Genomic DNA, 97,189 nt, shown 5'->3' on the forward strand with positions numbered 1-97,189 from the left:
CCTCGGCCCCTCGGCCCCTCGGCCCCTCGGCCCCTCGGCCCCTCGGCCCCTCGGCCCCTCGGCCCCTCGGCCCCTCGGCCCCTCGGCCCCTCGGCCCTCGGCCCCTCGGCCCCCCGGCCCCCGGCCCCCGGCCCCCGGCCCTCGGCCCCCGGCCCCCGCCCCTCGGCCCCCGGGGCGTGCAGCGGCGTGTGGCTGAGGGGGCCCCGCCCCGGGGGTGGTTGCCGTGGGGTGGAGGGGGGCTTTGGGGGGTTGGTGGGCTGACGGGGGGTTGGGGAGCGGTCGTATCCTGGGGGCGTTTCCGACTACCGAAAGCAGCCGGCCATGCGCGTGTACGTCCCCCTGACCCTCCCCGGGCTCGCCGAGGCGCACAAGGCGGGTGAGCTGGGTCCCGGTCCGCTGCGTGCGTACGCCGTCACGCCCGGGCTGCGCGAGTGGTACGTGTCGGACGACATCGAGGAGCTGGAGTACGCGGCCCTGAGCCGGGCCGCGGCCGCCTCCCTGCGGCTGATCGCCGCCGATCCGGCCGCTCCGGCCCGCCGGGTCGTCGTCGCCGTGGACGTCGCAGACAAGGCCGCCACCGCCACCCCCGGCGTGGACGAGGCCACCCTCGGCCAGGTCTCCCTCGCCGACGCCGTGCGGCTCTCCGTGGCCGCCGCCGTGCACGTGGACGCCGATGACGCCGAGGAGGACGTGACCGCCGCCGCGCGGGCCGTGGAGGCCGCCGACGGCGGGGACGGCGACGCGCAGTTCACCGTCGACGTCGCCGAGGACCACGAACTGCTGTGGTTCGGGGTGCAGGAGATCCCGGGGCTGCTGAAATGACGTTCCTGATCCCGTCCCCGACCCACATCGTGTGGGACTGGAACGGCACCCTCCTGCACGACATCGACGCCGTCATGGCCGCGACGAACGCCTCCTTCGCCGAGCTCGGCTTCGCGCCGATCACCCTCGAGACCTACCGCGACCTGTACGTCGTACCGGTGCCCAAGTTCTACGAGCGCCTCATGGGCCGGCTGCCCACCGAGGACGAGTGGCTGCTCATGGACGACACCTTCCACCGGCACTACTGGGCCGCCGCCGAGGGCGCCGCCCTCGCCGAGGGCGCCCGCGAGCTGCTCCGCGACTGGCAGGGCGAGGGGCTCACGCAGTCCCTGCTCTCCCTCGCGCCCCACGAGAAGCTCGTGCCGCTGGTCCGCCTGCACGGCATCGACCGGCACTTCCTGCGCGTCGACGGACGGACCGGCCCCTCCCACACCAGCAAGGCGGGACATCTCGTACGGCACATGGCCGCCCTCGACGGGACGGGCGTGACGGCCGCGCGTACGGTCCTCATCGGAGACGCCGTGGACGACGCGCTCGCCGCGGCCCACGTCGGAGCCCGCGCGGTCCTCTACACGGGTGGTTCGCACAGCCGAAGCAGTCTGGAATCGGCCGGTGTGCCCGTGGTCGACTCCCTGGCCGAGGCCGTCCGCACAGCTCGGGAACTGGCCGGATAACGACCGTCGCGCCGTCGCGCCGGCGCCTCCCTCGCGTCGCTGTCCAGAACGTCAAAGTTCAACCTCAAGTTTTGTACACATCCATGACGTGTGTGGGGTGGGTGGAGATAGCCTGGTACCCGTGATCAGCGCGATAGTCATCGGGGGCACCGAAGCCTCCGGCCTGCGCCCGAGGCACCACCGTGCCCGGGCCCTCGCTGGTTTCCGCCGCCGGGACGTGGCGCCTATGGCTTGTTCCCTCCCGGTCGGCTCTCTCCACGGCGCAGCGCCGATCCCGAACGGGCACCCCGTTTTTCGGTGCAATGCCACTTCCTTCACCTACGTCACGCAATGGCGCGCGACAGGAGCCAGAGGACATGCAGACCAAGCTGGACGAAGCAAAGGCCGAGCTGCTCGCGCGGGCGGCCCGGGTAGCTGAGAACAGCCCGGCCGGGGGGCTACTTCCGACTGGGTCCGAGCAGGGGGAGCGTCCCGACCGGGACACAGTGCTCGCCTACCTCCAGCGCTACTACCTGCACACCGCCCCAGAGGACCTCCTGGACCGGGACCCGGTCGACGTGTTCGGGGCGGCGCTCTCGCACTACCGGCTCGCGGAGAAGCGGCCGCAGGGCACCGCGAACGTGCGCGTGAACACGCCGACCGTGGAGGAGAACGGCTGGACCTCCAGCCACTCCGTCGTCGAGGTGGTCACCGACGACATGCCCTTCCTCGTGGACTCCGTCACCAACGAGCTGTCCCGCCAGGGCCGCGGCATCCACGTCGTCATCCACCCCCAGGTCGTCGTCCGCCGTGACGTCACCGGCAAGCTGATCGAGATCCTCGGTCCCGACTGCGACGCGCACGGCCCCAGGACCGCGCGCCCCCACGACTCCCTCGTCGAGTCCTGGATCCACGTCGAGATCGACCGCGAGACCGACCGCGCCGACCTGAAGCAGATCACCGGCGACCTGCTGCGCGTCCTGTCCGACGTACGCGAGTCCGTCGAGGACTGGGAGAAGATGCGCGACGCGGCGCTGCGCATCGCCGACGGCCTGCCCGACGAGCCCACCGCCCCGGACCTGCGCGAGTACGAGCTCGAAGAGGCCCGCGAGCTGCTGCGCTGGCTCTCCGACGACCACTTCACCTTCCTCGGCTACCGCGAGTACAACCTGGTCGACGGCGACGCCCTCGCCGCCGTCCCCGGCACCGGCCTCGGCATCCTGCGCTCCGACCCGCACCACAGCGGCAAGGACGACGGCCACCCGGTCTCGCCGTCCTTCAACCGGCTGCCCGCCGACGCCCGCGCCAAGGCCCGCGAGCACCGCCTGCTGGTGCTGACCAAGGCCAACAGCCGCTCCACCGTGCACCGCCCCTCGTACCTCGACTACGTCGGCGTCAAGAAGTTCGACGCCGAGGGCAACGTGGTCGGCGAGCGCCGCTTCCTCGGCCTGTTCTCCTCCGCCGCGTACACCGAGTCCGTGCGCCGCGTCCCGGTCATCCGCCGCAAGGTCACCGAGGTCCTCGACGGCGCCGGCTTCGCGCCGAGCAGCCACGACGGCCGCGACCTGCTGCAGATCCTGGAGACCTACCCGCGCGACGAGCTGTTCCAGACCCCGGTCGACAAGCTCCGCGAGATCGTCACCTCCGTGCTGTACCTGCAGGAGCGCCGCCGGCTGCGGCTGTACCTGCGCCAGGACGAGTACGGGCGCTACTACTCCGCGCTCGTCTACCTGCCGCGCGACCGCTTCACCACCGGCGTCCGGCTGCGGCTCATGGACATCCTCAAGGAGGAGCTCGACGGCATCAGCGTCGACTTCACCGCCTGGAACACCGAGTCGATCCTCTCCCGCATCCACTTCGTCGTCCGCGTCCCGCAGGGCAAGGAACTGCCGGTCCTCACCGACACCGACGTCGAGCGCATCGAGGGCCGCCTCGTCGACGCCGCCCGCTCCTGGGCCGACGGCTTCTCCGAGGCCCTGGTCGCCGAGCTCGGCGAGGAGCGCGCCGCCGAACTGCTGCGCCGCTACGGCACCTCCTTCCCCGAGGGCTACAAGGCCGACCACTCGCCGCGGGCCGCCGTCGCCGACCTCTGCCACCTGGAGCGGCTCTCCGCCGGCGACCGCCCGTTCGCGCTGTCGCTGTACGAGCCCGTCGGCGCGGGCCCCGGTGAGCGCCGGTTCAAGATCTACCGCACCGGTGAGCAGGTCTCGCTGTCCGCGGTCCTGCCCGTGCTCCAGCGCCTGGGCGTCGAGGTCACCGACGAGCGCCCGTACGAGCTGCGGCGCTCCGACCGGGTCAGCGCCTGGATCTACGACTTCGGCCTGCGGATGCCCGCCGTCGGCGCCAACGGCGACGCCTACCTCGGCGACGACGCCCGCGAGCGCTTCCAGGAGGCCTTCGCGGCCGTCTGGACGGGCGAGGCGGAGAACGACAACTTCAACACCCTGGTGCTGAGCGCCGGGCTGAACTGGCGGCAGGCCGTCGTCCTGCGCGCGTACGCCAAGTACCTGCGCCAGGCCGGCTCCACCTTCAGCCAGGACTACATGGAGGACACCCTCCGCAACAACGTCCACACCACCCGCCTGCTGGTCTCCCTCTTCGAGGCGCGGCTGTCGCCCAGCCGCCAGGCCGCCGGCAGCGAGCTCGTGGACGCCATGCTGGAGGAGCTGGACGGGGCCCTGGACCAGGTCGCCTCGCTCGACGAGGACCGGATCCTGCGGGCCTTCCTCACCCTCATCAAGGCCACCCTGCGCACCAACTTCTTCCAGGAGGCGCGGGGCTTCGAGTGGCACGACTACGTGTCCATGAAGTTCGACCCGCAGGCCATCCCCGACCTGCCGGCGCCCCGCCCGGCGTACGAGATCTGGGTGTACTCGCCGCGCGTCGAGGGCGTGCACCTGCGCTTCGGCAAGGTCGCGCGAGGCGGTCTGCGCTGGTCCGACCGGCGTGAGGACTTCCGTACGGAGATCCTCGGCCTGGTCAAGGCGCAGATGGTCAAGAACACGGTGATCGTGCCGGTCGGCGCCAAGGGCGGCTTCGTCGCCAAGCAGCTCCCGGACCCCTCCGTGGACCGCGACGCCTGGCTCGCCGAGGGCATCGCCTGCTACCGCACCTTCATCTCGGCGCTGCTCGACATCACCGACAACCTGGTCGCGGGCGAGGTCGTGCCCCCGCAGGACGTGGTGCGCCACGACGAGGACGACACCTACCTCGTCGTCGCCGCCGACAAGGGCACCGCGACGTTCTCCGACATCGCCAACGGGGTCGCCGAGAGCTACAACTTCTGGCTCGGCGACGCCTTCGCCTCCGGCGGTTCGGCCGGCTACGACCACAAGGGCATGGGCATCACGGCCCGCGGCGCCTGGGAGTCCGTCAAGCGGCACTTCCGCGAGCTCGGCCACGACACCCAGACCGAGAACTTCACGGTCGTCGGCGTCGGCGACATGTCCGGCGACGTGTTCGGCAACGGCATGCTGCTCTCCGAGCACATCCGGCTGGTGGCCGCGTTCGACCACCGGCACATCTTCCTCGACCCGACCCCGGACGCGGCCACCTCGTACGCCGAGCGCCGGCGCCTGTTCGACCTGCCGCGCTCCTCGTGGGCGGACTACGACACCTCGCTGCTCTCGGCGGGCGGCGGCATCCACCCGCGTTCGGCGAAGGCCGTCCCGGTCACCGCGCAGGTCCGCGCGGCCCTCGGCATCGAGGCCGGCGTCACCAAGATGACCCCGGCCGAGCTGATGCAGGCGATCCTCAAGTCCCCCGTGGACCTGGTGTGGAACGGCGGCATCGGCACGTACGTCAAGGCCACCTCCGAGACGCACGCGGACGTCGGCGACAAGGCCAACGACGCCATCCGCGTCAACGGATCCGACGTACGGGCCAAGGTCATCGGCGAGGGCGGCAACCTGGGCCTGACCCAGCTCGGCCGCATCGAGTTCGCCCGTACCGGCGCGGGCGGCGAGGGCGGCAAGGTCAACACCGACGCCATCGACAACAGCGCCGGCGTGGACACCTCCGACCACGAGGTGAACATCAAGATCCTGCTCAACGCGGTCGTCGCGGACGGCGACATGACCGTCAAGCAGCGCAACAAGCTGCTCGCCGAGATGACCGACGAGGTCGGCTCGCTGGTGCTGCGCAACAACTACGCGCAGAACACGGCGCTAGCCAACGGCGCGGCGCAGGCCCCCAGCCTGCTCCACGCGCAGCAGCGCTTCATGCGCCGGCTGGAGCGCGAGGGGCTGCTCAACCGCGAGCTGGAGTTCCTGCCCACCGACCGGCAGATCCGCGAACTGCTCACCAACGGCCGCGGCCTGACCCAGCCGGAGCTGGCCGTCCTCTTCGCCTACACCAAGATCACGGTGGCGGACGAGCTGATCCACACCGTGCTGCCGGATGACCCGTACCTGCGCCGCCTGCTCTTCGCGTACTTCCCGGCCGCCCTGCGCGAGAAGTTCCCCGAGCAGGTCGACGGGCACGCGCTGCGCCGGGAGATCACGACCACGCTACTGGTCAACGACACCGTCAACACCGGTGGTTCGACCTTCCTGCACCGCCTGCGCGAGGAGACCGGGGCCTCCACGGAGGAGATCGTCCGGGCGCAGCTCGCGGCCCGCGAGATCTTCGGCCTGGCCGAGGTGTGGGACGCGGTCGAGGCCCTCGACAACAAGGTCGCGGCCAGTGTCCAGACCAGGATCCGGCTGCACTCGCGGCGCCTGGTCGAGCGCGGTACGCGCTGGCTGCTGAACAACCGGCCGCAGCCGCTCCAGATCACCGAGACGATCGAGTTCTTCTCCGAGCGCGTCGGGCACGTCTGGGCCGAGCTGCCGAAGCTGGTGCGCGGCGCCGACCTCGAGTGGTACCAGTCGATCATGGACGAGCTGATCGGCGAGGGCGTGCCGGAGGAACTGGCGGCCAAGGTGGCCGGCTTCTCCTCCGCCTTCCCGACGCTGGACGTCGTCGCGATCGCGGACCGCACCGGGACGGCTCCGCTGGACGTCGCCGAGGTGTACTACGACCTCGCCGACCGCCTGGACATCACCCAGCTGATGGACCGCATCATCGAGCTCCCGCGGGCCGACCGCTGGCAGTCGATGGCCCGCGCCTCCATCCGCGAGGACCTGTTCGCGGCGCACGCGGCCCTGACCGCCGACGTGCTCTCGGTGGGCAACGGCAGCTCGACCCCCGAGGAGCGCTTCAAGGCCTGGGAGGAGAAGAACGCGGCGATCATCGGCCGTGCCCGGACGACCCTGGACGAGATCCAGGGATCGGACGACTTCGACCTGGCGAACCTGTCGGTGGCGATGCGGACGATGCGCTCGCTGCTGCGCGCGCACAGCTAGGCCGGCTTGCCGGACGGGCCGGGCCCGGGACCTTGTCGGTCCCGGGCCCGGCCCGTTCGTGTGCCCGTGCTGCGCCGTTGCGGGGGGCTCCGCCCCCGGGCCGGTCAGCGGCCCGACGTGAAGGCCTCGTACGCGGCGCAGACCTCGTCGGCGGGGCCGTCCATGCGCAGGACGCCCGATTCCAGCCAGATCGCGCGGTCGCAGGTCTCGCGGACCGTGTTGATGCCGTGGCTGACGAGGAACACGGTGCCGGCGCGTTCGCGCAGCTCCTCGATGCGGTCCTGGCTGCGCCGCTGGAAGGCGGCGTCGCCGGTGGCCAGGGCCTCGTCGATCATCAGGACGTCGTGGTCCTTGGCGGCGGCGATGGAGAACCGGAGCCGGGCGCCCATGCCGGAGGAGTACGTGCGCATGGGGAGGGAGATGAAGTCGCCCTTCTCGTTGATCCCGGAGAAGTCGACGATGTCCTGGTAGCGCGCCTTGACCTGTTCGCGTGTCATGCCCATCGCGAGGCCGCCGAGCACGACGTTGCGCTCGCCGGTCAGGTCGTTCATCAGCGCGGCGTTCACGCCCAGCAGCGAGGGCTGGCCGTGCGAGTAGACCGCGCCCCGGGCCACCGGCTGGAGCCCGGCGATGGCCTTGAGCAGGGTGGACTTGCCCGAGCCGTTGGAGCCGATGAGGCCGATGGCCTCGCCCTTGTACGCGGTGAAGCTGACGCCCCTGACGGCGTGCACCTCGCGGATGCCGGGGGCGGGCTTGCGGGAGAAGAGCCGGCTCAGGGCTGCGGTGGCGCCGCCCTTGCGGCCGCCGCCGTTGACCTTGTAGACGACGTGGACCTCGTCCGCGATCACGGTGGGGACGCGGGTCTCGGGGGTCCGGGCGGGGGTCCGGGCCGGGGTCCGGGGGGTCTTCGTTGCGGTGTCAGCCACGGCCGTACTCCTCCTCTGCCTTCCAGAAGTAGACGAACCCGCCGACGCCGGCGAGCAGGGCCCAGCCGATGGCGACCGGCCAGACGTGGTGCGGGAGCGAGTGCGCGGTGAAGGTGTCGATCAGGGAGAAGCGCATCAGGTCGATGTAGACGGCCGCCGGGTTGAGCTTGAGCATCAGCAGCACCCAGTGCGGCAGGTGGTCGGTCTTGAGCATCTGGTCGATCGACCACATGACGCCCGACGAGTACATCCAGGTGCGCAGTACGAAGGGCATCAGCTGGCTGACGTCGGGGCTCTTGCTGCCGATGCGGGCCATGACCATGGCGCAGCCGGCCGCGAAGACGGCCATCAGCAGCAGCGTCGGGACGGCCAGCAGCCAGGAGGGGCTCGGGGTCTGGCCGAAGGCGAGCAGCAGGATCACCAGGGCGCCCATGGTGACGAGCAGCTGCTGGAAGAGCTGGATGACGGTGGAGATGGGCAGGCTCGCGCGGGGGAAGTGCAGGGCGCGCACGAGGCCGAGGTTGCTGTGGACGGACCGGGTGCCCGCGTTGATGGAGCTGCCGATGAAGTCCCAGACGAAGACGCCGGTGATCAGGAACGGCACGTAGTTCGGCACGCCGTGGCTGGCGTGCATGACGATGCCGAAGATGAAGTAGTAGACCGCCGCGTTGAGCAGCGGGGTGACCAGGTGCCAGACCTGGCCGAGCTTCTCCGTGCTGTACGTGGCCTGCATGCGGGCGGTGGCGTACGCCGTCACGAAGTGCCGCCGGCCCCAGAGCTCCGCGACGTAGCGGGGGAGGGAGGGGCGGGCGCCGCTGAGGGTCAGGCCGTGGGCGGCCGCCAGCTCCGCGGGGGTCGCCGGGGTCGCGGGGGCGGTCGGGGGTGCGGTAGCGGTGGTCACGGGGGTCGCTTTCGCCGGGGTCAGGGCGTCGCCGACGATGGGACGGGTCCGTATCGTCGCTACGGCGAGGTTAGGGCGTGGCGCGACGGAACGCAACCGTATCGTCGTGACGCGGGCGCGGCTATGCTCTGTGCATGACCACGGATCCTGCCGACACCGTCGCCGCCCCCGCCCGCCGCGCCCCCGCCGGGGCCGCCGTCCTGCGCGAGGACGTGACCGAGGCGATCCGGGAGGCGGTGGTGGAGGAACTGGCCGCGGTCGGCTTCTCCCGCATGTCCATCGAGGGCATCGCGCGGCGGGCCGGCGTGGGGAAGACCGCGGTCTACCGGCGCTGGAAGTCCAAGCTGCACCTGGTCCTGGACCTGGTCGGCGCCTTCGCGGCGGACGGCCTGCCGGTGCCGGCGACGGGCTCGCTGTACGGCGACGTACGGGCCCTGCTGGAGGTCATGTCACACGTACTGCGGCACCCGGTGGCCTCGGCCGTGATCCCCGACCTGCTGGTCGAGGCGGCCCGCAACCCGGAGATCGCCGAAGCGGTCCGCGGAGCCCTGCTCGAAGGCCAGCACCGCATGGCGCAGGGCATCGTCGCGGACGCGGTCGCCCGCGGCGAACTCCCCGAGGGCATCAGCCCGGACCACGCCCTCGACCTGCTGATCGGCCCCCTCTACTGGCGCCAGGTAGTGGTCCGCGACGCGGTCACCCGCACCCACCTGGACACCCTGGCCCACCAGGTGGTGGCAGGCCTGAAGGCGGGCCCGGGGCCGGCCTGAGCGGACGTCATCCCGGAGCCAGAGATGCCTGAATGTGGATTGCAACCGCGATGGTGATCTTGATAGGGATGAGTGGGAGTAGGTGGTCGGATAACCGGGGGCAGTAAGTGAGTGGGGACGCGCCGGTCGATCCGGCCGAGATACCGGTCTTCACGGGCCATCTGCCGACGCTGGACGAGAAGGTCAAGCTGATCTCGTCGGGTGGTGCGGCGGTCGCGACGAAGACCTCGGATGTCCACCTCTCCGACCCGTTCCGCGCAGCCGACGACCTCCCCGGCCCCCGCCCGGACACCACCCCCGGCGGGCATGCTCCGGATAACATGCCGCGCAATAGCTCGGACACCCACACCCCGGGTACGAGCGGCGGCCGCCCGGAAACCCTATCCGCGGGTGGGCACGCAAACACGCCATCCACGGGCGGCGGATCGCACCTACCCCGCTGATGATTCGAACTGGATTCCATAATGGCTTCATCCCATCGTATCGATGTCGACGATCCCGATGTCGACATGGATGCGTCTCAGCGCCTGCTCTACCGCGACGAGTTGTTCACCGGTGAGGCTGCTGAATACCAGGACGGTCAAATGGTCTGCCTCGACGTCTACGTCAATGGCATTCGGGATGGTTTGTCGCAGGCGTGGTACCCGGACGGCACCCTGAAGCTTGAGGGGACCGTCCGCAATGGAGTTGCCTTGGGTGAGTTTAGGGAATGGCACCCCAGTGGCGTTCTGAAGTCTCGGCGGATCTTCGATAGCGATCTCTACGGGCTCCGCGAGGAATCTGTTTGGGACGAGGAAGGTCGCCTCGTTCGCGACTGGCATCGCGAGTAGTCTCGCCGGGACGGTAAGTTCATGCCGGAGGTAACGCCGTGATCGCCAGCCCGCCAGTCGCCCGACGGACGTGGGGCGACTTCAGCGAGGGCGTCCTGCTTGTCCGGTGCCTCCGCGATCTGGTGGCGGCCCGTGCGGTCCTGGCCTCGCACCGGTTGGCGATCGGCGAGCCGACGTTCCGCCTCACCATCTCGGAGGCGGGCAAGCGGGACGACATGTTGTTCTGTTCACCCATTCCCCGGGCTTGGGGCACATCGGCTACCGACGCTCGCTGATCGGCGACGTGCGGTACGTACCGGCGAGTCGGGGCCAGTGGTGAGATCAAACCGAGCAACAGTGTCATCCTGCGAGGCCACCAGGAAAACATTGCTCAGGACATTTCAGACATAGCCAAGGGTAAAGCGACGTACGTTCAGGCCTCCGACCGCTACGAGGTGAACGGGCGCACATATGGTGTGGAGGCATCGGGGAGCATTGAGTACGGGCCTGCCCCGAAAAAGTAGAGTTCATTGAAAGGCTCAAGGCGTGGCCAAGGCAAGTGAAGCGGATCTCCAGGGCTGGATCGAGGAGGGGCGCCGTAACGTCGTTGACGTGGCCGACATGCTCGGTGTGGCTCCCGAAACTTATGTCCACGACCCCATGAGTCTCATTCCGGCTCTTCAGGACTACGTCTCGCGTGCCCCGTTGGGGGAGTTCGAGCAGTCGGACTGGATCACGCTGCACAGCGATTTGATGTCCTACGTTGCCGACTACCTCATTCAGAAGCACGGCGCGCAATGGGGCGGCGTCGCCGACGACCCCAGTGCGCCCCGCGGGTACCGGTACGTCATCGAGGCGACCGGGCGGGACGGCCGGACCCGGCGGATCGATCCCGCCGATGTCGTGCAGAAGGAATTCTCCAGTCTGCCGATCGAAATCACCAGGATGCTGGCCAGCGCGGAACTCACCCTGCGCCTGACGACGCGTGACGACGGATAGCGACGCCTACGGCCAGACGTGGGCCAAGGTCGGTTCCGGGGTCGGGGTCGGGGTGGGGGCCGCGGGGGTGGGGTGGCGGTCCGGGAGGGGGGTGATCGCCGGGATCGGGGTGGGCTGGCCCAGGAAGATGCGGCGTACCACGCGCTCCGCCGCGTGGCCGTCGTCGTACTGGCAGAAGCGGGTGCGGAACGCCGCGCGGAGCTGGGCCGAGCGGGAGCCCTGCCAGTGGCCCGTCGCGAAGATGTCGACCAGTTCGTCCTCGGTGCGGGCGATCGCGCCCGGCGGGCTCGTGCGCAGGTCGAAGTAGGTGCCGCGGGCCGCCTCGTACGCCTCCCAGTCGTCCGCGTGGATCACGATCGGGCGGTCCAGCGCCGCGTAGTCGAACATCAGGGACGAGTAGTCCGTGACCAGCGCGTCGGAGGCCAGGCAGAGCTCCTCCACCGAGGGGTGCGCGGAGACGTCCAGCAGGCGGGGGTGGGCCTGCGCCGGTGAGTGCGCGTCCGCGTACGTGAGGTGGGTGCGGGCCAGGATCGTGAAGCGCGGGCCCAGGTCGCGTAGGACCCGCTCGAAGTCCAGGTGCTCCGGCCGGCTGCGCCGGTAGTCGCGGTGGGTCGGCGCGTACAGGATCGCCGTGGAGCCCGCCGGGATGCCGAGGCGTTCGCGCAGTTCGAGGACGTCGGCCCGGGTGGCCCGGTGGAAGACGTCGTTGCGCGGGTAGCCGTACTCGAGGGTGGTGTACGCGGAGGGGACGGCCCGCTCCCACACCAGGGTGGAGTGCCGGTTCGCCGAGAGCAGGTAGTCCCACTGGTCGGCGCCGCGCAGCAGCCCCGCGAAGTCCGGCGTCGGGGTGGCCGCCGGCCGGTCCTGGAGGTCGAGCCCGACCCGCTTGAGGGGCGTGCCGTGCTGGGTCTGGACCACGATCTGGCCCGGCCGTTTGACCAGGGCCCGCTCACAGTTGACGTTCGTCACCAGGTATGTGGCCCTGGCCAGGGCCGACCAGTACGCCGCCGAGCCCGGGCGCAGCGGGGCCGTCTCCCGGGGCAGGGTCGCGGCGTGCCGCGGGTCGCAGATCCAGGCCGTGCGCATGGCGGGCGCCAGCTCCCGCAGCTTCGCCTCGATCGCCGCCGGGTTGCAGGCGTAGCCGCCGTGCCAGTACGCGGAGAAGACCGCGAGCTCCGGGCGCAGCGGGAGCAGGCGCTGGGTGCGGTAGTGGAGGCGCAGGGCGCTCTCGCGCAGACCCCGCCACAGGGCCGAGGCGCCGCGGCCCGCCGCCAGCGCGCACGACCGCAGGGCCGACAGCAGCCGGTACGTGCGCCGGGTGCCCAGCCGCATCAGCAGGTGCCGGATCCGGTCGGTCCGCGACAGGGACAGCGCCCGCGCGCCCGGGGCCCGGTAGCGGCGCAGCAGGGCGGAGGCCCGGCTGAAGAACTCGGCCCGGCTGGTGCGCGGGAGGCGGCGCGGGTCGGCGTACAGGGCGCAGAAGTGCTCGGCCATCCGCCGGTGCACGGCGGGCCGCCAGCGCTCCAGCTCGGGGCGGCCGGCGAGGTAGCCGAAGACCCGGTCGTACTGGTCGAAGATGTCGAGGTGGCGGCGGCTGGAGGTGGTCAGGATCGAGCCGGTGCGGCGCTGGCGGTAGTGGACGCAGACCCGGTCCAGGACGGCGACGGACTCCGCGGCCAGCAGCGCCGGGTAGGTCCAGGGCGTGTCCTCGTAGAAGCCGGGCGGGAAGGCGAAGCCCTCGCGCTCCACGTACTCGCGCCGGTACGCCTTGTTCCACACCACCATCAGCATGCCGAGCAGGGCCGGCCGGTCGGCGAGCCGGAAGCTGGCCGGGCCCTCCTCGGACAGCCGGTGCGAGAGGCGGTTGCGCACGACCTCGCCGGTCCAGAAGGTGCGCGCGTAGTCGTAGACCAGGACGTCGGGGGAGCCGGTGGCCTTCAGCCGGTCGGTGATGGCCTGGAGCGCGCCGGGGGCCAGGGTGTCGTCGCCGTCGAGGAAGACCAGGTAGTCGCCGGTGGCCCGGGCCAGGCCCGCGTTGCGGGCCGGGCCCAGCCCGAGGTTGTGCGCCAGGTGCACGGCCGTCACCCGCGGGTCCCGCGCCGCGTACTCGTCGATGATCGAGCCGCAGGCGTCCGGGGAGGCGTCGTCGACCGCGATCAGTTCCAGATCCGGGTACGACTGCGTCAGGACCGAGTCCAGACTCTCCTGGAGGTACGCCTGGACCTTGTACGCGGGCACGATGACGCTGAACCGGGGCACGGCACATCCAGGGGTCGGCGCGGGCATGTTGCTCCCCCAGCTACCGCTGGGTGGTATCCCCGAGCAACCCCGCGTGTGGTGTTCGGGTTACGCTGCGTGTGGCATTCGGGTTACGCAGCGTCAACACCGCACGTCGGGGCGGTGCCGCCGGGCCGCCGTGCGCCGCTACTTGATCGCGCCGGCCATCACCCCCGAGACGAACTGCCGCTGGAAGGCGAAGAAGACGATCAGCGGGATCACCATCGACAGGAACGCGCCGGGCGCCAGCACGTCGATGTTGTTCCCGAACTGCCGTACCTGCTGCTGGAGTGCCACCGTCACCGGCGGGTTGGCCGAGTCCGCGAAGACGAGCGCGACCAGCATGTCGTTCCACACCCACAGGAACTGGAAGATGCCGAGCGAGGCGATGGCCGGACCGCCCAGCGGCAGCACCACCCGGGCGAACAGCCGCAGTTCGCCCGCGCCGTCCAGGCGGGCCGCCTCCAGCAGCTCGCGCGGGATCTCCGCGAAGAAGTTCCGCAGCAGGAACACCGCGAACGGCAGCCCGAAGGCGGTGTGGAAGAGCACCACGCCCGCGGTGGTCTCGAACAGCCCGATGGAGCCGAAGAGTTCGGACACCGGGATCAGCGCCACCTGCACCGGGACGACCAGCAGCCCGACGACGACCAGGAACAGCCAGTCCCGGCCTGGGAACTCCAGCCAGGCGAAGGCGTATCCGGCGAAGGCGCCCAGGACAAGGACGAGCAGGGTGGCCGGGACCGCGATCGCCACGGTGTTCAGCAGCGAGGCGGTGATCGTCTCGTTCGCCAGCAGCCGCTCGTAGTTGCCGGCCGTCAGGCGCGCGGGCGCGGTCAGCGCCTGCCACCAGCCGCCCTTGTTGAGGTCGCCCGGGGACAGGAAGGAGGACAGCAGCAGGCCGAACGTGGGAAGCAGCCAGAACAGCGCGGCCGCCACCAGGAACACGCGCACAGCGCCCGCGGCGAGCCTGGCGGAGACGGCCTGGGCGTACGAGACCTTGGCGGGCGCGACCCTCGCGGGCGGGACCCGGGTCGACGAGGCCTGGTTCGACGAGGCCCGGGTCGACGAGCCCCGGGTCGACGGGCCCTGGGCGGCCGAGCCCTGGGCGGCCGGGACCCCGGCGGACGGGGCCGCCGGGTCCGGCGTCGCGTCGGAACGGCTCATCGGGACCCCTCCTTCCGCAGCCGACGGATGTTCACCAGCATCACCGGGACCACCAGCACCAGCAGCAGCACGGCGATGGCGCTGCCCAGGCCCGGATCGGCGTCCGTGCCGAAGGAGGTCCGGTACAGCTGGAGCGCGAGCACGTTCGCGTCGTCCTGCACCGCCCCCGGCGCGATCACGAAGACCAGGTCGAAGATCTTCATCACGTTGATGACGAGGGTGACCAGCACCACCGCCAGTACGGGGCCCAGCAGCGGGACGGTGATCCGGCGGAACACCTGCCACTCGTTCGCCCCGTCCACCCGGGCCGCCTCCAGCAGCTCCCGCGGTACGGAGGCCAGCCCGGCCCCGATCAGCACCATCGCGAAACCGGCCCACATCCACACGTACGCCCCGATCACCGCCGGGGTCACGAGCGCCGGGCCCAGCCACTGGACCCCCGCGTACGCCTCGCGGAAGTTCGCCGCCGGCAGGCGCAGCTGCGCCCCGTCGGCCTTCGCGGACAGGGTGAAGGTGCCGTCGGCGCGGGCCGTCGCCGTGTCCACGACCCGGCCGTCCTTGACCGCCTCGATCCGCATCCCGGCGAAGGCCTGCTCGGCCGGGTCGACCGTGTTCGTGGCGCCGCCCCCGCCGCGGGTGAAGTCCTGCCAGGCCGTCCCGGTGACCTTCCCGGGCTCGGCGGCCGCCGTCCGCGCCGTACGGGTCCCCTCCGGCAGGGCCTCCGGAGCCACCCCGACCAGCGGCAGCAGCACCGGAGTGCCCGCGCGGACCGGATCGCGGGTCACGAAGGCGCCCCCGCCGGCGTCCGTCAACGGGGAGTCCCGGCCCGGCCGGGCCTTGGGGAAGGCCGAGGACTCCGCGAAGGTGTCGTGGACCCCGACCCAGACCGCGTTGGCGACGCCCCGGTCGGGGTCGTGGTCGTAGACGAGGCGGAAGATGATGCCCGCCGCCAGCATCGAGATCGCCATCGGCATGAACACCAGCAGCTTGAACGCCGTTCCCCAGCGGACCCGTTCGGTGAGCACCGCGAAGATCAGGCCGAGGGCGGTGGCGGTGGTCGGCGCGAGCACCACCCACAGCGCCGTGTTCTTCAGGGAGGTGCGGATGGTCGGATCGCTCAGGATCTCCCGGTAGTTGTCGCCGCCCACGAACCCGGTGCCCGGGCGGTCGAAGAAGCTGCGGTAGACGGAGTAGCCGATCGGGTGCACGACGAGCGCGCCGAGCAGCACGAGGGCCGGCAGGAGGAACGCCGCCGCGATCAGGCGGCGGCGCCTGGCCTCCGCCGAGCGGGCGGTCCGGCCCGCCGGGGCGCCCGGCGAGCCGGCCGACGAGGAGCCCGGCGAGCCGGCCGGGTCGGTGGCCTTGGCCGTCACGGGATCAGTTCCCGTAGGCCTTGGCCGCGTCCGCCTCCAGTTTCGCCTGGGTGCCCGCCACGTCCGACGGGTTCGCCAGGAAGTCCTGGAGGGCCTTCCACTCGCCCGCGCCCGGGGTCCCGCCGAAGGCCGCCGGAGCCTGGTCCGACATGTCGAAGCGGAAGTCGTCGCCCGCCGCGATCAGCGCCTTGGCGATGTTGCGCTGGATGTCGTTGGGGTAGGCGGCAGTGTCGACCGCCTTGTTCGGGGAGATGAAACCGCCCTCGCGGGCCTGGATCGCGGCCGCGTCCGCCGAGGCGAGGAAGGTCAGCAGCGCCTGCGCGCCCTTCGACGGCTTCAGCGCCACCGCCACGTCACCGCCCGAGACCACCGGAGCCTTGGCGCCGACGGCCGGGAAGGGGAAGACGAGCGCGTCCGTGCCCACCTTCGCCTCGGTCTGCGCGATGTTCACCGCCACGAAGTCGCCCTCGTAGACCATCGCGGCCGCCGGCCGGTCGCCGCCGGTGAAGGTCTGGGTCACCGACTTCGGGAACTCGGTGGCCAGGGCCCCGCTCGGCCCGCCCGCCAGGAAGTCCTTGCGCCCGAACAGCTCGCCCAGCGTGGTCAGCGCCTGCTTGACGCTGTCGTCCGTCCACTTGATCTGGTGCTTGGCCAGCTGGTCGTACTTCTCCGGGCCGGCCTGCGACAGGTAGACGTTCTCGAACCAGTCGGTGAGCGTCCAGCCGTCCGCGCCGGCCACGGAGACCGCCGGGGTGCCCGAGGCGGACAGGGTGTCGGCCACGGTCAGCAACTCCTTCCAGGTCGCCGGGGGTTTGACGCCCGCCGCCTCGAAGGCCTTCGCGTTGTACCAGATCAGCGACTTGTTCGCGGCCTTGTAGTAGACGCCGTACTGGGTGCCGCCGACGGCCCCGAGCGTCTTCCAGCCCGCCGAGTAGTTCTTGTCGAGCTGCGCCTGGGCCTCCGGGCCCACCGGCTGCGCCCACTTGTTCTGCACCGCCGAGACCAGCGCCCCGACCTGCGGGAGCAGCGCCACGTCCGGCGGGGCCCCGCCCGCGATCTTCGAGCCGAGGAAGGTGACGATCGGGTCCTGGGCCGGGACGAAGGTGACCGAGGCCCCCGTCCGCTTCTCGAACTCCTTCAGGACCTTGGTGAAGTTCTCCTGCTCCGGCCCCGTCCAGACGGCCGCGACCTCCAGCTTCTCGCCGTTCAGCTGGGGTAACGCCACGCTGGGGGACTGCTCCGCACCGCCCGGGGCCGGCTGGTCCCGCCCGCCGTCGCCCCCGCCGCACGCGCCGAGCGTGAGCGCGCCCGCCGCGGCCAGTGCCGCCCAGCTGAGTGTCGTACGGCTCGTTCCGTGCCTGCGCATGGCTCTGCCCCCGATGCCCGTGATGTGTCCTGGACCACAAGGTCTACGCCGACCCGCGCGCCCCCGCAATACCGCCTCGCCAGGGCGGACCCCGGCCGTCCCGGTCCGGGGGAGCGGCCCTAGGGAGCGGGCGGGAACAGCACGGGTATCGCCGAGACCAGGTGCGAGGCCCGGTCCAGGGCACTGGCCAGCAGTGCGAGGTCGGTCGGCCCGTTGCCCAGCTCGCGCACCGGGCGGCGGGCCGGCGGGTCGCCCATCCGCTCCCACTCCACCGGCACCACCGTCGGCCGCTGGGTCGCCGTCCGGGGGATCCGGCCGGTGACCCGGCCCGCCTGGAAGGGCACCGTCCGGCCGTCCGGACATCGGAGCAGGCCGCGGCCGGGGCCCGGCTGGTCGGGGGCGTCGAGCTCCACGCGCAGGGTCGACAGCCGGGCCAGCACGGTGTCGGCCGTACGGTCCGGGCGGGCGCTGGTGGCCACCAGGTGCACCCCGAGCCGGGCGCCCTCGCGGGCCACCGCCTCCAGTGCCCGGACCACGGAGCCGGCGGCGGGGCGGCCGGTGCTGCCGAGCCCCGGCGCGACCAGCGCGTCGAAGTCGTCAACCAGCACCACCAGACGGGGCAGCGGACTGGGCCCGGCCGGGTCGGTACGGGCCGCGGACAGCGACGAGCGCAGCCGCAGCGTGCCCGTGCGCTGCGGGTCGAGGTCGCCGCGCAGCTCGCCCTCCGTGGGCCGGCGGGGCGCGACCATCCGGTCGGAGACCTCGCGCCTCGCGTGCCACTCGGCGAACGGCGCCCCGTCCAGCAGTTCGTCGCGGCGCTTGAGCTCCGCGCCCAGCGCCTGCGCGAACTCCCGCATCCGCAGCGGATCCGAGGCCACCAGGTGGGCCGACACGTGCGGGAGGTCGGTGCAGGGCGCCAGCCCGTCGCCGCGCTCGCCGCCCGCCCCGTCCAGCAGGACCAGCCCGAGCCGGTCGGGCCGGGCGCCCGCCGACAGCGAGGCGGCCACCGACCGCAGCAGCTCGGTCCGCCCGCTGCCGGCCGGCCCCTCGATCAGCAGGTGCGGGCCGTCGTGGACCAGCTCGGTGCCGACGGGGCCGCGCCGCCCGCTGCCCAGCACCAGCTCGACCAGCCCGCCCACCCCCTGCCCCTGCTCGGTCGCGGCGGCCCAACGGGCCATCAGGGAGGCCGGGGTGGCCCGTGCCAGGCCCAGCTCGTCGAGCAGCCGGGCCGTCGCGGGCAGGGTGGCGGCGGCCGGCCGGTACGGCTCGGCGGTGCCCGCGCCCTCGGGGCGCAGCGGCGCCAGCGCCCGGGCGAAACGCTCCGCCCAGGCCGCGGACACGGCGTCGGCGGTGGCCGTCTCGCCGCTCGGGGCCGGCCGGCCGGCGCGGACCGCGAAGGTCCGTACGGTCGTGGCCACGTCCCCGCTGAGCAGGGCGACCGCTCCGCAGTCCCGGAAGGCCGGGGCGCTCGCGCAGGCGGTCTCGTAGGTCTCGGCGATGGGGGAGGCGGGCGTGGCGGGCGGGGCCTCGGCCAGCGCCAGGACGTGGATCCCGGCGGCCGGGCCGTGCGAGGCGAGCCGCCCGGTGATGTCGCGCAGGGCGCCGGCGCCGGGATCGCCGTCCAGTACGAGCAGCGTGTACGGGCCCTCGTAGGCCTCGGCGGCCTGCCGCACCCGCTCGGGGTCGGCGGCGGCCCAGTGCGTACCGAGCGGGCCCTCGTCGAGGCGCCGGGTCAGCTCGCCGGCGCGGGCCGCCGCCTGGTCGCGGTCGTACGCGAGGAGCAGCCGGCAGTCCTGGCCGTGCGCGGGCCGTACGTGGGGCAGCCAGCCCAGCCAGCCCCAGTCGCGGCGCCGTTCGGGCAGGGCCCGCGCCCGGTCGGTGGAAACCAGCACGATCTCCAGCTGCGCCGGGGCGTGCAGGGCCGCCAGCTGCGCGATCACCCAGCGGGCCAGGCCCGTCAGCCGGGCGCGCGGGCCGGCGATGCCGAGGGCTCCGACCGCGCGCAGCGACACCCGGCTGCCCGCGCCGAGCCCCACCTCCAGTACCGCGGGGTGCCCCGGCGTACGGGACCACAGCCGCTCGGTGGGGCCCAGTGCGGCCAGCAGCAGCGCGGCCGGGTCGTCGGCGTCGGGTGCGGCGGCGGCGGTGGCCACGGCCGCGGGCCCGGCCGGGGCCTGGGGGGCCTCCTCGCCCCGCACCCACTTGCGGGCCCAGGCGCCGAGGCCCTTGCGGCGGCCGGCGGCCGGTTCCTCCGGAGCGCCGGACACGGCGGGGCCGGGCTCGGGCTGCCCGGCGGAGGGGTCCCCGGCGTACGGGTCCGGTGCCGAGCCGGGGGTGCCGGTCCACTGCGTGCCGGGCAGGCCGGGACGGGGAGCGGGCGGGCCGGCCACGGCGGGGGCCGCCGGGCCGCGGCCGCCGAGGGCGAGGTGGCCCTCCAGGTCCGGGGTCACCGGCAGCGGGGCGGCGGCCGCGGCGGCCAGCCGCAGCGTGGACTCGCCGACCCGCAGCAGCGCGCCCGGCGGCAGGGCCACCGCCTGCGGTCCCACGGGGGCGCCGTCCAGCGTGGTGCCGTTCGTCGAGTCCAGGTCGGCCACCGCCGCCCGCCCGTCCCGCAGCACGGTCACCGTGCAGTGCAGCCGGGACACGTCGGGGTCGTCCAGCGGGACGTCGGCGTCGGCGGAGCGGCCCACCTTGATCTGCCCGCTGTGCAGCAGGTGCACGCCGCCCGCGTCGGGCCCGGACACCACGTGCAGCTGGGGCGCGCCGAGGCTCTCCTCGGGCAGCACGTCCGGGACCGGGCCGTGCAGGGCCACCACCGCCCCGTCCACCAGCGGGGGTTCGCCCAGGATCCGCCGCTGGAGGTCGAGCCGCTCGGCTCCGGCGTAGAGGACGACCGTGCCTCCGGTGTCGGGTCCGCCGACGGTCGCCGCGAGCCCGGAGGCGACCGCGGCCAGCGCGGTGCCCACGGGCGCGGTGACGAGTACGTCACAGCTCACGGGGGCGGTCGAGGGCTGGTGGCCGCTGCGCGACCCAAGGACGGTCAACCGGATCTGCATCGCCGTCAGCGGTCCCTTCTGCGCGGTGCGCGGTGTGTGCGCCCGGCAGGGGAACGCCGGCGCACCGCTGCCCGACCGCCCCCCGCCCGGCACGGACGCGTCGTCCGGTCAGGTCTGCCGGAAGGCGCGGCTCCCGCCCGTGCCGTTCCGTACGGGTGCATCCTCGCACCTGTCACGGACAACACGCCCGGCACCCGCCGACAATTGATCTTGATCGATCACGGCACGGCACCGACCTCGGTCGGATCGGACGCGGAGCAGGGGAAAATCGCCACCGGCATACCCCTCAAACATCACTCTTCGTACATATGTGCGGCAACCAACCTCCGGCACCCGGCGTCCTTCATGGGGACACCCCCTAGAGTGGGTCGGAAAATCCGGACGACAGAAGACGACAGCAGGGGAGCGCGAGACGTGCGGCCAGTCGGCAGCAAGTACCTGCTCGAGGAGCCGCTCGGGCGCGGCGCCACGGGCACCGTCTGGCGTGCCCGCCAGCGTGAGACCGCGGGTGCCGAGGCGGCCGTGGCCGGGCAGCCCGGCGAGACCGTGGCCATCAAGGTCCTCAAGGAGGAGCTGGCCCAGGACGCGGACATCGTCATGCGCTTCCTGCGGGAGCGCTCCGTCCTGCTGCGCCTGACGCACCCCAACATCGTGCGCACCCGCGACCTGGTGGTCGAGGGCGATCTGCTGGCCCTGGTCATGGACCTGATCGACGGCCCGGACCTGCACAAGTACCTCCGCGAGAACGGCCCCTTCACCCCCGTCGCCGCGAGCCTGCTGACCGCGCAGATCGCCGACGCGCTCGCCGCCAGCCACGCCGACGGCGTGGTCCACCGCGACCTGAAGCCGGCCAACGTGCTGGTCGACGAGCGCGGCGGACAGATGCGGCCGATGCTCACCGACTTCGGCATCGCCCGCCTCGCGGACTCCCCGGGCCTGACCCGCACCCACGAGTTCGTCGGCACCCCGGCCTACGTGGCCCCCGAGTCCGCCGAGGGCCGCCCGCAGACCTCCGCCGTCGACATCTACGGCGCCGGGATCCTGCTCTACGAGCTGCTCACCGGCCGGCCGCCCTTCGCGGGCGGCACCGCGCTCGAAGTGCTCCACCGCCACCTCAGCGAGGAGCCGCAGCGCCCCGCGACCGTTCCCGAGCCGCTGTGGACCGTCGTCGAGCGCTGCCTGCGCAAGGAGCCGAACGAGCGGCCCAGCGCCGAGAGCCTGGCCCGCGGACTGCGCGTGGTCGCCGCCGGCATCGGCGTGCACTCCACGGCGGCCGAGGTCGAGGCCGCCCTCGGCGTCGGCGCGCTGCTCGCGCCCGACCCCTCGCCCGCGCCCGTCCCCGAAACCCCGGGCGTGCTCGGCTCCGCCGACCCGACCCAGGTGCTGCCCGCGGGCGCCGGCACGCCCATGGGCGCGTACGACCCCAACGCGATGACCAGCGTCATGCCGCCGGTCGGCGCGGCCGGCGGGGCGGACCCGACCTCGGTGATGCCGCCCGTACAACAGCCGGACCAGCCGCATCCGTGGGAATCGCAGATGCGCGCCGTCCGCGACCGCAACGAGCAGACGCAGGTCCAGTACCTCGACCCGAGCGAGGACCCGCTGCGCCGCCGCCCCCAGCGGCAGGCGCCCCCGCCGCCGCAGCACCGGCCGCAGCAGCCCCCGCAGCAGCAGTACCAGCAGCCGCAGCAGCCCCAGTACCGGCAGCCTCAGCAGCCTCAGCAGCGGCCTCCGCAGCAGCAGTACGCGCCCCCGCCGCCTCCGCAGCACTACCAGCCGCAGCAGCACCAGCCGCAGCCGTACCACCAGCCGCAGCCTCCGCAGCAGCCCCAGTACCGGCAGCCGCAGCAGCCCCCGCAGCAGCAGCCCCCGCAGGGTCCGCCGCCCCGGCAGCAGGCCCCGCGCGAGCCGCGCGAGCCGCGCCGCCGCAGCGCCAACCCGGTGCGGATCCCCGGCCTCGGCTGCCTCAAGGGCTGCCTCGTCATGATCCTGCTGTTCGTCGTGGCGGGCTGGCTGGTCTGGGAGCTCACCCCGCTCCAGGAGTGGGTCGGCACCGGCCGGGGCTGGTGGGACCAGCTGTGGACGATGGGCTCCACCGTCGTCGACTGGGTGGGCTCCATCGGGGACAGCACGGGCTCGACCCAGCCCTGAGTCGGGCCCCGTAGCGCCGAGTTCGTGGATTTGTCGACTTCTGCGGGGTGATTTCGCCCGCAGAAGTGAAGGTCGCCGCGAATCCGGGCCCCTGCTGGCCTCCAACACCCACCCGGCCGCGTAGCTTTGGTGCGTACGCCAGCCGCTGAGGGAGCAGTCGTGGCACGGAAGATCGGCAGCCGGTACACCGCGCACCAGATCCTGGGGCGCGGCAGCGCGGGCACGGTGTGGCTGGGCGAGGGGCCTGACGGGCCCGTCGCCGTCAAACTGCTGCGCGAGGACCTCGCCTCCGACCAGGAGCTGGTCGGACGGTTCGTCCAGGAGCGCAGCGCGCTCCTCGGCCTGGAGCATCCGCACGTCGTCTCCGTCCGCGACCTCGTCGTCGACGGCAACGACCTGGCCCTCGTCATGGACCTCGTACGCGGTACGGACCTGCGCACGCGCCTCGACCGCGAGCGCAGGCTCGCCCCCGAGGCGGCCGTGGCCATCGTCGCGGACGTCGCGGACGCGCTGGCCGCGGCGCACGCGGCCGGGGTCGTCCACCGCGACGTCAAGCCCGAGAACGTCCTGCTGGACATGCAGGGCCCGCTCGGCCCGGGCGGAGCGCATCCGGCGCTGCTGACCGACTTCGGCGTGGCCAAACTGATCGACACCCCGCGGCGGGCCTCCGCGAGCCGGGCCTCGGCGCCGACCACGCGGATCATCGGGACGCCGGACTATCTGGCCCCGGAGATCGTCGAGGGGCTGCCCCCGAGGGCGGCGGTGGACATATACGCCCTGGCCACGGTCCTGTACGAGCTGCTGGCCGGATTCACCCCCTTCGGCGGCGGCCATCCCGGGGCGGTGCTGCGCCGGCACGTCACGGAGACCGTGGTCCCGCTCCCGGGGATCCCCGACGAGCTGTGGCAGCTGATCGTGCAGTGCCTGGCCAAGGCGCCGGCCTCGCGGCTGCGCGCCTCGGAGCTCTCCGTACGCCTGCGGGACCTGCTGCCGCTGCTGGCCGGGATGCCGCCGCTGGACGTGGACGAGCCGGACGACGCGGAGCCGGAGCCGAACCCCTCGGACGACCCGTCCGCGGCTTCGGCCGCGGCCTCCGCGGATCCGGTCCGCCGGCGGGGCGTGGTCCCGCTGGTGCCGGGCTCCGCGACCGACTCCAACCGGGACACCCACACCTCGATGCGGGTGCCGGGGCCGGACGAGCTGGCGGGCGGCGCGCTGGGCACGGCCCGGGTGCCGCGACCGGCCGGGGGCCACCGACCGGGCTCGGCCCGGCACCGTGCCGAGGCCGCCCGCAAGCGGCGCCTGGCCCTGTCGGCGGCGGCCGTCGCGCTGGCCGCGGTGGCTGCGGTGGGCACATGGCTGGCCACCTCGGGCGACGACCCCGCCCCCCCACCCCAAGACTCAAAACAATCGGGCCCCCGCACCCCCTAGCCCCGCGCCTCAAAGCCTTGGGGCTCCGCCCCAAACCCCGCGCCTCAAACGCCGGCGGGGCTGAATGTGGCCGCTGCCCGGCCCTCGGGGCTCCACCGCCCGGCGTTGAGGGCGTCCCTTGGGAGGCGCGGAGTTGTGCCGTCCCATGCAGCCACGCCGAAGCAAAATCCAGCCCCGCCGGCGTTTGAGGCGCGGGGTCTGGGGCGGAGCCCCAGGGCATGGAGCCGCGGCCGAGGGCCGGGCCAGGGTTCGCCCAGCCCCGTCGGCGTTTGAGGCGCGGGGGCTGGGCGGGCACAGGGGTGGGCTAGTGGGAGGCCAGTTCTGGGTGCCAGCGGGCGGCCACCGCCGGGTGGGCGCGGACCCAGCCCTTCAGCTCGTTGCGCCCGTACTCCGCGTGCAGCGGATTCGACGCGTCGTGCGCGATGCCCGGCGCCTCCGCGAGATAGTCCCCCGGCACCGTCTCCACCACCGCGTCCAGCCGCGGGTTGTAGAAGAACGGCACCGAATACCGCTCCACCGCACCCGGCGGGCTGACCACCCGGTGGTCCGTCGCCGTCAGGTAGCCCTCCGTCGCGATCTCCAGCAGCTCGCCCAGGTTGACGACGAACGCGCCGGGCATCGGCGGGATGTCGACGTAGCCGCCGTCCCGGACCACCTGGAGGCCGCCCACCGAGTCCTGAAGGAGCAGCGTCAGGAAGCCGTAGTCCTTGTGCGCGCCGACCCCCTGGTCCGCGCCCGTCGGGTCCGACCCCGGGTAGCGGATCAGCTTCGTGTGCAGGTGGGGCCGGTCCGCGAAGGCCGCGTCGAAGAAGTCCGGCGGGGCGCCGATCGACGCCAGGATCTCCCGCAGCAGCCGGTGGGCGACCCCCGCGAGCCGGGACTGCCAGTCCAGGACCACGCCCCGCAGCTCGGGCAGCGCCGCGGGCCACTGGTTCGGGCCCTCCAGCCACAGGTACGCCGGGTCCCGCGGCCCCACCGCCGGCGCCGGCCGCTCCGCGCCCACGTCCAGCTGGTCCCGCCAGTCGGAGGCCCCGCCGGTCAGCTCGTGGCCGATCCGCGTGTAGCCGCGGAAGTGCGGGGAGTTCAGATTGCTCACGGCCAGCCGGTCGGCTTCCGGAAGGGTGAAGAAGGCCCTGGTCAGCTCCAGCACGCGGGTGCTCTCGGCGTCGGTGACGCCGTGCCCGGTCAGGTACAGGAACCCGGTGTCCCTGGCCGCTGCGTGCAGCTTCTTCAGGAACCCGGCCCGCCGGGCCGGGTCGTCCGCCTCGGAGAGGTCTAGGACGGGCAGGGCGGGAAGGGACGGGTGCGCGGACGGCATGACGGCTCCGTTTCGGATGTCACGGGGTCCTGTTCCCCTTCGGGTGGCGGGGGCCGCGGGTGGGGAGGGCCGCCGGCAGGGATGGCGCCGGGACCGCTTGGGCCGCGTACAGGACCAAGTCGGATCGGTGTGGATCAGGCTTGGGGATGGTCCGGCGGCAGACAGCTCGACGTCGTGACGCGCATGTGGTCGACATGCCGGCGCTTCACGAGGCGCGTGACGAAGGGAACGGTCATACGGTGAGCGTACGCCCGTGCGAGCGGTCATCAGTACGGGTGATCCGGCCTGCCCGGACGGCCCCGGCCGCGGACCGGCTACGCTGGACCCGTGGCAGTCGTCGATGTTTCCGAAGAGCTGAAGTCCCTCTCCTCGACCATGGGGTCGATCGAGGCCGTCCTGGACCTCGACAAGCTGAGGGCAGATATCGCCGTGCTCGAGGAGCAGGCCGCCGCGCCGTCCCTGTGGGACGACCCGGAGGCCGCTCAGAAGATCACGAGCAAGCTTTCCCACCTCCAGGCAGAGGTCCGCAAGACCGAGACCCTGCGCGGGCGCATCGACGACCTCTCGGTGCTGTTCGACCTCGCCCAGGAGATGGACGACGCGGACACCCTCGCCGAGGCCGAGGCGGAGCTGGTCTCCGTGCGCAAGGCCCTGGACGAGATGGAGGTCAGGACCCTGCTCTCCGGCGAGTACGCCGAGCGCGAGGCCCTGGTCAACATCCGCGCCGAGGCCGGCGGCGTCGACGCCTCCGACTTCGCCGAGCGCCTCCAGCGCATGTACCTGCGCTGGGCCGAGCGGCACGGCTACCCCACCGAGGTCTACGAGACCTCGTACGCGGAAGAGGCCGGCATCAAGTCGACCACCTTCGTCGTCAAGGCCCCGTACGCCTACGGCACCCTCTCCGTGGAGCAGGGCACCCACCGCCTCGTGCGGATCTCGCCCTTCGACAACCAGGGCCGCCGCCAGACCTCCTTCGCGGGCGTCGAGGTGCTGCCGGTCGTCGAGTCCAGCGACCACGTCGAGATCGACGAGGGCGAGCTGCGCATCGACGTGTACCGCGCCTCCGGCCCCGGCGGCCAGGGCGTCAACACGACCGACTCGGCCGTGCGCATCACGCACATCCCGACCGGCATCGTGGTCTCCTGCCAGAACGAGCGCTCGCAGATCCAGAACAAGGCCAGCGCCATGAACGTCCTCCAGGCCAAGCTGCTCGAGCGGCGCCGCCAGGAGGAACAGGCCAAGATGGACGCCCTCAAGGACGGCGGCAGCTCCTGGGGCAACCAGATGCGGTCCTACGTCCTGCACCCGTACCAGATGGTCAAGGACCTGCGGACGGAGTTCGAGGTCGGCAACCCGCAGGCGGTGCTCGACGGCGAGATCGACGGCTTCCTCGAGGCCGGCATCCGCTGGCGCAAGCAGCAGGAGCAGACCGCGTAACCCCCCCGGCATGCGGAAAGGGCCCGGACACCTGGTGTCCGGGCCCTTTCGCCATGAACCGTCATGGATTCTTCATGATCGGTACGTCTACGCGGTCTGCTGGGCCACCAGTGCCAGCGCGGCCACCAGGATCACCATGAGGGCGATGAGCGCCACGGGATTCAGGCCGGAGAAGGGGCCCTCCTGCTGGAGGCGCTCCCGGTTCGCCCGGCACACAGGGCAGCGGCCCTGGCTTACGGGTGCGGCGCAGTTCGCGCACACGAGCCGGTCATATGTCATGCGCTCCTCCTCTCGTCCCCTTCACACTGCGACATCGACTACAACGCGGCGGGGAACGAGACCGTTCCCCCTACCACTGTGCCAGCTTCGCCGGCATTCGGCGCGGCCCGTCCGGGCAATCACGGTCCCGGCCGGCTCAGGATCCTCCCGGACCGGGGGATAAAAGGGGCAACTCCGGTAGCCGGGTCCACACCCCGCGCCCGTTCGCGTATGGTCACGCACACCTACTCCCGGCGACCGTGGTGCACCGTGATCCGATTCGACAGCGTCTCCAAGTCCTACCCGAAGCAGAACCGTCCCGCACTCAGAGATGTCTCCCTGGACATCGCGAAGGGCGAGTTCGTCTTCCTGGTCGGCTCCTCCGGCTCCGGCAAGTCCACCTTCCTGCGGCTCATCCTGCGCGAGGAGCGGGCGAGCCACGGCCAGGTCCACGTCCTGGGCAAGGACCTCGCCAAGCTCTCCAACTGGAAGGTGCCGCAGATGCGCCGCCAGCTGGGCACCGTCTTCCAGGACTTCCGCCTGCTGCCCAACAAGACGGTGGCCGAGAACGTGGCCTTCGCGCAGGAGGTCATCGGCAAGCCGCGGGGCGAGATCCGCAAGGCCGTCCCGCAGGTCCTGGAGCTCGTCGGCCTCGGCGGCAAGGAGGACCGGATGCCCGGCGAGCTCTCCGGCGGTGAGCAGCAGCGCGTGGCCATCGCCCGCGCCTTCGTCAACCGCCCCGCCCTGCTCATCGCGGACGAGCCCACCGGCAACCTCGACCCGCAGACCTCCGTCGGGATCATGAAGCTGCTGGACCGGATCAACCGGACCGGCACCACCGTGATCATGGCGACCCACGACCAGCAGATCGTCGACCAGATGCGCAAGCGCGTCATCGAACTCGAACAGGGCCGACTCGTGCGCGACCAGTCGCGCGGCGTCTACGGCTACCAGCACTGAAAGGTCCCTGAGACGCAATGCGCGCCCAGTTCGTCATGTCGGAGATCGGCGTCGGTCTCCGTCGCAATCTCACCATGACCTTCGCGGTCATCATCTCCGTGGCCCTGTCGCTGGCCCTGTTCGGTGGCTCCCTGCTCATGCGCGAGCAGGTCAGCAAGATGAAGGGCTACTGGTACGACAAGGCCAACGTCTCGATCTACCTCTGCAACAAGTCGGACGCCGAGCAGGCCACCGAAGCCGCCAACAAGGCGGCCGGGTCGGGCGACCCCGGTGTCGCCACCTGCCGCAAGGGTGCGGTGACCGACGAGCAGAAGAAGCAGATCGAGACCGAGCTCAAGCAGATGTCCCTGGTGAAGTCCGTCGCCTACGAGTCGGCGGACGAGGCCTACAAGCACTACCAGGAGCAGTACGGCCACACGGCGCTGGCCTCCTCCATCACCCCGGACCAGATGCAGGAGTCCTTCCGGGTCAAGCTCAAGGACCCGGAGAAGTACAAGGTCGTCACCTCCGCCTTCACCGGCCGGGACGGCATCCACACCGTCGACGACCAGCGCCAGGCCATCGACGACCTCTTCAAGATCCTCAACTACCTCAACGTCGCCGCGCTCGCCATCATGCTGATCATGCTGATCGTGGCGCTGCTGCTGATCGTCAACACGGTGCGCGTCTCCGCGTTCAGCCGCAGGCGGGAGACCGGGATCATGCGGCTGGTGGGTGCCTCCAGCTTCTACATCCAGGTCCCCTTCATCATGGAGGCGGCCGTCGCCGGGCTCATCGGCGCGCTCTTCGCCTGCGTGATGCTCGTCTCGGGCCAGTACTTCGTCATCGACCACGGCGTCGGCCTGCGGGACAAGATCCAGATCATCGACTTCATGGGCTGGACCTCCGTCATCGCCAAGCTGCCGTACGTGCTCTTCATCGGCCTCCTGATGCCCTCGGTGGCCGCGTTCCTCGCATTGCGCAAGTACCTGAAGGTGTGACGAGCGCCCCGTGAGCGGTCCGGCCAACCATCCGTACCGGCACGGGGCTTGTCCTAGACTCGGCGCCATGCCGGGCCTGCCGAGTATTCCCGCCTTCTGTCTCCGGCCCCGCGACCTGCGTCGCGGGGCCGCTTTGACGTTGGCCTTCCTCGCGGCCGTCGGCACCGCCGCGAGCACCGGCTGCTGGGACCGCGAGGACACCGCGGCCGCCCTCGCCGTCCGTGCCGAGGCCGCGGAGGCCTCCGTACCCGAACCGCCCAGAGCCACGGGCACCGCCGACCGGGAGGCCGTCGCCCGGGCCGCCGCCGAGGCCGTCGCCGACGGGAAGTCCGGCAAGAAGGCCGCCCAGGAGGTGGTCAGCCGCAGCGGGGACCGCTGGGGCACCGTCTACGACCAGGGCGAGTACGCCGCCTTCGCCGAGGGCCTCGACGGCCGCTGGACCGGGGTCGGGCTCTGGGCCCGGCGCGGCCCCGAAGGCCGCATCGAGGTCGACAAGGTCCAGCCCGCCGGCCCCGCCGCCCGGGCCGGCGTACGCGCCGGGGACCGGCTGCTGAGCGTCGACGGGCACGCCGTCACCGGCCTCGCCGTCACCGACGTGATCGCCCTGCTGCGCGGCCAGGCCGGCACCCCCGTCGTGCTGAACCTCAGCCGCGAAGGCGCCGACCTCACCGAGACCGTCCGCCGCGAGCAGCTGCGCACCGAGCCGGTGACCGTACGGCAGCTCCGCGACGGGATCACCGTCATCAAGGTGGCCTCCTTCACCCGCGGTTCGGGCGAGCGGGTCAAGGCGGCCGTGCGCGCGGCCCCGCCCGGCGGCGGGGTCATGCTCGACCTGCGCGGCAATCCGGGCGGGCTGGTCGCGGAGGCGGTGACGGCGGCCTCCGCCTTCCTGGACGGCGGCCTGGTGGCGACGTACGACGTACGGGGCGACCAGCGCGCCCTGTACGCCGACCCGGGCGGGGACACCGGCCGGCCGCTGGTGGCCCTGGTGGACGGCGGCACCATGAGCGCGGCCGAGCTGGTCACCGGCGCCCTCCAGGACCGCGGCCGGGCCGTGGCGGTGGGCAGCAGGACCTTCGGCAAGGGCTCGGTGCAGATGCCGACGGAGCTCCCGGACGGTTCAGTGGCCGAGCTGACGGTGGGCACGTACCGCACACCGGGCGGCCGCAGCCTGGACGGCAGGGGCATCACCCCGGACGTGGCGGCGGGCGCGGGCGTCGAGGAGCGGGCCGCGCAGGTATTGGGTGGCCTCGGGGTGGGTCCGTAGTGCGAAAATGACCTCACTATGGCTAAGGAAAAAGGGCGCAAGCTGATCGCCCAGAACAAGAAGGCGCGGCACGACTACACGATCCTCGACACCTACGAGTGCGGTCTCGTGCTCACGGGGACCGAGGTCAAGTCCATGCGCCAGGGCCGGGCCTCGCTGGTCGACGGCTTCGTGTCGGTGGAGGGCCGCGAGGCGTGGCTCTACAACGTGCACGTGCCGGAGTACAGCCAGGGCACCTGGACCAACCACAGCGCCCGCCGCAAGCGCAAGCTCCTCATGCACCGGGAGGAGATCGACAAGCTGGAGCGCAAGTCGGAGGAGACGGGTCACACGATCGTGCCCCTGTCGCTGTACTTCAAGGACGGCCGCGCGAAGGTCGAGATCGCGCTGGCCAAGGGCAAGAAGGAGTACGACAAGCGGCAGACGCTCCGGGAGAAGCAGGACACCCGCGAGACGAACCGGGCGATCTCGGCGATCCGGCGCAAGCAGCGGGGTACGGTTTAATCTCCTGGCACGCGGTGGTCCACTTCGCGTACCATGGCGTCAGCACCCGCCGCTCGCGGTGGACGCTACTTGTGCAGTACATAACTGAAAAGCGTGAAACATGGGGATGATCGGTTTCGACAGCGGATGTCGATGCAGGGGAAGCGAGCCGAGGAAGCGGCAATGATCTCGCTAACCACATGTCGCAAACAATAATCGCCAACTCCAAGAGCGATAACTCCCGCTTCACCCTCGCTGCCTAATAACAGTGAGCTGAAGCCTCTGTGAGGAGCGTCAGCCCGGAAGTGGTCCCGGTCCGGATCCTGGCGTCAATTAGGGATCTAAACCTCTAACCCCGGTCACGGGGGCTGGAGGGAAATCAAACAGTGACTGAGCCCGTCGGAGACTTGTCCGTGTGATCTCCGGGGCTGAGAAAAGCGCAGCGGACTGCGCTCGGAGAAGCCCTGCTTCTGCACCGTTGGACGCGGGTTCGATTCCCGCCATCTCCACTCATCCCATGTGGGCAAAGGCCCCGCAGCCTCTCGGCTGCGGGGCCTTTGTCATGTGCGTCAGCCGGAGGCCCACGCCTTCGCTTCCGCCAGGCCGGAGGCGGTGCCGATCACCACGTAGGCGAAGCCGTCCCATTCCTCCAGGACACGCGGTTCGTCCGGTCGCACGTGGCCGGCGCCGCCGTGTGCGGGACGGTGGCGACGGTGGATGTCCAGCGGTGGCCGGCGGCGGCGGGTGTACGCGGCGAGCGGGTCAGCCGGGTCGACGCGGGGGACGGCGCGGGACGGCTGGTTGGGCGGTCCTGGGCGGCGGTGCTTGGCCATGGGGGTGATGGTCCCAGAATCTCAGGGGCGGGGAAGGGGGAGCCCTGGAATCTTCGGATGCCGGAGGTGTTGCCCGCCTTCGTACACGTGAAGGGTGAACGTCTCCGGGCCCGGCTGGCCGGCCTTGTCGTAGGCGGTCAGCACGCTTTCCACCTGCTCCCACAGCCGCGCCGGCCCGCGCTCCCGTACCTCCCACTCGTCACCCTGTGGGGTGAGGAGGGCGGCGGAGCCGGTGACGGTGTCGGCCAGGAGCACGCTTTTACCCACGGTGGTCATCTGGGCGTCGGGGATGGTGGACTGGGCCAGGAAGCGCAGGTGGAACGCCTCCGTGGTGGCGGCGGTGATCCGCTGCGGCGAATGCTGGGCGCGGCGGCCTCCGTCGGTGAGCTGGGCGGTCCAGTGGGTGGGGTTCCCGAGCGCGGGGGCGGCGTGGGTGCGGGCGGACATGAAGGAGACCGTGCCCGGCAGTAGCGGGCCCGTGGCTGTGCCGTCTTCGTTCACGGTGAGCAGGACGCGGGCGTATCCGTAGAGCCAGCCGGAGAGGGTGAGCAGGATCTTTCCGCCCGGCCGGGTCTGGGCGATCAGGGCCGGGGGTACGGCGCGGAAGGAGCAGGCGGCCACGATCCGGTCGAAGGGCGCTTGCGGCCAGTACCCGTACAGGCCGTCCGCGACGGCGAGCGTGGGTGTGTACCCCAGCCCGTATAGGGCGCCCGCCGCCTGGGAGAGCCGGTGGCCGTCCACCTCGATGGAGGTGACCAGTCGGGAGTCCAGGCGTTCGCAGGCGAGTGCGGTGGAGTAGCCGGTGCCGGTCCCGATTTCCAGCACACGGTGGCCTTCGTGCACGTCGACGTCCGCCCACATCTGCACGACCAGGGAAGGCAGGGTGGAGGAGGACGTGGGCGCGCCCCCGTGCCGGGGCGCAGGCGGCTGCTGCCAGTCGGGTTCGTCGCCGTCGAACTGTGTGGTCAGGGTGGTGTCGGTGTACGCGGCGGCCAGCCACCTGTCGTAGTCCAGTTCGGCGGTCACCGGCTCCCACACCGTGAGCCCGTGGGCGTCCAGTTCGTCGGCGGCCAGGTAGAAGCCGGGGACGAACCGGTGCCGGGGTACTGCCTCCACGGCCGCCCGCCACCGGGGATCGGCCAGGGCGCCGGACTCGGCCAGGGCGCTGGCCAGCGTCTGCCGCAGCTGGGCGGCCTCGGTCTCAGGGTCGGCGGGCATCGTCATGGCCTGCCGCCTCCTTCCTGGTGAGGATGTCGGCAAACGCTTCGGTGATGGCGGGTGCGTCGGGGAGCCAGCCCCACTGTCCGTTCGGGTTGCACTCGATGGCCGTCCAGTCTTCCGCAGCATCGCCGCCGCCGGTCAGGGCGAAGTCGAAGCAGCCGAAGACCAGCCCGAACGATGCCAGGTAGCCGCGCAGGGCCGCCACGATTGGCTCCGGCACGTCGATGGGGGTGTGGACCAGCTTGTTCCAGTCGCCGCGCCGCCAGTCCAGGGCCCCGTCCGGGGCTTCCACGCGGCTGGCAAACACCTGCCGGCCGACCACGGTCATCCGGACGTCGCCGGTCTTGGGTACCTCGGCCTGGAACTGGTGCGGGATCACCGACAGGGAGTCGTCGAAGGTGCCGGGGTTGACGCGCTGCGCCCAGATCGCCCCGGCGTGCCCGTCCTCACCGGCGGGCAGGCCCCGGAAGGGCTTGTAAATGACCGGCCCGTGTTCGGCGGCGAACGCCCGGGCCTGCTCCACGTCGTTGGTGATGAGCGTGGCCGGGATGGTGAGCCCCAGCTCCATGAACCGCTGGAGCTGGGCGGGCTTGAACTCCGCGCCAGCTACAGACAGGGGGTGATTGACGTAGAGGGCGCCGGCCAGGGAGTGCAGGATGCCGCCGAGGCCGTGGCGGGCCTCGGCGGTGCAGAAGTCCCGCTGTTGGGCGGGCAGGTGGCCGTACCGGGCGGCGTACGGGGTGGGGCGGCGGTAGTACACCGCCGCCACCTCCCCTAACTCCACCTCCCGGCTCCCTGTGGCCAGTCGTCCACCCCAGGCTGCCGCCCCACCTCCGATACGGGCACCGCAGGACAACCCGGCGCCGATATCGGCGGGATCGGCGCGGACCACGGGTACCTCACGCTCGTTCAGCGCGGAGATCACCAGGTCCGCCGTGACGTCCTCCAGCGCAGTGAGAACCAGGATGGTGGAGGTCATCGGTCAGTCCGAGCTGTAGTCGGGGTTCGAGTCGTCCGCGGTCTGCGGCTGCGGGCTGGAACCGTCGCTGCCGCCGGACATGGACGTGGTGGGGTTGGTCTGGTTGGTGCCGTGCTGGCCCATCTCCACCGGCTGGCCGGCGGTGTCGGTGTAGCGGGCGGTCTGCGTGGACGGGTCCAGCGTCACCGCCGCGTACGCGGGCGGGCCGATCGGAAGCCGGTCAGTGACCAGCCGCATTGCCCACGGCGCCGGAGGCGCAAGGGGTGTGGGAGTCATGGGGTGGTGCTCCTCTCGATTCGATGGTTCGAGTGGTGCTGTAGGTGGTGCCGGAGCCTTCGGGAGAAGGCCCCGGCACCGGTCCGTCCGGCTCGACCTGTCCAGGGTTGTTCCGGGCGGAGGTCTTCGGGCCCCGCCGCGGGCGGCCGCCCAGGGGGGGAAGGGGCAGCCAGGGCGTCGCGGCGGGGCCAGCTCTAGAGGGTGGCGCGGTTCCCCCACCGGCACGCCCGGCCACCGTTGTTGTGGTGGTCGTCGGGCGGGGTGTCTGGGCGGGAGGTGGCCGGCCGGGGCGTGGCCGCCACGGTGTTCGTGTCGTCGGCCTGGACCAGGAAGGCTCCAACGACGACGTGGCCGAGGGCCCACACGGCGGCCAGGCCGGCCCCCGCGGGGTCGGCGAGTAACCGGACCCGGCGCCGTCGGCCCGTCACGGGGTCACCTTCGTGATGTCCCGTATCAGGGCCTGGCGCTCCTGCCCGGAGGGGAGACGCACCCAGACGAATGCGCGGGCGGCGTCCACCCCGTCCCAACCGGAGCCGACCTGGACCACGCGGCCGGTGATGGGCTCCGGTGCCGCCCGGCGGCGGTCCTCGGGCGGTACATAGGAGGTGCCGGTGACCTGGTCCCCGACCGCGTACGGGGCCGGGCGGCGGGCGGACACCATGGTTATCACCGGTCCTCCGCCGCGTCGTCGGCCTGGTCGTGCTGGACGTCGTCCGGGGGCTCCCAGCGGGCCATGAACCGGGCCAGACCATCCGCGGCGCGGTCCTGGAGTTCGGGGCTAGGTCCGGCTGGCGGGCCGGGGAGGGCGTGGTGGTTGTCCGGGCTGGCTGTGGCCATCATCACCTCACGTCGTCGGGAGCTGGAGCCGTACGAGTGCGTGGGCAGCGTTGTTGGGGAACGGGGCCGACTGGGTGTCGGTGGTTGCTGCCGATGACCAGTGAACGCGGAACGGCGCCCCAGAACTGGCACAGGTTGTGACAGTTCCAGGACGCCGTGTGACGGGTGGGGCCAGTGTGGACAGTGGTCTACAGGTCCGCCCCGCACCAGGACGCGTAACCGATCAAGGTGTCCGGGGTGCGGCGTGCGGTGTGCACGAGGCCGCTTACGGTCTCCCGGACGCTCGGGTGGTACTTGGCCTGCTGGGGGGCGACGGACCGCGCTCTGAGGAGGGAGGTCAAGGCGGCGTCCGTCTTCCCCGTCGACAGCTGGGCGCGGGCGGTGTCGATCCAGAAGTGGCCCAGGCGGTCGGGGAAGTAGTCGGCCGGCGGGCGGACCTCCTTCGCCAGCTGCAACGCGCGGCCGTGGTTGCCCAGCTCCATCTCCACGGCGGAGGCGTGGATGGCCACGTTGGTGGGGCCGAAGCTCTGGACGTGCGGGCCGTCGTTTCCGCCGCCTGTCACCTCCCTGCCCAGCATGTCCCCGAGGCGGCGCGCTTCGGCCAGCTCCCCGCGGGCGGTGTCCCCGTCGCCCCGCCGGCAGGCGAGCATGGCGGCCCGCAGGCGGAGGTTTCCGGCGGAGCACAGGGCCGGTACGTCCCCGGCCTGGACGCCGGTCTCCACGATGTCCAGGGCGCGGCTGATGATGGCCTGACCGACCTCCAGACGGCCCGTGGTGAAGGTGGCGTACGCCCGCATGTAGTGGTGCAGTGCCATCAAGTACGGGTCGTTCCCGCGGTGGACGGAGTAGTCCATGCGGGACAGCAGCAGGGCCACCAGGTCGGACAGCCCCAGGTTGTAAGCGACGTCGTACGCGGACCGGTAGACGTGGACCAGCATCCGGTGTGCCTGCTCTTCGGCGCGCCCGGTGGCGGTCTGGGACACCTGCACCAGTTCGTAAATGAGCGCCGGCGCCATAGCGGTGATCTTCGCGTAGTTGGAGGCGCGCCGGGCCTTCAGGACCAGGTGGACGTCCGCGCCGATGGCGGTCGCCGTGCGGACGGGGACCTCCTCCAGGGCCAGGTCCCAGTTCTCCAGGGAGGCTCGCAGGTTGGCCAGGGGGCCGTCCAGGCGGTCCTGGGCCTGGTCGGTGAGGTAGGGCTGGCCGGTGAAGGTGGTGACCGGTACGCCGAGGGCGCGGGCCACGGCGGCGACGAACGATGCCGAGGCCGGACGGCGGCCCTGTTCGACTTTGGCCAGGAGGCTTTCGGAGATGCTGGCTCTGTTGGCTAGTTGGGGCTGGGTGAGTCGGCACAGTCTCCGGTACGCCGCGATGCGCGCACCCGTGCCGGCGGCAGTGTTCTGGGGCATCCTGTCTGTGCTCCGTCCGCGTAGTGGTCCTGCTTGGACGGTACCCGCGGCCGGGTGGCGGGAGAACGGGAAAGGACCCCAACCGGCTGCGGGGCCTTCGTCATGCCGTATCAGTAGTGGTACCGGGCCTTGAGGATCTTCACTTCCTTCTCGTCCGCCCGGTACACGAGCCGGTGTTCGTCATCGATCCGGCGGGACCAGTAGCCCGACAACTCCCCCTTCAGCGGCTCGGGCTTGCCGATCCCGGTGAACGGGTCGCGTTGGATCTCGCCGATCAGGCGGGTGATCCTGCGGGCCATCTTCAGGTCGGAGGCGAGCCAGAAGAGGAAGTCCTCCCAGCCGTCGGGGTCGAAGTGGACACTCCTCACTCCTCGCCTCCGGCCAGATCCCTCAGCTCATCCATGGTCTTCGCGATCGCGGGCGCGCCTTCGCGGTCCCGAGCCACCGCGGCCATCAGGCGCTGGGCGTTGGCAGGCGAGCGCAGCAGATAGACGGTCTCCTGCCAGGAGTCGTAGTCGTCGGCGGACATGAGCACGGCGTCACCGTTCTTGGAGGTGATGCGCACCGGGGCGTGGTCCGTGTTGACGCGCTCGATCAGAGGGAACAGGGTCGCCCTGGCTTCGCTGGCGCTTATGGACATGGTGCCCTCCTCGTCGATGGTCGTACGGATTTATGGTACTGGATATGTACCAGAAACCGGTACGAGCGGACGATGGCCCCCACAGCCAAGCTCGGCTGCGGGGGCCCTCGTCATGTGCGTCGGGCGGGGGCCGCTGTCAGCAGAACGGCACCTTGTTGAGGTTCAGGGCGTAGCGGGCGGAGATCCAGCCGCTGCCGTCGGCGAGCTTGTACCAGATCGAATTGCCGTCGACGTTCTGGCCGTTGACCTTGCACTGCAGCTTGACCACCGTGCCCGTCTTGGCCTTGCCCTTCTTCGCGTACTGCGTGCCGGGGCCGGAGCGGATGCCGAGGCCCTTGCCGGGGGCGACGATCTTGGCCTTCGGGTGCTCGTGGTGGCCGCCGCACTTGCAGTCACCGGGCTTGCCGGTGTCGCCCTTTGGTCCCTTCGGGCCCTGCGGACCGGGCTTGCCCGGCAGGCCCTGGGGGCCCTTGGGTCCCTTCGGTCCGGCAGGACCGGCCGGGCCGGGCTTTCCGGGCTTGCCCTGGTGTCCCTTGGGTCCGGCGGGACCGGCGGGGCCGGGCTTTCCGGGCTTGCCCTGGTGTCCCTTGGGGCCCTGCGGGCCGGCAGGGCCGGACGGGCCTGCGGGTCCTTGGGGTCCCTGGGGTCCCTCGGGGCCCTGCGGTCCGGGCGGGCCGCCGGAGGGGCCCTGCGGTCCTTCGGGGCCGGTGGGGCCCTGGGGGCCTTCGGGTCCGGCGGGGCCTTCAGGTCCCGCAGGTCCTTCGGGGCCGGTGTCGCCCGTGTCGCCCTTGGGGCCCTGCGGTCCGGGCGGGCCGCCGGAGGGGCCCTGCGGTCCTTCGGGGCCGGTGGGGCCTTCGGGGCCGGCCGGGCCTTCGGGGCCGCGGGGGCCCTCGGGGCCGGTGTCGCCCTTGTCTCCCTTGTCGCCCTTCTCGCCCTTGGGGCCCGGCTTTCCGGGCTTGCCGTGGTGGCCGGGCTTTCCGGGCTTGCCGTCGTCGCCCTTCGGGCCCGTCGGCCCGGTCACCGAGGTGGCCACGGCGAACAGGGCGGGCGCCTCGGCTCCGGTCGCCCACTCGCCGCCGTCCAGCGTTGTGCCCTCCGGGGCGTTCGCGTCCACGCGGACGGACACGCCGAGCCGGGTCTGCTCGTTCGCGGGGAAGACGAAGCCCGCGCGGGTTCCGGCCTCGCAGGTCAGCTGTCGCGCGTCGCGCGAGAGCGTGCACGGGGAGGCCGTGCGCCGGCCGTTCCAGTAGAAGCGGGCCTCCGGAAAGGTCGTCCGTTCCGGAGCGGTGATCCGGAAGGTGCTGCTGACGGCCTGGTCGGTCCCGGTGGCGGCGGCGATGACGACGCGGCCCGTCCGGCCGGGAGCGATCGAGGGGACGTACGGCTGGGAGAACCGCAGCCCCGCCGAGTCGGCGAGGGCGGGTACGGCCGGTACGAGACAGGAGGCGGTGACGGCCGCGACGATCACGGCAGCCGAAACGGAGCGGTGAGCAGACAAAGGGTGTTCCTCCGCGAAGAAAGGGCGCTGGGGGAAGGCACCCCCAGTTATTGCGGATCGCGAGCGGCGGCGGTGCGTACCACGCGGGAACGATCACCCGCCCGCCGGATGAATCGCCCTGCCGCCGCAGCCGCCACCGCTGCGACCGCGGCCGCAGCGGGCAGCAGGTAGGCCGTCGGCGCACCGAGCCGGTCGACCGTCAGGCCCGCCGTGGCGGAACCGGCCGCGATACCGGCGAAGATGGCGGTGACGGCGAGGGTCATGCCCTCGTTGAGGCGGCCCGCGGGGGTCAGGGCGTGGACCCGGGACATGGCGGTGACCATCGTCGGGGCCGTGGCCATGCCGGCCAGCAGCAGGGCGCCGGCGAGCGCGGGCACCGAGCCGACGGCCGCCGCGGCCCAGGGCAGGGCCATGAGGACGGCCAGGACGGCGACGCAGGTCCGCAGGGTGCGGGGGCGCAGGGTGCCGTAGAGCAGCCCCGCCGCGCAGGAGCCCGCCGCTTGGAGGGCCAGGACCAGGCCGGAGGCGGCGCCCAGCCCGGTGGCGTCGAGGTAGGCGATCGAGGTGACCTCCATGGAGCCGAACACCAGGCCCAGGCAGCCGAACAGGGCCAGGAGCGGAGCCAGGGCGCGCAGCGGCGAGCCCTGCCGGGGCGCCGCGCCCGTCGCCGGGGGCTCCGTGGCGCGCTGGGCGGTGAAGACCAGCATCCCGGTGAGGAACAGGGCGGCGCCGACGAGGGTGCCGGCCTCGGGGAAGACGGCCGTGCACAGGAAGGCGGCCAGCACCGGGCCGAGCAGGAAGCAGAGTTCGTCGGCGGCCTGTTCGAAGGACATGGCCGTGTGGTGCGGGGCCGGGGCGCCGCGCAGCAGGTGGGTCCAGCGGGCCCGGGACATGCCGCCGATGTTGGGGGTGGTGGCGGTCGCCGCGTAGGAGGCGAAGAGGGTCCAGGCCGGGGCTCCGGTCCGGACGCACACGATCAGGCAGACCGAGCCGAGGACCGCGAACAGGGTGGCGGGAACGGCGATCCGGGCCTGCCCGTACCGGTCGACCAGCCGGGCCGTCCAGGGCGCGACCAGGGCGGTCGCGGCCAGGCCGGTGGCCGTGACCGCACCGGCGAGGGCGTACGAACCGCGCTGGCCGGCGATCATCATGACCGCGCTGATCCCGAACATGCCCATGGGGAGCCGGGCGAGGAGGTTCCCGGCGGTGAAGGCACGGGTGCCGGGGAGGGCGAACAGGCTCCGGTACGGGCCGAGGACGCGGCCCCAGGCGGCGGCAGGAGCGGGCACGGGCGCGGGTGCGGGCGCGAGCCCAGACGCAGGGGCAGCAGGGGCGGTCGGAGCAGCCGGAGCAGCCGGAGCGGTAGAGGCAGCAGGAGCGGCCGGGGCCGCGAGGACGAGCGTGGTGCCGGTGACGGTCATGAGGGGCATGGCAACCACCCTCGGCCGGGCCCCGGTTCGGCGTCCAACACCTGTTCGGAGCCCATTCACCGGTTTCCGTTGTTAGTCTCCGGGGGTGATCCCCCGAGATGTGGACCCCCGGCTGCTGCGCGGGTTCGTCGCCGCCGCCGAGGAGCTGCACTTCACCCGTGCCGCCGCCCGCCTCTACGTCGCCCAGCAGGCCCTCAGCCGCGATGTCCGCCGCCTCGAACAGACCCTGGGCACGGCGCTGTTCGTACGGACCACCCGCGCCGTCGAGCTGACCTCCGACGGGCTGCGGCTGCTGCCGCTCGCCCGGCGGGTGCTGGCCGCGCACGAGGACCTGGCCGCCGCCTTCACCGCCCCCCGCGCCCTCCTCGTCGACCTGAACACCGACGGCCCCAGCACCGGCCGCCGGGTCCTGGAACGGGCCCGCGAACTCGCCCCGGACTGCGAGCTGATGGCCCGCTTCGAGAGCGGCCTCACCCACGCCGCCGCCGAGATCGCGGCAGGCCGGCTCGACGTCGCCTTCGGGTACGCCGACGGGCTGGCCCCGGCGCTGCGCACGCGCCTCGCGCAGGTGCCCGTACGGTACGAGCCGCTCGCCGTGCTGCTGCCCGAGGGGCATCCGCTGGCCGCGCAGGACGCCGTACGCGTGGACGCGCTGGCCGGGGAGACCGTGTACGCGGGCGCCGGGAACCCGCGGACCGTGGAGTGGACGGAGCTCGCGCGCGAGCTGTTCGCCGGGCGCGGCATCGAGATGGCGCCGCCCGCACCCGTGGCCGTGGGGAAGGAGGAGTTCCGCCGGGTGATGGCCAAGACCGGCAACCCGGTCCTGGTGACCGTGGACTTCCTCGACATGCCCGGCTGCGTGAAGCGCCCGCTGACCGACCCCGTGCCGCTGTCCCCGCTCTCGATGGTGTGGCGGCGCGGTTTCGGCCACCCCGGGCTGGACGCCCTGCGCGCCGCGGCCGGTGCGCTGGCCGCCGAGCGGGGCTGGCTCGTACCGCCCCCCGGCAGCTGGGTCCCGGCCCGGCTCACACCCGGACCGGGCGGCGGGTGAGAGCAAGGTTTCCCGGCGGTCATCCAGCGGGGACCGGGGCCGAAACGCGCCCTTCCTACGGTCGTGACCACGGACGCGACAGCTGTGGAGGGCGTGTGATGACCGGTACGACCGCACCGCGCAAGGGGGGCCGCTGGATCGAGCGGTGGGATCCCGAGGACGAGACGTTCTGGAGGGAGACCGGCGAGCGGGTCGCCCGCCGCAACCTGGTCTACTCCGTGCTCTCCGAGCACATCGGGTTCTCCATCTGGTCGCTCTGGTCCGTGATGGTCCTCTTCATGGGCCCCGAGTACGGCATCGACCCGGCCGGGAAGTTCTTCCTGATCGCCACCGCGACCCTCGTCGGCGCATTCGTACGGGTGCCCTACACCTTCGCCGTCGCCCGCTTCGGCGGCCGCAACTGGACCGTCTTCAGCGCGACGCTGCTGCTCGCGCCCACGGTGGCCGCGATGCTGGTCATGGAGCCCGGCACCTCGTACGCCACCTTCCTGGCCGTGGCCGCCCTCACCGGCGTCGGCGGCGGCAACTTCGCCTCGTCGATGACGAACATCAACGCCTTCTTCCCGCTGCGCAAGAAGGGCTGGGCGCTCGGGCTGAACGCCGGCGGCGGCAACATCGGCGTGCCGGTGGTGCAGCTGGCCGGACTGCTGGTCATCGCCACCGCGGGGGCCGGGCACCCGCGGCTGCTGCTGGGCGCCTACATCCCGCTGGTCGTGCTCGCGGCGGTGCTGGCCCTGGTGCGGATGGACAACCTGGCGCCCGTGCGCAACGACACCGGCGCCGTCCGCGAGGCCGTCCGGGACGCGCACACCTGGATCATGGCGTTCCTCTACATCGGGACCTTCGGGTCCTTCATCGGCTACAGCTTCGCCTTCGGGCTGGTGCTCCAGACCCAGTTCGGGCGCACCCCGCTCCAGGCCGCCTCGCTGACCTTCGTCGGGCCGCTGCTCGGGTCGCTGATCCGGCCGGTGGGCGGGGCGCTGGCGGACCGGTTCGGCGGGGCGCGGATCACGCTGGGCACGTTCGTGGCGATGGCGGCGGCGACCGGTGTGGTGGTGTTCGCCTCGCAGCAGCAGTCGCTGGAGGTGTTCCTCGTCGGGTTCGTGGCGCTGTTCGTGCTCAGCGGCCTCGGCAACGGCTCGACGTACAAGATGATCCCGGGCATCTTCCAGGCGAAGGCGCTGGCGCGCGGGATGGGCGGCGAGGCCGCGGCCGCCTACGGGCGGCGGCTCTCCGGGGCCTCCATGGGGCTGATCGGGGCGGTCGGGGCGCTCGGCGGGCTGGGCATCAACCTGGTCTTCCGGGAGGCGTTCCTCAGCTCCGGGTCGGGCACGGCGGCCTTCGTCACCTTCCTCGGCTTCTACGCCGTGTGCTGCGCGGTGACCTGGTCGGTATACCTTCGCCGGCCGGCGGCCGCGGTGGTCCCGGCGGCCGGGGCCGAGGCGAAACCGCAGCTCACGTCGGTGTAACCGGGGCGAAATACGGGTGAACCGAGTCCGACACGCCACCTTGGCAGGCTCGGTCCACCCGCACCGCCCCCCATGCACGTCACGAGGCAGGTCACGATGGACGACACCAAGACCGGTCCGCTCGCGGGCTTCACCGTCGGCGTCACCGCAGCCCGGCGTGCGGACGAGCTCATCGCCCTGCTGCGCCGGCGCGGGGCCTCCGTGCTGCACGCGCCCGCGCTGCGGATCGTTCCGCTGGCCGACGACAGCGAACTGCTCGCCGCCACCAAGGAACTGATCGGCTGCGCCCCCGACGCGGTGGTGGCCACCACCGCGATCGGGTTCCGCGGCTGGATCGAGGCCGCCGACGGATGGGGGATCGGCGAGGAACTGCTGGCGCGGCTGCGGACCACCGAACTCCTGGCGCGCGGGCCCAAGGTGAAGGGCGCCGTCCGGGCCGCCGGACTGGTGGAGGACTGGTCCCCGGAGTCGGAATCGCTCGCCGAGGTACTGGAACGGCTGCTGGCGGCCGGAGTGGCCGGCCGGCGGATCGCCCTCCAGCTGCACGGGGAGCCGCTGCCGGGCTTCGTCGAGGCGCTGCGGGCCGGCGGGGCCGACGTGGTGGTGGTCCCGGTGTACCGGTGGATGGCGCCCGAGGACCTCGCCCCGCTGGACCGGCTGCTGGACGCGGTGGTGGGCGGCGCGGTGGACGCGGTCAGCTTCACCTCGGCCCCGGCGGCGGCCTCGCTGCTGTCGCGGGCCGAGGAGCGCGGCGTACGGGAGCCCGTGCTGGCGGCGCTGCGGGGCGGGGTGCTGGCCGCGTGCGTGGGGCCGGTGACCGCGCTGCCGTTGCAGGCACACGGGGTGGACACCGTGCAGCCGGAGCGGTTCCGGCTGGGCCCGCTGGTGCAGCTGCTCTGCCAGGAGCTGCCGGGCCGGGCGCGGGTGCTGCCGGTGGCCGGGCACCGGCTGGAGATCCGCGGGCACGCGGCCCTGGTCGACGAGGAGCTGCGGCCGGTGCCGCCGGCCGGGATGGCCCTGCTGCGGGCCCTGGCCCGGCGGCCGGGCTGGGTGGTGGCCCGGGCCGAACTGCTGCGGGTGCTGCCGGGGGCGGGGCGCGACGAGCACGCCGTGGAGACGGCGATGGCCCGCCTGCGGGTTGCGCTGGGGGCCCCGAAGATGATCCAGACCGTGGTGAAGCGGGGGTACCGGCTGTCGCTGGACGCGGTGGCGGACGCGAAGTACGCGGACGCGTAACGCTTCCGGTCAGCGTGGCACGTGGTGCACGTTGTGCTCCCGCACGTCCGGGAGCAGACCCGCCGCGGCGCTGAAGTCCTTGTCGTCGTGGAGAATGACAAGGCCATGGTGCGCCGCGGTCGCGCAGATCAGCCAGTCGACGACCGAGAGGCTTTGCTGGCGGCCGCGCTGGGCCAGCCGGTACTGCGCGGTCTCGATCCACTGCCAGGCCTGCTTGGGGACGGGAACGTCAGGGTGGAGGTCTCTGAGCATGTCGGTCATCGCCTCGTACTCGTCGAGGTTCCTGGCCGACCTCCGGAACTCGATCCGCTGCGGGCCGCAGGACCCGATGTTGCCCTCGTCGATCTCGTGACCCCAGGCCTCGTTCAAGGCCTGATCACGCTGTAGACGCCAGACGGCGGTCGAGTCGATGAGGTAGCGCAGCACCTCAGGCGCCCTTCTGGGCGGCGTGCAGCTGCCAGAAACCCTGGTCATCCCAGTCCTGCGCGGCCTGGAAGTAGCGGAGGCGTGCTTCCGTGCGGCGCTGGCGCTCGACGTACTCGCTCAGTGCGAGGTTCACCATCTCCTTCTTCGTCCGCACGCCGGACAGCCGCATCGCCTCGGCGAGGGTTTCATCGTCTATGTCGATCTGGGTGGCAGACATGGGACCTCCATCGCGAGCAGGGCGACCAATGCTCCATACAAAGCTAGCCCATGCCGCATACATCCACGGTGTCGTTTTCATGAAGACACCTGAACGGCGGGGTTCCGGTCGGCGCCCGGCAAAGGCACTCTGGGGGGACGCCCCACGACGCGAGGCGGTGACGGGCATGCGGTTCGACTCCGGCCGGGTCTGCCTGGACCTGGTGGCCACTCTCACCCCCCACGAGGGGCTCTCGGACGGTGACGGGCTGCGGCTGTGGCTCGCCGGGGCCGGGCTGGTGCCCGACCGGACGCCGCTCGCCCGGGTCGGCCCGGACTGGGCGGCCGCCTTCCGGTCCCTGCGCGCCGACGTGGAGAGCCTCGTACGGGCGGAGCTGGACGGAGCCGCGCCGTCGGCCACCACGGGCCACGCACTGGCCCGGGTCAACGCGCTGGCCGCCGGACCACCCCCGGGCCTGTGCGCCGTACGGGACCAGGAAGGGCACCTCGTACGGGAGTTGTGCGGCGGCGTGGAGTGCGGGACCCTGCTCGCCGCCGTGGCCAGGGACGCCGTCGAGCTGCTCACCGACCCCGGCGAGCTGGCGCTGCTGCGGGCCTGCGAGGGCGACGGCTGCACCCGGGTCTACCTGGACACTTCCCGCGGCCACCGGCGCCGCTGGTGCTCCAGCGAGCTGTGCGGCAACCGCGAGCGAGTCGCCCGGCACCGCCGCCGGGTGCTGGCCGGCGGATCGGTCTAGGCGCCGCCGCCCGGCCGGTACGACACCGCCGGGCGCGGTTCCGGAACGGGCGTGCGGACAGGGGGCCGATTCGCGTACGGTTGACGGTCGCCCATGCACGTCAGAAGGGGGCCTTGGTGGCCGCGCAGAATGCCGCTGTCGACAGCACGGCGGATTCGGTCCGAGATCGGGAGATCGCGGTCGAGCAGACGCATCTCGACCAGGTGTACAGACGCCTCGAGGAGAAGATCCACGAGGCCGAGTTCCTGATGAACGACGCCGCCAAACGCGGTCAGGTGGGCACCCCCGGTGCCCTCGCCGAGCGCGACGCGCAGGTCTTCCGGGCGGGCATCCACCTGAACCGGCTGAACAACGAGTTCGAGGACTTCCTCTTCGGCCGCATCGACCTGGTGCTCGGCAAGGACGGGGAGCGCGGCCCGGACGGCGCCTACACCTCCGTCGAGCCCGCCGACGACGCGATCCGCGAGGACCTGAGCGCCGACATCGCCGAAACCCTGCACATCGGCCGCATCGGGGTCCTGGACTCCGACTACGCGCCGCTGGTCATCGACTGGCGGGCCCCGGCCGCCGCGCCGTTCTACCGCTCCACGCCCAAGGACCCCGGCCGCGTCGTGCGCCGCCGCGTGATCCGCTCCAAGGGCCGCAAGGTGCTGGGCGTCGAGGACGACCTCATGCGCCCCGAGGTCACCGCCTTCCTGGACGGCCGGGAGCTGCCCGCCATCGGCGACGGCGCCCTGATGGCCGCGCTCGGCCGGGCCCGCACGCACTCGATGCGGGACATCGTCTCCTCCATCCAGGCCGAGCAGGACCTCGTCATCCGCGCCCCCGCCGCCTCCGTCGCCGAGGTCGCGGGCGGCCCCGGCACCGGCAAGACCGCCGTCGCCCTGCACCGCGCCGCCTACCTCCTCTACCAGGACCGGCGCCGCTACTCCGGCGGCATCCTGATCGTCTCCCCGACCCCGCTGCTCGTCGCGTACACCGAGGGCGTGCTGCCCTCACTCGGCGAGGAGGGCCAGGTCGCCATCCGGGCGCTGGGCTCGCTGGTCGACGGCGCCGAGGCGACCACGTACGACGACCCGGCCGTGGCCCGGATCAAGGGCTCCTCGCGGATGCTGCGGGTGCTGCGCAAGGCCGTACGGGGCGCCCTGGAGCTCGGCAGTGCCCGTGGCTGCGCCCCTGACCGGCTGCGCGTGGTGGCCTTCGGGCGGCGCCAGGAGCTGGAGGCCGACGAGCTGAACCGGATCCGGCAGAACGTGCTCGGCGGCACCGCCCCGGTCAACCTGCTGCGCCCGCGCGCCCGCAAGCTGCTGCTCGACGCCCTCTACGCGCGGTCGGGCCAGTCCGGCCGGCACAGCGACCCGGAGCTGGCCGCCGAGCTGCGCTCCGCGTTCGACGAGGACATCTCCACCGAGGACGCCTTCATCGACTTCCTCGACCGCTGGTGGCCGGAGCTCACCCCGCGCGCGGTGCTGGCCGCGATGGCCGACGAACGGCGGCTCGGCCGCTGGTCGCGCCGGGAGCTGAACCCGCGCGAGACCCGGCAGCTGGCGCGCTCGCTGCGCCGGGTGGGCCCGGACGGCAAGGGCCCCCTGTCGGTGCACGACGTGGCGCTGCTGGACGAGCTCCACCAGCTGCTCGGCGCGCCCGCCCGGCCCAAGCGGAAGCGGGAGATGGACCCCCTGGACCAGCTCAGCGGGCTGGAGGAGCTGATGCCGACCCGCGAGGAGACCCAGTGGGAGCGGGCCGAGCGGCTCGCGGCGGAACGCACCGAGTACGCGCACGTCATCGTGGACGAGGCCCAGGACCTGACGCCGATGCAGTGGCGGATGGTGGGCCGGCGCGGCCGGACGGGCACCTGGACGGTGGTCGGCGACCCGGCGCAGTCCTCGTGGACCGACCCGGACGAGGCGGCCGCGGCCCGCGACGAGGCCCTCGGGTCCCGGCCGCGCCGGCGGTTCACGCTGACGGTCAACTACCGCAACCCGGCTGAGGTCGCCGAGGTCGCGGCCCGGGTGCTGCGCCTGGCCATGCCCGGCATGGAGCCGCCGTCGGCGGTGCGCTCCACGGGTCTGGAGCCCCGTTTCACGGCCGCCGGGGACGATCTGGCCGCCGCGGTCCGGGAGGAGACCGGCAGGCTGCTGGAGCAGGTCGACGGCACCGTCGGCGTGGTCGTCGCCATGGACCGGCGCGCGGAGGCCGCGGGCTGGCTCGCCGGCCTGGGGGAGCGGGCGGTGGCGCTGGGCAGCCTGGAGGCCAAGGGCCTGGAGTACGACGCCACGGTCGTCGTCTCCCCGGCGGAGATCGCGGACGAGTCCCCGGCGGGCCTGCGGGTGCTGTACGTGGCGCTGACGCGCGCGACGCAGCAGCTGACGGTGGTCTCGGCGGAGAAGGACCGGCCCGACGCGTCCGGGGTGCCGGAACTGCTGCTCCCGTAAGGCCGCTGCCTGCTGCCCGCTGCCCGCCGCGCGCCGTGCGCGGCGGGCTGGGCCCGTACGGCCGGATGGTCCGCGGCCAGGAGCGTGGTGGGCGGAACCGGGCGCCGGGAGGGGGACCGCATTCGGCGATCCTTTGTTAGCCTGGTGAAGGCACCGACTCGATCCAAGCCCCCGGGCCCAACCTTCGTCGCTTAGAGCGACCACTTGCCGCGAGGCGAGCATGGCGGGTCGGTGTCATAGACATAGAAGTACCGGCAGTACACAGGTCCGCGCCCTCCACTCCGTGGGGGGCGCGGACCTGTTTGTGTTGGCCCCGCTCTTCCGCGGGCCCCCGGTATCTCGTATGGTGGAAGTGTCTTTCCGAAATTTGTAGCTGGTTACCTTGTACCGGCTGGTAGGTGGGACGATCGGACAACAGGTCCCGCCACGCCGCCTGCTGTGTGCCGGGCCCTGTGTGTACAGCGAAAACCAGGGACAGAAGAGGAACACGGCCATGGCAACGGCGCCCAGCGTCTCGTATTCGATGACGGTCCGCCTGGAAGTGCCCGCGAGCGGAACCGCGGTCTCCCAGCTCACCACCGCCGTGGAGTCCTCCGGCGGCTCGGTCACCGGCCTCGACGTGACCGCCTCCGGCCACGAGAAGCTCCGGATCGACGTCACCATCGCCGCGACCTCCACCGCGCACGCCGACGAGATCGTCGAGAAGCTGCGCGGCATCGAGGGCGTCAGCCTCGGCAAGGTCTCCGACCGCACCTTCCTGATGCACCTCGGCGGCAAGATCGAGATGGCGTCCAAGCACCCCATCCGCAACCGTGACGACCTCTCGATGATCTACACCCCGGGCGTCGCCCGCGTGTGCATGGCGATCGCCGAGAACCCCGAGGACGCGCGCCGCCTCACCATCAAGCGCAACACCGTCGCAGTCGTGACGGACGGCTCCGCCGTGCTGGGGCTCGGCAACATCGGCCCGATGGCCGCCATGCCGGTCATGGAGGGCAAGGCGGCCCTCTTCAAGCGCTTCGCCGACATCGACGCCTGGCCGATCTGCCTGGACACCCAGGACCCCGACGAGATCGTGGCCGCCGTCAAGGCCATCGCCCCCGGCTTCGCGGGCATCAACCTCGAGGACATCTCCGCGCCGCGCTGCTTCGAGATTGAGGCCCGGCTGCGCGAGGCCCTCGACATCCCCGTCTTCCACGACGACCAGCACGGCACCGCGATCGTCGTGCTCGCCGCCCTCACCAACGCACTGCGCGTCGTGGGCAAGGCAGTTGGCGACGTCAAGGTGGTCATGTCGGGCGCCGGCGCGGCCGGTACCGCCATCCTCAAGCTGCTCCTCGCGGCGGGCGTCAAGAACGCCGTCAGCGCCGACATCCACGGCGTCGTGCACGCGGACCGCCCCGACCTCGTCGACGCGGCCCCCGACTCCCCGCTGCGCTGGATCGCCGACAACACCAACCCCGAGGGCTACACGGGCACGCTGAAGGAGGCCGTGGTCGGCGCCGACGTCTTCATCGGCGTCTCGGCCCCGAACGTGCTCTCCGGCGAGGACGTCGCGGCGATGGCGGAAGGCGCGATCGTGTTCGCGCTCGCGAACCCGGACCCCGAGGTGGACCCGGCCGTCGCGCGCCAGACGGCCGCCGTCGTCGCCACCGGCCGCTCCGACTTCCCGAACCAGATCAACAACGTGCTGGTCTTCCCGGGTGTTTTCCGAGGCCTGCTCGACGCCCAGTCGAGGACCGTGAACACCGACATGATGCTGGCCGCGGCGACCGCCCTCGCGGACGTCGTCGGCGAGGACGAGCTGAACGCGAACTACATCATCCCGTCGGTGTTCAACGACAAGGTCGCCGGCGCCGTCGCGGGAGCCGTCCGCAAGGCCGCCACCGTCCAGAGCGGCTGACCGGCGGGCTGTGACCGCCCTCACGGGCGCCCCGATCCCGGCGCGTCGCGAGATGCGGGCCGTGCGGGGCGCCTCTAGGGTTGCGGGGATGCCCGCGAGGTCCCGCGGTGCGCAGAAGCGTATGGGCGAGGGCGTGGACGGAGCGTCACCGCGGCGTGACTGTGGCGCTTTTCGTGTGACCCCGGCGGGTGCCGGATTGGCTTTCCCGCCGCTGGTGGGGGCAGGATGCGTAACCGGGCGAGAGGGTCTGACGTTCAGACCCGGGTCCGGGGACTGTCCGAGGGCCCTGGCAGCATCGGCTTCGATCTCACGCCTCTAAGGCAAGTTGAACACGGGAGTACAACATGAACCGCAGTGAGCTGGTGGCCGCTCTGTCCGAGCGCGCCGAGGTGACCCGCAAGGACGCCGACGCCGTTCTGGCCGCGCTCGCCGAGACCGTCGGCGAGATCGTCGCCAAGGGCGACGAGAAGGTCACCATCCCCGGCTTCCTGACCTTCGAGCGCACCCACCGTGCCGCTCGCACCGCGCGCAACCCGCAGACCGGCGACCCCATCCAGATCCCGGCCGGCTACAGCGTGAAGGTCTCCGCGGGCTCCAAGCTCAAGGAAGCCGCCAAGGGCAAGTAGTCCTGCCCCCGGCGCCGAAGGCCGCACAGGCCTTTGGAACGGCAGCAGTACGCCGAAGGGCGGCCACCCCGGACGGGGTGGCCGCCCTTCGGCCGCTGCCGGGCCCGCCGGGCGCCGTTGGCCCGCCGGGGCCTGCCGGGACCCGAGCGGGGCCCGGGGAGCGCCTGACGGGCGTCTGAGGGGCCATGAGAAAGCCCCCCGGGGCCCTTGCGGGGCCTCCGGGGGGCTTTCTGACGGTCCGACGGCCCGGCGGGCGCCGCCGCGGGCCGGTGTGCGGCTCAGACGAGGTCGCCGCCGGGCAGCTCGACCTTCGCGCCGAGCTCCATGAGCTTCTCCATGAAGTTCTCGTAGCCGCGGTTGATCAGGTCGATGCCGTGGACCCGCGAGGTGCCCTCGGCCGCCAGCGCCGCGATCAGGTACGAGAACCCGCCGCGCAGGTCGGGGATGACCAGGTCGGCGCCCTGCAGCTTGGTGGGGCCGGAGACGACCGCCGAGTGCAGGAAGTTGCGCTGGCCGAAGCGGCAGGCCGAGCCGCCCAGGCACTCGCGGTACAGCTGGATGTGAGCACCCATCTGGTTGAGCGCGGAGGTGAAGCCGAGCCGGGACTCGTAGACCGTCTCGTGGACGATCGACAGGCCCGCGGCCTGCGTCAGGGCCACGACGAGCGGCTGCTGCCAGTCGGTCTGGAAGCCGGGGTGGACGTCCGTCTCCAGCGCGATGGCGTTGAGCGGGCCGCCCGGGTGCCAGAAGCGGATGCCGTTGTCGTCGATCTCGAACGCCCCGCCGACCCGGCGGAAGGTGTTCAGGAAGGTCATCATCGAGCGCTGCTGGGCGCCGCGCACGTAGATGTTGCCGCCGGTCGCCAGGGCCGCGGAAGCCCAGGAGGCGGCCTCCAGGCGGTCCGGGAGCGCCTTGTGGTTGTAGCCGCCGAGGCGGTCGACACCGGTGATCCGGATGGTCCGGTCGGTGTCCATGGAGATGATCGCGCCCATCTTCTGCAGTACGCAGATGAGGTCCTCGATCTCGGGCTCCACGGCGGCGTTGCTGAGCTCGGTGACGCCCTCGGCCAGGACAGCCGTCAGGAGCACCTGCTCGGTCGAGCCGACCGACGGGTAGGGCAGGCGGATCTTGCAGCCGCGCAGGCGCTGGGGGGCCTCCAGGTACTGGCCGCCCTCGCGCTTCTCGATGGTCGCGCCGAACTGGCGGAGCACGTCGAAGTGGAAGTCGATCGGCCGGCCGCCGATGTCGCAGCCGCCGAGGCCGGGGATGAAGGCGTGGCCGAGGCGGTGCAGCAGGGGGCCGCAGAACAGGATCGGGATGCGCGACGAGCCCGCGTGGGCGTCGATGTCGGCGACGTTCGCGCTCTCGACGTGGGTCGGGTCGAGCACCAGCTCGCCCGGCTCCTCGCCGGGACGGACCGTCACCCCGTGCAGCTGGAGCAGCCCGCGCACGACCCGGACGTCACGGATGTCGGGGACGTTGCGCAGCCGGCTGGGTTCGCTGCCGAGCAGAGCGGCGACCATGGCCTTGGGCACGAGGTTCTTCGCACCGCGGACACGGATCTCGCCCTCGAGCGGGGTGCCGCCGTGGACAAGCAGTACATCGTCACTGACTGTGCCGGTCATGAATCTCGCGTTCCGGAGTGGGGTGGGCAGGGGGCCAGTGAAAAGAGTAAGGGCCACCACCCCTTTGTTTGTATGGCTGACGCGGCCGTAGGACTGTCATGAATTCGGTACAACACCCTCCGTACCCACCACATGGCGGAGCGTCGCCTTCCGCTCGCGCCGCCCGCGCGCCCTCCCTCCTGCTGCCTTGCGCCCTGAGCTGGGGGAGATCCGATCTCCCCGGCCGGTCCCCGCAACGGGCGAATGTGCGGGATCATGGCGGCATGACCGAGGTGTCCTCCCTCACAGGGCGGCTGCTCGTGGCCACCCCCGCCCTCGCGGACCCGAATTTCGACCGCGCGGTGGTGCTGCTGCTCGACCACGACGAGCAGGGCTCCCTCGGCGTGGTCCTGAACCGGCCGACCCCGGTGGGCGTCGGCGACGTCCTGCTGCCCTGGGCCCCCCTGGCCGGCGATCCCGGCGTGGTCTTCCAGGGCGGTCCCGTCGCCCTGGACTCGGCCCTGGGGGTGGCGGTCATCCCGGGCGAGGAGGGGCCGCTCGGCTGGCGCCGGGTGCACGGGGCGATCGGGCTGGTCGACCTGGAGGCGCCGCCCGAGCTGCTGGCCGCGGCCCTGGGCTCGCTGCGGATCTTCGCCGGCTACTCCGGCTGGGGCCCGGGCCAGCTGGAGGACGAGGTCGGCGACGGAGCCTGGTACGTCGTGGAGTCCGAGCCCGGTGACGTGTCCTTCCCCGACCCCGAGCGGCTCTGGCGGGCGGTCCTGCGCCGCCAGCGCAGCGAGCTCGCGATGGTGGCCACCTATCCGGACGACCCGTCGCTCAACTGACCCCCGCGGCGTTCAGTACCCTGGTTTTTATGAGCACTCTTGAGCCCGAGCGCGGGACTGGTACGGGGACCCTCGTAGAGCCGACGCCGCAGGTGTCCCACGGCGACGGCGACCACGAGCGCTTCGCCCACTACGTCCAGAAGGACAAGATCATGGCGAGCGCGCTCGACGGGACCCCCGTCGTCGCGCTCTGCGGCAAGGTCTGGGTGCCGGGCCGGGACCCGAAGAAGTACCCGGTCTGTCCCATGTGCAAGGAGATCTACGAGTCCATGGGCCCCGGCGGGGACAAGGACAAGGGCGGCAAGGACAAGTAGTCCGGCCCTCCCGCGGCAGGACCAAGGTCCCCGGCGTGCGCATCGGCGTACCCCGGGGACCTTTCGCGTACTAGGGTCAGCGCGACGAGCACTCTGCGGAACGGGCGTTGCGCAGACTGCAACATGCTGCTGCGAAGGGCTGACGCATGGACCTGATCCCCGCACCCCGGCTCGCCGACTTCCACGAGGGCGGGCTCCGCTTCGAATTCGGGCCCGATCCGGTGCTCGCCGCCGGGCCGGGCGCCGGGGGCGCCGCCCGCCGGCTCCGCCGCGAACTGGGCGGGGCCACCGGCTGGAGCCTGCCGCCCGCCACCGCCGGGGCCGACGGCGCGGTCGCCGCGATACGGCTCCGGATCGACCCGGCGGTCGGGGCGGGGCAGGGGCCGGAGTCGGGTCCGGGGTCGGCGTCGGTGTCGGGGCCGGCGTCCGAGGCGTACGCCCTCACCGTCGACAGGACCGGCGTCGAGCTGGCCGGCGCGAGCGAGGCCGGGCTGTTCTGGGGCGTCCAGACGCTGCGTCAGCTGCTGGGACCCGACGCCCACCGCAAGGCCCCGCTGCCCGGGCGCACCTGGAGCCTGCCGTACGTACGGATCGCGGACGCGCCCCGGTTCGGATGGCGCGGGCTGATGCTCGACGTGGCCCGTCACTTCATGCCCAAGGACGGGGTGCTCCGGTACATCGACCTGCTCGCCGCGCACAAGCTCAACGTGCTGCACCTGCACCTGACGGACGATCAGGGCTGGCGGGTCGAGATCAAGCGCCACCCGCGGCTGACCGAGGTCGGCGCGTGGCGGGCGCGCAGCCGGTGGGGCCACCGCGCCTCCCCGCTGTGGAACGAGACCCCGCACGGCGGCTACTACACGCAGGACGACATCCGCGAGATCGTCGCGTACGCCGCCGAACGGCACGTCCGGGTGGTCCCGGAGATCGACCTGCCGGGCCACTCGCAGGCCGCCATCGCCGCCTACCCGGAACTGGGCAACACCGACGTGGTCGACACCTCGGCGCTGGAGGTGTGGAACGACTGGGGCATCAACGAGAACGTGCTCGCGCCCACCGAGGCCGTCCTGCGCTTCTACGAGGGGGTCTTCGAGGAGCTGCTGGAGCTGTTCCCCGCCGAGGTCTCGCCCTTCGTCCACGTGGGCGGCGACGAGTGCCCCAAGGCGCAGTGGAGGGCCTCCGCGGCCGCGCAGGAGCGGATCCGCGAGCTGGGGGTCGACGACGAGGACGGGCTCCAGTCCTGGTTCATCCGGCACTTCGACACCTGGCTCGCCGAGCGCGGGCGGCGGCTGATCGGCTGGGACGAGATCCTCGAGGGCGGCCTCGCGCCCGGCGCGGCCGTCTCCTCGTGGCGCGGGTACGGGGGCGGGATCGCCGCGGCCGAGGCCGGGCACGACGTGGTGATGTGCCCCGAGCAGCACGTCTACCTGGACTACCGGCAGGCGGGCGGCCCCGAGGAGCCGGTGCCCATCGCGTACGTGCGCACACTGGAGGACGTGTACCGGTTCGAGCCGGTTCCGCCGAAGTTGTCGCCCGAGGCGGCCGCCCACGTGCTCGGCGCCCAGGCCAATGTCTGGACCGAGGTGACGGAGGACCAGGCCCGCGTCGACTACCAGGCGTTCCCGCGGCTGGCGGCCTTCGCCGAAGTGGTGTGGTCCCCCCAGCCCGCCCCGGAGGAACGGGACTTCGCCCGGTTCGAGGAGCGGATGGCGGCGCACTACGCGCGGCTGGACGCCCTCGGGGTCGGTTACCGGCCACCGGGCGGGCCGCGGCCGTGGCAGCGGCGCCCCGGGGTGCTCGGGCGGCCGAAGGAGGGAGCGCCCCCGAACGTGTGACAACGAGAACCGGAACTCTGCCTGGATTTCTGGCGATACGGGGAAAAACGGACGATCGGCCGGTGGTGCCCGGGTCCGGCGGTGCCGGGCCCGGGGCGCCCGGAGCGGGCCGGGAGTGCGCGGGCACCCGGCCCACCCTCGCGCCAGGCGCCCGGCAAGATGTGCCAGAGTTGCCACCTCCCGGCGGTGAGGACGTACCGTACGGCGGACAGGCGTGAGCGCCGGGACCGGGACATCGGGAAGGGGCAGCTGGGTTGACCACGCACGCACCGCAGGCGGCGCAGTCCGTGACGCTGCCGGCCTCGCTCGACGAGGCCGTGGCGGCTCTCACCGCCATGCCCGCCGCCGTGCCCGTCGCGGGCGGCACCGACCTCATGGCCGCCGTCAACGCCGGGCAGCTGCGCCCCGCCGCGCTGGTGGGCCTGGGGCGCATCAACGAGATTCGCGGCTGGCAGTACCAGGACGGCCACGCGCTGCTCGGCGCGGGACTCACCCACGCGCGGATGGGACGGCCGGATTTCGCCGCTCTGATCCCCGCGCTGGCGGCCGCCGCCCGCGCCGCCGGGCCCCCGCAGATCCGCAACGCCGGAACCCTCGGCGGCAACATCGCCTCCGCCGCGCCCACGGGCGACGCCCTGCCCGTACTGGCCGCGCTGGAGGCCGTACTCGTCATCGTCGGCCCGGCCGGATCGCGCGAGATCCCCGTCTCGCACCTGCTGGCAGGCCGCGAGATGCTGCGGCCCGGCGAGCTGATCGGCTTCGTCCGGGTGCCGCTGCTGCACGCGCCGCAGGTGTTCCTCAAGGCCACGGGGCGGACGGGGCCGGGGCGCGCGGTGGCATCCGTGGGTCTGGTGCTGGACCCCGCGCGCCGGGGTGTGCGCTGCGCGATCGGGGCGGTCGCCCCGATGCCGCTGCGCCCGCTGGAGGCCGAGCAGTGGGTGGCCTCGCTGATCGACTGGGACGGGGAGCGGCACCTGGCCCCCGAGGCGCTGGAGGCCTTCGGCGAGTACGTCGCGGCCGCCTGCGTGCCCGACCAGGGGGAGCCGGTGGCCCCCGGTGTACTGCATCTGCGGCGGACGGTGGCCGTGCTGGCGCGCAGGGCCCTGGGGAGGGCGCTGAGCTCATGAGCGGGAACGAGAACGAGAACGTGACGCAGGGGAACGGAACGGCGAGCTGGGGCTGGGAGCCGGTGCCGCAGGGCGGCGAGTACGACTCCGACGCGACGGCCTTCGTGAAGCTGCCGCAGGACATGCTGGACGCGCTGGGGACCGGGGAGCCGCTCGCCGCGCCCGGCCACGGCTACGTGCCGCCGCCGATGATCGTGCCGCTCGGCTCGGCCAGCACGGACCCGTCGGCCACCGGTACGTGGACGCTTCCGGTGCAGTGGCCGGAGGCGGGCGCGTCGGCGCCGGCCGCTCCGGCCCCGGCCCCGGTCGGCGGGCCGATCCCGGCGTCGATCCCGATTCCGGCGTCGGTGGCCGCGGCGTTCGCCGAACCGGAGCCCGAGGCACAGGCGGAGCCGGTGCCCTCGCCGGCGCACTCCCCGTCGCAGCAGGAGCCGGATCCGGGCGCGACGGCCGAGTGGCGGTTCGCGGACGACTCCTCGTCGACCGGCCAGTGGGCCGCCGACTGGAGCCAGGCCCCGGCCACGCTGCCGGGCGGCGCCGCGGCGCCGTGGGCCGCCCACCCGGACTACGCGGCCCAGCAGCCGGAGCCCGGGCAGCAGCAGTACCCGTACCAGCCCGGGACGCTGCCGGGCACGGACGAGGCCGTGGCCTCGGCGGCCGCCGCACAGCGGATGCCGGGCGGGCCCGGTGTCGGCTCCGAGCCGCGGCGCGGGCCGCGCGTGCTGGGCGGCCCCGGTGTGGGCACGCCGATCCCGGAGGCGGGCGAGCCGGTGCACCCGGCCCCGCACGACATCGAGGCCGCTCACGGTGCGGCGGCCGTGCCGCTCGAGGAGGAGCGGCCGCATCCGGTCGCGCCCGGCGGGCTGGACCTGTTCGGGGGCGTGCGGGTCGGGGCGGAGGCGGCGGAGCCGGGGTTCGAGCACGGGCAGCAGGGGCGGCAGGGGCAGCCGGAGGCTGGGGCTGGGGTCGAGGCCGGGGCTGGGGCTGGGGCTGGGGTCGAGGCCGGGGGCGAGGTGCGGGCTGAGGGTCAGGCTGGGGCTGCGGTCGGGGCTGCGGTGCGGGCCGAGGCTGCGGTGCGGGCCGAGGCTGCGGTTGGGGCTCAGGCTGTGGTGCGGGCCGAGGCTGCGGTTGAGGCTCAGGCTGTGGCTCCGGTCGGGGCTCCGGTCGAGCCGGAGGCCGGGCCGGAGGGGCTGGTTCGGGCTGGGCTCGGGCAGGGGTTCGGGGCGGAGCCCGTCGCCGGGGCTCCCGCGGAGCCCGTCGCGCAGGCCCCGGCGGAGCCCGGGGTGGCCGGCGCGGGGGAGCCGTCTGCGGAGGCGGCGGAGCCCGGCGGTACGGACGGGCACGGGTTCGCCGGGGTCGCCCCCGGACCGGCCGGGATTCCGGTCGGCTCCACGCCGACCGGGGACACCGCCGACATCGCTGTGGCACCCCCGGCTGAGGACACCGCCGAAGGTTTCCCGACCGAGGTGCCGACGTACGGAGAAGAAACGGCGGCAGCCGAGGCCGTCGCCCATCACGAACACCCGCAGGCCTCCTACGTCCTGCGCGTCAACGGCGCCGACCGGCCCGTCACCGGCGCCTGGATCGGCGAGTCCCTGCTCTACGTGCTGCGTGAGCGGCTCGGCCTCGCCGGCGCCAAGGACGGCTGCTCGCAGGGCGAGTGCGGCGCCTGCGCCGTGCAGGTCGACGGCCGGCTCGTCGCCTCCTGCCTGGTCCCGGCCGCGACGGCCGCCGGGAGCGAGGTCCGCACCGTCGAGGGACTCGCGACGGACGGGGAACTCTCGGACGTGCAGCAGGCGTTGTGCAGGTCGGGTGCGGTGCAGTGCGGGTTCTGCGTGCCCGGCATGGCGATGACCATCCACGACCTGCTGGAGGGCAACCACGCCCCCAGCGAGCTCGAGACGCGTCAGGCCCTGTGCGGCAACCTCTGCCGCTGCTCCGGATACGCGGGGGTCATCGACGCCGTGCGCGACGTCGTGGCCGGGCGCGAGGCGGCGGCGGCCGAGGGGGCCCAGGGGCAGGGTCACGGCCAAGGCCACGGCCAGGGCTCGGCTTCGGCCCCGGCCCCGGTCGCTCCGGAGGCTCGCATTCCGCACCAGGCAGCGCCCGGCGAGGGCGGCATCCACCACGGAGGCACGGCGTGAGCGGGCAGGACGCGGCGACGGCGACGACAACGGTGAACACCACGGTCACCACCTTGGGGGCGGAGGACGGGGCCACGGCCGCCGAGCAGCGGGTACCGAGCGGAATCGGTGCGTCCGTCCCGGCCGCCGACACCCGCGCCAAGAGCGAGGGCACCTTCCCCTACGCCGCCGACCTGTGGGCCGAGGGCCTCCTGTGGGCCGCCGTACTGCGCTCCCCGCACGCCCACGCCCGGATCCTCTCCATCGACACCTCGGCCGCCGCCGAGATGCCCGGCGTGCGCGCCGTCGTCACCCACGCCGACGTCCCCGGCGCCACCACCCACGGCCGCCGCATCGCCGACCGGCCGGTCTTCGCCCACGACATCGTCCGCCACCACGGCGAGCCCATCGCCGCCGTCGCCGCCGACCACCCGGACACCGCCCGCCTCGCCGCCGCCGCGATCGCCGTCGAGTACGAGCTCCTCGACCCGGTCACCGACCCCGAGCAGGCCTTCGGCGCCCCCGCCCTGCACCCCGACGGCAACCTGATCCGGCACATCCCGCTCCGCTACGGCGACCCGGAAGTCACCGGCGAGGTCGTCGTCGAGGGCCTGTACCGCATCGGCCGCCAGGACCCCGCGCCCATCGGCGCCGAGGCCGGGCTCGCCGTGCCCCGCCCCGACGGCGGCGTCGAGCTGTACACCGCCTCCACCGACCCGCACACCGACCGCGACCTGGCCGCCGCCTGCTTCGGCCTGGAACCGGACCGCGTCCGCGTCGTCGTCACCGGCGTGCCGGGCGCGACGGCCGACCGCGAGGACGCGGCCTTCCAGCTCCCCCTCGGCCTGCTCGCCCTGCGCACGGGCTGCCCGGTCAAACTGGCCGCCACCCGCGAGGAGTCCTTCCTCGGCCACACCCACCGCCACCCCACCCTGCTGCGCTACCGCCACCACGCGGACGCGGAGGGCCGGCTGGTCAAGGTCGAGGCCCAGATCCTGATGGACGCCGGCGCGTACGCGGACGCCTCCTCGGAATCCCTCGCCGCGGCGGTCGCCTTCGCCTGCGGCCCGTACGTCGTCCCGCACGCCTTCGTGGAGGGCTGGGCGGTCCGCACCAACAACCCGCCGTCGGGCCACGTCCGCGGCGAGGGCGCCATGCAGGTGTGCGCCGCGTACGAAGGCCAGATGGACAAGCTCGCGGCCGCCCTCGGCATCGACGGCGCCGAACTGCGGCTGCGCAACGTCCTGGCCACGGGCGACCTCCTCCCGACCGGCCAGACGGTGACCTGCCCGGCACCGGTGGCCGAACTGCTGCGCGCGGTCCGCGACTTCAAGCTGCCCGCCCTCCCGAAGGACACCCCCGAGGACGAGTGGCTGCTGCCCGGCGGCCCGGAGGGCGCGGGCGAGCCGGGCGCGGTGCGGCGCGGAGTCGGGTACGGCGTCGGCATGGTGCACATGCTGGGCGCGGAGGGCGCCGACGAGGTCTCCACGGCCACCGTGAAGGTGGTGGGCGGCGCGGCGACGGTCATCTGCGCGGCCGTCGACACCGGCCAGGGCTTCGCGACGCTGGCCCGCCAGATCGTCCAGGAGGTACTGGGCGTCGACGAGGTGGCGATGGCCCCGGTCGACACCGACCAGCCGCCGGCCGGCCCGTCGGCGCACGGCCGGCACACGTGGGTGTCGGGCGGCGCGGTGGAACGCGCGGCGAAGATGGTGCGCACCCAGCTCCTCCAGCCGATGGCCCACAAGCTGGGCATGTCCACGGAGCTCCTGCAGATCGCGGACGGCCGGATCACGTCGTACGACGGCGCGTTCTCGACGACGGTCGCCGAGGCCATAGAAGGCAAGGAGCTCTGGGCGACGGCCCAGTGCCGCCCCCACCCGACGGAACCCCTGGACGCGGACGGCCAGGGCGACGCCTTCGTCGGCCTCGCCTTCTGCGCGATCCGCGCGGTGGTGGACGTGGACATCGAGCTGGGCTCGGTACGGGTCGTGGAGCTGGCGGTGGCCCAGGACGTCGGCCGGATCCTCAACCCGCGCCAGCTGGAGGCCCGTATCGAGGCGGGCGTCACGCAGGGCGTGGGCGCGGCCCTGACGGAGAACCTCCGCACGGTCTCGGGCCTGGTCCGCCACCCCGACCTGACCGGCTACGCCCTGCCGACGTCGCTGGACGCCCCGGCCGTCCGCATCGTCAAACTGGTCGAGGAACGGGACGTGGTGGCCCCCTTCGGCGCGAAGGCGGCGAGCGCGGTCCCCGTCGTGACGGCGCCCGCGGCGGTGGCCTCGGCGGTCCGGGCGGCCACCGGCCGCCCGGTCAACAGGCTCCCGATCCGGCCATCGGCGGCGGTCGCCGCACCCAACTCCTGACCTTGTGACCCGCATTGCACCTGCAACCTGGGAGTTGGGGCTGTGGGTGCCGGTCGCTACAGTGACCCGTGAGATTGCGTACGCGCGCGTGCGAACCGCGTGTGCGAACGGGGACGGGGAGTCGGGGAGGCCGGCGTGGCAGTGGAGAGCGAACCGGGACTGTTCGGGCAGGATCTGACGCCCGGACTGGCGGACGCGATCATGGCGCAGGCGGCGGCGCTGTCGGTCGAGTACGACACGATGAAGGAGTACAAGGGCCTGGTGGACGGCCTCCTGACATCACTGGAGGACTCCCAGGCCGACCACGGCAAGCTGGCCCACGGCACGCTCCCGGCGGGCGCCCTGGGCACGGGCTTCCCGGAGGCGGAGGCCCTCTTCGCCTCGTACAACACGGTCCACACGGAGCTGCAGACCCTGTCGAAGGGGCTGGCGGGCCAGATCGAGGCCCTGGGCATCGCGATCCTGACGGCGGGCAAGGGCTTCGGCGACGTGGACGAGGAGACCAAGCGGCGCATGGCGGCCATCGCTAAGGAAGCCCAGGAGCAGTACGACCCGAAGCGCGACCCGTACGCGCAGACACCGCCGCCGAACGACCCGGGTACGAACGGCGGCACGGGCCGGGGCGGTGAGATCTGATGGCGACGAACTTCGAGGGATACTCGCACGCGCAACTGGCCGCGATGGTCGCCTCGCTGGACCCGAAGACGGTCTCACAGCGCGGCACACAGCTCACCGAGGCCGCCAAGACCATCAAGGAGATCGGCCAGAAGCTCAAGGACCACAAGGTCAAGGGCTGGGAGGGCGAAGCCGCGACGGCCTTCCAGGAGTGGGTCAACCGCGCGGGCAGCGCAACGCTGGTCCTGGCCGACTTCAGCTCCACGGGCGGCCACTGGATGACGCTGGCGGCCCAGACCATGTCCGAGATCCACATGCCCAAGTACGACGCCGGGGCAGAGGCCGCCCTCAAGGAGAACCTCGAGATCTCCCGCAAGTACCACAACGACCCGGACGCGAAGCAGCTCGGCCAGGAGGCGTGGTCGAAGCTGAGCGGGGACCATACGCGGGCTGTGGACGCGCTGACGAAGCTGTCGCAGTCGTATGCGCTGTCCAAGACGGAGATGGACAAGGCGGAGATTCCTACGTTTCCTAAGCCGCCGGAGGTGTTCATTCCGCCTCATGTGGCCACTGACGTGGACAGGGATCGCTCCGGAGGAAGTTCCGGACCGGGGAGCTACTCAGGAAGCCCGTCCTATACCTCGTCGGCACCGAGCAGTACCGGCTCCGCGAACGAACCGGGCTGGGTTCCCGGGCATCCGCCCAGGCAGGACGTCACGCCGACGGCGCCCGTTCCTGTGCCCCCGGACCGCAACGTGGACGTGGATCTCGACACCGTCACCACGCTCCCGAACCCGACTGCGCCGCCGGTGACGGCGCCGCCCACCGGCCCCACGGCCCCCATCGGTCCGGCTCCCGTGGCCATCGCCCCGCCCGTGCCCCTGCCGCCGGTCGGTGGGTTGAAGACGATCCCCGGCATCGGCCCCGTCGGCCCGCTCGGGCCCGTCCCCGGCACGAGCGGGCCCTTGGGCAAGATCGGTCTGCCCCCGCGTGACACCGGCATCATGGGCGGCCGCCCGGTGACCCCGACAGGACCCGGCTCCGGCATCCCCCGCGGCACGGTCATCGGCACGGAGGCCGGCCATGCCGGACGCCCGGTGAACGGCATGATGGGCGGCGGCCTGGGCGGTGCCCCTACCGGAGCGGGCGCACCCGTCGGGGGCCGCCGACTGGCCACCGAGCCGGGAGGTATCGTCGGCGGGCGTCAGCCTGCGGCGGGCGGTCGGGCGACGCCGTTCACCCAGGGCGGTTCGGGCCTCGTGCGGAACGCCACCGGTGGCATGGGCGCGGGTACACCTACGCCGGGCAGGCGACGCGATGACCAGCGGGGCGAACGCCCCGACTACCTGGCCGAGGACGAAGAGACCTGGCAGGGCAACCGTCGTGTTGTTCCGCCGGTGATCGACTGAGCAGAACGGACTTTGTACGGGATGCGCATGCGTAAGACGACCTCGGCCCTGGTGGGTCTGCTGCTGGCCGGGGTCGCCGCGACCCCGGCCCACGCGGAGACCATTCGATCGCAGCAGTGGCACCTCGACGCCATGAAGGCCGACGACATCTGGAAGATCAGCACGGGCACAGGCGTGACCGTCGCGGTGATCGACAGCGGCATCGACCGCATCCCGGAGCTCGAAGGACAAGTGCTCCCCGGCAAGGACTTCGAACCCGAAAGCACCAGGGGTGACGAGCGCACGGATGTCAGCAGTCATGGCACCACCATGGCCGCAGTCATTGCCGGAACAGGAAAACACCCGAGCGGTGACGGGGCATTTGGACTGGCACCTGGTGCCAAGATCCTTCCGATTCGAGTACCTCACGACATGCAGCTGGCGACCCCATCGTGGGCTGCTGCCATTCGTTATGCAGCGGACTCAGACGCCAAGATCATCAACATCTCCCTGGCGATCGGTGGCACGCCGAAGGACGACGAGGCGCGCAGCGAAGCGGTGAAGTATGCCCTCTCCAAAGGGAAGCTGATCTTCGCCGGCGCAGGCAATGACGGCAACAGGACGGTCAAGTACCCGGCCGCGACCCCCGGAGTGGTGGGTGTCGGAGCCGTGGACGCCAGCGGAGAGCCGACCAAGGAGTCGCAGCAGGGCCCGTTCATTGACATGGCTGCTCCTGGCATCGACATCGTCACGGGCTGCGCCGGCAAGACGGGGCTCTGCACGAGTCACGGCACAAGTGACGCGACCGCCCTCGCCTCCGCCTCCGCCGCCCTCCTCTGGTCCGCGCACCCCGACTGGACCAACAACCAAGTGCTCCGCGTTCTCCTGAACACCGCCGGCAAGCCCGTCGACGGCTCCCAGCGCAACGACTTCGTCGGCTACGGCGTCGTCCGCCCCCGCGTCGCCGTGCCCACCCCCGGTGACCCCGGCCCGGCGAACGAGTTCCCGCTGCCCGACCTGGCGGCTGCCGAGGCGGCGGCCAAGGCGCCCTCGGCCTCCGCGGACGGCAAGGCTCCCGACTCGGCGGCTTCGCCGAAGCCGGGGGCTCAGGCCGAGGAGAAGGAGGAGGGCAATCTCCTTCCCTGGATCGGAATCGGGCTGGGAGCCTGCCTGCTGATCGGCGGGGCCGTCACGGCCGTCGTCGTACGCCGTAACCGCTGAGCCCTGACCGCTGACCGCTGACCCGACCCGACGAGGGAGTTCACGCGATGTCGTTCGACGAGGAATGGTCGGCGGCGCGCGCCACGGCCGCCGCCAACGTCTCCATGCGGCTCAATCAGGTCCCGGTCGATCCGGGCGGCGGCGGGAGCGGCGGCCTCGATCTGAACCAGGACCACATCGGCGCCATCGGCTCCGAGGCGTACAAGCTCCACTCCCGGCTGCAGACGGACGGCAAGCACGCCGCGACCTCCACCGCCGAGGCGGCGGGCGCGCTCACGAAGGAGAACTTCGCGAGCGGGGCGGCGCTGAGCAAGGCGAACACTTCCTGGGAGAGCCAGGTGAAGACCCTCGTGGCCGCCTGCGCGAACATCTCCAACGGGCTGAACTACTCGCTCTCCTCCCACGCCAAGGACGAGGAGCAACTGCGCGCCGACTTCACCACGTCCGCGCTCAACTCATACCTCAAGTAGGCGCCCGCATGCTGACGTACGAGAACGTGATGAACGCCCCGCTGGACAAGCTCCAGACGGCCGTCGCCGACTGGAAGGCGATGGTCGCCAAGCTGGACGAGCTGGCCGAGGCGGCGCGCAACGGCATGAAGACGAAGGCCGACAAGGCCGAATGGAGCGGGGTCACCGCTGGCGTGGGCCGGGAGTTCGTCGGCAAGACGGCCAAGGAGTTCGACGACGCGGCCAAAGCGGCCAAGGGCGTGCACCAGCTCCTCAGCGAGGCCCACACCGCCATGAAGACGGCTCGGGCCGCACTGAAGAAGGCCGCCGAGGAGGAGGCCCCGGCGGCCGGGTTCCGTGTCGACGCGGCCGGCAAGGTCTCGGCTGTTCCGATGGACCCGAAGGTCGAATTCGCGGCCCGGCACGACCCGGACTATCCCGAGTTCAAGCGCAAGCAGGAGGAGAACCGCAAGGCCTGGCAGGCGAAGCTGGACCAGCTGGTCGACAACTGCGCGGACGCCGACGAGTCCCTGGCCCGCGCGCTGGGCGCGAACGTCACGGACGGGCACGACTTCAGCGGGCCGAAGTACTCCAGCCTCGACGCGGAGCAGGCCGGGCGCGCCGCTGACCTCGCCAAGAAGGGGCGGGACCTCAAGCACGACGAACTGGTCGAACTCAACGAGCTGCTCGCGGACAACGCCAAGGTTCCGGAGTTCTCCAAGAACTTCTACGAAACGCTCGGGCCCAAGGGCGCGCTCGAGTTCTTCGGGTACATGTCCACCGATACCTACGATTACTCGAAGCTCGACGAGCAGCGGCTCAAGGACGTCCAGGAGCTCCAGAAGAACCTGGGCCTCAACCTGGCCACCGCGACCAGCTCCAAGAGCGAGCCGCATCTGCCGGACAGCTTCGCGCAGGAGCTGCGCAAGCTGGGTACCCAGCACATCCCGCTCGCGAAATACGACCAGAACCCGCCGTACGGGTACCAACTGCTCGGCGGCATCATGCGGTACGGCAGCTACGACCCCAAGTTCCTGGTCCCCATCGCCGAGCACGCGACCCAGATCCATGCCAAGGACCCGGACTTCTTCAACTCGACCCGGCACCTGAACGGCTACGGCAAGAACCTGTTCAACCCCTCCGGGGTCAACGGCGCAGGCTACGACCCGGTGGTCAGCTTCCTGGAGGCGATGGGGCACAGCCCGGACGCGGCCAAGGAATTCTTCGACCCGGATCGCACGCCGCACGCTTACAACCACGACGGGACCGAGAAGTCCGGTACCGCCGATCTGGGCAAGGACGCTGCCAAGAAGACGATCACGAATTACCTCGACTTCTTCGGCAACGAGAAGTACGACTTCACGATCGACATGGAAGGCATGAATCCGGACGACCTGAAGAAGGTCCAGCAGTACATGCCGGACGCACTCGGGCACGCCCTGGAGGCGGCGACGCTCGGCCACGCCTGGGACGACCCGTCGCCGAAGCTGGTCCGGGACGAGACGTCGTCAAGCATCATGCAAGAGGTCGTGTCCAAGTACGGCGGCGATGCCAAGCTGCTGAACAATCAGGCGTCCCTGGCTGACAGCCTGGGAAACATGGGCGCAGGTTATATCGACGACCTGAACCACAGCCTGCGTGAGAACGGCCCGACGAGCGTGTTCGCACCTGTGGCGGAGGGGCACGCGACGTTCGATCGGGATACGGCTCGCAAGTTCCTGAGCAGTCTGGGTCAGCATCCCGATTCCTATCTCACCATGTCCCGTGCTGAGTCGGTCTTCCAGGCTTCGATGCTGGAGTCTCAGGTGGGGCCCGGTGGCAAGCTGAACCAGAGCGGTCTGATGGAGGCGGCTCGTACGGGCGGCGAATTCCAGGGCATTTTGGACGAGTCCCGAGCGAAGCAGATCGATGCCGACGCCAAGAAGTGGGTCGAGGACTACGAGAAGGCCGTGGAGAAGCGCTCGGGCTGGATCGAGTTCGGCACCACGGCGGCGATCGCGGCCGGCGTCGCGTTCTTGCCCGCGACTGCGGCGGCCGCCGGCGCCGCAGCAGTCCTGGTGCCCCTCGCCGTCGACACGGGCAGCGGTGCGCTGGAGCAGGTTGCGAGCGGCCTGGTGAAGGACTGGTCGGATGCCGAAGCGGAGCGCAAGAAGGAACAGGTGGAGGACAAGGCCCACGAGGACAGGGCCAGTGTCTACAACCATGGCGAGGCGATGGCCGGCTCGCCTGTGAAGCATTTCCTGGAACAGCACCCCGTGGGACCGGAAGATCCGTTCGACGAGACGCTGAAGCAGTCCAACCTGACGGGCTACAACTTCGGCTGGGGTATCGAACAGCACACCGGCAATCAGTCCGTCACGAAGAAGTGAGGTACGAGGGTGGTTCGGGGGAGTTCGGGAATTGGCGGGCGACGCGGCCGGGTGGCGGCCCTGGCCCTCGTGAGTGCGGTCCTGCTCGCGGGCTGTGGCGGGGACGGGGACAAGCCCAGTGTGCCGACCGAGCTCTCCGCGGCGGAGGTGTGTCCGGAGGAGATTCTTGCCCCTGACGCGGTGCGCGGTCTGGAGAAGGTCAGCGGTGCCACCGTGTTCGCGCCGCCGAAGAGCGGGGAGAGCGCCGGCATCGCGTGGGTGGCCGATGTGCTGGCCCAGGGCTATGCGAAAGCGGGCGGCTCGCTCGGTGGGCAAGCCTGCAAGGCCACTCCGCTCGACGACCAGAACCGGCGGCGGGTCTCGGTGGGTTTCGAGATCCAGAGTGACCTGGAACGGACCGGGGAGAACAGCGAGAGCGGGAAGGGCCACTACTGGGAGTACGACCTGGGCCGCAACGCGCTGGCGATATCGAATCAGGCGAAACTCTTCTTCGACTGCGCGAGCACTCGCCTCGCAGGGCTCGACAAAGCGGTGCCCGTCGCTGGGAGCGTGACGGTGTCGGACGGGTCCAAGGGGGATGAACCCGAGCTGCGTGAGGCGAACCTCGCCATCGTGCACTCGGCGTCCCTCGCCATGGCCAAAGAACTCGGATGCAAGGACAACGGCGGCCTGCCGGACAAGCTGGTCGTCAAGCAGAAGGCCGCCCGGACGGCATAGCGCCGGGCCGCACCCGGCACGGCGAAGGCCGCTCAGGAGGGTCCTGAGCGGCCTTCGGGGGAAGCCGTGACCGGAATCGAACCGGCGTAACTCCCCGCGGGCGGAGCCCGCTGTCAGACACTGTGCAGGCGAGTCCCTCAACCACTCGGGCACACGGCTGTGGGGTGGTGATGGGTATGACCGTATGGGCCCCGGTCCCGCCGGGGGAAGGGGCGTGCGGTGGGTGCAATGGGAATGCCATGCCCCGTTCACAGTCCCTGGTCCTAGGACCAAGGGACGAGGCGGGGTCCGTCCGATTGACAGGGTCCAAAAGCGGGGACGCCCCTTACTCTGGGGCGATGAGTGCCCTTGAACCCCGTGTGCCCCAGATACCCGCGCCGATCCCGGCCCCCTCCCAGGGCGGGATCCTCGGGGCCGCGTACCGGACGCTCAGCATCGGGATCATCTCCGTCGTGTTCCTGATCGCCTTCGAGGCCACCGCCGTGGGGACGGCCATGCCCGTCGCCGCGCGGGAGCTGGAGGGGGTCGGGCTCTACGCCTTCGCCTTCTCCGCCTACTTCACCACCAGCCTCTTCGGCATGGTCCTGTCCGGGCAGTGGGCCGACCGGCAGGGGCCGCTGCGGCCGCTCACCGTCGGGATCGCGTCCTTCGCGACCGGGCTCGTCGTGTCCGGGACCGCCGGCCTCATGGGGCTGTTCGTGCTCGGCCGGGCCGTGCAGGGGTTCGGGGGCGGGCTGGTGATCGTCGCCCTGTACGTCGTCGTCAGCCGCGCCTACGAGGACCGGCTGCGGCCCGCGATCATGGCGGCCTTCGCCGCGAGCTGGGTGGTGCCGTCCATCGTCGGCCCGCTGGCCTCCGGGACCGTGACCGAGCACCTCGGCTGGCGGTGGGTGTTCCTCGGCATCCCGGTGCTCGTCGTCGTTCCGCTCGCCGTCGCGCTGCCCGCGATACGCAGGACCGCCTCCGGGCCGGTGGACCCCGACGCACCGCCCGTCGCCTTCGACCGGCGCCGGATCCGCCTCGCCTTCGGGATCTCGCTCGGCGCCGGCCTGCTCCAGTACGCCGCCCAGGACCTGCGGTGGCTCTCGCTGCTCCCGGCGGCCGCGGGCGTGGCCCTGCTGGTGCCGGCCGTGCTGGGGCTGCTGCCGCGCGGGACGTACCTGGCGCGGCGCGGGCTGCCGTCGGTGGTGCTGCTGCGCGGGGTCGCGGCGGGGTCGTTCATCGCGGCCGAGAGCTTCGTACCGCTGATGCTGGTCACCCAGCGGGGGCTGAGCCCGACCATGGCCGGGTTCTCGCTGGCGCTGGGCGGGCTGACCTGGGCGGGCGGCTCGTGGGTCCAGTCGAAGGGGCGGATGGCCCCGTACCGGGAACGGCTGATGGTGGGCGGGATGGTGCTCGTCGCCCTCGCCATCGCCGCGGCGCCCGCCGTGCTGATCGAGTCCGTGCCGGTGTGGACGCTGGCCCTGGCCTGGGCGATGGGCTGCCTGGGGATGGGCCTGGTGATCGGCTCCACCAGCGTGCTGCTGCTGAAGCTGTCGGCACCGGAGGAGGCGGGGGCCAACTCCGCCTCCCTGCAGATCTCCGACGCCCTGGCCAATGTGGTGCTGCTGGCCGCGGGCGGTGCGGCGTTCGCCGCGCTGGGCGGGGGAGCGGTGGGGGCCGGCCACGCCCTGGGGGAGGCCGCGACGGCCTCGCATCCCGCCGCGTTCGTGGTGGTGTTCCTGCCGATGGCCTGCGTGGCGCTGGTGGGCGCGTGGGTCGCGACCCGGCTCGAGCCCGCCGCGAAGTGACCGGCGTGATGTGAGCGGCGCGACGTGACCCGCGCGACGTGACCCGCGCGAAGTGACCCGCGCGAAGTGACCCGCGCGACGTGACCGGCGCGCAGCCACCGCCGCGAAGCCACCCCCGCGCAGTGATCGCCGCGAAGCCACCCCCGCGCAGTGACCGCCGCGAAGCCACCGCCGCGCAGTGATCGCCGCGAAGCCACCGCCGCGCAGTGATCGCCGCGAAGCCACCGCCGCGCAGTGATCGCCGCGAAGCCACCGCCGCGCAGTGACCGCGGCCAAGCCACCGCCGCGCCGTACGAGGAGCACCGCCGCGCCGCACGAACCGGTGTGACGCTCGCCGCACCCGCCGAGGTCATGGGCCTGTCCCTCCTCGACGGGTCGGCCCGTCCCGGTAAGGTGGCCCGGTTGTCCTACGTACGACTGCCGAGAGCGACGAACCGGAGACCGTGACTACTACCGCCTCCCACCACCTCTCACCCGCCTTCCCCGGCCGTGCCCCCTGGGGTACCGCCAACAAGCTGCGCGCCTGGCAGCAGGGGGCGCTGGACCGCTACATCCAGAACCAGCCGCGGGACTTCCTCGCGGTCGCCACCCCCGGCGCCGGAAAGACCACCTTCGCGCTCACCCTCGCCTCCTGGCTGCTGCACCACCACGTCGTGCAGCAGGTCACCGTGGTCGCGCCGACCGAGCACCTGAAGAAGCAGTGGGCCGACGCCGCCGCGCGGATAGGCATCCGGCTGGATCCGGAGTACTCCGCAGGGCCGCTGAGCAAGGACTACCACGGGGTCGCCGTCACCTACGCCGGCGTCGGCGTGCGCCCGATGCTGCACCGCAACCGCTGCGAGCAGCGCAAGACCCTGGTGATCCTCGACGAGATCCACCACGCGGGCGACTCGAAGTCCTGGGGCGAGGCCTGCCTGGAGGCCTTCGACCCGGCGACCCGGCGCCTGGCCCTGACCGGTACGCCCTTCCGGTCCGACACCAACCCCATCCCCTTCGTCGCCTACGAGGAGGGCAACGACGGGATCCGGCGGTCCTCCGCCGACTACACCTACGGCTACGGGAACGCGCTCGGCGACGGCGTCGTCCGGCCGGTCATCTTCCTCTCCTACAGCGGCAACATGCGCTGGCGCACGAAGGCCGGCGACGAGATCGCCGCGCGGCTCGGCGAGCCGATGACCAAGGACGCCATCTCGCAGGCCTGGCGCACGGCCCTGGACCCGCGCGGCGACTGGATGCCGAACGTGCTGCGCGCCGCCGACCAGCGGCTGACGGAGGTCAGGAAGGGCATTCCCGACGCGGGCGGCCTGGTCATCGCCTCCGACCAGGACTCGGCACGCGCGTACGCCAAACTGCTGCGCGAGATCACGGGTACCAAGGCGACCGTCGTACTGTCCGACGACACCGGCGCGTCGAAGCGGATCGACGAGTTCAGTGCCGACGGCAGCCGCTGGATGGTCGCGGTCCGCATGGTGTCCGAAGGCGTCGACGTGCCACGGCTCGCGGTCGGCGTGTACGCGACGACCATCTCGACGCCGCTGTTCTTCGCCCAGGCCGTCGGGCGCTTCGTGCGATCGCGCAGACGTGGCGAGACCGCGTCCGTGTTCCTTCCGACCATCCCCTACCTGCTCGGCTTCGCGAACGAGATGGAGGTCGAGCGCGACCACGTCCTCGACAAGCCGAAGAAGCAGGGCGAGGAGGACCCGTACGCCGAGTCCGAGAAGGAGATGGACGAGGCGAACAAGCAGGAGGACGAGGACACCGGCGAGGACGAGCAGATGTCCTTCGAGGCGCTGGAGTCCGACGCCGTCTTCGACCGGGTGCTGTACGACGGCGCCGAGTTCGGCATGCAGGCGCACCCGGGCAGCGAGGAGGAGCAGGACTACCTCGGCATCCCCGGGCTGCTCGAACCGGACCAGGTGCAGATGCTGCTGCAGAAGCGCCAGTCGCGGCAGATCGCGCACAGCCGGCGCAAGCCGGACGCGGAGGCGGACCTGCTGGAGCTGCCGGCCGACCGGCGGCCCGTGGTCTCGCACAAGGAGCTGCTGGAGCTGCGCAAGTCGCTCAACACGATGGTGGGTGCGTACGTCCACCAGAGCGGCAAGCCGCACGGGGTCATCCACACGGAGCTGCGCCGGGTGTGCGGCGGGCCGCCGAGCGCGGAGGCGACGGCGGGGCAGCTGCGCGAGCGGATCAAGAAGGTGCAGGAGTGGGCCACCCGGATGCGGTGAGGTGCCGGTGCCGGTGCCGGTGCCGGTGCCGGAGCCAGGGCCGGTGCCGGGGCCGGTGGTGGTTCCGATGTTCGCGGGCGCGGTGACCGGACGGTCGTCGGGACGGTCGTCGGGAACGGGGTTCGTACGCGGGTGAGTGCGGGCCCCGTTCGTGCGTACGGACGCGGGCGCCGGTGATCCCGGGTGTCGTTCCCGACAAGATCAGAGTAAGCGCGGGGCAAAGGGCTCTTGGAGGGAACGAGGTCACGAATCGACACCAGGGTCGATCAGGAACCGGCATAAAGCGGTAGCAGGCGCCCGGATTCTGGACGAGGCCTTCCGCTGAGCGGACCCGCTCGCTACTGTCCCCGCATCGAACGCACCGTGGCAGCGCCGCCGCGGGAGCGCAGCCGGTGCCATGGCCGCTACCGGCGGCCTCTCCGTGCGCCGCCGCGGGACCGGCGGCGTGCCACCCCGAGAGTCACCGCCGCTCACCGAAAGAGGGAGAGGCGTCGTGACCGCGGAAACCTCCCAGACTCTCGACAGAGGGCTCAGAGTCCTCAAACTGCTCGCCGACACCGACCACGGTCTGACCGTCACCGAGCTTTCCAACCGCCTCGGTGTGAACCGCACCGTGGTCTACCGGCTCCTGGCCACCCTGGAGCAGCACGCCCTGGTCCGCCGTGACCTCGGCGGCCGGGCCCGGGTCGGGCTCGGGGTGCTGCGGCTGGGCCGGCAGGTGCATCCGCTCGTACGCGAGGCGGCCCTGCCCGCGCTGCGGTCGCTCGCCGAGGACATCGGTGCCACCGCGCACCTGACCCTCGTCGACGGCACCGAGGCGCTGGCCGTCGCCGTCGTCGAGCCGACCTGGACGGACTACCACGTGGCCTACCGGGCCGGCTTCCGCCACCCGCTGGACCGCGGGGCCGCGGGGCGGGCCATTCTGGCCGCCCGTCAGGGAGCCTTGATCGAGCCGGGGTACACGCTGACCCACGGGGAGCTGGAAGCGGGCGCCAGTGGCGCTGCCGCGCCGCTCGTGGGGATAACCGGGCTGGAGGGCAGCGTGGGCGTGGTGATGCTGGCGGACGCGGTGCCGGAGCGGGTGGGGCCGCGGGTCGTGGACGCGGCGCGTGAGGTGGCCGACGCCCTTCGCTAGGCCGCGGGCTTGGCGGTCGCCTCCCGGCCTTCCGGTCTCGGGTCGTGGGTCGGGTGCGGCGCCGTTGCCGGGGGCGCTGCCCCCGGACCCCCGCGCCTCAAACGCCGGCGGGGCTGGTTTGGGCCGGGCTGGGCGTTGCCCGGCGGGGCTGGTGGGGTGGGGTGGTCGGGCAGATAGATTGGCTGGGTGCTCTCTCGTCTTCTGCGGATGCCGCGTCCCGTTGCCCTGGCCGTCTGTGCCGTGCCCGTGGTCGGGCTGTTCGCCGTTGCGGTCCTTGCGCCGCTGCCTTTCGTGGTCGCCCAGCCCGGGCTCACGGCCGACGTGCTGGGCGAGCGGGACGGGAAGCCCGTCATCACGGTCGCCGGTGCGCCGACCCGGCCGACCACGGGCCAGCTGCGGATGACCACCATCCAGGCCACCGGCCCGTCCACGACGGTGAACCTGCCCGAGCTCCTCGACAACTGGTTCGACAGCTCCCGGGCCGTCATGCCCAAGGAAGTCGTCTATTCCTCGGGCGGAACCGACAAGGAGATCGAGCAGCACAACCTGGAGGAAATGGCCAAATCCCAGTCGGCCGCCGCCGAGGCCGCCCTCGGCTTTCTCCACAAGGACCCCAAGGACGTGAAGGTCGACCTGAACCTCGCCGACGTCGGCGGGCCCAGCGCCGGACTGCTCTTCTCCCTCGGCATCGTCGACAAGCTCGACGGCGACGGCAGCGGAGGCGACCTCACCGGCGGGCGCACCATCGCCGGTACGGGCACCATCGCCGCGAACGGCGAGGTCGGCGCGGTCGGCGGGGTCGCCCTGAAGACGCAGGCCGCGCGGCGCGACGGGGCGACGGTGTTCCTCGTACCGAAGGCCGAGTGCTCGGACGCGCAGTCCGAGCTCCCCGAAGGGCTCCGGCTGATCCCCGTCACGTCTCTGACGGACGCGGTGAACTCCCTGCGGGCACTGAACCGCGGCGAGGACGCTCCGTCCTGCTGACGGGTACCGCGGCCGGCCCGCCCATCGGCATGGCCGGCTCGCAGCCCGCCGTGCTCACTCCCGAGACCCGGCTGCGCAGTTCCTCCGGCACCCTCTCGTACACGATCGTGGCCAGGATCGGGTCGAGCACGCCCGCGCCGAGCCCGGACAGGGCCATCGTCACCCCTGGTCCAGGCCGTTGGTCATCACCACCGCTCGCGGCCCTCGCCGCGCCCGGGCGCGGCCTCGACGAAGCGGGGCTCAGCCCTCCTTGATGAAGCCCTCCTTCAGGAGCCAGTCCTTGGCCACCTCGTGCGGATCCTGCCCGTCCACGTCCACCTTGGCGTTCAGCTCCCGAGCCACCTGCGTCGTGAGCCGCTTCGTCAGCGGGTCCAGCAGCTCCGTGATCACCGGGTACTCGGCGAGCGTCTTCGCGTGGACCACCGGGGCCGCGTTGTAGTTGGGGAAGAACTTCCGGTCGTCGACGAGGGTGTCCAGGTCCATGGCCTTGATCCGACCGTCCGTGGTGAACGCCTCGCCCAGCAGGCAGGAGTCGGACTTCGAGACCTGCGTGTAGATGATCCCGGCGTCCATCTTCTGGATGTTGGCCGTCGGGATCTTCATCCCGTACGCCTTCTCCATGCCCGGCAGCCCGTCGTCGCGCGAGGCGAACTCGTTCTCCACGCACAGGGTCACCGCCGACGGGTCCTCCCGCACCAGCTTCGCCACGTCCGAGAGCGTCTTCAGCCCGTACTTGGCGTTGTTCTTCTTGCTGATCGCCAGGGTGTAGGTGTTGTTGAGCGTGGACGGCGGCAGCCACGCCACCCCGTTCTTCACGTCCGCGTCCCGCACCGCCTCCCACTGCCGCCGCGGGTCGTCGATCGGCTCCGCGTTGCCCTGGTAGGTGATCCAGGCCGTGCCCGTGTACTCGTACATCACGTCCGCGTCGCCCTTGCGGACCGCCTCGCGCGAGCTGATCGAGCCGGGCAGGTTGGTCCGGTCGACGACCTCCGCGCCGGCGGCCTTGAGGATCAGGCCGATCATCTGGCCGAGCACGATGTTCTCGCTGAAGTTCTTCGAGGTGACCGTGAGCGTGGCGCCCTTGAGGGGCTGCCCCTGCCCCACCGAGCCCGGTACGACGTCGTCCGCCATCGGCGATCCGCTCTTGAGCCCGCAGCCCGCGAGGGCCAGCAGCGCCACCGCGCCGACGGCCGCCCGTGCCCGCGAGCCGCGCGAGGTACGCGAGGTACGCGAGGTACGCGAGCCGCGCGAGGTGAGCCAGGTACGCGAGGTGCCCATCTACGCCTCCAGCCCGCGCGGGGTCAGGACCGTCTCCGCCAGCGAGGCCAGCCAGTCCACGAACAGGGCGAGCAGCACGGTCAGGACCGAGCCCAGGATCAGCACCGGCATCCGCTGCGTCTGGATCCCGGAGGTGATCAGATCGCCCAGGCCCCCGCCGCCGCCGAAGGTGGCCAGGGTGGCGGTGCCGACGTTGAGGACCAGGGCGGTCCGGACGCCCGCGAGGATCAGCGGGACCGCCAGCGGCAGTTCCACCTTCGCGAGGGTCCCGGTGGCCGACATGCCGATCCCGCGGGCCGCCTCCACCAGCTGCGGGTCGATCGCCCGCAGCCCCGCGACCGTGTTGGACAGCACGGGCAGCACGGCGTACGCGACCATGCCGATGATCGCCGTCGACGGGCCGATGCCGAGCCAGATCACCAGCAGCGCCAGCAGGCCGATCGCGGGGGTGGCCTGGCCGATGTTGGCGACCGCGGTGACCAGCGGCGCGGCCCGGCGCAGCCCGCCGCGGGTGAGGGCGATGCCCAGCGGGATCGCGATGACCAGCACCCAGAACGTGGAGATCGCGGTGAGCTGGATGTGCTGCCACAGCCGCAGCTCGACGTTGCCGCCGGAGAGGGAGTTCTCGGCGATGGAGTCGAGGGTGATGTTGCTGATCCACAGGTAGGTGGCCAGCAGGACCAGGGCCAGCGCGGCCGGCGGCAGGACCAGCCTGCGCCAGGTGATCCGGCGGGGCGGGGGCGCCGGAGCCGGGGCCTCCTCGGCCTCGACCAGCTCGTCGTCCCGCAGGACGAGGTCCCTGAACGAGTGCCCCTTGACCTCGTGTTCGCCCGGAGGCCGTTCGCCCTGCGGACGGCCGCCCGGTGCGGAGTTCCCGGTGCTCACGAGTCGCCCGCACCGCCCTCCAGCTCCCGTTCGGTCCGGTGGTGGCGCAGTTCCTCCAGGTCGTGCCGGTGCTCGGCGGCCGTGAGCCGGTCGGCCTCCAGCATCTCGTGCACCGAGTTCAGCAGGGTCTCCATGTCGACGACGCCGATGTACTCGCCGCGCCGGCCGGTGACCGCGACCCGGCCGCCGCTGTCGGTGAGGACCGCCTCCAGGGCGTCGTGCAGGGTCGCGTCCCGGGTGACGGTGTCGTGCACCAGCTGGCCGGCCCGGGCCAGGGAGCCCTTGGCGCGCATCAGGTCGCCGCGGCGCAGCCACTTGTAGGGGCGGCCGCGCCGGTCGAGCATCAGCAGCTCGTTGGTCGTGCCGTCGCGCAGGGTGTTGAAGATCTGCTGGAGCGGATCGTCCACCGAGACGGTCGGGAAGGCGGCGATGCCCACGTCCCGTACGCGGGTCAGGTTGAGCCGTTTGAGGGCCGCGCCGGCCCCGACGAAGCCGGAGACGAAGTCGTCGGCGGGGTTGGTGAGGATGGCCTCGGGGGTGTCGAACTGCGCGATGTGCGAGCGCTCGCGGAGCACCGCGATCCGGTCGCCGAGCTTGATGGCCTCGTCGAAGTCGTGGGTGACGAAGACGATCGTCTTGTGCAGCTCGTGCTGGAGCCGGATCAGCTCGTCCTGGAGGTGGTCGCGGGTGATGGGGTCCACCGCGCCGAACGGCTCGTCCATGAGCAGGACGGGCGGGTCGGCGGCCAGGGCCCGGGCCACTCCGACGCGCTGCTGCTGGCCGCCGGAGAGCTGGCGCGGGTAGCGGCCGTGGAACTCGCGCGGATCCAGCCCGACCAGGTCGAGCATCTCCTCCACCCGGTCCTTGACCTTGGCCTTGGACCAGCCGGTCATCTTCGGGACCAGGGCGATGTTCTCGGCGACCGTCATGTGCGGGAACAGGCCGGAGGACTGGATCGCGTACCCGATCTTGCGGCGCAGCTTCACCGGGTCCATGTCGGTGACGTCCTCGTCGCCGATGCGGATCCGGCCCGAGGTGGGCTCGATCAGCCGGTTGATCATCTTGAGGGTGGTGGACTTCCCGCAGCCCGAGGGGCCGACGAAGACGACCGTCTCGCCCGCCTTGATCTCCATCGAGACGTCGTCGACGGAGGGGTTGGGGTTGCCGGGGTAGCGCTTGGTGAGGTTCTCCAGCCGGATCGTCGCGCCCGAGGTGGTTCCCGGGCCGTCGGCGCCGGCGGACGCGGACGCGGACTCGGACTCAGACACGGATTCCCCTCGGGATGGTCAGACGGCCGAGCAGGACGTACGCGGCGTCGAAGAGCAGGGCGAGGATGACGATGCCGATCGTCCCCGCCAGTACCTGGTTGATGGCGTTGGCACTGCCCAGCGAGGCGATCCCGCGGAAGATCTCGTTGCCGAGTCCCGGCCCGGAGGCGTACGCGGCGATCGCGGCGATGCCCATCAGCATCTGGGTGGAGACGCGGATCCCGGTGAGGATCGGCGGCCAGGCGAGCGGGAGCTCGATCTTCAGCAGCCGGGCGGTGCGGGACATCCCGATGCCCGTCGCCGCGTCGACCAGGGCGGGGTCGACCCCGCGCAGGCCGACGATCGAGTTCCGGACGATCGGCAGCAGCCCGTACAGGGTCAGGGCGATCACGGTCGGCGGCACCCCGAGCCCGACCATGGGGATCAGCAGGCCGATCAGGGCCAGGGAGGGGATGGTCAGGATCGTGGCGGTGGAGGTGATGGCGAGGTCGCCGCCCCAGTTGCTGCGGTAGGAGAGCAGGCCGATCGCGAGGCCGAGCACGGTCGCGATGACCATGCACTGGAAGACCACGCTGGCGTGCTGGAAGGCGTCGGTGAGGAGCTGTTCGTGGCGGGCGGAGACGTACCTCCAGAAACTCACACCGCGTCACCTCGTCCTATCGGCTGTCGTCCTCGGCCGCTTGTTCGACCAGTGGGATGATCCGCAAGGGTACGGGATTCTCCATGACAATCGCGGTCGAAGCCCGCACGATGCCATCAAATCCGACAACACGGTCGATCACCCGCTGGAGATCGGCGTTGGACCGGGCCACGAGCCGGCACAGCATGTCCCCGTGCCCCGTGGTGGTGTGCAGCTCCAGCACCTCCGGCACCCCGTCCAAGTGGGCCCGTACGTCGACCCCTTGGCCCTGTTTGATCTCCAGCGTGGCGAAGGCGGTGACCGGGTAGCCGAGGGCCGCGGGATCGACCTGCGGACCGAAGCCGCGGATGACGCCGTTCGACTGAAGCCGGTCGAGACGGGCCTGCACGGTCCCGCGCGCCACCCCGAGCCGCCGGGAGGCCTCCAGGACCCCGATCCGGGGCTCGCGGGCGAGCAGGACGATCAGACGGCCGTCGAGTTCATCGATGCCCACGGGGCCTCCATGGTGGTCATAGTGCACAGATGTTTCAGCCATCCTCCGCCTCCACTGGTCACTCTGTACAGCCAAACAGGAAACTATTGCGCAGCTTGTGGATCGGCGGGACTCTGCCCTCATGACTGAGTCTTCGACGAACCTCGCCACCACCCCCCACACCGCGCGTGAGGCAGACCCCTTCCCGGTGAAGGGCATGGACGCGGTCGTCTTCGCCGTCGGCAACGCCAAGCAGGCTGCGCACTACTACTCCACCGCCTTCGGCATGAAGCTCGTCGCCTACTCCGGACCGGAGAACGGCGTGCGCGAGACGGCCAGCTACGTCCTCACCAACGGGGCCGCGCGCTTCGTCCTCACCTCCGTCATCAAGGCGACGACCGACCGCGGCCGCTTCCTCGCGGAGCACGTCGCCGACCACGGCGACGGCGTGATCGACCTGGCCATCGAGGTCCCGGACGTGCGGGCGGCGTACGCCTACGCGGTCGAGCACGGCGCCCGCGGCCTGGACGAGCCGTACGAGGTCAAGGACGAGCACGGCACGGTCACGCTGGCCGCGATCGCCACCTACGGCCAGACCCGCCACACCCTGGTGCAGCGCGGCGACTACACCGGCCCCTACCTGCCGGGCTTCGTCTCCGTCGACCCGATGGTCGAGCCCCCGGCCAAGCGCACCTTCCAGGCCATCGACCACTGCGTGGGCAACGTCGAGCTCGGCCGCATGAACGAGTGGGTCGCCTTCTACAACAAGGTCATGGGCTTCACGAACATGAAGGAGTTCGTGGGCGACGACATCGCGACCGAGTACTCGGCGCTGATGTCCAAGGTGGTCGCGGACGGCACCCTGAAGGTGAAGTTCCCGATCAACGAGCCGGCGATCGCGAAGAAGAAGTCGCAGATCGACGAGTACCTGGACTTCTACGGCGGCGCGGGCGTCCAGCACATCGCGCTGGCCACCAACGACATCGTGGCCACGGTCCGCTTCATGCGGGCGGCGGGCGTGCAGTTCCTGGACACGCCGGACTCGTACTACGACACGCTCGGCGAGTGGGCGGGCGAGACGCGGGTGCCGGTGGAGACCCTGCGCGAGCTGAAGATCCTCGTCGACCGCGACGAGGACGGCTACCTGCTGCAGATCTTCACCAAGCCGGTGCAGGACCGGCCCACCGTCTTCTTCGAGATGATCGAGCGGCACGGGTCGATGGGCTTCGGCAAGGGCAACTTCAAGGCGCTGTTCGAGGCGATCGAGCGGGAGCAGGCCAAGCGCGGCAACCTGTAACCTCCGCGCCTCCCCCGACCCCCTGGCTCCGGCCGGGGGGTCGCGACTGCCGGCCGTCGGGTCGGGTTTGCCTCCGGCGGCGCCTCAAACGCCGGCGGGGCTGGGTTGGATGCCCTGTTTCGCTGCGTGCACGTGCAGGCTGACGCCGGCCAAAACCAGCCCCGCCGGCGTTTGAGGCGCGGGGGTCCCCCCGGACGGAGTCTGGGGGAGGGTCTGGGGCGGAGCCCCAGGTTGTGGACCTGCCGGGTCGCGGCCCCGTGAGGGGAGGGCCGCGGCTCGGTCAGCGGGAGGACGGGGACGGGGTCGGCTTCGGCGTCGCAGGCTTCGGCTTCGGCTTTGCCGCCGGCTGCGCGGCCTTCGGGAGCTCCGGCGCCACCCACGGCCGGGTCGGCCGCATGTTCTCCGGCCCGCCCGCCGCCGGCTGCCCGACCGCCGCCAGGGCCTCCTTCGCCAACGGCCCCCGCAGCGGCGAGAAGTGCGGATTCGTCCGCATCGCCTCCTGCAGGTGGCGCCGCGTCGCCGCCTCGTCCCCCAGCGCCCGCTCGATCATCGCCCGGTGATAGGCGAAGTCGGCGCTCCGCAGCCCCAGATCGGTCGCCTTCTTCGCGTACTCCAGCGCCGCCGAGTCCTCACCCGTCTTGTGCAGCGCCCAGCCCAGCGCATCCGCGACCTGCACGCTCTTGTGCCGCGACCACTCGTCCGACAGCCGCCGCACCGCCGCCGCCGGATCCCCGTGGTCCGCCTCGTACAGGCCCAGCACCACGTCGTCGTCGACCCCGTTCGCGCCGTCCCGTACCGACAGCGCGCCCAGCATGTCGTACGGCAGCCGCGCCTCCTCCTCGCGCCCCAGCGCGTCCAGCAGCTCGCCCAGCTCCAGCGCCAGCCGCGGCACCGGAGTGCGGCCCAGCGCCATCCGGTAGTCCCGTACCGCCTCCCCGCCGCGCCCCAGCGCGGCCAGCGCCCGGGCCCGGCCGCCCAGCGCCTCCGCCTGCGCCGGATCCGTCCGCAGCGCGCCCTCGTACAGCCGCAGCGCCTCCGCCGCCTCGCCCCGCTCCCAGGACAGCTCCCCGAGCCGGAACAGCGCGTACGCCTTCTCCGCCGGACCCTTGGCCGCGCCCGCCGCGTGCTCCATCGCGACGACCGCGTCCTCGCGCCAGCCGCGGTCCCGGTAGACCTGCGAGGCCCGCACGTACGCCGCCAGCCCCGGCCGCAGCTCCAACAGCCGCTCCATCGCCGCCTGCGCGGCCTTGTACTCGCCCAGCCCCGTGTACGCGTCCACCAGCACCGGGTACGCCGTCCACCGCTTCGGGGACTGCGCCCGCACCAGCTCGCCCCACTTCTTCCCGGTCCCGAAGTCCCGACGGGCATTGGCCAGCGTGCCCATGCCCGTCATCGCGTCGAAGTTGCCCTTCTCGGCCGGGCGGACCTCCAGGGACCGCTTGAGGGCCTTCTCCGCCTTCGGGAACCAGGCCGGGTCCGCGGAGCGCCGCGCCTGCTCCAGGTAGGCACCGCCCAGAACGGCCCACGAGGCATCGTCGTCCGCGTGCTTCGCCAGCCATTTCTCGCGGTCCGCGACCAGCGCCGTCAGGTCCACCGCCGCGGCCGGCGCGCCCATCCCGACCGCCGCCGCGGCCCGTTCGCTCGGCCCCGGCGGGCGGGCGTCGTCCCCGGTGCGGGCCGGCCGGATCAGCAGGGCCCCCGCGATCAGGACCACCGCGACCGCGGCCGCCACGAGCGTCTTGCGGCCGGTGAAGGTCACGGGCGGCGCCGGGGTCTGCGATTCCTCGTCGATACGGTCGATACGGTCCATGGGCTCACTGTGCGTCAATATGAAGAGCTCTCCGGGGTGCCCGAAGCCGGTCGCGGCCGTGTTCACACCGATGGTCCCCCAGGCGCCCCCGCCCGCACCCACACTGGCACCATGGATGACGATCTCTTCGCACGTCTTCGATCGAGCCTGCTGACAGGCCTTCCCGCCGAGGCCCTGCTCACCGACCCCCAGGTGACCGCCTCCTACGCCACCGACATGGCCAGCTTCTGCGCCGCGGGCACCCCCGCCGCCGTGGTCCTGCCCCGGACCGTGGAACAGGTCCAGCACGTCATGCGCACCGCGACCGCCCTACGGGTCCCCGTGGTCCCGCAGGGCGCCCGTACCGGCCTGTCGGGCGGGGCCAACGCCTCCGACGGCTGCATCGTGCTGTCCCTCGTCAAGATGGACCGGATCCTGGAGATCTCCGCCGTCGACCGGATCGCCGTCGTCGAACCGGGCGTGGTCAACGCGGTGCTCTCGCGGGCCGTCGCCGCACAGGGCCTGTACTACCCGCCCGACCCCTCCAGCTGGGAGCAGTGCACCATCGGCGGCAACATCGGCACCGCCTCCGGCGGGCTGTGCTGCGTCAAGTACGGGGTCACCGCCGAGTACGTCCTGGGCCTCGACGTGGTCCTGGCCGACGGGCGGCTGCTGAGCACGGGCCGGCGTACCGCCAAGGGCGTCGCCGGATACGACCTCACCCGGCTCTTCGTCGGCTCCGAGGGCAGCCTCGGCATCGTCGTCCGGGCCGTCCTCGCGCTGCGCCCGGCGCCGCCCCGGCAGCTCGCGCTGGCCGCGGAGTTCCCCTCCGTCGCGGCCGCCTGCGCGGCCGTCTGCGCCGTCATGGAGGCCGGCCTGACCCCCTCGCTGCTCGAACTGATGGACCGTACGACCGTCCGGGCCGTCAACGCGCTGGGCAAGATGGGCCTGCCGGAGGCCACCGATGCCCTGCTGCTCGCCGCCTTCGACACCCCGCACGCCCCCGAGGACCTCGCGGCCGTGGGGGAGCTGTGCACGGCCGCCGGGGCCACCGCCGTCGTGCCCGCCGAGGACGAGGCGGAATCGGAACTGCTGCTCCAGGCCCGCCGGATGTCCTTCCCCGCGCTGGAGGCGCTCCGGCCCGCGACGATGATCGACGACGTGTGCGTACCGCGCTCGCGGCTCGGCGAGATGCTGGACGGCACGGCCGCGATCGCCCGTGCGCAGGACCTGCTCATCGGGGTCTGCGCGCACGCGGGCGACGGCAACACCCACCCGATCGTCTGCTTCGACCCCGCCGACGAGGACGAGACGCGGAGGGCCCGCGAGTCCTTCGGCGAGATCATGGCGCTGGGGCTCTCGCTGGGCGGGACCATCACCGGCGAGCACGGGGTGGGCGTGCTGAAGAAGGAATGGCTGGCCCGCGAACTCGGCCCGGTGGGGCTGGAGATGCAGCGGGCGGTCAAGGCCGCCTTCGACCCGCTCGGCCTGCTGAATCCGGGCAAGCTGTTCTGACCCGCCGGCGGATTCCCCGGCGGACTTCCCGGCGGATTCCCCGGCCGGCGTCACAGGTCCCCCTCGGCGGACTCGTCCGAGGGCCAGGGGTCGCGCAGCCACAGTTCGTCGGCCGGGGTCGGGGCCAGCAGCTCGGCCAGGGCGTCGTCCAGGCCGAGCCGCTCGGCCTCGCTGCCGGGCGGGACGATGCGCAGGGTGCGCTCCAGCCAGGCCGACACGGAGGCGGCGGGGGCCTCCAGCAGGGCGTCGCCGTCGGGCGAGCTGAGCGCCATGCAGAGCACGGACCTGTTGTCGATCTTGGTGGGCCAGATCCGGACGTCGCCGTGGCCGCACGGGCGGAACACCCCCTCGACCAGCAGCTCGCGGGCGAAGGTCCAGTTGACGGGGGCGCTGGAGCCGGTGTGGAAGGTGATGTGGACGGCGTACGGGTCGTCCGTGAGGTAGAGGAGCCGCGCGGGGACGGGGATGCTGCGCTCGGGGGACAGGACCAGCTTGAGTTCCAGCTCGCGCTCGATGACGGGGTGGTGCATGACGGCCTCACTTCGGTTCGGTGCGCGGGCGCGGAGCGCGCCCCACATCCGGAGAGAGCTGCCGTGTGCCCGGGTATGACGCGACTTCGTGGGGCGAATCGAAGGTTGGCCGAATTCTGTCGGGTGACCGGAAACAGTCGCATGGCCCGGGGTTCGCCCGAAGGTTTGGAATCTCCCGTTACCCGACCTGTCGGGGGGCGGTTCTTGGCTATGGTCCTCCCCTGCACATGCCTCAAGCCACGATCGGAGTTGGGGACATTGACGGCCTCCCCTGGTGACGGCGAGCACGCGGCCCGCGAGGGCTACTACCCCGATCCGTCCATCCCCGGATACGTCCGGTACTGGAACGGCGCCGCCTGGGTTCCGGGTACGAGCCGACCTGCCCCGGCGGTGCCGGTGCCGGTGTCCGTGCCGGTGGAGGAGACGGGGCCGGTGTTCCTGGACCAGACCTCGGCGACGGAGGCGGTGCCGGAGCGGGAGGCCGGGCCGGCCGCGGGGCCGGCGGGCGGGCAGGCGGTGTGGCAGGCCGATCCCCTCCACCAGGCCGGCTTCGGCGGGCCGCGCGACCACCGGGTGTCGTGGGGCAGCCCCGCGGAGCCCGGACAGCGTCCGGACCCGGCGTCCGAGGGCAGCCCGGCGGAGCGCGGGCAGTGGGCGGACCCGGCGTCCGAGGGCGGCCCGGCGGAGCGCGGGCAGTGGGCGGACCCGGCGTCCGGGGGCAGCCTGGCGGAGCGCGGGCAGCGGCCGGGCCCGGCGCCCGAGCCGGAGCCCGGCCGGCCGGCCCCGGTCCCTGCCCGGGCCCCCGCCGCCGGGATCTCCCTCGCCCGTACGCCGTCCGCCGCGGCCGGGATCCTGTCGGCCCGCTCCCCGGCGGCCGCGTCCCCCTCCCCCTCCCAGGCGTGGCCCGACGCGCCCGGCGGGTCCGGCGGCTCCAGAGGATCCGGCCTGACGTCCTCATGGCCCGAGACGACGCCCGCGCCCCCGGAGCCCCCGACCCGCCCCGAGCCCTGGCCGCCCCGCCCGGCGGGCACGCGCCCCTCGATCCCGGCAACCAGGACCACACCCCCGCCGGAGTCCCGATCCCCCCACGCAGAACCCCCCACCACACCCCCGAACACCCCCTGGCCCCCACACGGCGAGGCCGACGCTCCGGGGTCCCGCCGCGAAGCCCCCGCCGAGCCCTGGCCCCCGCGCGGCGAGGCCGACGCTCCGGGGTCCCGCCGCGAAGCCCCCGGCGAGCCCTGGCCCCCGCGCGGCGAGGCCCCCGCGGAAGCCTGGACCCCGCGGGGTGAGCCCGAGGCTCCGGCCCCCCGCCACGAAGCCCCTGCCGAGCCCTGGGCCCCGCGCGGTGGGGCCGAGGCTGCGGGGTCCCGCCGCGAAGGCCCCGCCTCCCGGCGGGAGTCGGCCCCCGGGGGCTGGCAGCCCCGGGGGGACGCAGCCGAAGCACAGCCCTGGCCCCCGCGCCGGGACGGCGCCGAGGCGCCGGGCCGCGAAGCCCCCGGCGAGGCCTGGCGCCCCCGCGGCGAGCCCGCCGAAGCCCCCGCCCCGCGCAGGCAGGCCGCCCCCGGGTCCCAGGCACCCCACCGGGAGGCCCCTGCCGAGCCCTGGCCCCCACGCGGTGGGGCCGAGGCTGCGGGGTCCCGCCGCGAAGGCCCCGCCTCCCGGCGGGAGTCGGCCCGCGGGGGCTGGCAGCCCCGAGGGGAGTCCGCCGAAGCACCCGCCCCCCGCCGGGAGGCCACAGGCGGCCGGGAGGCCACAGGCCGCCGGGAGGCCACCCCGCGGGACGTGTTCGAGCGGATGGCCGAGCGGGCCGTGCGGCCCGCCGGGCTGGGGCGTCGGGTCGTGGCGCGGGCCGTGGACTCCCTGGTCCTCGCGGCCGTCGCGGCCGCCGCCGCCTGGCCCCTGGTGCCCGCCGCCACCGCCCACCTCCAGGCCAAGGTGGACGCCGCCCGGGTGAGCGGCCGCACCACCACCGTCTGGCTGCTCGACGGGACCATCGCCGGCCACCTCGGCCTGGTCCTCGGCGCCGTGCTCGTCTTCGGCATCCTCTACGAGGCCCTGCCCACAGCCCGTTGGGGCCGCACCCCGGGCAAGAAGCTGCTCGGCGTGCGCGTGCTGGCCACCGCGACGCTGCGCCCGCCCACCGTCGGCGCGGCCCTGCGCCGCTGGCTGGTGTACGCCTTCCTGGGGCTCCCCGGCAGCCTCTGGTGCCTCGTCGACCGCCCCCGGCGCCGGGCCTGGCACGACAGGGCGGCCGGGACGTACGTGGCCCGCTGAGCCGCCCGTGACGGGCCGGTCCCCCGGATGGACCGCGTCGCGTTGCGGGCCCGTCGGTACCGGGTTCGACTCGGGCCATGAGTACCGACCAGCCGCCGCCGGGCGAACGCCCCGAGGACGACCCGTTCCTCAAGAAGCCCCAGGAACCGACGCCTCCGTCGGGCGGTTCGCCGTACGGCTCACCGCCCCCCGGCCCCCCGCCCCCCGGCGGCGCGGGCGGCGCCGGCGGCGGCGGCGGCGGATATCCGCCCCCGCCGCCCCCGTACAACGGCAGCGGCGACCCGTACGGCGGTGGCGGCGGCTACGGCATGCCCGATCCGCTCGCGGGGATGCCCCCGCTCGCCGACTTCTTCAAGCGGCTGGTCGCCCGCATCATCGACGTGATCATCGTCGCCGTGCCGCTGTTCCTCATCCAACTGGCCTTCGGCACCAAGCGGTACATGGTCGAGACGAACCGGGGCGAGGACATCAGCGAGGTCATCACGCGGTCCTACAGCGGCAGCGGCCTGATCATGACGCTGATCTCGATCGTCGCGTACATCGGCTACGACTGGTGGTTCACCCACAAGAACGGCCAGACCATCGGCAAGAAGGCGATGGGCCTGCGCGTCGCGATGCTCAACGACGGCAGCGTCCCGCAGTCCAGCCCGGCCCTGGCCCGCGCCGCGGTGCTCTGGCTGCCGACGCTGATCTGCTGCTTCTGCCTGTGGCCGATCGCGCTGGTGATCTCGATCCTGGTGGACAAGCCGTACAAGCAGGGCCTGCACGACAAGGTCGGCAGGACGGTGGTCGTGCAGTCCACCACCTAGCCGACCAGTCGGTCAGTGGTGGACGGGGTGTTCGGCAGCGGCCGTCCGGGGTTCGGGTACCCGGGCGGCCGTCGGCGCGTCCGCGTACGGCAGGGGGGCCGGAACGGGCGCGGGAGCCGCGGCGGCCGGGGCCGAGCCGGGGCGGGCCGCGTGGCGGCCCCCGCGCCCGGGGAGCGGCACGGTGACGGCGACGAGCAGGCCGAGCGCGAGGGCGGCGGCGGCGATGAGCGCGATCCAGAGCCCCGAACTCGTCTGCGAGAGCAGCAGCATGGCGATCGTCGACACGACGACGGTGGCGGACCCGTAGGCGAGCTGTGCGGCAGTCGGACGCGGCATGGCGATATCCGTCCTCAGGGAGGGGAGGGGGAGTCGGCTCAACTAGGTCGCGCGTCAAGTGACTCTACGAGGGTGGATGCCCGAGCGGAACCGCCAGTAAGCGTGACCTAACCCACGGTGCCGGTGCACGGGGGGCGCACGGGGTCATGCCGCACGCCGTCGGGGGCCCCGAAATGCCCCGCCGAGGCGCGCGCCGGACGCCGTGACGTGGCCTTCGCCCCATATGGCAGCGGAACGTCCGAATAGCGGAACTGACTGACCGCATAGTGCAGTTGTAAGGAACAAGTCAAGGTCTGTCTTTTCTTTCGACTCTCCGGTCAAATGTCGTCACTTGAGACGCGCGCCGCGCGGAACCCCCCGCTCCTATGGAGACGTTCCGACCGTCCATGCGGCCGCGGGAGGGGAACGACATCAAGTGACCAGCAATTCCGCCAGACGGCGTGCGCTTCGTACCGCCGCCGTCGCCGTGACCATGGCCGCCTGCGCCACCAGCGCCACCTTCTTCACCGTCGCCTCGGCCCAGGCCGACGAAAAGGGCCCGGGCGCCGCCCCGGCCGCCGACCGGCAGGACCCGACCGCTCCTGCCAAGGTGGTCGAGCACGACCTCAAGGGCCCGTTCAGCGAGCAGCAGGCGCAGCAGCGCAAGGCCGCCCTGGACCAGGTCCTGACGGGCAAGAAGGACGTCGAGCAGCGCGGCGCCTCCAAGGTCGTCAAGCTCGACGACAAGAAGTACGTCGAGCTCGGCCGCGAGAAGACCGACAAGATCTTCACGATCCTCGTCGAGTTCGGCGACCAGGTCGACGACACGACCATGTACGACCCGGACGGCCCCGGCCCCAAGCCGCCCGTCCAGAAGTACGGCGGCACCCCGGGCCCGCTGCACAACACGATCGCCCAGCCGGACCGCGCGAACGACAACTCCACGGCCTGGCGCAAGGACTTCAGCCGCGACTACTTCCAGGAGCTGTACTTCGGTACGGGTCAGGGCAAGCACTCGCTGAAGACCTACTACGAGAAGACCTCCTCGGGCCGCTACTCGGTCGAGGGCGAGGTCTCCGACTGGGTCAAGGTCCCGTACAACGAGGGCCGTTACGGCTCCAACTACTGCGGCCAGACCAACTGCTCCAACGTGTGGGACACCGTCAAGGACGGCGTCCTCGCGTGGACGGAGGCCCAGAAGAAGGCCGGCAAGACCGACGCGCAGATCAAGGCGCAGCTGGCCCAGTACGACCAGTGGGACCGCTACGACTTCGACGCCGACGGCAACTTCAACGAGCCCGACGGCTACATCGACCACTTCCAGATCGTCCACGCGGGCGAGGACGAGTCGGCCGGCGGCGGCGTGCAGGGCACGACCGCGCTGTGGGCGCACCGCTGGTACGCGTACGGCACCAGCGCGGGCAAGACCGGCCCGGACAACAACAAGGCCGGCGGCACCCAGATCGGTGACACCGGCATCTGGGTCGGCGACTACACGATGCAGCCGGAGAACGGCGGCCTCGGCGTCTTCGCGCACGAGTACGGCCACGACCTCGGCCTGCCGGACCTCTACGACACCTCCGGTGGCGGCGAGAACTCCGTCGGCTTCTGGTCCCTGATGTCGGCCGGCTCCTGGCTCGGCACCGGCAAGGACTCCATAGGCGACCTCCCGGGCGACATGACGGCCTGGGACAAGCTCCAGCTCGGCTGGCTGAACTACGACACGGCGAAGGCCGCGACGAAGTCCACCCACAAGCTGGGCGTGGCGGAGTACAACACCAAGGACAAGCAGGCGCTGGTCGTCGAGCTGCCGAAGAAGAAGGTGCAGACGGACGTCGTCGCTCCCGCCGAGGGCTCCGCCCAGTGGTGGAGCAACATGGGTGACGACCTCAAGAACACCCTCACCCGCTCCGTGGACCTGACGGGCAAGACGTCCGCCGCCCTGTCCCTCAAGGGCTGGTGGGACATCGAGGCCGAGTACGACTACCTCTACACCGAGGTGTCGACCGACGGCGGAGCCAACTGGACCGCCCTCGCGGGTACGGCCGACGGCACGGCCCTTCCGGTCGACGCGGCGGGCAACCCGTCGCTGACCGGTGTCTCGGGTGCCTGGAAGTCGCTGAACTTCCCGCTCGACGCCTACGCGGGCAAGAAGGTCGACCTCCGCTTCCGCTACCAGACGGACGGCGGCGCGGGCGGCAAGGGCTTCACGGCCGACGCCGTCAACATCACCGCGGACGGCGCCACCCTGTTCGCCGACGGCGCCGAGAACGGCGACAACGGCTGGACCGGCAAGGGCTTCTCGCGCATCGGCGCCGGCTTCACCAAGGAGTACGCGCAGTACTACCTGGCCGAGAACCGCCGTTACGTCTCGTACGACTCCACCCTCAAGGTGGGCCCGTACAACTTCGGCTTCGGCAACACCCGTCCGGACTGGGTCGAGCACTACCCGTACCAGGACGGCCTGCTGATCTGGCAGTGGGACACCTCCCAGAAGGACAACAACACCAGCCAGCACCCGGGCCAGGGTCTGATCCTGCCGATCGACGCCAACGCCAAGCCCATGAAGTGGGCGGACGGCACCCTGCTGCGCAACAAGATCCAGCCGTACGACGCGACCTTCAGCGCGTACTCGACGGACGCGTTCACGCTGCACAAGAACGGCGAGTCGCTCTTCCTGAAGCCGAAGGCCGCCCAGCTGGTCTTCGACGACCGCAAGGGCAAGTACTTCTACGACGAGAACCCGACGGGATCGGTGAAGGTCACTGACACCAACACCAAGATCAAGATCCTGAAGGAGACCTACGACGGTGAGGTCATGACCATCGAGGTCGGGCCCTCTTCGAAGTAATTCGGTAAAACCGCAGGTCAGAGCATGATCGGCCGTCGCCCCCTAGCGGGCGGCGGCCGATCGCGTTTAGATGCGTGGTGCGAGTTTCTTATTGACGGGGGAGATGACAGCCATGCCCGGTGGAGGTTTCGTCAGATTGCCAGGCGGCAGCGTGGTGGTCGCGCTCACGCTGCCGCGACCCTCGGGAGAGGGTGGAAATGTCCGGGTTCTGGTGCACGCCGCGAACCGGGCCCGCGCCCTGACCAGGCTGCGGAACCTCGGCATGCGGGCGGTGTACCTGCGGGGCAACGCGCAGCCCCCGACCCCGGACGAGGTCACGGCCGTCCTGCACCACCCGGACGGCCTGCTGTGGCGCTGCGCGCCCGACGTGGCCGAGGAGCTCTGGCACCCCATCCGGGCCCTGCTGGGCACCTAGGCGGGGCCCCGCAGCCTCTGCCGGAAGCCTCTGCCGCGGCGCCCCTGCCGGGCGCCCCGGCGGGGCCTAGTGCTGTGGCCGGGAAGGTTTGCCGGGTCGCGGCGTCCGGTGCGGTGCATCGCAAGGCGGAGGACCACAGCTTGTACTGGACGTACTTGCGTGGTCCGACAACGCGGCGAGGTGCCGTGCCGGGCGTCGCGACCCGGTGAACCTTTCCGGTCACAGCACTAGCCGCCGACCAGGACGACCCCGGCGGCCCGGAGCTCGTCCAGGGCGCGGGCGGTGGTGTGCGGGGCGACGGCGGCCGTCAGGTCCAGCAGGACCCGGGTGGCGAAGCCGGCGCGGGCGGCGTCGAGGGCGGTCGCCCGGACGCAGTGGTCGGTGGCGATGCCGACCACGTCCACCTCGGTGACGTGCCGCTCCCGCAGCCAGCGCGCGAGGTCCGTCCCGTTCTCGTCGGCCCCCTCGAACCCGCTGTACGCGGCCTCGTACGCCCCCTTGTCGAAGACGGCGGCGACCGCGCCGGAGGCGACGGCGGGGGCGAAGTTCGGATGGAAGCCGACGCCCTCGGTTCCGGCGACGCAGTGGACGGGCCAGGAGGTCTCGTAGTCCGGCTCGGCCGGGGGGTGCGCGAAGTGGCTGCCCGGGTCGATGTGGTGGTCCCGGGTGGCGACCACGTGCCGGTAGCCGGCGGTGGCCTGCCCGATGAGCTCGGTGATGGCGGCGGCGACATCGGCCCCGCCGGTCACCGCGAGGCTGCCGCCCTCGCAGAAGTCGTTCTGTACGTCGACGACGATCAGTGCGCGGTGCATGTGCGTTGCCCTTCGCTTTGGCGGGTGTGGATGTGCGGGCCGGCTGCTGGGGGCTCTGTCCCCGGACCCCCGCGCCTCAAACTCCCGCGAGGCCGGGTGGGGCCGCCGCGGAGCCCCGGGTGCGGCGCCGCACCCGGCCTCAGACGTACTCGGTCGGAAGCACGGCCTCGCCGCGCGAGAGCTGGGTCGCCGACAGCGGCAGCCCGGCGCACGCGGCGCGGTGCCGGTCGCGGGCGGCCTCCAGCGGCTCGCGGGCGATCACCTCGCCGGCCTTGACCAGCTGCGTCAGGAGCTGCCGGTCCGCCAGCGCGGCCGGCACCGGGCCGGTGCCGATGACCTCCGCCTCGGCGACGCCCTCCGCGTCGACCCGGCGGGCCGCCCACTTGCGGCCGCCGATCGAGGTCTTGCCGCCCGTGGACTTCTTCGCCACCGGCACCAGCGGCGCCTTCGGGTCCGCCGACGCCGCCCGCGCCACCAGCTTGTAGACCATCGAGCACGTCGGGTGCCCGCTGCCCGTCACCAGCTGGGTGCCCACCCCGTACGCGTCCACCGGCGCCGCCGCCAGCGAGGCGATGGCGTACTCGTCCAGGTCAGAGGTGACCACGATCCGGGTCTGCTCGGCCCCCAGCTCGTCCAGCTGCTGCCGCACCCGGTGCGCCACCAGCAGCAGGTCTCCGGAGTCGATGCGGACCGCGCCCAGCTCGGTGCCCGCGACCTCCACGGCCGTGCGCACCGCCTCCGCCACGTCGTACGTGTCCACCAGCAGGGTCGTGCCCCGGCCCAGCGAGGCCACCTGCGCGGTGAAGGCGTCCCGCTCGCTGTCGTGCAGCAGGGTGAAGGCGTGGGCGCTGGTGCCGACCGTCGGGATGCCGTACCGGAATCCGGCCGCCAGGTCCGAGGTGGAGGTGAAGCCGCCCACGTACGCGGCGCGCGAGGCGGCCACGGCGGCCAGCTCGTGCGTGCGCCGGGCGCCCATCTCGATCAGCGGCCGGTCGCCGGCCGCCGAGGACATCCGGGAGGCGGCCGCGGCGATCGCCGAGTCGTGGTTCAGGATAGACAGGATCACGGTCTCCAGCAGCACGCACTCGGCGAAGCTGCCCTCGACGCGCAGGACCGGCGAGCCGGGGAAGTAGACCTCGCCCTCCGGGTAGCCCCAGATGTCGCCGGAGAAGCGGTACGAGGACAGCCAGTCCAGGGTCCGCATGTCGACGACGGCCCGCTCGCGCAGGAAGTCCAGCACCGCGCCGTCGAAGCGGAAGTTCTCGACCGCGTCGAGCACCCGGCCGGTTCCGCCGACCACGCCGTACCGGCGTCCTTCGGGCAGCCGGCGGGTGAACACCTCGAAGACCGAGCGGCGGTCGGCGGTGCCGTTGGCCAGGGCGGCCTGCAGCATCGTCAGCTCGTAATGGTCCGTGAAGAGCGCTGTCGACGGCACGTCCACCGGCAGGCCCAGGTCCGCAGGGTTCATGCCGGCGATGCTAGCGCACATTTCGTCAGAGTGACGAGATGTAGGACCCGTTTGTGCGACGGGCCCGTCACGGTGGCAGCATGGGACAAGTGAGTGTTGCTCCCATTGAGATCGAACGCACCGAGTCGGCCGAAGAGACCTTCGCGGTCCCCGAACCCGACGTCCCCTGGGTGACCCTGGTGCACAACGACCCGGTCAACCTCATGAGCTACGTGGCGTACGTGTTCCAGGCGTACTTCGGCTACTCGAAGGACGTGGCGCACAAGCTGATGCTCGACGTCCACCACAAGGGGAGAGCGGTCGTGTCCAGCGGCAGCCGCGAGGAAATGGAGCGCGACGTGCAGGCCATGCACGGCTACGGCCTGTGGGCGACCCTCTCCCAGGACCGCAACTGATGGGCGGCACGTTCCAGCCCCTGAAGGGCGGCGGCGGCGCGGCCATCGCGCTCGACGAGATCGAGATCTCCATCCTGCGCTCCCTCGCCGTGCAGCTGCTCGAGCTGATCGGCCCCGGCGAGCCCGAGCCCGCCGAGGACGCCGACCCGCTGGCCGCGCTGTTCGCCGCCGACGGCCCCACCGAGCCCCCGGCGGACCCGGCGCTGGCCCGGCTCTTCCCCGACGCCTACGGCGGCCCGGACGGCCCCGGCGCCGAGGAGGACGCCGAGGAGCTGCGGGCCCGCTCGGCGGAGTTCCGCCGCTTCACCGAGAACGACCTGCGCACCCGCAAGCGCGAGGACGCGCTGGCCGTCGTGCACAGCCTGGACCGGCTCACCCCGGCCGGCGACGGGGCGGCGGTGCTCGAGCTGACCGGGGAGCTGCCGCTGCGCTGGCTCGGCGCGCTCAACGACCTGCGCCTGACCATCGCGGCCCGGCTGGACATCACCGAGGACGACGAGAGCGCGCTGCTGTTCCGGCTGCCGGACGACGATCCGCGCAAGCCGATGGTGATGGCGTACCTGTGGCTGGGCGGCCTCCAGGAGACGCTCATCGAAACCCTCTGAAGATCCTCAAGGGCGCACATCGTTCGCTCAGCGGACGCTCAAATCCGGATAACGATCAGATCACCGCGATGCGGTGGTCTGATCTGTTTCAGGATCTATGTCCTGAAATTGCCGTGTCCCGTGTCACATTTTCCGTCCTCGGGCACCCGTAAGCACGTGATAAATCTTCACGATCGCCGCCGGGACGCCACCCATGACCCGCGGCCTGCTTGAACCGGCTGACCGCCGGCGTGCAACTCCATCCGTATCCGGGGGGATCGAGGACCCGATCCGCAGCCATCAGAAGGCGCGGGTCGGCGTGGAGAAAGGCGCACCAGACATGACCTCTGTGCAGGTCGAGCAGCACGGCAAGACGCCCGGAGAGGGCACGCGGGGCGAGGGCGGCGAGGGCTACCACCGCACACTCGGAGCCCGCCAGATCCAGATGATCGCGATCGGCGGAGCCATCGGCACCGGCCTGTTCCTGGGCGCCGGCAAGGCGATCTCCAAGGCCGGCCCGAGCCTGATCCTGGCCTACGCCATCGCGGGCCTGGTCATCTTCTTCATCATGCGGGCCCTGGGCGAGCTGCTCATGTACCGCCCCGTCTCGGGCTCCTTCTCGGACTACGCCCGCGAGTTCCTGGGCCCCTTCTGGGGGTACGTGACCGGCTGGACGTACTGGCTCTTCTGGGTGGTCACCGGCATCACCGAGGTCACCGCGGCCGCGCAGTACATGTCGTACTGGACCCATGACAGCTTCCCGCAATGGGCGTACGCGCTGATCTTCACCGTCATCCTCTACGGCGCCAACCTGATCTCCGTGAAGCTCTTCGGCGAGCTCGAGTTCTGGTTCTCCATGGTCAAGGTCACCGCCATCGTCGGCATGATCCTGATCTGCGCCGGCATCCTCACCATCGGGTTCTCCGACGCCGCCGACACCGCGACCGTCAGCAACCTGTGGAACGACGGCGGCTTCTTCCCCAAGGGCCTCGGCGGCACGCTGATGACCCTGCAGATCGTGATGTTCGCCTTCCTCGCCGTCGAGCTGGTCGGCGTCACCGCCGGCGAGTCCAAGGACCCCGCGAAGACCCTGCCCAAGGCCATCAACACCGTGCCGTGGCGCATCGCCGTCTTCTACGTCGGCGCACTCATCATGATCCTGTCGGTCGTCCCGTGGACGCACTTCCAGCCCGGCGTCTCGCCCTTCGTCGCCGCCTTCGAGCGCATGGGCCTGGGCGTCGGCGCCGCGATCGTCAACTTCGTCGTCCTGACCGCCGCCCTGTCCTCCTGCAACTCGGGCATGTACTCCACCGGCCGCATGCTGCGCGACCTCGCGCTCAACGGCCAGGGCCCGAAGATCTTCACCAGGCTCACCAAGAGCGGCACCCCGCTCATCGGCACCACCTTCAGTGCCTCGCTGATGCTGGTGGGCGTCTGGATCAACTACGTCGCCCCGGGCAAGGCCTTCGACTACGTCGTCTCCTTCGCCACCATCTCCGGCATGTGGGCCTGGATCATGATCCTGGTCTGCCAGATCCGCTACCGCGCCAAGGCCGACCGCGGCGAGCTGCCGCAGTCCTCCTTCCGCGCCCCCGGCGCCCCGTACACGAGCTGGTTCGCCCTGCTCTTCATCGGCATGGTCATCGTGATGATGGGCGCCGACAAGGACGCCCGCGTCTCGCTGTACTGCGCCCCGCTGTGGGGCCTGCTGCTGGGTCTGGCCTACCTGTTCTCCCAGCGCCGCGGCCGGGACGGCGGCACCTCCGTGAAGGTCTCGCTGAGCGTGGACGCCTGACGCCACGGCCCTCTGTCCACCATTCGGGCCCTCCCGTACCACTCCTCGGTACGGGAGGGCCCGTCTGCTTATCCTGTCGCTCATGCTGACCCTCACCCAGGACCTGTACGACCGGATCGTCGCGCACGCCCGCCAGGACCACCCCGACGAGGCGTGCGGCGTGGTGGCCGGCCCGGCGGGCACCGGACGGCCCGAGCGCTTCGTCCCGATGCTCAACGCGGCCCGCTCGCCCACGTTCTACGAGTTCGACTCCAAGGATCTGCTCAAGCTCTACCGCGAGCTGGACGACCGCGACGAGGACCCGGTGATCGTCTACCACTCGCACACCGCGACCGAGGCCTACCCCTCCCGCACGGACGTCACCTACGCGAACGAGCCCGGAGCGCACTACGTGGTCGTCTCGACGGCGGACGCGGACGGCCTCGGGGAGTTCCAGTTCCGCTCCTACCGCATCGTCGACGGCGAGATCACCGAGGAAGAAGTGCAGGTCGTCGAGGCCTACTGACCGAGCGGTGACCAGCATGTGAGCGCAATGCGTCCACGATGCGGGATCCCACTCCAAACGGGGCACCTGGAATCGTTAACATGACCGCATGGTTTCCCACGACGTGAGCATCGAGACGCCCGGCAGGCTGCTGCTCGTGGCGCGGCTGCACGTCGACCTGTGCCGCCTCGCCAGCGCGATCTGTCCCGCCGTCTGAGCACCAGAGCACCAGAGCCCTCTCGCGCGGGGGGCCAGGAACCCGCGCGCCTTCACGTTCTCACGCCCTCACTCACGACTGGAGCCAGCCATGGCCATCGAGGTCCGCATCCCCACCATCCTCCGCACCTACACCGACGGCGAGAAGGCCGTGTCCGGTGAGGGCGCCACCCTCGCCGACCTCTTCTCCGACCTGGAGACCCGGCACAAGGGCATTGAGGAGCGCATCGTCGACGGGGGCCAGCTGCGCCGCTTCGTGAACGTCTACCTCAACGACGAGGACGTCCGCTTCCTCGACGGCATCTCCACCGCGCTGAGCGACGGCGACAGCGTCACCATCCTCCCGGCCGTGGCCGGCGGCGCTGTCTGATGCGTTACGACTCCCCGCTGGCCGCCGTGGGCAACACGCCGCTGGTCCGGCTGCCCCGGCTGTCGCCCTCGGAGGACGTCCGCATCTGGGCGAAGCTCGAGGACCGCAACCCCACCGGCTCGATCAAGGACCGCCCGGCGCTCCACATGGTCGAGCAGGCGGAGAAGGACGGCCGGCTGTACCCCGGCTGCACGATCCTGGAGCCCACCTCGGGCAACACCGGGATCTCCCTGGCGATGGCGGCCAAGCTCAAGGGCTACCGCATCGTCTGCGTGATGCCGGAGAACACCTCGCAGGAGCGGCGCGACCTGCTGGCCATGTGGGGAGCCGAGATCATCTCGTCGCCGGCGGCGGGAGGATCCAACACCGCCGTGCGCGTCGCCAAGGAGCTGGCCGCCGAGCACCCCGACTGGGTGATGCTCTACCAGTACGGCAACCCGGACAACGCGGGCGCCCACTACGCCACCACCGGCCCGGAGGTCCTCGCCGACCTCCCGTCCATCACCCACTTCGTGGCGGGCCTGGGCACGACCGGCACCCTGATGGGCGTCGGCCGCTACCTGCGCGAGCACGTCCCCGGAATCAAGATCGTCGCGGCCGAGCCGCGCTACGACGACCTGGTGTACGGCCTGCGGAACCTGGACGAGGGATTCGTCCCGGAGCTCTACGACGCCTCGGTGCTCACCACGCGCTTCTCCGTGGGCTCGGCGGACGCCGTCACCCGGACCCGGGAACTCCTCCAGCTGGAGGGCATCTTCGCGGGCGTCTCCACGGGCGCCGCACTGCACGCGGCGATCGGCGTCGGCCGCAAGGCGGTGGCCGCGGGCGAATCGGCGGACATCGTGTTCGTCGTGGCCGACGGCGGCTGGAAGTACCTGTCGACGGGCGTCTACACGGCCGCCACCACCGAAGAGGCCATCGAGGTCCTCCAGGGCCAGCTCTGGGCCTAGGCCGACTCTCCCTCACGCGCCACCGGCCCGCTTCCCCTCCACCGGGGGAGCGGGCCGCGGCGCATCCGGGCGCACGTCGCCCGAATGGCCCACGGAAGTCGCCGGGACGGCGGTACGGGCAGACGCTGAACGTGCCCTACCGACCCCACAGAGAGGGTGGTGGCTCGATGACGACCACTCCCAACCCCGCGGCCCCCGGCACGTCCGGCAAACCCCCTCCCTCGGGGAGCTCCTCCGCCTGGGCGGCGGGAGGCGTGCTGTTCGCCGCCGTCCTGATGATGATCAACGGCGTGTTCGCGATCTTCGAAGGGATCGCCGCGCTCGCCAAGGACGACGTCCTGTTCCGGGTCCGCGACTACTCGTTCCGGTTCGACCTGACGTCCTGGGGCTGGATCCACCTGATCCTGGGCATCGTCGTCCTGATCGTCGGCATCGCCATCCTCAAGGGCACGACATGGGGCCGGGCCGTCGGCATCGCCCTGACCGGCGTAATGATCATCCTGCACTTCCTGTGGCTGCCCTACCAGCCGTTCTGGTCCCTGATCGCCATCGCGATCGGGGTGTTCGTGATCTGGGCCCTGTGCACCGACCGCAGCCCCGGCGCCCTCTGACCCACGAGGCCCCGCCGAAGGCCGGGACGCCCACGGGCCGCCCCGGCCCGCCGCGCTCACGGCGCTCAGCGCACGCACGGCGCTC

85 protein-coding genes, 1 tRNA gene and 1 other RNA gene are annotated in these 97,189 nt (G+C 72.1%); 52 read left to right on the forward strand and 35 right to left on the reverse strand.

The genetic code is table 11. The annotated features are described in order from the left end of the window. The first annotated feature begins 321 nt into the window (after window positions 1-321). The 3 genes from ACFWP3_RS07935 (at window position 322) to ACFWP3_RS07945 (ending at window position 6,820) form a co-directional block, all read left to right on the forward strand. Window positions 322-822: a DUF6912 family protein gene (locus tag ACFWP3_RS07935; RefSeq protein ID WP_384217385.1), complete on the forward strand. Its 501-nt coding sequence runs from the start codon at window positions 322-324 to the stop codon at window positions 820-822. Continuing rightward, window positions 819-1,496 carry an HAD family hydrolase gene (locus tag ACFWP3_RS07940; protein WP_384217387.1) on the forward strand — a complete coding sequence of 226 codons (678 nt, stop codon included), beginning with the start codon at window positions 819-821 and terminating at the stop codon, window positions 1,494-1,496. The genes ACFWP3_RS07935 and ACFWP3_RS07940 overlap by 4 nt, the downstream gene beginning before the upstream one ends. 356 nt (window positions 1,497-1,852) lie before the next feature. Next, a complete protein-coding gene (locus tag ACFWP3_RS07945; RefSeq protein ID WP_384217389.1) occupies window positions 1,853-6,820 on the forward strand; it encodes an NAD-glutamate dehydrogenase in 4,968 nt (1,655 codons plus the stop codon). A gap of 104 nt (window positions 6,821-6,924) precedes the next feature. On the opposite strand, the gene ACFWP3_RS07950 is transcribed toward ACFWP3_RS07945, so the two are convergent. After that, window positions 6,925-7,746 (reverse strand): ABC transporter ATP-binding protein, encoded by an 822-nt coding sequence (locus tag ACFWP3_RS07950; RefSeq protein WP_384217392.1) that lies wholly within the window; start codon window positions 7,744-7,746, stop codon window positions 6,925-6,927. Continuing rightward, entirely contained in the window at window positions 7,739-8,647 is a 909-nt protein-coding gene (locus tag ACFWP3_RS07955; RefSeq protein ID WP_384217394.1) for an ABC transporter permease, read from the reverse strand. Before ACFWP3_RS07955 ends, ACFWP3_RS07950 begins: the two co-directional genes overlap by 8 nt. A gap of 134 nt (window positions 8,648-8,781) precedes the next feature. Between ACFWP3_RS07955 and ACFWP3_RS07960 the strand changes: the two genes are divergently transcribed. The 4 genes from ACFWP3_RS07960 to ACFWP3_RS07975 all read left to right on the forward strand — a co-directional run bounded on the left by ACFWP3_RS07960 (window position 8,782) and on the right by ACFWP3_RS07975 (window position 11,225). After that, the gene (locus tag ACFWP3_RS07960; RefSeq protein ID WP_384217397.1) at window positions 8,782-9,417 is read left to right on the forward strand and encodes a TetR/AcrR family transcriptional regulator; all 636 of its coding nucleotides are present in this window, start codon (window positions 8,782-8,784) and stop codon (window positions 9,415-9,417) included. A gap of 107 nt (window positions 9,418-9,524) precedes the next feature. Then, a complete protein-coding gene (locus ACFWP3_RS07965) occupies window positions 9,525-9,860 on the forward strand; it encodes a hypothetical protein (protein ID WP_384217399.1) in 336 nt (111 codons plus the stop codon). 21 nt (window positions 9,861-9,881) lie between these two features. Next, the gene (locus ACFWP3_RS07970) at window positions 9,882-10,247 is read left to right on the forward strand and encodes a toxin-antitoxin system YwqK family antitoxin (RefSeq protein WP_384217402.1); all 366 of its coding nucleotides are present in this window, start codon (window positions 9,882-9,884) and stop codon (window positions 10,245-10,247) included. A gap of 525 nt (window positions 10,248-10,772) precedes the next feature. Next, on the forward strand, window positions 10,773-11,225 hold the full coding sequence (locus tag ACFWP3_RS07975; protein WP_384217404.1) for a hypothetical protein: 453 nt from the start codon (window positions 10,773-10,775) through the stop codon (window positions 11,223-11,225). 6 nt (window positions 11,226-11,231) lie between these two features. Here the strand turns inward: ACFWP3_RS07975 and ACFWP3_RS07980 are convergent, their stop codons facing one another. The 5 genes from ACFWP3_RS07980 to ACFWP3_RS08000 all read right to left on the reverse strand — a co-directional run bounded on the left by ACFWP3_RS07980 (window position 11,232) and on the right by ACFWP3_RS08000 (window position 20,461). Then, entirely contained in the window at window positions 11,232-13,484 is a 2,253-nt protein-coding gene (locus tag ACFWP3_RS07980) for a CDP-glycerol glycerophosphotransferase family protein (protein ID WP_384217406.1), read from the reverse strand. Between the two features lie 165 nt (window positions 13,485-13,649). Next, entirely contained in the window at window positions 13,650-14,666 is a 1,017-nt protein-coding gene (locus ACFWP3_RS07985; protein WP_384217408.1) for an ABC transporter permease subunit, read from the reverse strand. Continuing rightward, a complete protein-coding gene (locus tag ACFWP3_RS07990) occupies window positions 14,663-16,039 on the reverse strand; it encodes a carbohydrate ABC transporter permease (RefSeq protein WP_384217410.1) in 1,377 nt (458 codons plus the stop codon). The genes ACFWP3_RS07985 and ACFWP3_RS07990 overlap by 4 nt, the downstream gene beginning before the upstream one ends. 4 nt (window positions 16,040-16,043) lie before the next feature. Then, a complete protein-coding gene (locus ACFWP3_RS07995; RefSeq protein ID WP_384217412.1) occupies window positions 16,044-17,405 on the reverse strand; it encodes an ABC transporter substrate-binding protein in 1,362 nt (453 codons plus the stop codon). Window positions 17,406-17,524: 119 nt separating this feature from the next. Then, window positions 17,525-20,461 (reverse strand): FHA domain-containing protein, encoded by a 2,937-nt coding sequence (locus ACFWP3_RS08000; RefSeq protein ID WP_384217414.1) that lies wholly within the window; start codon window positions 20,459-20,461, stop codon window positions 17,525-17,527. Window positions 20,462-20,875: 414 nt separating this feature from the next. Here ACFWP3_RS08000 and ACFWP3_RS08005 point away from each other — a divergent pair, with 414 nt between their 5' ends. Then, complete coding sequence (locus ACFWP3_RS08005) at window positions 20,876-22,612, forward strand: protein kinase (protein ID WP_384217416.1); 1,737 nt, start codon at window positions 20,876-20,878, stop codon at window positions 22,610-22,612. 159 nt (window positions 22,613-22,771) lie between these two features. Then, entirely contained in the window at window positions 22,772-24,043 is a 1,272-nt protein-coding gene (locus ACFWP3_RS08010; protein WP_384217418.1) for a serine/threonine-protein kinase, read from the forward strand. A gap of 304 nt (window positions 24,044-24,347) precedes the next feature. On the opposite strand, the gene ACFWP3_RS08015 is transcribed toward ACFWP3_RS08010, so the two are convergent. Continuing rightward, window positions 24,348-25,361 carry an isopenicillin N synthase family dioxygenase gene (locus tag ACFWP3_RS08015; RefSeq protein ID WP_384217420.1) on the reverse strand — a complete coding sequence of 338 codons (1,014 nt, stop codon included), beginning with the start codon at window positions 25,359-25,361 and terminating at the stop codon, window positions 24,348-24,350. Window positions 25,362-25,688: 327 nt separating this feature from the next. Here ACFWP3_RS08015 and prfB point away from each other — a divergent pair, with 327 nt between their 5' ends. Beyond that, window positions 25,689-26,798 (forward strand): peptide chain release factor 2, encoded by a 1,110-nt coding sequence (gene prfB / locus ACFWP3_RS08020; RefSeq protein ID WP_384217422.1) that lies wholly within the window; start codon window positions 25,689-25,691, stop codon window positions 26,796-26,798. Between the two features lie 87 nt (window positions 26,799-26,885). Here prfB and ACFWP3_RS08025 read toward each other — a convergent pair whose 3' ends face one another. After that, complete coding sequence (locus ACFWP3_RS08025; protein ID WP_069920483.1) at window positions 26,886-27,077, reverse strand: hypothetical protein; 192 nt, start codon at window positions 27,075-27,077, stop codon at window positions 26,886-26,888. A 249-nt stretch (window positions 27,078-27,326) separates the two neighbouring features. Between ACFWP3_RS08025 and ftsE the strand changes: the two genes are divergently transcribed. From ftsE to ssrA, 5 genes are all read left to right on the forward strand, one after another. Continuing rightward, window positions 27,327-28,016 carry a cell division ATP-binding protein FtsE gene (gene ftsE, locus ACFWP3_RS08030; RefSeq protein WP_069923855.1) on the forward strand — a complete coding sequence of 230 codons (690 nt, stop codon included), beginning with the start codon at window positions 27,327-27,329 and terminating at the stop codon, window positions 28,014-28,016. 17 nt (window positions 28,017-28,033) lie between these two features. Further along, a complete protein-coding gene (gene ftsX / locus ACFWP3_RS08035) occupies window positions 28,034-28,996 on the forward strand; it encodes a permease-like cell division protein FtsX (protein ID WP_384217424.1) in 963 nt (320 codons plus the stop codon). A gap of 67 nt (window positions 28,997-29,063) precedes the next feature. Next, complete coding sequence (locus tag ACFWP3_RS08040) at window positions 29,064-30,263, forward strand: S41 family peptidase (protein WP_384217427.1); 1,200 nt, start codon at window positions 29,064-29,066, stop codon at window positions 30,261-30,263. Between the two features lie 18 nt (window positions 30,264-30,281). Next, window positions 30,282-30,767, forward strand: coding sequence for an SsrA-binding protein SmpB (smpB, locus tag ACFWP3_RS08045; protein ID WP_361761784.1), 486 nt, complete (start codon window positions 30,282-30,284; stop codon window positions 30,765-30,767). Window positions 30,768-30,869: 102 nt separating this feature from the next. Then, window positions 30,870-31,258, forward strand: a transfer-messenger RNA (tmRNA) gene (gene ssrA / locus ACFWP3_RS08050). 57 nt (window positions 31,259-31,315) lie between these two features. On the opposite strand, the gene ACFWP3_RS08055 is transcribed toward ssrA, so the two are convergent. The 12 genes from ACFWP3_RS08055 to ACFWP3_RS08110 all read right to left on the reverse strand — a co-directional run bounded on the left by ACFWP3_RS08055 (window position 31,316) and on the right by ACFWP3_RS08110 (window position 39,869). Continuing rightward, window positions 31,316-31,579 (reverse strand): DUF6087 family protein, encoded by a 264-nt coding sequence (locus tag ACFWP3_RS08055; RefSeq protein WP_384217429.1) that lies wholly within the window; start codon window positions 31,577-31,579, stop codon window positions 31,316-31,318. Window positions 31,580-31,600: 21 nt separating this feature from the next. Continuing rightward, window positions 31,601-32,803 (reverse strand): ATP-grasp peptide maturase system methyltransferase, encoded by a 1,203-nt coding sequence (tgmC, locus tag ACFWP3_RS08060; RefSeq protein ID WP_384217432.1) that lies wholly within the window; start codon window positions 32,801-32,803, stop codon window positions 31,601-31,603. Further along, window positions 32,781-33,779 carry an ATP-grasp ribosomal peptide maturase gene (tgmB, locus tag ACFWP3_RS08065; RefSeq protein WP_384217434.1) on the reverse strand — a complete coding sequence of 333 codons (999 nt, stop codon included), beginning with the start codon at window positions 33,777-33,779 and terminating at the stop codon, window positions 32,781-32,783. The genes tgmC and tgmB overlap by 23 nt, the downstream gene beginning before the upstream one ends. Window positions 33,780-33,782: 3 nt before the next feature. Further along, a complete protein-coding gene (locus tag ACFWP3_RS08070) occupies window positions 33,783-34,055 on the reverse strand; it encodes a putative ATP-grasp-modified RiPP (RefSeq protein ID WP_384217437.1) in 273 nt (90 codons plus the stop codon). Between the two features lie 194 nt (window positions 34,056-34,249). Then, window positions 34,250-34,483, reverse strand: coding sequence for a hypothetical protein (locus tag ACFWP3_RS08075; protein ID WP_384217439.1), 234 nt, complete (start codon window positions 34,481-34,483; stop codon window positions 34,250-34,252). Then, window positions 34,480-34,725, reverse strand: coding sequence for a hypothetical protein (locus ACFWP3_RS08080; RefSeq protein ID WP_384217441.1), 246 nt, complete (start codon window positions 34,723-34,725; stop codon window positions 34,480-34,482). Before ACFWP3_RS08080 ends, ACFWP3_RS08075 begins: the two co-directional genes overlap by 4 nt. Further along, window positions 34,722-34,892 (reverse strand): hypothetical protein, encoded by a 171-nt coding sequence (locus ACFWP3_RS08085; protein ID WP_384217443.1) that lies wholly within the window; start codon window positions 34,890-34,892, stop codon window positions 34,722-34,724. Before ACFWP3_RS08085 ends, ACFWP3_RS08080 begins: the two co-directional genes overlap by 4 nt. A 188-nt stretch (window positions 34,893-35,080) precedes the next feature. Continuing rightward, window positions 35,081-36,301, reverse strand: a complete 1,221-nt coding sequence (locus ACFWP3_RS08090; RefSeq protein ID WP_384217445.1) for a helix-turn-helix domain-containing protein — start codon at window positions 36,299-36,301, stop codon at window positions 35,081-35,083. A gap of 110 nt (window positions 36,302-36,411) precedes the next feature. After that, entirely contained in the window at window positions 36,412-36,669 is a 258-nt protein-coding gene (locus tag ACFWP3_RS08095) for a Txe/YoeB family addiction module toxin (protein WP_384217448.1), read from the reverse strand. Further along, entirely contained in the window at window positions 36,666-36,941 is a 276-nt protein-coding gene (locus tag ACFWP3_RS08100) for a type II toxin-antitoxin system Phd/YefM family antitoxin (protein ID WP_384217450.1), read from the reverse strand. The genes ACFWP3_RS08095 and ACFWP3_RS08100 overlap by 4 nt, the downstream gene beginning before the upstream one ends. Window positions 36,942-37,077: 136 nt before the next feature. Continuing rightward, window positions 37,078-38,439: an SH3 domain-containing protein gene (locus tag ACFWP3_RS08105; RefSeq protein ID WP_384217453.1), complete on the reverse strand. Its 1,362-nt coding sequence runs from the start codon at window positions 38,437-38,439 to the stop codon at window positions 37,078-37,080. A gap of 47 nt (window positions 38,440-38,486) precedes the next feature. Beyond that, complete coding sequence (locus ACFWP3_RS08110; RefSeq protein ID WP_384217455.1) at window positions 38,487-39,869, reverse strand: MFS transporter; 1,383 nt, start codon at window positions 39,867-39,869, stop codon at window positions 38,487-38,489. Between the two features lie 85 nt (window positions 39,870-39,954). Here ACFWP3_RS08110 and ACFWP3_RS08115 point away from each other — a divergent pair, with 85 nt between their 5' ends. The 3 genes from ACFWP3_RS08115 to ACFWP3_RS08125 all read left to right on the forward strand — a co-directional run bounded on the left by ACFWP3_RS08115 (window position 39,955) and on the right by ACFWP3_RS08125 (window position 43,625). Then, window positions 39,955-40,920 (forward strand): LysR family transcriptional regulator, encoded by a 966-nt coding sequence (locus ACFWP3_RS08115; RefSeq protein WP_384217458.1) that lies wholly within the window; start codon window positions 39,955-39,957, stop codon window positions 40,918-40,920. 98 nt (window positions 40,921-41,018) lie between these two features. Beyond that, window positions 41,019-42,389 carry a nitrate/nitrite transporter gene (locus ACFWP3_RS08120; RefSeq protein ID WP_384217460.1) on the forward strand — a complete coding sequence of 457 codons (1,371 nt, stop codon included), beginning with the start codon at window positions 41,019-41,021 and terminating at the stop codon, window positions 42,387-42,389. Between the two features lie 96 nt (window positions 42,390-42,485). Further along, window positions 42,486-43,625, forward strand: a complete 1,140-nt coding sequence (locus ACFWP3_RS08125; RefSeq protein ID WP_384217462.1) for a uroporphyrinogen-III synthase — start codon at window positions 42,486-42,488, stop codon at window positions 43,623-43,625. A 9-nt stretch (window positions 43,626-43,634) separates the two neighbouring features. On the opposite strand, the gene ACFWP3_RS08130 is transcribed toward ACFWP3_RS08125, so the two are convergent. Together ACFWP3_RS08130 and ACFWP3_RS08135 are read right to left on the reverse strand one after the other, a co-directional pair. Next, entirely contained in the window at window positions 43,635-44,051 is a 417-nt protein-coding gene (locus tag ACFWP3_RS08130) for a PIN domain-containing protein (RefSeq protein ID WP_384217464.1), read from the reverse strand. 1 nt (window position 44,052) lies between these two features. Beyond that, window positions 44,053-44,268: a type II toxin-antitoxin system VapB family antitoxin gene (locus ACFWP3_RS08135; RefSeq protein WP_384217466.1), complete on the reverse strand. Its 216-nt coding sequence runs from the start codon at window positions 44,266-44,268 to the stop codon at window positions 44,053-44,055. A gap of 166 nt (window positions 44,269-44,434) precedes the next feature. Here ACFWP3_RS08135 and ACFWP3_RS08140 point away from each other — a divergent pair, with 166 nt between their 5' ends. The 4 genes from ACFWP3_RS08140 to ACFWP3_RS08155 all read left to right on the forward strand — a co-directional run bounded on the left by ACFWP3_RS08140 (window position 44,435) and on the right by ACFWP3_RS08155 (window position 49,968). Then, window positions 44,435-45,004: a CGNR zinc finger domain-containing protein gene (locus ACFWP3_RS08140; RefSeq protein WP_384217467.1), complete on the forward strand. Its 570-nt coding sequence runs from the start codon at window positions 44,435-44,437 to the stop codon at window positions 45,002-45,004. A 116-nt stretch (window positions 45,005-45,120) separates the two neighbouring features. Further along, complete coding sequence (locus ACFWP3_RS08145) at window positions 45,121-47,439, forward strand: HelD family protein (protein ID WP_384217469.1); 2,319 nt, start codon at window positions 45,121-45,123, stop codon at window positions 47,437-47,439. Between the two features lie 493 nt (window positions 47,440-47,932). Continuing rightward, the gene (locus ACFWP3_RS08150) at window positions 47,933-49,342 is read left to right on the forward strand and encodes an NAD-dependent malic enzyme (protein WP_384217472.1); all 1,410 of its coding nucleotides are present in this window, start codon (window positions 47,933-47,935) and stop codon (window positions 49,340-49,342) included. A 344-nt stretch (window positions 49,343-49,686) separates the two neighbouring features. After that, the gene (locus tag ACFWP3_RS08155) at window positions 49,687-49,968 is read left to right on the forward strand and encodes an HU family DNA-binding protein (RefSeq protein WP_007264399.1); all 282 of its coding nucleotides are present in this window, start codon (window positions 49,687-49,689) and stop codon (window positions 49,966-49,968) included. A gap of 278 nt (window positions 49,969-50,246) precedes the next feature. Here ACFWP3_RS08155 and murA read toward each other — a convergent pair whose 3' ends face one another. Further along, window positions 50,247-51,593 carry a UDP-N-acetylglucosamine 1-carboxyvinyltransferase gene (murA, locus tag ACFWP3_RS08160; RefSeq protein ID WP_384217474.1) on the reverse strand — a complete coding sequence of 449 codons (1,347 nt, stop codon included), beginning with the start codon at window positions 51,591-51,593 and terminating at the stop codon, window positions 50,247-50,249. Window positions 51,594-51,856: 263 nt separating this feature from the next. On the opposite strand from murA, the gene ACFWP3_RS08165 reads away from it, so the two are divergent. The 12 genes from ACFWP3_RS08165 to ACFWP3_RS08220 all read left to right on the forward strand — a co-directional run bounded on the left by ACFWP3_RS08165 (window position 51,857) and on the right by ACFWP3_RS08220 (window position 66,941). Then, entirely contained in the window at window positions 51,857-52,417 is a 561-nt protein-coding gene (locus tag ACFWP3_RS08165; RefSeq protein ID WP_384217476.1) for a YqgE/AlgH family protein, read from the forward strand. A gap of 29 nt (window positions 52,418-52,446) precedes the next feature. Further along, entirely contained in the window at window positions 52,447-52,731 is a 285-nt protein-coding gene (locus ACFWP3_RS08170) for a DUF3039 domain-containing protein (RefSeq protein WP_030010729.1), read from the forward strand. Window positions 52,732-52,877: 146 nt separating this feature from the next. Beyond that, the gene (locus ACFWP3_RS08175; protein ID WP_384217479.1) at window positions 52,878-54,566 is read left to right on the forward strand and encodes a beta-N-acetylhexosaminidase; all 1,689 of its coding nucleotides are present in this window, start codon (window positions 52,878-52,880) and stop codon (window positions 54,564-54,566) included. Between the two features lie 254 nt (window positions 54,567-54,820). After that, window positions 54,821-55,693: an FAD binding domain-containing protein gene (locus tag ACFWP3_RS08180; RefSeq protein WP_384217481.1), complete on the forward strand. Its 873-nt coding sequence runs from the start codon at window positions 54,821-54,823 to the stop codon at window positions 55,691-55,693. Next, window positions 55,690-57,837, forward strand: coding sequence for a 2Fe-2S iron-sulfur cluster-binding protein (locus tag ACFWP3_RS08185; RefSeq protein WP_384217483.1), 2,148 nt, complete (start codon window positions 55,690-55,692; stop codon window positions 57,835-57,837). The genes ACFWP3_RS08180 and ACFWP3_RS08185 overlap by 4 nt, the downstream gene beginning before the upstream one ends. Continuing rightward, window positions 57,834-60,182: a xanthine dehydrogenase family protein molybdopterin-binding subunit gene (locus tag ACFWP3_RS08190; protein ID WP_384217485.1), complete on the forward strand. Its 2,349-nt coding sequence runs from the start codon at window positions 57,834-57,836 to the stop codon at window positions 60,180-60,182. Before ACFWP3_RS08185 ends, ACFWP3_RS08190 begins: the two co-directional genes overlap by 4 nt. Window positions 60,183-60,317: 135 nt before the next feature. Further along, window positions 60,318-60,818: a hypothetical protein gene (locus ACFWP3_RS08195; protein WP_384217488.1), complete on the forward strand. Its 501-nt coding sequence runs from the start codon at window positions 60,318-60,320 to the stop codon at window positions 60,816-60,818. Then, window positions 60,818-62,206, forward strand: a complete 1,389-nt coding sequence (locus ACFWP3_RS08200) for a WXG100 family type VII secretion target (protein ID WP_384217490.1) — start codon at window positions 60,818-60,820, stop codon at window positions 62,204-62,206. Before ACFWP3_RS08195 ends, ACFWP3_RS08200 begins: the two co-directional genes overlap by 1 nt. Window positions 62,207-62,257: 51 nt before the next feature. Continuing rightward, window positions 62,258-63,406, forward strand: coding sequence for a type VII secretion-associated serine protease mycosin (gene mycP / locus ACFWP3_RS08205; RefSeq protein ID WP_384217493.1), 1,149 nt, complete (start codon window positions 62,258-62,260; stop codon window positions 63,404-63,406). Between the two features lie 47 nt (window positions 63,407-63,453). Then, window positions 63,454-63,876, forward strand: coding sequence for a hypothetical protein (locus ACFWP3_RS08210; protein ID WP_384217495.1), 423 nt, complete (start codon window positions 63,454-63,456; stop codon window positions 63,874-63,876). Window positions 63,877-63,884: 8 nt separating this feature from the next. Further along, window positions 63,885-66,224 carry a hypothetical protein gene (locus ACFWP3_RS08215; protein ID WP_384217498.1) on the forward strand — a complete coding sequence of 780 codons (2,340 nt, stop codon included), beginning with the start codon at window positions 63,885-63,887 and terminating at the stop codon, window positions 66,222-66,224. Between the two features lie 120 nt (window positions 66,225-66,344). Further along, window positions 66,345-66,941, forward strand: a complete 597-nt coding sequence (locus tag ACFWP3_RS08220; protein ID WP_384217500.1) for a hypothetical protein — start codon at window positions 66,345-66,347, stop codon at window positions 66,939-66,941. Between the two features lie 61 nt (window positions 66,942-67,002). On the opposite strand, the gene ACFWP3_RS08225 is transcribed toward ACFWP3_RS08220, so the two are convergent. Then, window positions 67,003-67,100 (reverse strand) — tRNA-OTHER (locus ACFWP3_RS08225). 179 nt (window positions 67,101-67,279) lie between these two features. Here ACFWP3_RS08225 and ACFWP3_RS08230 point away from each other — a divergent pair. The 4 genes from ACFWP3_RS08230 (at window position 67,280) to ACFWP3_RS08245 (ending at window position 73,078) form a co-directional block, all read left to right on the forward strand. Beyond that, entirely contained in the window at window positions 67,280-68,731 is a 1,452-nt protein-coding gene (locus tag ACFWP3_RS08230; RefSeq protein ID WP_384217502.1) for an MFS transporter, read from the forward strand. 443 nt (window positions 68,732-69,174) lie between these two features. Continuing rightward, window positions 69,175-70,959, forward strand: a complete 1,785-nt coding sequence (locus ACFWP3_RS08235) for a DEAD/DEAH box helicase (RefSeq protein ID WP_384217505.1) — start codon at window positions 69,175-69,177, stop codon at window positions 70,957-70,959. A 493-nt stretch (window positions 70,960-71,452) separates the two neighbouring features. After that, window positions 71,453-72,094: an IclR family transcriptional regulator gene (locus ACFWP3_RS08240; RefSeq protein ID WP_069920456.1), complete on the forward strand. Its 642-nt coding sequence runs from the start codon at window positions 71,453-71,455 to the stop codon at window positions 72,092-72,094. A 207-nt stretch (window positions 72,095-72,301) separates the two neighbouring features. Next, window positions 72,302-73,078: a PDZ domain-containing protein gene (locus ACFWP3_RS08245; protein ID WP_384217611.1), complete on the forward strand. Its 777-nt coding sequence runs from the start codon at window positions 72,302-72,304 to the stop codon at window positions 73,076-73,078. A gap of 240 nt (window positions 73,079-73,318) precedes the next feature. Here the strand turns inward: ACFWP3_RS08245 and ACFWP3_RS08250 are convergent, their stop codons facing one another. The 5 genes from ACFWP3_RS08250 to ACFWP3_RS08270 are packed head-to-tail and all read right to left on the reverse strand — an operon-like array spanning window position 73,319 to window position 77,642. Next, a complete protein-coding gene (locus tag ACFWP3_RS08250; protein ID WP_384217507.1) occupies window positions 73,319-74,356 on the reverse strand; it encodes a glycine betaine ABC transporter substrate-binding protein in 1,038 nt (345 codons plus the stop codon). Beyond that, window positions 74,357-75,241: an ABC transporter permease gene (locus tag ACFWP3_RS08255; RefSeq protein WP_384217509.1), complete on the reverse strand. Its 885-nt coding sequence runs from the start codon at window positions 75,239-75,241 to the stop codon at window positions 74,357-74,359. After that, a complete protein-coding gene (locus ACFWP3_RS08260; protein ID WP_384217512.1) occupies window positions 75,238-76,509 on the reverse strand; it encodes a betaine/proline/choline family ABC transporter ATP-binding protein in 1,272 nt (423 codons plus the stop codon). Before ACFWP3_RS08260 ends, ACFWP3_RS08255 begins: the two co-directional genes overlap by 4 nt. Then, window positions 76,502-77,149 (reverse strand): ABC transporter permease, encoded by a 648-nt coding sequence (locus tag ACFWP3_RS08265; RefSeq protein WP_384217514.1) that lies wholly within the window; start codon window positions 77,147-77,149, stop codon window positions 76,502-76,504. Before ACFWP3_RS08265 ends, ACFWP3_RS08260 begins: the two co-directional genes overlap by 8 nt. A gap of 16 nt (window positions 77,150-77,165) precedes the next feature. Then, window positions 77,166-77,642, reverse strand: a complete 477-nt coding sequence (locus ACFWP3_RS08270; protein WP_384217516.1) for an Lrp/AsnC family transcriptional regulator — start codon at window positions 77,640-77,642, stop codon at window positions 77,166-77,168. Between the two features lie 121 nt (window positions 77,643-77,763). On the opposite strand from ACFWP3_RS08270, the gene hppD reads away from it, so the two are divergent. After that, window positions 77,764-78,918, forward strand: coding sequence for a 4-hydroxyphenylpyruvate dioxygenase (hppD, locus tag ACFWP3_RS08275; RefSeq protein ID WP_384217519.1), 1,155 nt, complete (start codon window positions 77,764-77,766; stop codon window positions 78,916-78,918). 280 nt (window positions 78,919-79,198) lie between these two features. Here the strand turns inward: hppD and ACFWP3_RS08280 are convergent, their stop codons facing one another. Beyond that, the gene (locus ACFWP3_RS08280) at window positions 79,199-80,728 is read right to left on the reverse strand and encodes a tetratricopeptide repeat protein (protein WP_384217521.1); all 1,530 of its coding nucleotides are present in this window, start codon (window positions 80,726-80,728) and stop codon (window positions 79,199-79,201) included. 111 nt (window positions 80,729-80,839) lie between these two features. Here ACFWP3_RS08280 and ACFWP3_RS08285 point away from each other — a divergent pair, with 111 nt between their 5' ends. Then, window positions 80,840-82,222 carry an FAD-binding oxidoreductase gene (locus tag ACFWP3_RS08285; protein ID WP_384217523.1) on the forward strand — a complete coding sequence of 461 codons (1,383 nt, stop codon included), beginning with the start codon at window positions 80,840-80,842 and terminating at the stop codon, window positions 82,220-82,222. Between the two features lie 50 nt (window positions 82,223-82,272). Here the strand turns inward: ACFWP3_RS08285 and ACFWP3_RS08290 are convergent, their stop codons facing one another. Beyond that, complete coding sequence (locus tag ACFWP3_RS08290) at window positions 82,273-82,752, reverse strand: SsgA family sporulation/cell division regulator (RefSeq protein WP_384217525.1); 480 nt, start codon at window positions 82,750-82,752, stop codon at window positions 82,273-82,275. Window positions 82,753-83,010: 258 nt separating this feature from the next. Here ACFWP3_RS08290 and ACFWP3_RS08295 point away from each other — a divergent pair, with 258 nt between their 5' ends. Then, the gene (locus ACFWP3_RS08295; RefSeq protein ID WP_384217527.1) at window positions 83,011-85,029 is read left to right on the forward strand and encodes an RDD family protein; all 2,019 of its coding nucleotides are present in this window, start codon (window positions 83,011-83,013) and stop codon (window positions 85,027-85,029) included. Between the two features lie 77 nt (window positions 85,030-85,106). Continuing rightward, complete coding sequence (locus ACFWP3_RS08300; protein WP_384217529.1) at window positions 85,107-85,838, forward strand: RDD family protein; 732 nt, start codon at window positions 85,107-85,109, stop codon at window positions 85,836-85,838. A 12-nt stretch (window positions 85,839-85,850) separates the two neighbouring features. On the opposite strand, the gene ACFWP3_RS08305 is transcribed toward ACFWP3_RS08300, so the two are convergent. Next, entirely contained in the window at window positions 85,851-86,174 is a 324-nt protein-coding gene (locus tag ACFWP3_RS08305; protein WP_384217531.1) for a hypothetical protein, read from the reverse strand. Window positions 86,175-86,646: 472 nt separating this feature from the next. Between ACFWP3_RS08305 and ACFWP3_RS08310 the strand changes: the two genes are divergently transcribed. Together ACFWP3_RS08310 and ACFWP3_RS08315 are read left to right on the forward strand one after the other, a co-directional pair. Beyond that, window positions 86,647-89,004, forward strand: a complete 2,358-nt coding sequence (locus ACFWP3_RS08310) for an immune inhibitor A domain-containing protein (protein ID WP_384217614.1) — start codon at window positions 86,647-86,649, stop codon at window positions 89,002-89,004. A gap of 112 nt (window positions 89,005-89,116) precedes the next feature. Then, window positions 89,117-89,419: a hypothetical protein gene (locus tag ACFWP3_RS08315; protein ID WP_069920444.1), complete on the forward strand. Its 303-nt coding sequence runs from the start codon at window positions 89,117-89,119 to the stop codon at window positions 89,417-89,419. A gap of 227 nt (window positions 89,420-89,646) precedes the next feature. Here the strand turns inward: ACFWP3_RS08315 and ACFWP3_RS08320 are convergent, their stop codons facing one another. Next, complete coding sequence (locus ACFWP3_RS08320) at window positions 89,647-90,231, reverse strand: nicotinamidase (protein ID WP_384217533.1); 585 nt, start codon at window positions 90,229-90,231, stop codon at window positions 89,647-89,649. Window positions 90,232-90,370: 139 nt separating this feature from the next. Further along, on the reverse strand, window positions 90,371-91,699 hold the full coding sequence (locus tag ACFWP3_RS08325) for a nicotinate phosphoribosyltransferase (RefSeq protein WP_384217535.1): 1,329 nt from the start codon (window positions 91,697-91,699) through the stop codon (window positions 90,371-90,373). Window positions 91,700-91,779: 80 nt separating this feature from the next. Here ACFWP3_RS08325 and clpS point away from each other — a divergent pair, with 80 nt between their 5' ends. The 8 genes from clpS to ACFWP3_RS08365 all read left to right on the forward strand — a co-directional run bounded on the left by clpS (window position 91,780) and on the right by ACFWP3_RS08365 (window position 97,104). Next, complete coding sequence (clpS, locus tag ACFWP3_RS08330; RefSeq protein WP_361750857.1) at window positions 91,780-92,094, forward strand: ATP-dependent Clp protease adapter ClpS; 315 nt, start codon at window positions 91,780-91,782, stop codon at window positions 92,092-92,094. Then, on the forward strand, window positions 92,094-92,699 hold the full coding sequence (locus ACFWP3_RS08335) for a DUF2017 domain-containing protein (RefSeq protein ID WP_384217537.1): 606 nt from the start codon (window positions 92,094-92,096) through the stop codon (window positions 92,697-92,699). The genes clpS and ACFWP3_RS08335 overlap by 1 nt, the downstream gene beginning before the upstream one ends. Before the next feature lie 319 nt (window positions 92,700-93,018). After that, a complete protein-coding gene (locus tag ACFWP3_RS08340) occupies window positions 93,019-94,473 on the forward strand; it encodes an amino acid permease (protein ID WP_384217539.1) in 1,455 nt (484 codons plus the stop codon). A gap of 82 nt (window positions 94,474-94,555) precedes the next feature. Next, window positions 94,556-94,978, forward strand: coding sequence for a Mov34/MPN/PAD-1 family protein (locus tag ACFWP3_RS08345; RefSeq protein WP_384217541.1), 423 nt, complete (start codon window positions 94,556-94,558; stop codon window positions 94,976-94,978). Between the two features lie 88 nt (window positions 94,979-95,066). Next, window positions 95,067-95,174 carry a putative leader peptide gene (locus ACFWP3_RS08350; protein WP_312847437.1) on the forward strand — a complete coding sequence of 36 codons (108 nt, stop codon included), beginning with the start codon at window positions 95,067-95,069 and terminating at the stop codon, window positions 95,172-95,174. 90 nt (window positions 95,175-95,264) lie between these two features. Then, window positions 95,265-95,543 carry a MoaD/ThiS family protein gene (locus ACFWP3_RS08355; protein ID WP_384217544.1) on the forward strand — a complete coding sequence of 93 codons (279 nt, stop codon included), beginning with the start codon at window positions 95,265-95,267 and terminating at the stop codon, window positions 95,541-95,543. Continuing rightward, complete coding sequence (locus ACFWP3_RS08360) at window positions 95,543-96,493, forward strand: PLP-dependent cysteine synthase family protein (protein ID WP_384217546.1); 951 nt, start codon at window positions 95,543-95,545, stop codon at window positions 96,491-96,493. Before ACFWP3_RS08355 ends, ACFWP3_RS08360 begins: the two co-directional genes overlap by 1 nt. A 167-nt stretch (window positions 96,494-96,660) precedes the next feature. Further along, window positions 96,661-97,104 carry a hypothetical protein gene (locus ACFWP3_RS08365; RefSeq protein WP_384217548.1) on the forward strand — a complete coding sequence of 148 codons (444 nt, stop codon included), beginning with the start codon at window positions 96,661-96,663 and terminating at the stop codon, window positions 97,102-97,104. Window positions 97,105-97,189 lie beyond the last annotated feature (85 nt).

It is taken from the genome of Streptomyces sp. NPDC058525 (assembly GCF_042719495.1).
Taxonomy (GTDB): domain Bacteria; phylum Actinomycetota; class Actinomycetes; order Streptomycetales; family Streptomycetaceae; genus Streptomyces.

Bases quoted from the DNA above. Each gene is read 5' to 3' on its own strand.
- ACFWP3_RS07935 (WP_384217385.1), top strand. From the start codon at position 322: ATGCGCGTGTACGTCCCCCTGACCCTCCCCGGGCTCGCCGAGGCGCAC.
- ACFWP3_RS07940 (WP_384217387.1), top strand. From the start codon at position 819: ATGACGTTCCTGATCCCGTCCCCGACCCACATCGTGTGGGACTGGAAC.
- ACFWP3_RS07945 (WP_384217389.1), top strand. From the start codon at position 1,853: ATGCAGACCAAGCTGGACGAAGCAAAGGCCGAGCTGCTCGCGCGGGCG.
- ACFWP3_RS07960 (WP_384217397.1), top strand. From the start codon at position 8,782: ATGACCACGGATCCTGCCGACACCGTCGCCGCCCCCGCCCGCCGCGCC.
- ACFWP3_RS07970 (WP_384217402.1), top strand. From the start codon at position 9,882: ATGGCTTCATCCCATCGTATCGATGTCGACGATCCCGATGTCGACATG.
- ACFWP3_RS07985 (WP_384217408.1), bottom strand. From the start codon at position 14,666: ATGAGCCGTTCCGACGCGACGCCGGACCCGGCGGCCCCGTCCGCCGGG.
- ACFWP3_RS07995 (WP_384217412.1), bottom strand. From the start codon at position 17,405: ATGCGCAGGCACGGAACGAGCCGTACGACACTCAGCTGGGCGGCACTG.
- ACFWP3_RS08000 (WP_384217414.1), bottom strand. From the start codon at position 20,461: ATGCAGATCCGGTTGACCGTCCTTGGGTCGCGCAGCGGCCACCAGCCC.
- ACFWP3_RS08015 (WP_384217420.1), bottom strand. From the start codon at position 25,361: ATGCCGTCCGCGCACCCGTCCCTTCCCGCCCTGCCCGTCCTAGACCTC.
- ACFWP3_RS08025 (WP_069920483.1), bottom strand. From the start codon at position 27,077: ATGACATATGACCGGCTCGTGTGCGCGAACTGCGCCGCACCCGTAAGC.
- ftsX (WP_384217424.1), top strand. From the start codon at position 28,034: ATGCGCGCCCAGTTCGTCATGTCGGAGATCGGCGTCGGTCTCCGTCGC.
- ACFWP3_RS08040 (WP_384217427.1), top strand. From the start codon at position 29,064: ATGCCGGGCCTGCCGAGTATTCCCGCCTTCTGTCTCCGGCCCCGCGAC.
- smpB (WP_361761784.1), top strand. From the start codon at position 30,282: ATGGCTAAGGAAAAAGGGCGCAAGCTGATCGCCCAGAACAAGAAGGCG.
- ACFWP3_RS08055 (WP_384217429.1), bottom strand. From the start codon at position 31,579: ATGGCCAAGCACCGCCGCCCAGGACCGCCCAACCAGCCGTCCCGCGCC.
- tgmC (WP_384217432.1), bottom strand. From the start codon at position 32,803: ATGACGATGCCCGCCGACCCTGAGACCGAGGCCGCCCAGCTGCGGCAG.
- tgmB (WP_384217434.1), bottom strand. From the start codon at position 33,779: ATGACCTCCACCATCCTGGTTCTCACTGCGCTGGAGGACGTCACGGCG.
- ACFWP3_RS08070 (WP_384217437.1), bottom strand. From the start codon at position 34,055: ATGACTCCCACACCCCTTGCGCCTCCGGCGCCGTGGGCAATGCGGCTG.
- ACFWP3_RS08085 (WP_384217443.1), bottom strand. From the start codon at position 34,892: ATGGCCACAGCCAGCCCGGACAACCACCACGCCCTCCCCGGCCCGCCA.
- ACFWP3_RS08090 (WP_384217445.1), bottom strand. From the start codon at position 36,301: ATGCCCCAGAACACTGCCGCCGGCACGGGTGCGCGCATCGCGGCGTAC.
- ACFWP3_RS08100 (WP_384217450.1), bottom strand. From the start codon at position 36,941: ATGTCCATAAGCGCCAGCGAAGCCAGGGCGACCCTGTTCCCTCTGATC.
- ACFWP3_RS08110 (WP_384217455.1), bottom strand. From the start codon at position 39,869: ATGCCCCTCATGACCGTCACCGGCACCACGCTCGTCCTCGCGGCCCCG.
- ACFWP3_RS08120 (WP_384217460.1), top strand. From the start codon at position 41,019: ATGACCGGTACGACCGCACCGCGCAAGGGGGGCCGCTGGATCGAGCGG.
- ACFWP3_RS08125 (WP_384217462.1), top strand. From the start codon at position 42,486: ATGGACGACACCAAGACCGGTCCGCTCGCGGGCTTCACCGTCGGCGTC.
- ACFWP3_RS08135 (WP_384217466.1), bottom strand. From the start codon at position 44,268: ATGTCTGCCACCCAGATCGACATAGACGATGAAACCCTCGCCGAGGCG.
- ACFWP3_RS08140 (WP_384217467.1), top strand. From the start codon at position 44,435: ATGCGGTTCGACTCCGGCCGGGTCTGCCTGGACCTGGTGGCCACTCTC.
- ACFWP3_RS08150 (WP_384217472.1), top strand. From the start codon at position 47,933: ATGGCAACGGCGCCCAGCGTCTCGTATTCGATGACGGTCCGCCTGGAA.
- ACFWP3_RS08155 (WP_007264399.1), top strand. From the start codon at position 49,687: ATGAACCGCAGTGAGCTGGTGGCCGCTCTGTCCGAGCGCGCCGAGGTG.
- murA (WP_384217474.1), bottom strand. From the start codon at position 51,593: ATGACCGGCACAGTCAGTGACGATGTACTGCTTGTCCACGGCGGCACC.
- ACFWP3_RS08165 (WP_384217476.1), top strand. From the start codon at position 51,857: ATGACCGAGGTGTCCTCCCTCACAGGGCGGCTGCTCGTGGCCACCCCC.
- ACFWP3_RS08170 (WP_030010729.1), top strand. From the start codon at position 52,447: ATGAGCACTCTTGAGCCCGAGCGCGGGACTGGTACGGGGACCCTCGTA.
- ACFWP3_RS08175 (WP_384217479.1), top strand. From the start codon at position 52,878: ATGGACCTGATCCCCGCACCCCGGCTCGCCGACTTCCACGAGGGCGGG.
- ACFWP3_RS08185 (WP_384217483.1), top strand. From the start codon at position 55,690: ATGAGCGGGAACGAGAACGAGAACGTGACGCAGGGGAACGGAACGGCG.
- ACFWP3_RS08200 (WP_384217490.1), top strand. From the start codon at position 60,818: ATGGCGACGAACTTCGAGGGATACTCGCACGCGCAACTGGCCGCGATG.
- ACFWP3_RS08210 (WP_384217495.1), top strand. From the start codon at position 63,454: ATGTCGTTCGACGAGGAATGGTCGGCGGCGCGCGCCACGGCCGCCGCC.
- ACFWP3_RS08215 (WP_384217498.1), top strand. From the start codon at position 63,885: ATGCTGACGTACGAGAACGTGATGAACGCCCCGCTGGACAAGCTCCAG.
- ACFWP3_RS08230 (WP_384217502.1), top strand. From the start codon at position 67,280: ATGAGTGCCCTTGAACCCCGTGTGCCCCAGATACCCGCGCCGATCCCG.
- ACFWP3_RS08245 (WP_384217611.1), top strand. From the start codon at position 72,302: ATGCCGCGTCCCGTTGCCCTGGCCGTCTGTGCCGTGCCCGTGGTCGGG.
- ACFWP3_RS08250 (WP_384217507.1), bottom strand. From the start codon at position 74,356: ATGGGCACCTCGCGTACCTGGCTCACCTCGCGCGGCTCGCGTACCTCG.
- hppD (WP_384217519.1), top strand. From the start codon at position 77,764: ATGACTGAGTCTTCGACGAACCTCGCCACCACCCCCCACACCGCGCGT.
- ACFWP3_RS08280 (WP_384217521.1), bottom strand. From the start codon at position 80,728: ATGGACCGTATCGACCGTATCGACGAGGAATCGCAGACCCCGGCGCCG.
- ACFWP3_RS08285 (WP_384217523.1), top strand. From the start codon at position 80,840: ATGGATGACGATCTCTTCGCACGTCTTCGATCGAGCCTGCTGACAGGC.
- ACFWP3_RS08290 (WP_384217525.1), bottom strand. From the start codon at position 82,752: ATGCACCACCCCGTCATCGAGCGCGAGCTGGAACTCAAGCTGGTCCTG.
- ACFWP3_RS08300 (WP_384217529.1), top strand. From the start codon at position 85,107: ATGAGTACCGACCAGCCGCCGCCGGGCGAACGCCCCGAGGACGACCCG.
- ACFWP3_RS08305 (WP_384217531.1), bottom strand. From the start codon at position 86,174: ATGCCGCGTCCGACTGCCGCACAGCTCGCCTACGGGTCCGCCACCGTC.
- ACFWP3_RS08310 (WP_384217614.1), top strand. From the start codon at position 86,647: ATGGCCGCCTGCGCCACCAGCGCCACCTTCTTCACCGTCGCCTCGGCC.
- ACFWP3_RS08315 (WP_069920444.1), top strand. From the start codon at position 89,117: ATGCCCGGTGGAGGTTTCGTCAGATTGCCAGGCGGCAGCGTGGTGGTC.
- ACFWP3_RS08320 (WP_384217533.1), bottom strand. From the start codon at position 90,231: ATGCACCGCGCACTGATCGTCGTCGACGTACAGAACGACTTCTGCGAG.
- ACFWP3_RS08325 (WP_384217535.1), bottom strand. From the start codon at position 91,699: ATGAACCCTGCGGACCTGGGCCTGCCGGTGGACGTGCCGTCGACAGCG.
- clpS (WP_361750857.1), top strand. From the start codon at position 91,780: ATGGGACAAGTGAGTGTTGCTCCCATTGAGATCGAACGCACCGAGTCG.
- ACFWP3_RS08335 (WP_384217537.1), top strand. From the start codon at position 92,094: ATGGGCGGCACGTTCCAGCCCCTGAAGGGCGGCGGCGGCGCGGCCATC.
- ACFWP3_RS08340 (WP_384217539.1), top strand. From the start codon at position 93,019: ATGACCTCTGTGCAGGTCGAGCAGCACGGCAAGACGCCCGGAGAGGGC.
- ACFWP3_RS08345 (WP_384217541.1), top strand. From the start codon at position 94,556: ATGCTGACCCTCACCCAGGACCTGTACGACCGGATCGTCGCGCACGCC.
- ACFWP3_RS08350 (WP_312847437.1), top strand. From the start codon at position 95,067: ATGGTTTCCCACGACGTGAGCATCGAGACGCCCGGCAGGCTGCTGCTC.
- ACFWP3_RS08355 (WP_384217544.1), top strand. From the start codon at position 95,265: ATGGCCATCGAGGTCCGCATCCCCACCATCCTCCGCACCTACACCGAC.
- ACFWP3_RS08360 (WP_384217546.1), top strand. From the start codon at position 95,543: ATGCGTTACGACTCCCCGCTGGCCGCCGTGGGCAACACGCCGCTGGTC.
- ACFWP3_RS08365 (WP_384217548.1), top strand. From the start codon at position 96,661: ATGACGACCACTCCCAACCCCGCGGCCCCCGGCACGTCCGGCAAACCC.